Annotated in this window: 92 protein-coding genes; 10 read left to right on the top strand and 82 right to left on the bottom strand. The window is 38.5% G+C overall.

Annotation, left to right across the window (positions count from 1 at the left end; translation table 11 throughout):
* Positions 1 to 280: 280 nt before the first annotated feature.
* Entirely contained in the window at positions 281 to 1,282 is a 1,002-nt protein-coding gene (locus tag AN964_RS05175) for an LCP family protein (protein WP_055738676.1), read from the top strand.
* A 217-nt stretch (positions 1,283 to 1,499) separates the two neighbouring features.
* Here AN964_RS05175 and AN964_RS05170 read toward each other — a convergent pair whose 3' ends face one another.
* The 18 genes from AN964_RS05170 to AN964_RS05085 all read right to left on the bottom strand — a co-directional run bounded on the left by AN964_RS05170 (position 1,500) and on the right by AN964_RS05085 (position 19,223).
* Positions 1,500 to 1,844 carry a hypothetical protein gene (locus tag AN964_RS05170; protein ID WP_055738675.1) on the bottom strand — a complete coding sequence of 115 codons (345 nt, stop codon included), beginning with the start codon at positions 1,842 to 1,844 and terminating at the stop codon, positions 1,500 to 1,502.
* 190 nt (positions 1,845 to 2,034) lie between these two features.
* Positions 2,035 to 2,982, bottom strand: a complete 948-nt coding sequence (locus tag AN964_RS05165) for a sugar-binding transcriptional regulator (protein WP_055738674.1) — start codon at positions 2,980 to 2,982, stop codon at positions 2,035 to 2,037.
* A gap of 146 nt (positions 2,983 to 3,128) precedes the next feature.
* A complete protein-coding gene (locus AN964_RS05160; RefSeq protein WP_055738673.1) occupies positions 3,129 to 3,413 on the bottom strand; it encodes a PTS sugar transporter subunit IIB in 285 nt (94 codons plus the stop codon).
* Between the two features lie 15 nt (positions 3,414 to 3,428).
* On the bottom strand, positions 3,429 to 4,097 hold the full coding sequence (locus AN964_RS05155; RefSeq protein ID WP_055738672.1) for an L-ribulose-5-phosphate 4-epimerase: 669 nt from the start codon (positions 4,095 to 4,097) through the stop codon (positions 3,429 to 3,431).
* Between the two features lie 43 nt (positions 4,098 to 4,140).
* A complete protein-coding gene (locus tag AN964_RS05150) occupies positions 4,141 to 5,502 on the bottom strand; it encodes a PTS galactitol transporter subunit IIC (RefSeq protein ID WP_055738671.1) in 1,362 nt (453 codons plus the stop codon).
* A 93-nt stretch (positions 5,503 to 5,595) separates the two neighbouring features.
* Positions 5,596 to 6,051, bottom strand: a complete 456-nt coding sequence (locus AN964_RS05145) for a PTS sugar transporter subunit IIA (RefSeq protein WP_055738670.1) — start codon at positions 6,049 to 6,051, stop codon at positions 5,596 to 5,598.
* Positions 6,052 to 6,062: 11 nt separating this feature from the next.
* Entirely contained in the window at positions 6,063 to 8,111 is a 2,049-nt protein-coding gene (locus AN964_RS05140; protein ID WP_055738669.1) for a BglG family transcription antiterminator, read from the bottom strand.
* Positions 8,112 to 8,360: 249 nt separating this feature from the next.
* Positions 8,361 to 9,761, bottom strand: a complete 1,401-nt coding sequence (gene lpdA, locus AN964_RS05135) for a dihydrolipoyl dehydrogenase (protein ID WP_055738668.1) — start codon at positions 9,759 to 9,761, stop codon at positions 8,361 to 8,363.
* Between the two features lie 82 nt (positions 9,762 to 9,843).
* Complete coding sequence (locus AN964_RS05130) at positions 9,844 to 11,169, bottom strand: dihydrolipoamide acetyltransferase family protein (protein ID WP_055738667.1); 1,326 nt, start codon at positions 11,167 to 11,169, stop codon at positions 9,844 to 9,846.
* Positions 11,170 to 11,181: 12 nt separating this feature from the next.
* Complete coding sequence (locus tag AN964_RS05125) at positions 11,182 to 12,165, bottom strand: alpha-ketoacid dehydrogenase subunit beta (RefSeq protein WP_055738666.1); 984 nt, start codon at positions 12,163 to 12,165, stop codon at positions 11,182 to 11,184.
* A gap of 16 nt (positions 12,166 to 12,181) precedes the next feature.
* The gene (gene pdhA, locus AN964_RS05120; protein ID WP_055741147.1) at positions 12,182 to 13,165 is read right to left on the bottom strand and encodes a pyruvate dehydrogenase (acetyl-transferring) E1 component subunit alpha; all 984 of its coding nucleotides are present in this window, start codon (positions 13,163 to 13,165) and stop codon (positions 12,182 to 12,184) included.
* A 216-nt stretch (positions 13,166 to 13,381) separates the two neighbouring features.
* Positions 13,382 to 13,735 (bottom strand): PTS glucitol/sorbitol transporter subunit IIA, encoded by a 354-nt coding sequence (locus AN964_RS05115; protein ID WP_055738665.1) that lies wholly within the window; start codon positions 13,733 to 13,735, stop codon positions 13,382 to 13,384.
* Between the two features lie 139 nt (positions 13,736 to 13,874).
* On the bottom strand, positions 13,875 to 15,155 hold the full coding sequence (locus tag AN964_RS05110) for an NAD(P)H-dependent oxidoreductase (protein ID WP_055738664.1): 1,281 nt from the start codon (positions 15,153 to 15,155) through the stop codon (positions 13,875 to 13,877).
* Positions 15,156 to 15,429: 274 nt separating this feature from the next.
* Positions 15,430 to 16,368, bottom strand: a complete 939-nt coding sequence (locus AN964_RS05105; RefSeq protein ID WP_055738663.1) for a sugar-binding transcriptional regulator — start codon at positions 16,366 to 16,368, stop codon at positions 15,430 to 15,432.
* Between the two features lie 87 nt (positions 16,369 to 16,455).
* Positions 16,456 to 17,466 carry a PTS glucitol/sorbitol transporter subunit IIB gene (gene srlE / locus AN964_RS05100; RefSeq protein WP_055738662.1) on the bottom strand — a complete coding sequence of 337 codons (1,011 nt, stop codon included), beginning with the start codon at positions 17,464 to 17,466 and terminating at the stop codon, positions 16,456 to 16,458.
* A gap of 15 nt (positions 17,467 to 17,481) precedes the next feature.
* Positions 17,482 to 18,012, bottom strand: a complete 531-nt coding sequence (gene srlA, locus AN964_RS05095) for a PTS glucitol/sorbitol transporter subunit IIC (protein WP_055738661.1) — start codon at positions 18,010 to 18,012, stop codon at positions 17,482 to 17,484.
* Between the two features lie 15 nt (positions 18,013 to 18,027).
* A complete protein-coding gene (locus tag AN964_RS05090) occupies positions 18,028 to 18,456 on the bottom strand; it encodes a transcriptional regulator GutM (RefSeq protein WP_205603387.1) in 429 nt (142 codons plus the stop codon).
* A gap of 413 nt (positions 18,457 to 18,869) precedes the next feature.
* Entirely contained in the window at positions 18,870 to 19,223 is a 354-nt protein-coding gene (locus tag AN964_RS05085) for a hypothetical protein (RefSeq protein ID WP_055738660.1), read from the bottom strand.
* A gap of 246 nt (positions 19,224 to 19,469) precedes the next feature.
* On the opposite strand from AN964_RS05085, the gene AN964_RS05080 reads away from it, so the two are divergent.
* A complete protein-coding gene (locus tag AN964_RS05080) occupies positions 19,470 to 20,147 on the top strand; it encodes a hypothetical protein (protein WP_235950516.1) in 678 nt (225 codons plus the stop codon).
* Positions 20,148 to 20,442: 295 nt separating this feature from the next.
* Here AN964_RS05080 and AN964_RS05075 read toward each other — a convergent pair whose 3' ends face one another.
* From AN964_RS05075 to AN964_RS04920, 32 genes are all read right to left on the bottom strand, one after another.
* The gene (locus AN964_RS05075) at positions 20,443 to 22,083 is read right to left on the bottom strand and encodes a thiamine pyrophosphate-binding protein (protein ID WP_055738659.1); all 1,641 of its coding nucleotides are present in this window, start codon (positions 22,081 to 22,083) and stop codon (positions 20,443 to 20,445) included.
* A gap of 90 nt (positions 22,084 to 22,173) precedes the next feature.
* Positions 22,174 to 24,978 carry a sensor domain-containing phosphodiesterase gene (locus AN964_RS05070; protein WP_055738658.1) on the bottom strand — a complete coding sequence of 935 codons (2,805 nt, stop codon included), beginning with the start codon at positions 24,976 to 24,978 and terminating at the stop codon, positions 22,174 to 22,176.
* A 316-nt stretch (positions 24,979 to 25,294) separates the two neighbouring features.
* Positions 25,295 to 25,711, bottom strand: a complete 417-nt coding sequence (locus AN964_RS05065) for a MarR family winged helix-turn-helix transcriptional regulator (RefSeq protein WP_055738657.1) — start codon at positions 25,709 to 25,711, stop codon at positions 25,295 to 25,297.
* 85 nt (positions 25,712 to 25,796) lie between these two features.
* The gene (locus tag AN964_RS05060; RefSeq protein ID WP_055738656.1) at positions 25,797 to 26,528 is read right to left on the bottom strand and encodes an SDR family NAD(P)-dependent oxidoreductase; all 732 of its coding nucleotides are present in this window, start codon (positions 26,526 to 26,528) and stop codon (positions 25,797 to 25,799) included.
* A 152-nt stretch (positions 26,529 to 26,680) separates the two neighbouring features.
* Positions 26,681 to 26,980, bottom strand: coding sequence for a DUF5658 family protein (locus tag AN964_RS27455; protein ID WP_055738655.1), 300 nt, complete (start codon positions 26,978 to 26,980; stop codon positions 26,681 to 26,683).
* 288 nt (positions 26,981 to 27,268) lie between these two features.
* Positions 27,269 to 28,348 carry an AbrB family transcriptional regulator gene (locus tag AN964_RS05050; protein WP_055738654.1) on the bottom strand — a complete coding sequence of 360 codons (1,080 nt, stop codon included), beginning with the start codon at positions 28,346 to 28,348 and terminating at the stop codon, positions 27,269 to 27,271.
* 57 nt (positions 28,349 to 28,405) lie between these two features.
* Positions 28,406 to 29,527, bottom strand: a complete 1,122-nt coding sequence (locus AN964_RS05045) for an NAD(P)/FAD-dependent oxidoreductase (protein WP_055738653.1) — start codon at positions 29,525 to 29,527, stop codon at positions 28,406 to 28,408.
* A gap of 103 nt (positions 29,528 to 29,630) precedes the next feature.
* Positions 29,631 to 30,656, bottom strand: a complete 1,026-nt coding sequence (locus AN964_RS05040; protein WP_055738652.1) for an asparaginase — start codon at positions 30,654 to 30,656, stop codon at positions 29,631 to 29,633.
* 179 nt (positions 30,657 to 30,835) lie between these two features.
* Positions 30,836 to 31,555 (bottom strand): GntR family transcriptional regulator, encoded by a 720-nt coding sequence (locus AN964_RS05035; protein WP_083489226.1) that lies wholly within the window; start codon positions 31,553 to 31,555, stop codon positions 30,836 to 30,838.
* A gap of 327 nt (positions 31,556 to 31,882) precedes the next feature.
* A complete protein-coding gene (locus AN964_RS05030) occupies positions 31,883 to 32,695 on the bottom strand; it encodes a carbohydrate ABC transporter permease (RefSeq protein WP_055741144.1) in 813 nt (270 codons plus the stop codon).
* A gap of 26 nt (positions 32,696 to 32,721) precedes the next feature.
* A complete protein-coding gene (locus AN964_RS05025) occupies positions 32,722 to 33,663 on the bottom strand; it encodes a carbohydrate ABC transporter permease (protein WP_083489225.1) in 942 nt (313 codons plus the stop codon).
* 54 nt (positions 33,664 to 33,717) lie between these two features.
* Positions 33,718 to 34,959 (bottom strand): ABC transporter substrate-binding protein, encoded by a 1,242-nt coding sequence (locus AN964_RS05020; RefSeq protein WP_055738650.1) that lies wholly within the window; start codon positions 34,957 to 34,959, stop codon positions 33,718 to 33,720.
* 341 nt (positions 34,960 to 35,300) lie between these two features.
* A complete protein-coding gene (locus tag AN964_RS05015) occupies positions 35,301 to 37,898 on the bottom strand; it encodes an ABC transporter permease (RefSeq protein ID WP_055738649.1) in 2,598 nt (865 codons plus the stop codon).
* The gene (locus AN964_RS05010; protein WP_055738648.1) at positions 37,895 to 38,578 is read right to left on the bottom strand and encodes an ABC transporter ATP-binding protein; all 684 of its coding nucleotides are present in this window, start codon (positions 38,576 to 38,578) and stop codon (positions 37,895 to 37,897) included. Before AN964_RS05010 ends, AN964_RS05015 begins: the two co-directional genes overlap by 4 nt.
* Before the next feature lie 201 nt (positions 38,579 to 38,779).
* A complete protein-coding gene (locus tag AN964_RS05005) occupies positions 38,780 to 39,781 on the bottom strand; it encodes a sensor histidine kinase (RefSeq protein ID WP_055738647.1) in 1,002 nt (333 codons plus the stop codon).
* Position 39,782: 1 nt separating this feature from the next.
* Positions 39,783 to 40,466, bottom strand: coding sequence for a response regulator transcription factor (locus AN964_RS05000; protein WP_055738646.1), 684 nt, complete (start codon positions 40,464 to 40,466; stop codon positions 39,783 to 39,785).
* A 311-nt stretch (positions 40,467 to 40,777) separates the two neighbouring features.
* Positions 40,778 to 41,782, bottom strand: coding sequence for a Gfo/Idh/MocA family protein (locus tag AN964_RS04995; RefSeq protein WP_055738645.1), 1,005 nt, complete (start codon positions 41,780 to 41,782; stop codon positions 40,778 to 40,780).
* Between the two features lie 54 nt (positions 41,783 to 41,836).
* Positions 41,837 to 42,919, bottom strand: coding sequence for a Gfo/Idh/MocA family protein (locus AN964_RS04990; protein ID WP_055738644.1), 1,083 nt, complete (start codon positions 42,917 to 42,919; stop codon positions 41,837 to 41,839).
* Between the two features lie 24 nt (positions 42,920 to 42,943).
* Positions 42,944 to 43,834 (bottom strand): sugar phosphate isomerase/epimerase family protein, encoded by an 891-nt coding sequence (locus AN964_RS04985; protein WP_055738643.1) that lies wholly within the window; start codon positions 43,832 to 43,834, stop codon positions 42,944 to 42,946.
* A 257-nt stretch (positions 43,835 to 44,091) separates the two neighbouring features.
* Positions 44,092 to 45,381: an alpha-L-fucosidase gene (locus tag AN964_RS04980; protein WP_055738642.1), complete on the bottom strand. Its 1,290-nt coding sequence runs from the start codon at positions 45,379 to 45,381 to the stop codon at positions 44,092 to 44,094.
* Between the two features lie 40 nt (positions 45,382 to 45,421).
* Positions 45,422 to 46,483, bottom strand: coding sequence for a Gfo/Idh/MocA family protein (locus tag AN964_RS04975; RefSeq protein ID WP_055738641.1), 1,062 nt, complete (start codon positions 46,481 to 46,483; stop codon positions 45,422 to 45,424).
* Between the two features lie 21 nt (positions 46,484 to 46,504).
* On the bottom strand, positions 46,505 to 47,368 hold the full coding sequence (locus tag AN964_RS04970) for a sugar phosphate isomerase/epimerase family protein (RefSeq protein WP_055738640.1): 864 nt from the start codon (positions 47,366 to 47,368) through the stop codon (positions 46,505 to 46,507).
* Between the two features lie 214 nt (positions 47,369 to 47,582).
* The gene (locus AN964_RS04965) at positions 47,583 to 48,971 is read right to left on the bottom strand and encodes a glycoside hydrolase family 1 protein (RefSeq protein WP_280513047.1); all 1,389 of its coding nucleotides are present in this window, start codon (positions 48,969 to 48,971) and stop codon (positions 47,583 to 47,585) included.
* A 602-nt stretch (positions 48,972 to 49,573) separates the two neighbouring features.
* The gene (locus AN964_RS04960; RefSeq protein WP_055738638.1) at positions 49,574 to 51,079 is read right to left on the bottom strand and encodes a response regulator transcription factor; all 1,506 of its coding nucleotides are present in this window, start codon (positions 51,077 to 51,079) and stop codon (positions 49,574 to 49,576) included.
* Between the two features lie 5 nt (positions 51,080 to 51,084).
* Entirely contained in the window at positions 51,085 to 52,866 is a 1,782-nt protein-coding gene (locus AN964_RS04955) for a sensor histidine kinase (RefSeq protein ID WP_055738637.1), read from the bottom strand.
* A gap of 275 nt (positions 52,867 to 53,141) precedes the next feature.
* Positions 53,142 to 54,587: an ABC transporter substrate-binding protein gene (locus AN964_RS04950; protein ID WP_055738636.1), complete on the bottom strand. Its 1,446-nt coding sequence runs from the start codon at positions 54,585 to 54,587 to the stop codon at positions 53,142 to 53,144.
* Between the two features lie 139 nt (positions 54,588 to 54,726).
* Positions 54,727 to 55,581, bottom strand: coding sequence for a carbohydrate ABC transporter permease (locus tag AN964_RS04945; RefSeq protein ID WP_235950524.1), 855 nt, complete (start codon positions 55,579 to 55,581; stop codon positions 54,727 to 54,729).
* Positions 55,582 to 55,745: 164 nt separating this feature from the next.
* Positions 55,746 to 56,675 (bottom strand): ABC transporter permease, encoded by a 930-nt coding sequence (locus AN964_RS04940; RefSeq protein WP_055738634.1) that lies wholly within the window; start codon positions 56,673 to 56,675, stop codon positions 55,746 to 55,748.
* Positions 56,676 to 57,091: 416 nt separating this feature from the next.
* Entirely contained in the window at positions 57,092 to 60,205 is a 3,114-nt protein-coding gene (locus AN964_RS04935) for an alpha-mannosidase (RefSeq protein WP_055738633.1), read from the bottom strand.
* Between the two features lie 72 nt (positions 60,206 to 60,277).
* Entirely contained in the window at positions 60,278 to 60,907 is a 630-nt protein-coding gene (locus AN964_RS04930) for a YesL family protein (RefSeq protein WP_055738632.1), read from the bottom strand.
* Between the two features lie 91 nt (positions 60,908 to 60,998).
* Positions 60,999 to 62,300 (bottom strand): glycoside hydrolase family 125 protein, encoded by a 1,302-nt coding sequence (locus AN964_RS04925; RefSeq protein WP_055738631.1) that lies wholly within the window; start codon positions 62,298 to 62,300, stop codon positions 60,999 to 61,001.
* Positions 62,297 to 65,026: an alpha-mannosidase gene (locus AN964_RS04920; protein ID WP_055738630.1), complete on the bottom strand. Its 2,730-nt coding sequence runs from the start codon at positions 65,024 to 65,026 to the stop codon at positions 62,297 to 62,299. Before AN964_RS04920 ends, AN964_RS04925 begins: the two co-directional genes overlap by 4 nt.
* Positions 65,027 to 65,511: 485 nt before the next feature.
* Between AN964_RS04920 and AN964_RS04915 the strand changes: the two genes are divergently transcribed.
* Complete coding sequence (locus tag AN964_RS04915; RefSeq protein WP_055738629.1) at positions 65,512 to 68,508, top strand: endo-beta-N-acetylglucosaminidase; 2,997 nt, start codon at positions 65,512 to 65,514, stop codon at positions 68,506 to 68,508.
* Between the two features lie 282 nt (positions 68,509 to 68,790).
* Positions 68,791 to 69,501 (top strand): DUF3298 and DUF4163 domain-containing protein, encoded by a 711-nt coding sequence (locus AN964_RS04910; RefSeq protein ID WP_055738628.1) that lies wholly within the window; start codon positions 68,791 to 68,793, stop codon positions 69,499 to 69,501.
* A gap of 89 nt (positions 69,502 to 69,590) precedes the next feature.
* On the opposite strand, the gene lacD is transcribed toward AN964_RS04910, so the two are convergent.
* The 14 genes from lacD to AN964_RS04840 form a co-directional block, all read right to left on the bottom strand.
* On the bottom strand, positions 69,591 to 70,607 hold the full coding sequence (lacD, locus tag AN964_RS04905) for a tagatose-bisphosphate aldolase (protein WP_055738627.1): 1,017 nt from the start codon (positions 70,605 to 70,607) through the stop codon (positions 69,591 to 69,593).
* Positions 70,608 to 70,619: 12 nt separating this feature from the next.
* Positions 70,620 to 71,561 carry a hexose kinase gene (locus AN964_RS04900; protein WP_055738626.1) on the bottom strand — a complete coding sequence of 314 codons (942 nt, stop codon included), beginning with the start codon at positions 71,559 to 71,561 and terminating at the stop codon, positions 70,620 to 70,622.
* A 102-nt stretch (positions 71,562 to 71,663) separates the two neighbouring features.
* The gene (locus tag AN964_RS04895) at positions 71,664 to 72,860 is read right to left on the bottom strand and encodes an SIS domain-containing protein (RefSeq protein ID WP_055738625.1); all 1,197 of its coding nucleotides are present in this window, start codon (positions 72,858 to 72,860) and stop codon (positions 71,664 to 71,666) included.
* Between the two features lie 437 nt (positions 72,861 to 73,297).
* Positions 73,298 to 73,672: a DUF3899 domain-containing protein gene (locus AN964_RS04890; RefSeq protein ID WP_055738624.1), complete on the bottom strand. Its 375-nt coding sequence runs from the start codon at positions 73,670 to 73,672 to the stop codon at positions 73,298 to 73,300.
* 117 nt (positions 73,673 to 73,789) lie between these two features.
* Entirely contained in the window at positions 73,790 to 75,406 is a 1,617-nt protein-coding gene (locus tag AN964_RS04885; RefSeq protein WP_055738623.1) for a peptide ABC transporter substrate-binding protein, read from the bottom strand.
* A 172-nt stretch (positions 75,407 to 75,578) separates the two neighbouring features.
* Positions 75,579 to 76,532 carry an ABC transporter ATP-binding protein gene (locus tag AN964_RS04880; protein ID WP_055738622.1) on the bottom strand — a complete coding sequence of 318 codons (954 nt, stop codon included), beginning with the start codon at positions 76,530 to 76,532 and terminating at the stop codon, positions 75,579 to 75,581.
* Positions 76,525 to 77,547, bottom strand: coding sequence for an ABC transporter ATP-binding protein (locus tag AN964_RS04875; protein WP_055738621.1), 1,023 nt, complete (start codon positions 77,545 to 77,547; stop codon positions 76,525 to 76,527). Before AN964_RS04875 ends, AN964_RS04880 begins: the two co-directional genes overlap by 8 nt.
* 11 nt (positions 77,548 to 77,558) lie before the next feature.
* Positions 77,559 to 78,503: an ABC transporter permease gene (locus tag AN964_RS04870; protein WP_055738620.1), complete on the bottom strand. Its 945-nt coding sequence runs from the start codon at positions 78,501 to 78,503 to the stop codon at positions 77,559 to 77,561.
* A gap of 1 nt (position 78,504) precedes the next feature.
* Positions 78,505 to 79,431 (bottom strand): ABC transporter permease, encoded by a 927-nt coding sequence (locus tag AN964_RS04865; RefSeq protein WP_055741142.1) that lies wholly within the window; start codon positions 79,429 to 79,431, stop codon positions 78,505 to 78,507.
* Between the two features lie 396 nt (positions 79,432 to 79,827).
* Positions 79,828 to 80,274, bottom strand: a complete 447-nt coding sequence (locus tag AN964_RS04860) for an Lrp/AsnC family transcriptional regulator (RefSeq protein WP_055738619.1) — start codon at positions 80,272 to 80,274, stop codon at positions 79,828 to 79,830.
* Positions 80,275 to 80,653: 379 nt separating this feature from the next.
* A complete protein-coding gene (locus AN964_RS04855) occupies positions 80,654 to 81,976 on the bottom strand; it encodes a TIGR00366 family protein (protein WP_055738618.1) in 1,323 nt (440 codons plus the stop codon).
* A gap of 75 nt (positions 81,977 to 82,051) precedes the next feature.
* Positions 82,052 to 83,239, bottom strand: a complete 1,188-nt coding sequence (locus AN964_RS04850) for an acetyl-CoA C-acetyltransferase (RefSeq protein ID WP_055738617.1) — start codon at positions 83,237 to 83,239, stop codon at positions 82,052 to 82,054.
* Between the two features lie 133 nt (positions 83,240 to 83,372).
* Positions 83,373 to 84,026, bottom strand: a complete 654-nt coding sequence (locus AN964_RS04845; protein WP_055738616.1) for a CoA transferase subunit B — start codon at positions 84,024 to 84,026, stop codon at positions 83,373 to 83,375.
* Positions 84,027 to 84,052: 26 nt separating this feature from the next.
* Positions 84,053 to 84,736: a CoA transferase subunit A gene (locus tag AN964_RS04840; protein WP_161809281.1), complete on the bottom strand. Its 684-nt coding sequence runs from the start codon at positions 84,734 to 84,736 to the stop codon at positions 84,053 to 84,055.
* A 153-nt stretch (positions 84,737 to 84,889) separates the two neighbouring features.
* On the opposite strand from AN964_RS04840, the gene AN964_RS04835 reads away from it, so the two are divergent.
* Positions 84,890 to 85,759, top strand: coding sequence for a LysR family transcriptional regulator (locus AN964_RS04835; RefSeq protein WP_055738614.1), 870 nt, complete (start codon positions 84,890 to 84,892; stop codon positions 85,757 to 85,759).
* Positions 85,760 to 85,851: 92 nt separating this feature from the next.
* On the opposite strand, the gene AN964_RS04830 is transcribed toward AN964_RS04835, so the two are convergent.
* From AN964_RS04830 to AN964_RS04820, 3 genes are all read right to left on the bottom strand, one after another.
* Positions 85,852 to 86,847, bottom strand: coding sequence for a zinc-binding dehydrogenase (locus AN964_RS04830; protein ID WP_055738613.1), 996 nt, complete (start codon positions 86,845 to 86,847; stop codon positions 85,852 to 85,854).
* A 125-nt stretch (positions 86,848 to 86,972) separates the two neighbouring features.
* On the bottom strand, positions 86,973 to 88,157 hold the full coding sequence (locus tag AN964_RS04825) for a M20 metallopeptidase family protein (RefSeq protein WP_152982353.1): 1,185 nt from the start codon (positions 88,155 to 88,157) through the stop codon (positions 86,973 to 86,975).
* A complete protein-coding gene (locus AN964_RS04820) occupies positions 88,154 to 89,086 on the bottom strand; it encodes a S66 peptidase family protein (RefSeq protein WP_055738612.1) in 933 nt (310 codons plus the stop codon). Before AN964_RS04820 ends, AN964_RS04825 begins: the two co-directional genes overlap by 4 nt.
* Before the next feature lie 329 nt (positions 89,087 to 89,415).
* On the opposite strand from AN964_RS04820, the gene AN964_RS04815 reads away from it, so the two are divergent.
* Complete coding sequence (locus AN964_RS04815; protein WP_055738611.1) at positions 89,416 to 90,528, top strand: site-2 protease family protein; 1,113 nt, start codon at positions 89,416 to 89,418, stop codon at positions 90,526 to 90,528.
* Between the two features lie 21 nt (positions 90,529 to 90,549).
* Here the strand turns inward: AN964_RS04815 and AN964_RS04810 are convergent, their stop codons facing one another.
* A complete protein-coding gene (locus AN964_RS04810) occupies positions 90,550 to 91,515 on the bottom strand; it encodes a bile acid:sodium symporter family protein (protein WP_055738610.1) in 966 nt (321 codons plus the stop codon).
* Positions 91,516 to 91,876: 361 nt separating this feature from the next.
* Here AN964_RS04810 and AN964_RS04805 point away from each other — a divergent pair, with 361 nt between their 5' ends.
* Positions 91,877 to 93,049 carry a hypothetical protein gene (locus tag AN964_RS04805; protein WP_055738609.1) on the top strand — a complete coding sequence of 391 codons (1,173 nt, stop codon included), beginning with the start codon at positions 91,877 to 91,879 and terminating at the stop codon, positions 93,047 to 93,049.
* A 391-nt stretch (positions 93,050 to 93,440) separates the two neighbouring features.
* Here AN964_RS04805 and AN964_RS04800 read toward each other — a convergent pair whose 3' ends face one another.
* From AN964_RS04800 to AN964_RS04750, 13 genes are all read right to left on the bottom strand, one after another.
* Positions 93,441 to 94,610: an AgaS family sugar isomerase gene (locus AN964_RS04800; protein WP_055738608.1), complete on the bottom strand. Its 1,170-nt coding sequence runs from the start codon at positions 94,608 to 94,610 to the stop codon at positions 93,441 to 93,443.
* A gap of 266 nt (positions 94,611 to 94,876) precedes the next feature.
* On the bottom strand, positions 94,877 to 95,044 hold the full coding sequence (locus tag AN964_RS25970) for an MBL fold metallo-hydrolase (protein WP_200915571.1): 168 nt from the start codon (positions 95,042 to 95,044) through the stop codon (positions 94,877 to 94,879).
* Between the two features lie 46 nt (positions 95,045 to 95,090).
* Positions 95,091 to 96,056, bottom strand: coding sequence for an ABC transporter ATP-binding protein (locus AN964_RS04795; RefSeq protein WP_055738607.1), 966 nt, complete (start codon positions 96,054 to 96,056; stop codon positions 95,091 to 95,093).
* Between the two features lie 30 nt (positions 96,057 to 96,086).
* Positions 96,087 to 97,049, bottom strand: a complete 963-nt coding sequence (locus AN964_RS04790) for an ABC transporter ATP-binding protein (RefSeq protein WP_055738606.1) — start codon at positions 97,047 to 97,049, stop codon at positions 96,087 to 96,089.
* A 142-nt stretch (positions 97,050 to 97,191) separates the two neighbouring features.
* A complete protein-coding gene (locus AN964_RS04785; protein WP_055738605.1) occupies positions 97,192 to 98,898 on the bottom strand; it encodes a peptide ABC transporter substrate-binding protein in 1,707 nt (568 codons plus the stop codon).
* 26 nt (positions 98,899 to 98,924) lie between these two features.
* Positions 98,925 to 99,839, bottom strand: a complete 915-nt coding sequence (opp4C, locus tag AN964_RS04780) for an oligopeptide ABC transporter permease (RefSeq protein WP_055738604.1) — start codon at positions 99,837 to 99,839, stop codon at positions 98,925 to 98,927.
* A 14-nt stretch (positions 99,840 to 99,853) separates the two neighbouring features.
* A complete protein-coding gene (locus AN964_RS04775; protein ID WP_055738603.1) occupies positions 99,854 to 100,813 on the bottom strand; it encodes an ABC transporter permease in 960 nt (319 codons plus the stop codon).
* Between the two features lie 447 nt (positions 100,814 to 101,260).
* Entirely contained in the window at positions 101,261 to 101,992 is a 732-nt protein-coding gene (locus tag AN964_RS04770) for a GntR family transcriptional regulator (RefSeq protein ID WP_055738602.1), read from the bottom strand.
* Positions 101,993 to 102,153: 161 nt separating this feature from the next.
* Entirely contained in the window at positions 102,154 to 103,908 is a 1,755-nt protein-coding gene (locus AN964_RS04765; protein WP_055738601.1) for a glycoside hydrolase family 35 protein, read from the bottom strand.
* A 68-nt stretch (positions 103,909 to 103,976) separates the two neighbouring features.
* Entirely contained in the window at positions 103,977 to 104,144 is a 168-nt protein-coding gene (locus tag AN964_RS26635) for a DUF6903 family protein (RefSeq protein ID WP_163258584.1), read from the bottom strand.
* A gap of 49 nt (positions 104,145 to 104,193) precedes the next feature.
* Positions 104,194 to 105,075, bottom strand: coding sequence for a carbohydrate ABC transporter permease (locus AN964_RS04760; RefSeq protein ID WP_055738600.1), 882 nt, complete (start codon positions 105,073 to 105,075; stop codon positions 104,194 to 104,196).
* Between the two features lie 15 nt (positions 105,076 to 105,090).
* Positions 105,091 to 105,981 carry a carbohydrate ABC transporter permease gene (locus AN964_RS04755; RefSeq protein ID WP_055738599.1) on the bottom strand — a complete coding sequence of 297 codons (891 nt, stop codon included), beginning with the start codon at positions 105,979 to 105,981 and terminating at the stop codon, positions 105,091 to 105,093.
* Positions 105,982 to 106,135: 154 nt separating this feature from the next.
* Positions 106,136 to 107,470, bottom strand: coding sequence for a carbohydrate ABC transporter substrate-binding protein (locus AN964_RS04750; protein WP_055738598.1), 1,335 nt, complete (start codon positions 107,468 to 107,470; stop codon positions 106,136 to 106,138).
* Between the two features lie 310 nt (positions 107,471 to 107,780).
* Here AN964_RS04750 and AN964_RS04745 point away from each other — a divergent pair, with 310 nt between their 5' ends.
* Entirely contained in the window at positions 107,781 to 108,644 is an 864-nt protein-coding gene (locus AN964_RS04745; protein ID WP_055738597.1) for an AraC family transcriptional regulator, read from the top strand.
* Between the two features lie 60 nt (positions 108,645 to 108,704).
* On the opposite strand, the gene AN964_RS04740 is transcribed toward AN964_RS04745, so the two are convergent.
* Positions 108,705 to 112,565: an endo-alpha-N-acetylgalactosaminidase family protein gene (locus AN964_RS04740; RefSeq protein WP_235950519.1), complete on the bottom strand. Its 3,861-nt coding sequence runs from the start codon at positions 112,563 to 112,565 to the stop codon at positions 108,705 to 108,707.
* A 663-nt stretch (positions 112,566 to 113,228) separates the two neighbouring features.
* On the opposite strand from AN964_RS04740, the gene AN964_RS04735 reads away from it, so the two are divergent.
* Both AN964_RS04735 and AN964_RS04730 read left to right on the top strand, forming a co-directional pair.
* Positions 113,229 to 114,410 (top strand): IS256 family transposase, encoded by a 1,182-nt coding sequence (locus AN964_RS04735; RefSeq protein ID WP_055738254.1) that lies wholly within the window; start codon positions 113,229 to 113,231, stop codon positions 114,408 to 114,410.
* A gap of 748 nt (positions 114,411 to 115,158) precedes the next feature.
* Positions 115,159 to 115,343: transposase (locus AN964_RS04730; protein ID WP_055738596.1), on the top strand; the 185-nt coding region annotated here is incomplete at its 3' end.

Raw genomic sequence — 115,343 nt, 5'->3', positions numbered from 1 at the left:
GAGTGAGATTATGGAACTACTGAATTCCATTTTTATCCTAGATGTAGTGGCCGCTTTTATTTATATTTTTTACCATACCTTTTTTCCGCATGAATATAAATAATTCTTTTACTAATATTTATTTCCCATAAATTTAGCTGTTTCGAACTTTTTTCATAATATTCCACCAATTGTTATTCACTTTGATATAAAGATGTTTTAGTTGAAAGGTTTTGAAATTAATAGTAAAATATCCTCATGGTTAAAATTGCGACTATTTAAAAAATAACCAGGAGGAAATATGGAAAGTAGAGAGAAGAAGAACGTCAGCACCAAGAAAAAGAAGCGCAGAATTATAATTTATACCCTTCTAGTTATTTTTGTTTTACTGTTAACAATTGGTGGTTTTTCATACTATCAATTACAACCTGCTAAACATTTTAAAACAGCACCTGTCATAACTCCTGGCAATACATCCTCCAATAGTACTGATGAAAATAAATTAAGCGACTCCGTCCTAAATATATTGCTTCTAGGTTCAGACCAAAGAAAAGACGAAAAGATTGGTCATACTGATTCCATGATAATCGTACATGTTGATTTAAAGAAACATGAGTACCAAACCTTGAGCATACCTCGCGATACAAGGGTCTATTTAGATGGATATGGCTATACAAAGCTTACAAGTGTTCAATATATTATTCAAGCAACAAAAGGGCAAAAAGAGGGTGTTCAAGCGACTGTAGATGCAATTGGCAAGCTCACTGGGATACCAATTAATTATTATGTTGAAACCAATTATTGGGGATTTAAATCTATGGTAGATGCAGTTGGAGACGTGGACGTAACAGTACCGTTTGATGTGACGCTGACACATCCATGGTACAAAGAAAATAAAAATAAGGTTATTAAGGCTGGAACCCATACTTTTGATGGAAAAATGGTAACGGAGCTCGTTCATGAGAGACATTCATTAAAAAACGGGGAATATGGAAGACAACAATTACAGCAAGCAACATTAGTTGGAATTGCAAAATCCGCATTAAATCCCAACAAGATTACCCATTTGCCATCCTTAATCAATTCAATCTCAGACTTTTTGATTGCCACAAATATGACTACTTCTGATATGGTTAGTTTAGGATTAGCAGTAAAAAATATAGACTTAGAATCCATTCATTATCACCAGCTACATGGGGAAAATAAAAAAATGTATGATGATGTACTTAAAAATAATAATGATCAAGTTATATTGGATCCTGAGGAAATTAAAGATATTGCAACGACCTATTTTATGGATTAATACATCATAAAAAAGGTAATTCAAAAGTGCATGGCACATTTGAATTACCTTCTTTAATTTTGATTGGTTTTGACATAAATACACTATCTTTGGTGTCAGGCACCACCCGTCCGACAGTTATATCTTTTGTCCATATAAAAAGGACAGTGGTAATTTCGCTCTGTCCCTTTCCATCATTACAACCTATAAAAATTGTCCATTTATGGTGCTTAACATCCTATACACTCTTTTTTTTATTGCGATATTGCTGGATAAGTTTTCGTGATTCGTTGAGGTCACGCATTAGTCGATATGGTTTGCTTGCTACACGAAAAGGCAATCTTGATAGAAAATGACTTAGATCTTGCCTATATTCTTGAGTAATTCGTGATGGCTTTGTAAAAACTCGTTCGTATATTTCTTTGTAGAATTCTTTCATAATATCGACTTGTATGCTAACTGTATGTTGGCATTCCTCACAACGAACACTGGTGATCTCATCGTTAATATAAATAATGGAGTGCGGTGTATCGTCATTACATTGTAAACAAAAGAGGCTTGCCTTCATTTCCGTTTCTTTCATCGTCTTCACTCCTCAAAATAACAAGTAATGATATTCTACACATTAATAGGAATATACTTATTATATCAGTAAAACAGGAAATTATTTCAACCTGTATTTCATTTGTAATAAGAAGTGACATTTGTAATTATTATATTATACACAATTTTTTGTATGATTTCCATAAGTAAAATGGCAATTCAGAAAAATTTCATAAATTTAAAACCGCAGTAGCGGTTGGCTCATCAATGATCAGGACGTCTAAGTAATTTCCGTTTAGAGCCCCTAAAATACTATCTTTTTTGCCTACTCCCTCCACTACACCAATTACAAGATTAATTTTTTTAATTTCCTCTAGCGTTATTCCAATGACCTTTTCATTTATGTTATGTTCAATTGGGTTTCCATTTAGATCTATAAAACGTGAAGAGATATCTCCAACCGCTCCTGCTTCACGGAATTCTTTTATATCTTTTTCTTTTAGATATCCAACTTCCTTAAGAATCGAATTAGGCTGATATGGATTCCCGATTCCTACAAGAGCGATGTCCACAGTTCTTCCCTCTTCTAGTACGGATCTGACATCATTCATGTTCACTAATCGTTCCTTCAATTCCTCCGATTCAATCACTGCAGGAACATATAAATAAGAACAAGAGGAATGCATTTTTTTCGCTAGTTCATAAGCTAGCTGGTTGGCATGGATATCCACTTGCTTGCTTCCCATACCTCCGACAAGCGGTATTATTTTAATTTTTTCATTTCTTTCATAAGGATATTCCTGAACGAAAGCAGCTAATGTCGTTCCCCAGCTAATCCCTATTTTTTCAACATTCTTTAGCTTTTTTGACACATAATTTGCCGCTGCTTGCCCCACTGCTTTTTTGCTTATATCCGGTGATCCTCCTGCAGTCGGAACCACGATGACATCCTTTAATTGAAATTTGTCTTCCAACCATTTTTCAATTTCTACTGTATGTAAACTTTCATCTTTAATAAAAACCTCAACAATTCCATATTCCTTTGCCTTTTGTAATTGTTTTGAAATGACAGGTCGCGACACACCTACTTTTTTGGCAATTTGCTCCTGTGTCATTCCTTCTATATAATATAAATTTGCTGTTTTCACTAATTGTCTTCTTTCTTCCCAGCTTAGCATGGCTTCACCTCATAAGTTTATCTCTTACTATTATAACAATAATAAAAATCATTTCGATAAAATGATGGAGCCATGATATTAACCCTTCCAATAATGGTAAAAAGCCTGCAGACACCTATAACAAGTGACTGCAAGCCATTTAATCCTTACGCAAGAATTTGTTCTTTAATTTTTTCAAACATCTCTTCTTTTCCAATTCCCGTTAACAAAGGAACACCATCGATGACTTTGTCCTTAATATTATCCGGAACAAGAGTGGTAGAAACTACAATATCATAGTCATTAATTCGACTTAGTTCCTCACTTATTTTCGATTGATAAAGCTGTACTTGATTTTCCAGGCCATTTTCCGCTAACCATGTTTTTACCTTGCCTGTTACAACCGTTGATGTTGCAATACCTGTTCCACACATAATCAATAATTTTTTCATTATCTTCACCCTTTATCAAATAATTTGATCTTTCTTTTCTGTTTGCCCATATGATGTCTTATAAAAATAGTTACATTGTTCAATAATTTCCTTTCTTAGAGGAAGCAGGTCTGGATCATGCAATGTAGCATAATGGGCGTATTCTGCCGTTTCTTCTAATATAACCGCAGCCTTAAGTGCATCTTCTACATCTTTTCCCACTGTGAATACTCCATGGTTACGAAGCAGTACAGCAGGCGATAAATCAATATAATCAATAATTTGCTTCCCTATTTCTTCTTCTCCTATAGCGGCAAAATCAGAGCATGGGACATAATCTTTAAATATATTAGCTGCTGTTGTCGTATAGGAAGGAATATCCAAGCCGCGAATTGCAAAACTAGTTGCGAACGGGGAATGGGTATGCACAATACTATGAATATCATTTCGATTTCGATACACGTATAAATGGCTGGCTGTATCAACGGATGGTTTCAAATGACCTTCTATTACATTACCATCTAGATCTACCACAACCATGTCGTCGGGTTTTAATTGATTGAAATGGACCCCACTTGGTTTTATTATGACTAAATTAGTTTTACTATCTCGAAAGCTTACATTTCCACTCGTCCATTTTACGAGATTTAATTCTTTTAAAGATTTGTTTGCCCTGCAAACCAATTGTTTTAAATCCTCTAACATATGGACCCTCTCCTTTCATCTTTGATAGCGATGATATGGGACTTCACCCCATTTTTGCACTGTTACTATTCTCTAGCTTTGCAGCGCGTCTTGGCTTGATTTTATTCATGTAAACCAATCCTCCAACAGCTACCGCGCCAATGATGGTAATACCTAACCAACTGATTACCTTTGCTAATCCGACAAAAATAAATGTCGTCCACACTGCACCATCGACTAAAGCAGAAATACTGGTATTCCCGCCCATGTCAAATTTGGCAGCTAAAGCAGAATGGGTAATTAGCGGAGCAGCCCAGGATGCTATTAATAAACCAATTGCCATATAAATCGTTCCGGCAACAACGGTTCGAATAATATTTCCTCTAAACACTGGAGTCATTAAACAAACTAGGAAAGGAATGGTGGCTAAATCACCAAATGGCAATACTTTGTTGCCAGGTAAAATAACAGCTAAAAATAAAGTAATAGGGACAATAATTAACGAAGCGGATAAGACTGCTGGGTGACCAACTGACAATGCGCTATCCATACCAATGTACAAGTCACGCCCAGGCATTCTTTTTCTTACAAACTCACTGGCTGCTTCCGAAATTGGAGAAAGCCCTTCCATTAGTAATGACACCATTCTTGGCATTAACATCATAACTGCTCCAGTCTGAACAGCCAGCTGTAAAACTTCCTTCACATTGTAACCCGCTAATATTCCGATTATGATACCAATTAAAACACCCATAACTGTAGAATCACCGAATATTCCAATTCTCTTTTGGATAGTTTCAGGATTTGCTTCCAATTTATTAAATCCTGGGATTCTATCAAATACCCAGTTTAACGGCTTTGCAACCAGATAAGATGGCGCGGATGCACCGTGTGGAAAAGTAATATTCCGGAACCCATAAAACTTACTAATATCCTTTGCAATTAAGTCGCCAAGGAAGAAGATCACGATTAAATGAACAGCAATCGTGTATAATCCTAGCGCAAAGTTTCCTGTTAATGCATAGACAAGTGAGCCAGTAAAAGCACAATGCCAATAATCCCAAATATCAACATCCAATGTTCTTGTAAGACCTGTAATAAGAAGAACAACATTGATTCCAATGCCTAATGGAATCGCTAAACTTCCTAATGCCGTACCATAGGATATTGCAGCTGCAGCTGGCCAACCAACATCGATGGTTCCCAGTTTAAATCCAAAATGATCCACCATTGCCTTTGCCGCTGGTCCTAAACTGCTCGTCAATAACCCAATAACAAGATTTAAACCAACAAATCCAATTCCTACTGTTAATCCCGCTTTAAATGCTTTGCCAGGTTTTGTTCCTAATATAATTCCAAATATGAATAACAAGATTGGCAGCATAACACTAGCACCAAGGTCTACAAACCATTGTAAGACTGACATACTTTTTCCCTCCTAGTTTTAATAAGTATAATAATTAAATAGTGCTAAGCTTTATTTCGTATTCTCCTCCAAAAAGGTAAGCAGAATTGAACATTATTCAAGGCCCACTCTACTTAATAAGACCTCAAACTCTTCCTGTGTTTTACAGCATGTAAATTCTGAAAGTAATGCTTGATCTTGGAATATATCCATTAATTTTTGCAGCATACTAATTTGTTCCTCCGCCTTTTTTAAAGCAAGCATAAATATTAAGGAGACCTCTACATCTTCTGCCTGATTTCCCATTTGTTTAAATTTGACAGGTTTTCTTAAAGACGCAAAAGCAATTTGCGGTATAATTACTTTATCAGCATCTGTATGAGGAATGGCTATTCCGCATGGAACCGCGGAAAGTCCTGTTGGAAAAACTTCTTCCCTATTTAGAATTCCGTTATAAAAGGATGCATCCACCAGTTCTGCCTCATATAATTTGTCAGCCATTTTTTTTAAAACTTCATCTCGGTTATTCACTACTAGATCAAAAAAGGTAATTTTTTTATCAAAGAACATTTTACTTCCTCCTAGCATGCTCCATTTATCATCAACCAGACCTCGGACACATCCCGCGCTTTTAGTATTCTTGAAATTCTTTTTTCATCTTCCGCAAGCTCTGCTAGCTGAGAAAGAGCCTTTAAATGGCGGTTTTGATTAAATATTGCTAATGGTGTAATAATGGATACCTTGTGTCCGTTTTTAAAAGGAATGGGTTCCTTTAAAATAAGCATGGCGAATGCATCTGCCATTACTCCTTTTTCAGGAGCTGCATGGGGAATGGCCATTCTTTTCCCTAAAAAGCTATAGAGATGTTGATGATCATTTTCTTCAATTAAAGTTCTTACATAAGATGATTTAACAATATTTCTTTCCAGTAAAGGCTGACATGCAACGCTAATTCCTTCCTGCCAGTTATTCACTCTCTCCTTCATTTGAATAAATTCACTAGGCAAAAATTGTTTTAAATCATAATTTACATTTTTTATTAATTCCTTGTTATTTTTTCCATGTGCCATTTGAAACAGCCTTGATAGGGAGGCTAATAAAGCAACCTCATTCGTTACAATGGCGTGCTCTTTAATGGTATCCACTAATCTATTAATATGGATATTAGAATAGCTTTGTTTATCAATCTTATTAATAACCTGTTTTCTTAAAGATTCTTTTTCGTATACTGTCATTAAAGGATTTACTAAAAACATAGGCTTCTCTGTTTGAACGGGAATAGTGCTAAAAACAATATCATATTCCTGTCTGTAACTTTGAAACTGCCTTAAAGAAAGACTTTCCGCAAAGCAAAACTCTGGAAATAATTCACTAAGGGTATGCATCATGATTTTGGAAATCGTCAACCCGTTTGTACAAACTACCAATGCCCGTTTCTTTTTATTCAATTGTTCCCCTTGTTTAATAAGTTGCCCCGCAATAAACATCGTAATAAAAGCTATTTCACTTGGAGGCAGTTTCTCACCAATTAAATCCTCAAGTGGAGAAATAGAAGCTGCCACCGTTTCATTTAATTCTTGATACTCTTCTAATATTTTTTCAGGAAAGTGATTTTTTAATGTTAAATGATACTTTATCCTGTAATAAGCCGGGCGCATATGAAGCATTAGTTTCCCAACGATTTCTTCCTTGTCCGCTATGAAAATACAGGATCTCTGTTCGAAAAGCTCTAACATCCGTCTAATAACGGATTGTAAATCTTTTATTCTTTCATCGGTTAAAAGGTCGGCGGACCTCACATTTGAAGTTAACAGCTGTAACGTTAACCAGATTCTCTCTGTGAACGGCAAATCCTGTTCCTCTTTTAATAACATCTCAGATGCAACATATTCTTCAGTGTCAGCAAGTTCCTCTAAATCGATATTAAACTTGGCATGTAAGAGTTTTCCTTGTTCAATTCTCTGAAAAATAATCTCTATTATATAAGGAAGACTTTCGTAACTTTCATCTGTTAAATGAATATTCAGTGATTTCTCGATAGACTTAATCTTTTCTTTCATTTCCGTAATGTCCATCTGTAAAATTTTCTCGAAATATCTATGGCCTTTATAAAAATTCAAGACGGATTTTACCACTTCTATTAAAAGCCTTCGAATTTGTATTTCATCTCCAACAATTTCATAACCATCTTGTCGGGTATACATAATAGAAAGTGAATAGTTCTTAACCACCTCCTCTGCTATTTTAATATCACTAATCCCGGTATTTCGGCTTATATTAAGAAGATGAATAATATGAAAAAGAGAAATCGGTTCTTTCTTGCCTAATAAATATAAAATAATTAAAATTGCTCTTTCCCTTTCTGTTGGTAAATATTCTTCAATAGGACGATTTTCCGACTCCCCTTCTGAAAAATGCTCAAATACTTTTTTATCAATAATAAAAAATCCATTTTTACTTTTGGTAATAGGGCATAGTTGATTTGTCGATAACCACTGATTTATCTTTTCCAAGGAATAGGTAATTTGTCTTCTGCTTAAATGAAATTTATTTTCCAGTTCCTTATTTTTTATTTGAGGATTTCTAATCAATTCATGTAGCAAATTGACGCTTCGATCATCAAGGAACATAAATGAGACCTCCTTATATTCTGATTATAGTTGGTATTCTGACAGTTTTGTAACCGTTTTCATCCCAACTTTTTTCCCACTATACCTTTCATTTTTGTTCAAGATTGGACTGAGATAATTTTCCAGATTTAATTGTTTAAATGCTGATATAATTATCATAAAAGTCCTTGTTATCCTACCTTCTTTTCCACAAAAAAATAGTGCTAGAACAACTTCATGACTGTTCTAGCACTGTTAAAAGATAGCTTTCTATAATTGCTGCTGTATGCTCTTATTTTGCTCATTCCTTACCCTCAATGCTGCCTCGAAAAACGTTTCTGTAACGGTTGGATGTGGGTGAATCATTTTTGCTGCTTCCTCAATGGTACCTTCTAAGAACATAAAGGCAGAAGCTTCAGAAATTATTTCCGTTACATGCGGTCCAACCATGGTGACACCAATGATTTCTCCATATTTTTCTTCATAGACTAATTTGGTGAATCCTTCCGTTTCGCCAAGTGCTAAAGCTTTTCCGTTTCCAATGAGGTCAAATTTTTCCGACCTTACGGATAAACCTTTTTGAATTGCCTTCGCTTCGGTCATGCCGACACTGGCGATTTCAGGTAAAGTATAAATACATCTTGGAACAACTTTGTAATCAATTTGGTCTGCAGTTCCCGAAGCATTATTTGCAGCAACAATGCCTTCTGCACTTGCTACATGGGCAAGCTGATAGCCTCCTATTACATCACCTACGGCGTATACATTTTGTACATTCGTTTCCATTTTGTTATTTACCTTTATATATGGTCCATTCATATCTAGTGGTCTATTGGAGACAGCAGAAAGATTCGGTCTTCGTCCGACACTGATTAGCAAGGACTCGGTTTCGACCGTTCGTTCTTTTCCCGAGTTATCGGTGCAAACAATGGATGTTCCGTTTCCAGTCTTGTTTACTTTCTCAACTTTTGTGCTCACCAAAACTTGGACACCTTTTTTCTTTAAAACTTTTTCAAGGAGCTTAGATGCTTCGGGATCTTCACTTGGTATTAATCGATCGGACATTTCGACTATGGTTACTAGTGATTTTAAACTGGAGAAGATACAGGCAAATTCAACTCCGATTACGCCACCGCCGATGATCGTAATAGATTCCGGGATATGTGAAAGGTCGAAAATAGTATCGCTTGTATCAAAATGAACGTCATCTAATCCGGGAATAGGTGGAACAACTGGTGTAGATCCTGTTGCAATAATCACATTGTGTGCCTGAATCCACTCTTCCTTTTCTTCTTGTAAAATCTTTATTTGATTCCCTTCCTCCAGCATCCCAAATCCTTCATACACATCAATTTTTCCTTTTTTCATTAAAAAGGCAATCCCATTCCTTAATCTCTGGATTACATCATCTTTTCGTCTCTTCATTTTTTCCAGTGAGAAGGAGAGCTTCCCAGTTTCAATTCCCCAGCTTTTAGCTTTTTCAATGGATTCTATGATTTCAGCATGTTTTAATAATGTTTTAGAAGGAATACAGCCGCGATTCAGGCAGGTTCCTCCTAAGAAGTTTGCTTCGATAACGGCAACTTTTTTTCCATTTTCAGCACCTTGAATGGCAGAAACATATCCCCCGGGACCACCACCAATCACTACAATGTCATATGTTTTGTTCATGTTTTCACCTCTTTTTATAGCTTCGTTGCCTATCAGTTAACAAACTACTATTTATGAAATGCAAGAAGCTTACACTTTTCTCTTAAACTAGTAATTCAAATGGGTTTTCTAGGACTCGTTTAAGCTCCGTTAAAAATGCTGCTGCTGGAGCTCCATCGATGACGCGATGATCAAAGGACAAGCTTATCGTCATCATTGGACGGATCTCAATTGCTTGGTTAATGACAACCGGTTTATCTTGGATTCTGCCAACACCAAGAATCGCTGTTTCTGGTAGATTAATAATCGGTGTAAACGCATCAATTGCATACATTCCTAAGTTGCTGATAGTGAAGGTCGAACCCTTCATTTGATGAGGCTGTAATTTAGACTCCCTTGCTTGTGACCCAATTTCTTTTGCTTCCGTTGTGATAGCTGCCAGCCCTTTTAAATTCACATTTTTTAAGACAGGAACCAATAATCCATCTTCTACCGCTACAGCCAAACCAATATTGACCTCTTCGTTATAAACAATTTCATCATTAATTAGAGAAGCATTTACAGATTCATGTCTTGAAAGAACAAGTCCAACTGCCTTCACAATTACTTCCGTAAAAGATAAACGATATCCAGTTTGTTTTTCAATGATTGGCAACAGCTGAGTTCGCAGTTCTTTTACTTTGGACATATCGATCTCGCTTGTTAACGTAACATGTGGGGCAGTGTTGACACTCTGTTGCATGCGATCCCCAATTACTTTACGGATTCCGGATAACCGTTTACGTTTTCTAGAAGCTGGTTGCGACTGTTCTTTTCGGCCAGCAATTAATGGTGTAACATCGTCCTTCACAATTTTCTCGTTGATGCCTGTTCCTTTAACGGAATCGATTTCTAACTGATTCGATCCGACTATTTTCTTAGCAAGCGGTGTTATTTTTACTTTGCTTTTATCATGTAAAAGTAATTGCTGAACATCCTTTTCTTGTATTCTGCCATTCGGTCCGCTGCCTGTTACAAGAGAAAGTTCCATATAATTTTCTCTCGCTATCCGTCTTGCTGCAGGTGTTGCCCGAATCTTTTGTCCTTGTTCTTGCCCTTCGTTTTGCGGTTTATTTGGAGGCTCCGTTGATATTTCTGTCCCTGTTGAATCGCCTGTTGAAATACCAGGAGATTCATTTGGTACCTGTTCATTTTTTTCGCCAATATACCCAATGACCTGATTAACTGGAATTTCATCGTCTACTTGAAAATATTTTTTTAATAAGAACCCGTCCTCGTATGACTCTACTTCAATATTTATTTTGTCCGTCATTATTTCAAAAAGCGGATCACCCATAGAGACCGGATCTCCCTCTTCCTTAAACCATTGAAGGAGGGTTCCTACTTCCATCGTACTGCTAAGCTTTGGCATGAATATTTCTTTTGCCATGATACTCCCTCCTTATATAAATCGTACCGTTTCTTTGACTGCTGCAATGATGTCTTCCACTTGAGGTACTGCTGCTTTTTCAAGGTTAGGATTATATGGAATGGGAATAGGCAGACCGCCAAGGCGTTTAATCGGCGCATCTAGGTAATCGAATGCCTCACTTTCGGCAATGACACTTGCAATTTCTCCTCCAAACCCGCCTCTTTTTACAGCTTCATGGACAACAATTACTCGGCCGGTTTTTTTCACTGATTCAATAATGGTTTCTTCATCGAGCGGGACAAGCGTTCGTGGATCAACTACCTCCACATCAATTCCTTCACTTTCTAGAACTGCAGCTGCTTCCAGTGCTTTATGAACCATGATGGAAGTGGCAACAATTGTTACATCCTTGCCTTGACGCTTAATATCCGCTTTTCCTAATGGGATGGAATACTGTTCTTCTGGTACATCTCCCTTTGTTTTATAAAGCAGTTTATGTTCATAAAAAATGACTGGATTATCATCATCCATAGCAGCCTTTAACAGTCCTTTTGCATCATATGCGTTAGAAGGCTGCACTACTTTTAACCCCGGAATATGGGCTACCCAAGCTTCTAAGCTTTGGGAATGCTGTGCTGCCGCTCCAGTACCAGAACCTGCCGGTGTTCTAAGCACCATTGGCACCTTTCCTTTTCCGCCGTACATATAACGAAGCTTCGCAGCTTGGTTGACAAGGTTATCCATTGCAATCGTGATAAAATCGGAAAACTGCAGCTCCAAGATCGGTCTCATCCCAGTTAAAGCTGCACCCACTGCTCCCCCGGCAATTGCTGCTTCTGAAATAGGTGTATTCCGTACTCGTTCTGGACCAAACTCTTCAATCATTCCGCGAGTTACCCCAAAAGCTCCCCCATATACACCGATGTCTTCACCAAGAATAAAAACATCTTCATTTTTCCTCATCTCCTGGCTCATCGCTTCTCTGACTGCTTCTAAATAAGTGATTTCTCTCATTGCCAATGGCTCCCCCTTATGCGTAAACGTCTTCTAATAAAGAATCAATGGATGGTTCTGGGCTATTTTCTGCAAATCTGACAGCATCTTCAATATCTTGTTTTGCCTGTTCTTGAAGCTCGGCTGCTTTTTCTTCTGTCAGCAATCCTTCTTGGATTAAAAGTTCTTTATATTTCTTAATTGCATCCTTTTCTCTCCATTCTGCTTCTTCTTCTCGTGTACGGTATTTCTTCGCATCACTTTTTGAATGGCCTTTCCAGCGATATGTTTTTGCTTCAATTAGGGATGGACCGTTTCCTTGACGTGCATTTTCAACTGCTTCATAAACTGTATTCATAATTTCGATCATATCTGTTCCATCCACGACTTTTCCCGGAATTCCATAACTGCTTGCACGATCCGCAATATTTTCGATGTTCGTCATTTCCTTAACAGAGCCGCTCATCCCGTACTGATTGTTCTCGCAAAGGAAAACAACCGGCAACTTCCAAATAGATGCTAGATTAAGAGCTTCATGGAAGCTACCTTCATTGCTTGCCCCATCACCAAAATAGCAAAGAACGACATAGCCTTTATTCTTCATTTTGGATGTAAGTGCGGCCCCAACAGCAAGCGGAATTCCGCCGCCTACTATTCCATTCGCTCCAAGGTTTCCTTTATCAACATCTGCTATGTGCATTGAGCCACCTTTTCCTTTACAATAACCTGTTTCTTTTCCAAAGAGCTCTGCCATCATGCGGCCAGCGTCAGCCCCTTTGGAAATGCAATGGCCATGCCCTCGGTGTGTACTTGTGATTTTGTCGATCTCTTTAAGTGCAGCAATGGCACCAGCAGCGGAAGCTTCCTGACCTACACATAAGTGGGTGGTACCATGAATCATTCCTTTGGCAAAAAATTGGTCGACTTTTTCATCAAAATAACGGATTAGCCACATTTCCTTATATAAATCCACTAACTTATCATTTGTAATATGAGGCGGTGTTTTAACCGTGCTTAACATCATGTTACATCCTCCTTTTACATTTGTTCAATACAGTTACATTTGTAAATATAGTAATACCATTTTAGAAATTCGTCAAGGTATTGGTGCTAATTTTTCGATAATTTCATAATATTGATTGAAAAAGACTGTACTTTGCTTTTTTTGATACTTTCTGTCCAAAATTAAAAGCTTTTAAAATCATTAAATGATTTTAAAAACTTCTCATGGTCGACATTATTTAAATGAAATAACCGTTCCTTCTTTAATAGTTGGAAAACGGAATGGACTTGCAAATATTGATCCGGGAAGAACTTCCCCTTCAGGTTCTTGAAAATAGATAGAGATATGCCCTAACTCTTTAAAATTTTTGTTAGCAAGGGACCCTACCGCTGTAATCGTAAAAGCTTCATTATCAAAATAAAACGTTCCGCCTACTCTTAGTGGTTCTTCACAAAGTTCGTTAAATTCATGAATTACGGAAATTTCCCGTAATTCTGCGGGTGCACTTGGTCCAAATAAAATCACAATTTTATCCTCCTGGAAAGTTGGAACTAATACACCAATTTCTTGTACAGTTGATTGTGTCATTGTTTTTTACCTCCAAACATGAAAACATTTTTCATAAAAAAATAGGCTGGTATATTCTTTTCTTACCAGTTTGATGATTTCGAAAAAACAGCACGAAACTGCCCGCCCACTCGAGTTTTTCACTGAATACTTTATTGGTTTACAGTCTTACAAGATGACTACTTTTCGAAATAGATGATGGAAACAGCTGATCCTGAAGTGCTCTTAATTTCCAAACAGTCGTCGATGTATCTAAATCTACATCATCAAGGGTTAAAAACTGTCCAAGTTTAATATCCTTCTTCGCAATAATATTCCCGCTAATTAATCCAATTGGAATATGTCCATTACTCTTCATGTCAGCATTAGTTTCCAAGACACCACGTACGGAATATCCGCCAATGCCATCCACTTTTTCACCCGACTTGATATCGCGTTTTGCAACAGCAACCGTTTCCGAAATTGGAGCTCCCAGGGGCTGTATAGAAGAATCGTGTTGAAGAACGGCTTTGGCAATCGTAATAGGTGTTTCCAAGCTTGCTAGATGGTATGGGCGATAGATTACATAGTGTGGCCCTTTTCCAACCTTCAAATAACGAAGCTCTTCATCTACAGGCTCTAAATCGGATTTTACAATCACAAATACACCCGGAGCTAAACCTTTCACATATTCCACTACTCCGAAGTTTTCTAGAACACCGCCGTTTTCAATAAGGTTCAATTTGTCAGCAACTGTTTCAATAGTGGCTTCTACCCCGTGCATCCCCACTTTATCTGGAACTAATCCTGTTGCATTACTTAAAAGATTCATTTCCGCCATCGTTTTAGTTCCATCTTGGAACGCGGCTAACATATGGGCACTCATATGCTTTTGTTTAGCTTCTGCAGCACAAATATCCGGATTTGAGGTTGGAATAAATGGATTATTTTTCCCCTTGCCAGCAACTAAAACTTCCATCCCCATTGTTTTAGCAAATTCATATAATTCTAGCGTAGCAGCAGGCTCATCACCGGCAGAACCTGTATAAACTAAACCAGCATTGGTGAAGAACTGATGCATAATAGATCCGATCGTTATATCGACTTCAACATTTAATAGCACAAGATGTTTCTTCGACCTTAATGCTTCAAGAGAAATATTCGCTCCGACTTCCGGTACACCTGTCGCATCCACAATAACCTCTACATTTTCGGATTGAATTACTTTTCGATAGTCGGTTGTAACAACCATGATTTCTTTTCTAGAAGCCTGCGTGTTATAGAAATTTTGCGCTCTTTCCGCAGCTTCAAGATTCATATCGCATATCCCGGTTACACACATTCCAGGGATTCTTGAAATTTGTGCAATCATTCCAAATCCCATTTGCCCTGCACCTATAACCCCGACCTTAATTGGGTTATTTTCCTTTTCACGTTGTAAAAGCTGTTGATAAATTGACATTTGCTAATCCTCCTCACCCATTTTCCCGCTACAAATCTATTTCTTAATACATTGAAGAAATTAATTTAGAAAATAACAAACGATAGATAGTGTGGCAAAAATCAATTAATATTATCATTTGTCACAACTTGTGTCATTTGTTAATATACGTTCAGTTTAATCACAAATGTAAGGGCTGTCAAGATGGAACTTTCTAAAAATTCTGCTCTGTAATCGTTTTAGTTATTAAGAACTAGTAAAAAGCTGCAAAGACTAGTTTGCAGCTTTTTTATTATTATCCAACTAAAGCTTGACCAGTTGCTTCGTCTGTTACTAACACATGAATTAAATTACCTTCTAATGCTGCTTTTATGGCATTTACTTTTTCTAAGCCTGAAGCGACTCCAATTACAAGTGGGATTTTTTTCAATGCCTCAAGCTCGATTGCAATCACACGTTCATTCCAAGAATTTGGCACAGATTTTCCAAATTTATTGATAAAGTTATAACAAATATCCCCGACAATTCCTCCGTCTTGAGTAATTTCTTGATGATTAGAGCCAAGGTAAGATTTCACCATTGTGGAATGTTCCGGACTACCACCAATTCCTACCACTGCAATACTGGATTCTTCAGCCAGTTCAAGTATTTTTCGAATCGATGGCTGTCGTATTAAGACATCCTTTGCCTCCTTTGAATCGACCATTACAGGAACGTGAAGAAGTTTATAGTTTGCTTGCAGGGAGTCGCCCATTTTCGCAACTAAATAATTCGCATGGATATCCACTCTTTCATTTCCAACTCCTCCTACTAAAGGTACGATTGTAACCGATGGGAATGGCTGTGGAGAATTTAAGGCTTTAGCCATTTCATGTAAGGTTGTTCCCGAAGAAATCCCAATGATTTGGCCATCCTTAATCATTCTTAATAAATAATGTGCTGCTGCTTCCCCAAGCTGTTTTTTGGAGGATTCCAATCCAACACTATCAATACATACTACTTCCCTTAAACCATATAATCTTTCAATTTTCCTCTCTAATCTGCGATATTGCGGGTCATGTTCATCATGAATCGTAATCTCTACAATTCCTAATTCCCTCGCCGTTGTAAGATATTTAGAAATAAGAGAACGGCTTACCCCTATTTTTTCTGCAATTTCTGATTGGGTAGCGCCTTCTTCATAATACATTTGGGCAACCTTGATCAGGATTCTTCTATTTTCTTGTAGAGCCATATTCTTATCCTTTCTTCTATTTTATAAAGATGAATAAACTATGCGTATGAGCTATTTCGTTAGCTCATACGCATAGTTCCTTGATTTTTAAAACATGCCAAAGCTTGCAAAGTAAGCGATAATTACTGACAACACTCCAGTAATTAATCGACTATATAAAATGGCTGGTACTCCATATTGCACCGTTTCAGGTTTAGCTTCTCCTAATGATAAACCAACAGGGATAAAGTCACAGCCTACTTGACCATTGATTGCAAATAATGCTGGTAAGGCAAACTGTGGAGGAATATGTCCTAACGCAATTTGACTACCAATTAACACCCCAATTACCTGTGCAATGACGGCACCAGGTCCAAGCACCGGTGATAAAAATGGCAACGTACACACAATAACGATAATTAGTAATCCCCAAAGCGATCCTGCAAGCGGAGATAATGAATGTGCAATAAGATTCCCTATACCAGTATAATTGATAATTCCGATTAATAAACTGACAAATGCCATGAACGGAATGATATTTTTAATTAACATATCAACCGAATCACGTCCGGCCTGATAAAAAGTTCCAGTAACTTTTCCAATTCCTCTCGAGAATTTTGTTAGGAAATTATCTTTATTTTTTTGATTTTCTTTTTTCAATTGATCATATTCTTTTTTAAAAGCTTCTTTATCTTTCACATTATATTTTGATTCTGCAACCTCTTGAGCTCCTGCTGATTCTGTATAACCTTCAGCAAGTGTAACTTGTTTTTCCGTAACACCAGATACAAATATATCCTCCGTAATATGCTTAGCAAGCGGACCGGAAGGGGAGGATGCGAGAATATCAATGGTAGGAATTTGCTTCATTGGATAAAGACCAATTCTCGCTGTACCACCGCAGTCGATGACCACACACATCATTTCATCTTCCGGCACGGCATTCTTGAAACCATCTATAGCTTCTCCACCTGTAAGCTCAGCAATTTTTTGTGCAACTGGATGGATACCGCCTCCGGTAATAGAAACAACTTTTGTCTTTTTACCTTGTGGTTCAATATGAAGACCGACTCCCCATCCACCTGGACCTTTCGAAACAAAAACAGCTTGATAACTCATATTTACTCCCCCTCCTTATTCTGACTTCGCTTCCATTCTTTTTGCTATATATTTTGTGATTAATTCCGTAATAATTCCGCGTAATAGAATAACGATAATACCGACAATAAAGTAACGAACTGCTAGTTCCGACATGGAATACCCTGCTTGCTTAATTCCATTTGCTATCCCAAGATATACGAACAATTCACCTGCATTCGCATATGGAAAAAAGGATGTAACCGGGTGAACAAAAGAAACGGCAGAATCATAAAAAGCCGGCTTTTGTTTTTCAGGTAAAAAACGTCCGAATGTATATGCCATTGGGTTCGTTAAAATTAACACGGAAAGAATTGGCATTAAGGTGTAACGAAGCAGCATATATTTGGATGCGAATTGAATGGCCCGGTTTACTCGCTCCTCCCCGATAAATTTCATAATCGCGTAAGTAAATGTTAAAAGTACCACTAATGTAGGAATGATTCCTGTAACAAGACCCATGAATTGCTTGCCGCCTGCATCAAACATTCCGATGAAATGCTCTCCTAACCATTTAATCCAATCCATTCAACATACCCCTTTCTATGAACCTACCGAAATATTTTGTTTTGAAATATTTACAATCGCATTTTCCCCAGCTTTTAAAAGGGCTTTCCCGAAGGCAGGGATTTTCTTCCTCTTATCTTTACCAGGAAAACTTTCATTTACATCATTTAAGATAGTTCCAACATGCTGCCCCTTGTACTGTTCCATTTCTTTAAACTTTGATAAAACGGAAATACCCTTTAACATGTGACATTCGTGAACAATATATTCTTTATCAACAACTAGAATCGCAATGGCCCCTGGTCGGAACTTATTTCGCTCCATACCCGAAAACATGTAAAAACCATCATCCCCCTTGTAACCGCCTACAATTTTATTAATGCTTCTTCGGTAATAACGAATTTGAATAAGTGAAAACGCATATTGCACAACAAGTATCGCACAAGCAATAATAGCGATTTTCATGATGCACACCTCCTTTTTTATTGATCTTTAGAAAGTCAACAAATCTTTTAAGCGCTTTCATTTTCAGTAAATATTTAAATACTTCACTAGAGGAACTGTAACATATGTTACATTTTGTGGAATTTTTCTGTTGATTTTAACATTTGTTAATAACCGTTACATATGTTATAAACATAGAATAATGGAATTCAAGTAGACTGTCAATCATCATTTTAAATTTTTTGAAAATTAATATTACCGCTGGTATTACCAATGGTGCCTGGCACCGCTCGTGGACAAATGAGTATTTTGTCCACACACAGTGTACAATATTGAAAAAGAGGATTCACATGAGCGAATCCTCTTTTTTAGCCTTATATCATTTTTCAATGAAGTGAAGTAATCTGTTTTTGATCCATTAAGAAATTATATATTTATACAGAAGTATATTCCTTTGTACCTATATTCACATTATCGTCTCCATTCCCCTTCACCTTATCAATCTTATCAATAAACAGTTGAAAGACCTTTTTCTTTTCTTCCAGATCCTTAATGATCTCTTTCAATTGATTGAATTTCTGTTCGAAGGGGCTAAGGTATAATTCACGGATATTTCGGAGAATATCGCCGTTTACGGTGGATTGAAGAACTTGTTTCGTTATGCTGAATTTATATGAATATACCTGCAGCTCCTGTTTTACTTCTTCGTATTCTAAATCAATTTTCAGTAGAAGCTCCCCAATCTCTTCCTTCCATTCTTCTAATGATTTTTTCACATGTTCATCCATCATCTATCTCCCCTTTTCCTAAATGTTTTATGTAGAAAATAGCTAACTTTCATTTTATCAATGGAAGTTTTCAGTTTGATTTCGATAGATTTACATACTGATGTTTGTTTGGTGAAAAAAAATAACAGATTTACACTGAATGATGAGTTATCCGGATTAGATCTGCAAAAAATTATCTATCCGTAAATTACTACCAAATTGTATAATTAATTTATACTACATCATCATGATTGGAGATATCTTTTAATGACAATTCTAAACATGTGCTCCTCTGAATTAATAGAGGAACTTACAAAAGTATTTGGAGTAGAATCGGAAGAAGAGTTAAATACTCAACTAAAATCGTTGTCAAAGATTGAAGCAATGGATAAGTGGGTGAATTCATTTGCTGGAAACCTTGATAGTGAAGGAATTTGCAAAATAATAAATCTGCTTTTCGGTTTTGATTTAAAAACTAAGACAGTCTCATCTGCAAGCAGTTCTGTTAGCTCGTTATCGGTAATCAATTCATACTTGGAAGCGCATGAATTTAACGTTACTGGGGCAGATATCCGCAAAATGATCAATGAGATGTTTGGAATCAATTTGGACGCAATTGCTTCTTTGGAAAAAGCTCGGATATCGTTGTTTTCAAAAAATCAATGGATGGTACGTCATGAGCAAGATTTATTTGTTGTCCATACTGGAGATAATGATGTTGATGCGTGGGTGTATCCAACGGAATATTTTAAGGAGCACACAGGGAAAATAGAGCTTCCGGAAGAACTCCAACAGGATTTAATTCAATTGGGATACACTTTTAACGATAAAGTAGGAGGCTACTATTATAGCAATCCGACTGGAAAAGCAGTCCCTGATGCTTTTAAGGGGCAAACAATGGGTGCAATTATAAAAGTTATTCAGAAATCCTATCTTTCATTATAAGAAAAGCGCAAGCGCCTTGCTCATCGGCGTACGGATTTCGTAGTCGCAGGCTCGAGATAAAGGAAACACAGTGAGGTAGTTCACGAACTGATGTTGACTTATCGTAGGGAGGAGACGGAGAAATCCGCTAGCCGATATCTGCTTACGCTAGACAAGATTAAACTTGTTAAATTATTTAGATGTTGAAAAATTTTATACTTTCTTATCCCTTAAAAGTAGGGTGAGCGAGGCTTTTTCTCCCCACTCACCCGTTTTTTTAACTTACTTGGCCAATTCAGCCCGTCCCTATATGCTTCTATTTCCCAAATGAAGATAGAAATTTCACACGATCTCCCATTGGCGGAATATTATTATCCACTAATGCAATCTCTAAAACAGCCGGTCCATTTCCCTCCATTAAGGATTGAATGACATCTTCCTTTAAATCCGCCAATTCATTCACACGATAACTTGGAATATTCATGGCAGCAGCCATCGCGGCAATATTGATGCCTTCTTGTTCAAAGGATGGATGTGTGCGCTGAAATTGCAGGGCATGTCCATGGTAGACCATTCCTAAGCGCGCATTGTTCATGACAACAAATAAGATTGGTAAATTGTATTCTTTCGCAGTTAATATTTCCATTCCATGCATGAAGAAACAGCCATCACCAGTTATACACACGACTGGGCGCTCCGGTTCGGCAAGTTTAGAACCGATAGCAGAACCAATTCCGCTTCCCATTGCCCCGAAATGTACATTGATATTATATGAATCAGAATCCAGCACTTTCATGTATTGAATAACATAGGACATAAATTCGCCGATATCAACTGTATATCGGGTAGATGCAGGCATAAACTTTTGGAGATTTAACAAGACATTTTTCGTGTTATATTCATTTTTATCCCCAGTTATTTCTTTATTCTTCTTAACAATCTCCATACTTGATTTATGAATCCCCAGTTCCCTTAATTCCTCTATTAAAAAGGCAAGACTTAAATTGATATCTCCCAACACGGGAATATCAATCTTATATTTTCGATTAAATACGGTTTCATCAAAATCCATTTGAACGGTAAAGCGATTTTTCGTAATATTACCGTTATAATTATTGGTTGCTGTTTCTCCTAAGCTTGAACCAACAATCAATAAAGCCTGTCCATCCCCTTCATTTATTAATTGGGACGCTGATTCATGACCGGCAAAACCAAAAACTCCGGCAAAAAGTGGATGATTCTCCCTGACATAACCTTTTGCTTGAGGTGTAACCATCACTGGCCATTGCAGAATTTCCGCCAGTTCCAAAAGCTGGTCTACAGAATTTCGAACCCCTTGGCCGGCTAAGATATAACCATTTTTCCTTTTTACTAATTGAGCTGCTGCTTCCTTAATAATTTCTAGTTTCGGAACAATCGGTTTTCTTTTCGGAGGAACTGGAATAGTTTGTAATTCTACTTCTTCGTGTTGAATATCAATCGGCATAGCAATATGAACAGGACCTGGTACTCCAGATACCGCAATTTCAACAGCTTTTACAATTTCCTTAAGCAAATCCTTGGATTGGTCCACTCTAGTGCTATATTTGGTGACTGGACGAAAGATTGGTTCGGCATCTAATTCTTGTGAAGCATTTAACCCAATTGTGTTCACGGGAACGGCACCGGTTAAAAATAATACAGGTAAATGTTCCCGCATCGCATTTGCTGCACCAGTTACAAGGTTTGTTCCTCCAGGACCGCTGCATCCAACACATACACTCAATTGATTTGTATATTTTGCATACGCTGCTGCCATATAGGAGGCAGCCCCTTCATGCTTCGTTACGATAGGGGTAATTTCCGGTATTTCGGTAAGCTCATCGAATATTGCATTAACAGAGCCTGCCGGAATCCCAAAAATATGTTTCACCCCTGCCCCTTTTAAAAATTCAAGTACTGCACGTGCTGCTTTCATCAAATATCCCACCTATTCTTTTTATATTTGGCTATTGTTTAATAGACGTATACGCAACAAAAACCATAATGACCGTCACAATAATATTGATCAAAGCTTTATATGATAACTGCTATTTTTCAAGAAGGTGCTTGCAATATCTTCTGGCAGCATAGGACGGCTGAAGAAATATCCTTGCATCAAATAGCAGTTTCTGGCGGTAAGAAATTCTGCATGCTCCTTTGTTTCAACACCTTCAGCAATAACATTTAAATTCAAGTTTTGCGCCAAGGTAATAATGGTATTCGTTATCGCTGCATTGTCATTATCCCATGTCATATCTTGGATAAAGGATTTATCAATTTTTAATGTATTAATAGGCAAGTCCTTCAAATACCCTAAGGAAGAATAGCCGGTGCCAAAATCATCAATGGCAATATTAATTCCGATTTCCTTTAATTGTTTGATGGTTTCTACCGTCTTTTCGGTATTTTTCACTATATGGTTTTCCGTAAGTTCTAAATGTAAAAATTCCGGTGACAGACCGACGTCCTCTAACGTATTTTTAATCATTTCGAATAAATTATTTTGTTCAAACTGACGAACCGATAAATTAACCGACATACTAATATCCGCAGCTCCTTGCTCCTGCCATTTTTTCAATTGGCTGCATGCCTCTTTCAGAACCCATTCCCCAATAGGAATGATTAGGCCTGTATCCTCTGCAATCGGGATAAATTTATCCGGCGGTATCAATCCTTTTACAGGGTGATTCCATCTCAGTAATGCTTCTACCCCTACGATTTTTTTGGTCAGATAGTTGATTTGAGGCTGGTAGTAAACAACAAGCTCTTCTTGATCCAATGCTTTATATAGTGCACTTTCAAGTTCGACATTTTCAAATGTTCTTGAATTCATGCCAGTACTATAAAAATGATAGCTATTTCCGGAAATTTCTTTTGCCTTGTACATTGCTGTATCTGCATTTTTGATAAGTATTTCAGCTGTTTCTCCGTTTTCCGGGAACAGGCTTATTCCTATACTCGTCTTCATATAAACTTCATTATTCTTAAGCGAAAAAGGCTTCGAAAAAGAATCAATAACCGGATTTACCACTTTCATGACATCATTTTTTCCTTTTATATTAGGTAAAAAGATAGTAAATTCATCTCCACCTTGGCGTGACACCGTTGCACTTTTTGGTATACAAGCGCTTAGCCGTTTGGCAACTTCCCGCAATAAAACATCCCCGTAGCTATGCCCCATCGTATCGTTAATGTACTTAAACCGGTCTAAATCAAGATACAGAACCGCTGCTTTTTCATTATGTATTCCGGCATACGTTAACCCTTGATTAAGCCTGTCGTTTAATAGAACCCTATTTGGTAAATCTGTGACAATATCAAAGTAGGCATGATAGCGAATTTTTTCCTCCATCTGCTTTCTTTCCGTAATATCCTTGAACGTCACAACATATCCAACGGTTTCTTCCCCTTCTTTAATAGAAGCTATGATGTATTCAACCGGAAAGGTGGATTGGTCTTTTCGAATAAACGTTTCATTCGTATAGTAATGGTCTTTCTTGGAACTTGAATCAAACGGCATTCTATTAGAAGCTTTTCTATTAAAAATAATCTTGGACGGCTTTCCAATAAGCTCGCCTTTTTTATGATAGCCAAGCAAAGATTCACCTGCAGGATTACAGAAGGTAATGTTTCCCTCTAAATCTAAGCCAAATATACCTTCACCAGCGGAATTCAGGATTAACTCATTTTCGCGGCTAAGCTGCTGCAGCTCCATTACTACTCTATTTAGTTCCTTGTTTTTTTCGGTAATCTCCATCGTTCTTTCTTCTATAATAACCTCTTGTTTTTCCATATACAGGAGGTTTGATAATGTGGAGGCAGTTGCGTCCACAATGGATTGCGCCATCCTAATTGCAGCTTCTGGATAAATACGTCCCTTTTCCTCTAAATTAACAACGGCAATAGCACCTAATACCTCTCCCATGGAAACCATCGGGAGCATAAATAGCCCTTTCATTCCGAACTCTCTGCAAAGATCATGATTCGGCCTATCATCCGCAAATACATCTGGAATAAGAAGGGCCTTCTTGGTTCTGATTACTTCCTGAAATACCGGGTCATTATTTTGATCGATTTTGATCTTACTATGCGCCATCATCCAGTCTTCTTGGGTCCAGTCACTATCCTTGCTTAATTTTGCTGGTTTCATTCTTTTCTCGGCAATTGGATCTAGTATGTGAACACCAATATTATAATTATTAAGGACCCTTCCGACATAGGAGAAGCATTTATCCAGCGCTTCCTGCAAAGAGGAACACATCGATAAGTCCCGCGTTACATCAAGCAACAGCTGTTTCTCTGCAATCAAATTTTCCTTAAACGTTATATTGTTTGCATTTTGGATGGCAACAGCCGCCATATTTACATATGCCTCAACCGTTTGAATCTCTGACTCTGTTAAGTTCATTGGGATGCCATAGTCAAATAAAAAAACAAGGCCATATAATTCATTTTCATACGAAATCGGAAGTCCTAATAATGATTTGATTTGAAAGCCTTCAACTGCCAGCGGATTCGGCCTATTATCCACTGATGTATCTGGAATGTAGATTGTTTTTTTGGTTTCAATGACTTCCTTTGCGAGTAAATCCTTTTCCAAATCAATGACATGCATGTCGAGTGTCATTCCGTTTATCACTTCCGGTTTCCCAATATACCCTCTGAATGTTCCCTCCTCCTGAGGCAAATAAATACCGACAGAATCACATTGAACAATTTCTTCGGATATGGCGGTGACCACATGCTCCAGCACTTGACGCAATTCGAGCTTTGTATTGATCAGCTTTGTTAAATTCGCGAGGCGAGAATACCTGGTCTGTTCCTTTAACATTTACTCGTACTCCATTCCTATAGCAAAATCAAAAATAGTTATATTCAAAAAAAATCCACCTAATATATACTAGAAGCCAGATTTGTTAACAAAAAATATTCTTATCTAATATTTCGACAAAAACTACCATAATTTTAACACTTATTTACTATCTTTTTACATCATTTTTGTAGTATTGATGTGGTGTCAGGCACTACTCGTGGACATTCTGGGATTTTGTTCGTGTGCAGTGTACAGTGACAAAAAAAAGAAGGCCGTTGCTGCCCTCTTTCCCTTTAATAGTAATCTCTGTTTTTTGGTTAGTTTTAACTAATCCTCAACCATTTAATTTACTATAGATATTCAACAATTGATTAAGCTCTTCCCTATCTAGCTTTTCAAATAACTGCATACGTAATTGCAGCCCTTTTTCTTGAGCGGAAGATAAGATGTCGCAGCCATCGTCTGTAATTTTAAGATATAATGCTCGTCTATCCACTTCATTCCTTTCCCGCACCACAAGCCCCTTTTTAATCAGTTTTTCTGAAAGGTGGGTTAATGTCGGCGGTGTTAGACCTAAGCCTTTCGCGATGTCGGAAGGTCGGCTTCGGCCATTTTTATGTAAATGACTTAGCACCAGAATATGTGATATTCCAAGGTTTTCATGAAACATTTGATTCCATTGAATAATCATGTTATTCGTGATTTGTTCCATTTTATGAATAAGCTCAAAAATGGTTTGATTCTGATCCATGCTTTTCCTACTTTCTAATTATCTTTGTATTATAGTAACATAAAAAAGAAAATCCCCTTATCAAGAAGGGGAAATGTCACGATTATTACTGTGCAGAAAATCCGCCATCAATGACTAGCTCTGCCCCAGTGATAAAGGATGCTTCGTCGGATGCCAGGAATAATGCCGCATTTGCAACATCCTCAGGCTTTCCAATTCGTTTAAGCGGAATACCTGCTTCTAATTGCTTAAGTAATTCTTTAGATTCTTGCAGTGCCTGAGTCATAGGTGTTTCGATAATTCCTGGAAACAAAGTATTTACTCGAATTCCATAAGAACCAAAGTGCACAGCTGCTGCTTTTGAAAAAGCACGAACGGCACCTTTTGAAGCTGTGTAAGGGTTTAAGCCCTGACCTATTTGTGCTGTATAAGAGGAAATGTTCACAATAGATCCACTCCCCTGTTCCTTCATATATGGAAATACATGCTTCAAGCCAAGGAATGGTCCAAAACCATTAATAGTCATCATTTTATTCCAATCATCAAATGTTGTCTCCTCTAAAGGCTTTTCGGAAGAAATCCCTGCATTATTGACTAAGATATCCATTTTTCCGAAACGTTCTTTTACTTCTTTTAACAAATTAGACCAATCTTCTTCGGAGGATACATTCAGCTTCATTCCCGTCACTTTTGGCAGTTTGCTAACCTTTTCAAGGCCCAGTTCATTGATGTCTGCTGCAATGACTTGCGCACCTTCTTGGCTAAAAAGCTGCACCATGCGTTCTCCCATACCAGAAGCTCCACCAGTAATAATTGCTACCTTGTTTGCTAATCTCATATACATTCCTCATTTCTGGAAATTCATTTAGATGTCTAATTATTTCACATCTAAATAATAGCAAGATTAAAGTAAGATAGCAATTTTTCTGATTGCCGGAAATATTATTTAGAATTGTCCACGAGTAGTGTCAGACACACTCCCAGCAAAAACTATAAAAAATAACTATATAACCAATAACCATGGAGCAGAAATACAAAAGTGTACAGGATCGTTGCAAAAACAGTTATTTTTTTTAGTATTCCCGATCTTAATAGTCTATTTTTTGTACAAAACAACATTAATAGAATGGAAAGAGTAATTTTTAAGCAAAGAAATAAAACGGGATTAGTATCATAAAGGCTATTCATGAGAGGATTTGATTCTGTGATGTATGAAAAATGCAAACCAAAGAAAGTCAATAATGCATCCATTAAGTTAAGGAATGCTAAATAGAATAATAGTGTTCTCATATTAATCCCCTCTCCGATGTTCGTTATTAAGAACGAATGAAATAAAAAATTTTTGTTGAATCCCTAATATAATTGCTATTTATTACTCCCTTTATACTAAAATTAATATGTGAATAACCTCAAAATTTGTCTGTAGTAAAAATATTTTTAATAAAGGAGCATAAAACTCAACGTTGATACGCAATTGTGATGCGTGAAATGGCTGCGGACATAGAAAAAAAACATGATAATAGCAAGAATTGCGTTCTCATGTTTTTTTTTGGATTATTCCTTTTAGCGATTAGTTTCTTAATTATATTGTTTTCTTTTCCGATAATGCCGCTTAAAGTACCATTTCAATAAGGGCGGCACAATAAAGAAGATAAAAAAGATCCGAAATAACTGGTACCCGGTCACGATGGAAAGATCCGCATGGACGGCATGTGCGATAATTCCCATTTGATCCATGCCTCCTGGCGCAACACTTAAAAAAGAAGTTATATTGGTGACATGATGAAGGGTGACTAATAGAAAAGACAGCCCGAATGAAGTCAAGATTAAAATAAATCCGCTAATCAGTGAAAACGTTATGATCTTTCCTTTATTTTTTAATTGGTCTGGTTTCATTAAAAGTCCGATATATCCCCCCATTAGAAATTGCGAAAGATTCGTAAGGGTTGCCGGCAAGCTGGGACCATGCACAACCCCTAGATTAATAATTGCAGTACCAATAATAGGACCAAGCAAGTAAGGAGTTGGCAGCTTTGCCTTTTTTCCTAGCAAAGCAAAAACAACACTTCCTACAGCGAAAATGATAATAGCGGGGAATAGATTGCTCCATTCGGCGGAAATTTTACTGCTTACAGCATGCAAATCCCCAACTGCAAACAAAGGACTAGTAATCAGCAAAGGCACGATAAAAATAATCATCATTAACCGTGTCACTTGTAAAAACGTCACAACCGTTAAATCTAGGCCTTTGATTTCCTCCCCAAGTGTAATCATCTGTGACAAGCCTCCAGGGATGCTCCCTGTTAAAATAGTAGGATATTCAACTCCAGTCAGCTTTGAAATCAAAATAGCAAATAGTGCACTAATAGCTATCGTTAATACCGTCATCAACAACATAGATGGAAGCTGGTGCACGATTTGAATGAGGGCTGGATTCGTAAAAGAAAGCCCAATGGTATAACCAACGATAATCAATCCGCTATTCCTTAATTGAACTGGCCAGTATAGCTTCATCTTCCCGATTCGAGCAGCTAGGAAAACAGCCACCATTGGGCCAAGCAGCCATGGAATCGGCATATGAATGAGAAGAAAAACTGCTCCGCCAATGAAAGAAATGACGAATGTGACAAGGAATGGAATCCACTTATTTTTTTCCATACTAAAACCTTCTTAATACAATTTTTTCACCAAATTACTCTACCAAAAAGGACGAAACTATTCTACTGGTAAAGCAAACCTTAATGGTACATACGGAGTAATATCCAATTCAACTTCTTCCCCCATTGCTAAGCGTGCTGCCAAAGATCCTAAATATGGTCCCATCGTTAAGCCGGAAGCCCCGAGTCCATTCGCAATGATTAAACCTTGAATGGATGGAACAGGCCCTAACAAAGGTAAAATATCAGGTCCAGCTGGCCTGAACCCAATTCTTACTTCATGCATAGTACTGCCAGCGAGTCCGGGTGCTACTTTCAATGCTTCATCCAATACTTCTTGTAAACCTGCTGCCGTTACCCGATAATCGAATCCGGCACCTGTTTCCCTAGTAGCCCCTACTACGACCCTCGAGTCATCGAACGAAACAAGATAATGGCTGCTTTGTGGAAGAATGACCGGCCAATTGGAAGTATCTTGCTCCGGTACTTGTAGGTGAACAATTTGCCCGCGCTGTGGCTCTACCTTTAAATCTATTCCATGCGGAGCTAATAATTCCCGTGCCCATGCCCCGGCAGCAACCACTACTGCATCTGCCGCTATAAATTCTTCATTTATTCGCACACCTGTGACAATACTATTTACCATTTCCAAACTTGCTTTTCCTGTATAAAAGGTTGCCCCATGCTTTTCGGCTCCTCTTTTCAAAGCATCCCTTAACAATCTGCCGTCTACTCTCGCTGCTCCTTCCACATAAACGGCTTTTAATCCTTCTTTTAATGGAGGGAATAATTTACGGGCTTCTTCAGCTGATAAACGACGTATTTCTCCTACCTCTGGGATTTCCGCTCGGCATTTAGTTCCTCTTTGCTCGACATAATCCAGTTTTTCTTCATCCTCACTAACAGCCAGCGCACCTACCAATCGATATCCTAAATTGGTTTCTCCATCTTCTTTTAGCTGTTCAACTAGGGAAGGATAATAGCATGCTCCTGCTTTCGCAAGTCGAAACCAATCCTCATCCTCCAAGCTGGTAACCCAAGGACAAACGATTCCGGCTCCTGCCGCTGTTGCCTGTCCTTCATGAAATTGGTCGACGACAATCACTTCTGCCCCTTTTTTGGATAAGTGGTATGCGGTGCTTGCCCCTGCAATTCCTGCGCCAATAACGATTACTTTCATAATGGTTCCATCCTTTCTTCTTTTAATTTATTCTTAATTGTTTAATAGGAAGAATTATGTTGCAAAAAATGCAAAGAAATGTTCTTTGCATTTTTCTGTGAACCTATTGAATATGTTTTTTTGCAGACTCTAATTGAAAAACAGGTGATAATTGCCCAATCGTTTCTTGACGGCAATTTTTTAACTGTGGATAATGATAACCTTTCAGTTGCTCCAGCTGCTCATCCGTTAATAGATTCAATTGTTTTAATACCTCAACTGCTACAGGCTCCGTGCCTCTGCCATTTCCGTCCTCTACTTTAATCGCGATTCCGATACCAGTTTCTATATCCCCGATACAATAAACTGCTTCTGCCCCAGCCTTCCCAAATGCCCGTCCTTGCGCAACTCTCATGAAATCAGTGCAAAAACGATTGGTTCCGCCAACCATTTCCGGTGCATTCATCATTGCTTGGGCGATTCTTTTAACTGCGGTTGTTCTTTCATTGCTTAGTCCTGTTGGATTGGCCATCCGGGCATAGCAATACGCTAATTTATCAAGAGGCATCCCATGAACAGGAACTCCACAGCCATCGATGCCGATTTCTATTTTTTCCTTTGGAAACTCTGCTAAACTACTAATGGCTTCTAAAATTCTTTGTTGAACAGGATGATCCAGCTTATAATAATCGTCGACCGTTTCATTCATATGTTGAGCGGTTGTCAACATTCCGCTATGTTTTCCAGAACAGTTGTTGAATAAGGCTGTAACAGGCTTTCCCTCTCTAATGAGTTCTTCGTAAACCTCTTCCCACCTTGGATTATGGGTACCGCATTGCAAATCTTTTACATCAAGCCCAATCCTACTAAGAATAGATAGCACCCGATTCGTATGCTGCTTTTCGGCATTATGTGATGCACAGCACAATGCAATATCTGCATCGTCAAAATGGTAAAAATCTGCCGCTCCCGTTTCGATCAACGGAATAGCCTGAACCGGCTTCATGGACGAACGAGCATATACCATTTGTTGCGGATTTCCTGCCTGATAAAGAAGATTGCCGTCTGAATCAACAACAGCAATATGTCCCTTATGTACGCTTTCTAGCATTTTCCCTCTGTGAACATGTACAAGTTGTGCGGCTTCCATGTCATCATCCCCATTTGTAAATTATTTAGCTATTCGAAATAACAATAAAACATGTTCATCCTAAATACAAGGTTATTTTTATACAATTTTGATTTTTCCTTATTGATAATAAATAATTGGAAATGTTATTTTCTTATATCTATTTTTCATTGCAAATAAAAAAAGAAGCAGATTTCACTCTACTTCAACTCGACAGAATAAGTAAATTTATCTCCTCTTGCAATGGAAATGGTGTATTCAATAACCGAATTACCTTCATAAGTCACTCGTCTGATTAATAGACTAGGTTCTTTCGTATCTATTTTTAGTTTTGCAGCCTCCTCTTTTGTTGCCATAACCGCTTTAAAGCTTTCATTTGCTTTTGTTATGACTACATTATATTTTTCACGAAATAAGTTATACATTGGGATATTTTCAAGGTCTTCCTTCCTTAGATTCGGAAACCTTACTAAGGGAAGATAGGAAGTTTCGTACATCATCGGCTCATCATCAGCAAGGCGCAGCCTGATAATTTTATACACATGATCTTCAACAGGAATATTTAAGACCTTAGCGGCTTTAGCATCGCAAGGTACTAATTGAAAATCAACAACGACAGAGGATGGTATTTTCCCTACTTTTTTCATCTCTTCTGTAAAACTATAAAATTTCACAAGACTTTGATTGATCACTTTTGGAGCTACAAAACTTCCTTTTCCATGCTCTTTATAAATGAATCCTTCTTTTTCTAATTCCTGCATTGTTTGGCGAACAGTTGTCCGACTTACTTGATACATTTCACATAACTCCCGCTCAGAAGGAAGGCGGTCGTTTTCCTTCAGTTCACCACGCTCAATTTTCCCTTGAATTATATCCATCAGTTGATAATATAGGGGCAGACGATTATCTTTTTCAATCATACTTTTCTCCTTTAAAAATCCTATCATTATCCATATTGTACGAAAAAATCAAAAAAATCTCACCCCAATATGCTCATCTTTAACCAACTTCTTTTGTTTCCTTAGTCAGCTGCCCAACATATTCGGCAAAGTTCACCGTTTTCCCAGTTAATCTCGATTGTCCCTTGCGGATTCAGTGACATAGGTTTTTTTAAAAATTCTTTATGATAGGTTAATCATTTCTTGATCTGGTGAACAGATTAATACTGCAGCACATAGCTTTTCTTTATCCAACAAGTCTTCCCGTGATTATTCGATGAAGAGCTACAAACTTTTTCCCATTTTCTATTACTTGCCTCCAGTGATGGCTATTCCTTCGATAAATCTCTTTTGTAAGAACATAAATAATATAAGCATCGGCAAAATAGCTAAAAATGAACCTGCCATTAAAATTGGATAATTGGTGACATATTGTCCTTGTAAGGATGAAAGTCCTACAGAAAGTGTCATCTTTTCCGAGGAACTGTTTACAATAAGTGGCCACATTAACTCATTCCATGACCATAAAGCTGTAAATATTCCAAGTGCAATCAGACCTGGTTTCGCAAGAGGCAGCATAATCTTCCAGTAAATTTGAAAATGATTGCAACCATCAAGTCTGGCCGCTTCCTCCAATTCTTTTGGCAATCCCATAAAAAACTGACGAAGTAAAAACGTTCCAAAGGCACTAAAGAGACCTGGGACAATGACAGCCTGCAACGTGTTTAACCAATTCAACTTCACCATAATCATATATTGAGGCAGTAAAAATACTTGGCTTGGGACCATCAAAACAGATAAAACAAGGATAAAAAGAACATTTCTACCCGGAAAAGAAATACGAGCAAACGCATAAGCTGCAATGGAACATAGAAATAATTGTCCAATAGTTCGAATCACAGTAACAATAAATGTATTAAGCATAAACTTAAAAAATGGCAGTAAATCAAAAACCTCTTTATAGTTGTGCCATTGAAACACTTTTGGAAAAATCTTAGGCGGAACTTGAACGGATTCTGCATATGTCTTCAATGAAGTCAAAATCATCCATATAAATGGAATGACCATTATGACTGCACCTATGATTAAAACAAGATGTATCCATAGATGTTTACCTTTCATCGTTTTTTCCAAGGTCTTTTCCTCCTTTATTCATAGTGCACCCATTTTTTCTGTAAAATCATTTGTATTACGGTAACGATTAAAATAATGAATAACAATACAACTGCAATAGCCGCTGCATAACCTTTATCATTTAACACAAACGCATGTTGATAAAATAAGTAGACGATAGATTGTGTACTTTCGATTGCTACGCTAGTATTTGGAATCATCATAAAAATCAAATCGAATACTTGAAATGCACTAATTAACGACATAATCGTAACAAAGAAAATAATAGGTGATAAAAGCGGCAAGGTAATTTTAAAAAAGGTAGTGACTGGGCCTGCCCCATCGATTTTGGCAGCTTCATAATAGGTTTTAGAAATACCTTGCAGACCTGAAAGAAAAATGACCATATTGTATCCGATGCCGCTCCATATTGCCACAATGATTACCGAGTATAAGGCAATATGGGGATTTGTAATCCAGCTTGGTCCCTTAAGATGAAACCATGAGAGAATGTAATTAATTAAGCCAAAGTCTGTATTGTAAAGCCATTTCCACACCATTGCAATCGCAGCCGGCATTGTAATAACAGGAAGGAAATATAATGTCCGATAAACCGATCTTCCTTTTATTTTTTGATTAAGTAAAACCGCCACAATGATGGATAGAAAAACACCAATCGGAACGGTTAAAAGGATATAAATAAGTGTGTTTTTAAAAGCTTTCCCCAGATCGGGATCCGACAACATTTCTGAATAATTTTTTGTTCCTATCCATTCATGGGTTCCAAAAGCTCCCCATTCTGTAAAGCTATAATAAATGGTTTGAATAATTGGCCAAAAATAAAAGATTAATAGACCAATCATGGTTGGAGCTATCATTAAATATGCCCATAGATAATCTGATCGCTTTTTTGTTTTATAATATTTTTTGGTCTTCATTTTGTTTTGCGTTTCCATTGCTATTGGGAGCTCACTCATGCCAGCCCTCCTCCTATTATGTGAGGAAGGGCATTACCCTTCCTCTAATATTGACTAATTTTTATCAAGTATCTTATTACCTTCTGTTGTTAATTCCTTCGTCGCATCTTCAACGCTTTCCTCGCCGCTCCAAGCTTTTTTAAGCACTTTCGTTTCTTCGTCCCATAAAGCACCTGTATTTTTCACACTTGGTAATGGATGAGAGTATTGTACACCGTCAATGAATGCTTGAAGATGAAGATTGCTAACCGATTTAATCCAAGCATCTTGTGTGCCGTTATAAGCAGGAATAACAGTGCCTGTATTCGCAAATATATCCGCTGCTTCCTTTGAACCTAAAAATTTCACAAACTTCCATGCTTCCTTCTGATGCTTCGTATTTTTAGCAATAACGTTTGCTAATCCATGTATACTAACTGCTCTTTCTTTTCCTTTTGGCATTACTGCTACATCTAAATCCTTATTCTTTTTATATTCTGGAACCATCCATGGGCCATCAAATAACATGGCGATTTTTCCAGAAAGAAACATGTCTGATGGAGCTGTTTCTGTCATTTGTGCAGCTGTAGGAGATAAGCCTTCTTTAATAAAGCTGATATTGTATTTAAGTGCTTCAATGGCTTCAGGTTGTGAAAATCCCACGGATTTACCATCATCCGAAATGATATAGCCGCCATTCTGCCAAATTAAATCATAATATCCGCCTTGATTTCCCATTAAAGCACCGAATCCCCAAATGCCTTTATCCTTATTGGTTAATTTCTTTGCTGCTTCCTTTAATGTATTCCAATCCCAAGTATCATCAGGATAAGAGACACCAGCTTCGTCAAAAAGCTTTTTGTTATACCATAACCCGGTTGTATCAAAATCTTTCGGAATTCCAAATTTCTTGTTATCCACCGTATATAAGCTTACTAACGAATCCGGATAATTTCCCATATTATAATGATCCTTTTTAATCAAATCATCTAATGGCAAAAGAACGTTCCCTTCCGCATATTGAGTAATGTGAGGACCGTTCATCCATAGAACATCCGGCAATGCTCCGCCAGTGGCTGCCGTTTCAAGTTTCTGAAAGTATTGTGCATACGGAGTGAGTTCTATTTTTACTTCAATATTTGGATTTGTTTCATTAAACTTTTTGATGATTTGCTCAATAGCGGGCACTTGCTTTTTATCCCAAAGACCATAGCGAATAACGACTTTTCCATCCTTGGAAGAAGCTGTTTGTCCTGAACAACCAGCTATTACAAAAACCAACGTCAGCATAGCAATGAACAGAAAACATTTCTTCATTTTAAATCCCCCTCGAGTACAATTCTCCATACAGACTGTTATAGCGATGTCATTACCATTTACGATTGAAAGTGCTTACAATTTAATTCATTACCCTCCCTTTCAAAAAAATTATAATGATGTCATTACCAGTTGATAGTATTATAGCATTAAACTTATTTGCGTGGAAAGATAAATTTTCAATTTTTAGAATTATGTAGACCCTTGGAAACCATGTTTAACTTCAAGAATTAATGGATTATTATAAAGAAGAATACAATGTTTTTCATACAAAAAACCACCCCAAAACATATATATTTTTGAGATGGTTTTACATACATTTTTCACTAAATCCTCGTAACCTAGATGCTTTCTTGCTTTAGCGAGTCGATAATATTTTCTTTTTTTACTTTGGAGCTGGAGTAAAGCATGGCGATGCTGACGATGATGAATACGGCAAGGATAGCATAGACAATTTCCAACCATGGAAGGGAAAATCCAAAGCTGAAACTGTTCATTAGGGATCGATAGATCAAATACATGACAACAATGCTAACAGGAAGACCGTACAGCAATGACTTTATACCATAAAAAATGCTTTCATAATGAATCATCTTATTAAAGCCTTTTGGCGTCATGCCGATCGATTTCAACATTGCAAATTCGCGTTTTCTGAGCGAGATGGAAGTGGTAATCGTATTTAAAATATTTGCCACCGATATCGCAGTCATGAGTGCGATAAATCCGTACGTGAATACCGACATTAACAGCATCATCTGTTCTTCCTGCTGCCTTCCTCGAAATACATTGTAAACATACATATTGCTAGGTTTTATTTTTTCAATTGCTTCTTGTGTTTTGATAGGATCCTTACTTTTTAAGTAAAGTAAAGAACTAATACCATCTGATGTATATTTTTTAAGCAATTGATTCATGCCCTGTTTGGAAACAATGATATTTAAGTTTCCTAGCCCACTTGAAGATACTCCCATCGGCAATTGATCAGTCAATGCCGCAAAGGTTACTTCTCCAAATCTCTCCGTTTTTTCCGTATTAGGATCCATAAGGCTTAGATCAATACTTTGGCCGACTTTGGCATGAATAGCTTTCGTTTCTACATATTTTTTTGCTTGCATATCCTGATATGAAATAGTGTCAATCACAATACCAGATACACGTTTCGGATTAATCAACTGCGCATAGTCGGCACCAATTGATTTTGCATATGCCTTTAAATGTTGCTCATCTATTTCATACACCATTATATTATAAGGATATTTCCCATTCTTCATTTGATCTTGATAGTCTTTTGTCTTTAGTTCTTTCGCGATCGAATCTTTATGGATCCATGCAATACCCTCGATACTCCTCATTTCGCTAGTATCCGTTACATCCCCAAGCTGCGCAATGGACTTGAACAATTCTTCATCCGCTTTCGTCATTTTACCATTTACAGAAACTTGAATATCAAAATTTATATTTTCCTGTGAAAGAACCAATGATTTTTTTAAATTGGCATTAAAAAAGGAAACGGCTAAAAACAGTACAATACTAATAACGAGTGAAAAAACGGTCGCCTGATATCTTCGTTTATTTCTTTTTAAATTTTTCAATCCAACCTCTGCTTCAAAGCCAAAAACTTTGCGAACAAACTTAGATGTTTTTACTTTTTTACTCGTGAGTTTAATATCGGTTGTTTGCCGAATCGCATCGATCGCAGAAATCTTCGATGCTTTTCTAGCAGGGAGATATGTTGAAATGAAAATAGTTACTATTGAAACAACGCACGCTATTAAAATCGAGTATGGTGTAACCGTCAACCTCCAATTCACATCTAACCCCAGTGCATCTTGAATGACCGAATTAATAAAGAGAAAAGTAACTCCAATCCCGGCAAGTCCAAAAATAATTCCAAGCGGAATACTAATCAAGCCAATGATAAACCCTTCAAAAAATACAGAGTTTTGCTTTTGTCGTCTGGTCGCTCCAACACTGGAAAGCATACCCAAATGACGAGAACGCTCGGAAACAGAGATGGCAAAGGCATTATAGATGAGGGAAACAGAGCCAATGATGATGACCCCCATAATAACCGCAGTTAATGAAAATAGGGTGCGTTTTAGGCCAGGGTCACTTGTTACTCCATAATAACGCAATAATTCATTATTAAACTTTACGGATTTAATATTTTCTTTCTTGGCAAGAGCCTTGGCATGTGAATATAAAGATCCATTCACCTTTTTTAATACAACAGCAGCATCAGCTTTATTGGATGCTCCGATCATGCTTTTATCAATATAACCAATAACCGTATATCCTGGTGCCCATGTTGGTTCCCATTTCGGAAGTTTTATAAAACCAACAACAGTATATGTTTTAGTAGTCAGCTTTTTAAAAGTTTCGGTTAATTTTTCATTCTCTATTTGTAATGGATCGTTTTGTCCAAATTTCTTGATCGGTTGACCAGGTAATTTCATTTCCCGCTCCCCGATATCCAGGGTGATAGAATCGCCAATATTAAAATTCACTTTTCCATCTGTGGATATCCGATCAGAGAGAACTACCTCGTTCGCTGCCTTTGGCAACCTTCCTTTTTCCAATTCAATCGGAAACTGTTTAAAGCCTTGGGCATTATATTGTTTTATAAATAAATAAGGCTTACTTTTGTTTTGCCCGCCTTTTAAAGGGGCATATCCCGCGTCTCGTGTTAATACAACCTTTTTCGTTGCGTCATCTTTTTCAATGGCTTCGAGTTGTTTCTTATTTACATCCTTATATAAAACATGCCATTCCCCATTGTCCTTCATTTCCTGCCTCTTCATTAAATCTGTAAAGGAAACAAATAAGGTTGCAACCGCCGTAATCATCGCAACAGAAATGATAACTCCAATAATGGTCACAAGGGTTCGCCGCTTATTTAATTTCATATGTCTTACTGTGAGTTTGTTAACAATGTTCACGGACGAATCACCTCATCCTTAGCAATCTTTCCATCTTCAATGCTAATGACGCGATCCGCCTGAAGCGCGATTCCTTCATCGTGTGTAATAACAAGTAACGTCTGATTTAATGTTTTATTAAACATTTTTAATAAGTCAATGATTTCCTTGCTGTTCTTGCTATCAAGGTTCCCAGTTGGCTCGTCTGCGAGCATAATTGCTGGATTGCTAATTAATGCTCTGCCGATTGAAACCCTTTGCTGCTGTCCGCCTGATAGTTGGTTCGGCAAATGGTTTAAGCGATTCTCCAGATTAAGTAGCTTCACAATATCATCAAATTGTTTTTTATCCACCTTATGCCCGTCAAGCAAAAGAGGCAGAGTGATATTCTCTTCGACTGTTAAGACAGGGATAAGATTGTAAAACTGATAGATTAACCCGATTTGCCTGCGTCTAAAAATGGCTAATTGTGTTTCATTCAGGTTATATATGTCCGTATTGTCAACGAAAACTTTTCCGCTGGTTGGACGGTCGACACCGCCAAGCAGATGCAGAAGCGTGGATTTGCCGGAGCCAGAAGGGCCTATTATGGCGACAAATTCGCCCTTTTTTACGGAAAAAGATACATCATCGAGCGCCTTCACTGCCGTTTCACCTTTGCCATATTGTTTAGACAGATGTTCTATTTTTAGAATTTCCATGTAAAAAACCTCCAAGTATTTTCTAAGGTCTATTCTATCTGCCTTTTATGACTTTGCAGTGACTGGAAAATGACAGTTTAGTCACTTAAGGTATTTGAAATAAAGAATCTTATAGCCTTAATAACCGTTATCTTGTTTAAGAAAAGATGCTTAACTCTAATCTAGTATTAAAAGCTTCAATTTATATGAATCAGTCAACCTTTAAATGACTTGCTTATAAAACTTTATTCTAAAGCTCGTCCCTTCCCCTTTTTTACTCTTCACCTCGATATCTCCATTTTGACTCGTAATAATGCGATGGGCCATCGCCAATCCGATTCCGACACTTTCTTTGCTCGCATTTTTCCCTTTATAAAATCGTTTGAAAATATTGGGCAAGTCTTCTTTCGCGATGCCGATTCCAGTATCAGTGATACTGATTTCTGTAAACAGGACATTATCGTTGCAGGAAATGGTGATTGTTCCCCCTACAGGTGTGTGCTCCACACAGTTTTTTAAAATATTGATCAAGGCTTCGGCCGTCCAATGAAAATCCCCTAAAATAGTTATAGACTTCTCGCAACTTATGGATACGGTTTGATCCTTAATCTCTATTGGAATCAGCAAATTCTCCAGCGCTTTTTGTACTAGCTTTTCCACCAATATGGGTTCGTTTTTAAATTGGGTTGTACCTGCATCAATTTTGGAGAGTTTCAATAACGAAGAAACGAGCCATTCTAATCGTTCTAACTGATTACGAAGATTTCTTGTGAATTCCATTCTTTTTTCAGCCGGAAGATCGGGGGTACTTAATAAATCGGACATCATCATCATCGAGGTAAGCGGAGTTTTCAGTTGATGGGAGATATCGGAAATCGCATTCGTCAATTGGATTTTATCCTTTTGCAGAAGCACTCTTTGCTCCGATAACATGATAGTCACTTTATAAATCTCATTTTTTAAAATACTAAGCTCTCCCTCGACATTATCACGAACATCAAGGGTATAATCCCCACTGTGAATTTGCCGCAAATATCCGGAAAGCTTCTCGATTTCACGATATCGCTTTTTGGTAAATAACAGGCTGATACTAATCAGTAATATAGATACGATGGTAATTAGCAAGGTGGCAGCGACGGAGAAAAATGCCGCAGCTGCAATAGCCACTAGGCTAATCACACACATTGTTAAAAGGTGGGCTTGCACCTCTTTGTTTCTCAGCAATTCAATCACCAACCTTATAGCCTAAACCACGCACTGTTTTAATAATTTGCGGATTTTGCGGATTATCCTCTAACTTTTCCCTCAACCTCTTTATATACACCGTTAACGTATTGTCATTCACAAAATCCCCCGCAACATCCCAAATTTGCTCTAAAAGCTGGTTTCTTGAGAGGACTTGTCCAATATGGTTGGCAAAAATCAATAAAAGACGATATTCTAATGCGGTCAATAAAATCTCCTGCCCATTTTTATAGACTTTTCCTTCAAGGGTATGGACCTGAATGTCGTTTATTTCAATGAAAGATTTGGTAGAAGTATACTTTTGATACCTTCTTAAAACCGTTTTAATCCTGGAAATCAGTTCGCGGATTCGAAATGGTTTGGTGATGTAGTCATCAGCACCCATGTCAAGCCCCATAACCACATTCACTTCATCATCAATAGCGGTCAGAAAAATAACCGGAATATCTGTCTGCTTTTTTACTAATGTGCATAACTCATAGCCGCTCCCATCCGGCAAAGAGACATCAAACAAACATAGATCAAATTCATCTAAACGTTTCGCTATTACCTTTTTTGCCGATTCAGCATCATAGCACAGTTCGGTAGAAAAATGATCATGCTGAAGCGAATATTCCAATCCGGAGGCAATCGTTTTATCATCTTCCACAAGTAATATTTTCATAGAAAATCACCTTATCTTTGTTTCAATAAATTCCCACTCTCATATTCTATATCATCCCGCATTTAGGTATAAATGTCATCCCTTATTTTGGGACGGGGGTGACAGGTCCCTTTTCCAACTTGGAAAAGATTTATTCTTTAGAAAGAAAAAAGGAGCATTGTTAGCTCCGATTATGGTAATTTTTAAGTTGTAATGGATACTCCCGCTTTTTTTGCAGATATGAATAAAGCGATTTATTGACAGTTCGCTGCTGCCAGGGGATGGTGTTATATCAATCAGCGTTTCATTTTTTTTCTGTTCTATATCTATCACTACTGAATTTCACTCAATACAATCCGACGATTTTCTTTATTAGATAAAGCAGCTGCCTCATTTATCTTTGTTAAGTTAATAAAGTCTTCTTTTGTAAGAGTAGGAGCTTTATCTGTTTGTATTTCCGCAACCCATTGGTCCATAGGCATTGGTATTCGCTGTACTGCTTGTTGTGGACTTTCCCAGTCATGATGGTCAAGACGGCTGCTTCTGAGGCGAATCTGCTCGTCCTCGATTAGAAGAGTCCCTTCTGTTCCATACAGCTCTAATTGAAATGGACTGCCATAGGATAAAAAGCCAGTTTCAATCACGCCCAGTGCACCAGATTTGTATTCTAGTATAACGACGGCATTGTCATCCACTCCATGATGATTGGTTTGCTGCAGGCGTGCATGTAACGCATTAACAGGTCCCATTAGTCGATTGGTCAAATAAATCGGGTGTGCACCAAGATCAATGAAGGAACCTCCACCGCATTGTTCCTCATCAAAAAAGCGGGCAGGCAGCCAGCCTTGTGTCTTTCCTTCAGGAGGAACTGCACCATTGTGAGCCATGCGGCAGCGAATCGTTGTAATTTGGCCCAGCAGTCCTTCGTCCACTACCTTTTGTGCATACAGATATGGGCTTTCTGTTAACCTTGGTAAGGATACCATCAGTTTAACTCCGTTCTCCTCAACTGCAGCAAAAATTTCTTCACAGTCTTTTACTGTAAAAGCTAACACCTTTTCCGTAAAAACATGCTTTCCGTGGTTTACAGCTGCAAAAATAACTTCCTTATGTAGATTGGTAGGTGTATTTACGACCACCGCATCAATGGAAGGATTAGATAAAACGGATTGTAGATTACCATCAAAAGGCACACCTAATTCCGCAGCCCACTTTTCCCCGCGTTCTGCGTCTTCATCCCATACAAGCTGAATCGATAGCTGTTCATTTTTTTTAATCTGATTCGCATAGTCATCCGCATGGACATGCCATCTGCTTAATAATGCAACATTGATCATGTTTGCCACTCCTTATATTAACTAGTTTGATTGAATTGAGGGGACAGATCACTTTTAGTTAAAATAAACTGCCTTGCCCGTTTTAGCAGATTCATAGATGGCTTCTAAAATTTGCGTTACAACTAGAGCTTCCCTAGGTTTTACAACTGGCTCCGTATCATTTAGGATGCTTTCAATCCAAAGTCGTGCTTCCATATCAGAGTCATTTTCTGCCTTTCCGTCGTAAAAGGCTACACCACCTGAGCCTAATTCCACATTGGTCGTATAAAGCTTCCCAAAATTCTCACCATTAATACGCAAGCCGTCTTTCATATCAGCTCCGCCTTCTGTTCCGCTTAACGAGCATTTCGCTTCATCGACATCCAACGTATTTAATGCCCAGCTTGACTCCAGGACGATGGTCGCTCCATTTTCCATCGTAATAAAACCGAATGCAGAATCTTCAACGGTGAATTTTTCTGGATTCCAAGGTCCCCATGCATTTGCAGCGTCTTTCTTTTTCCCTAATTTATGATAAGTGGTTCCCATCACAGATTTTGGCTTATAATTATCCATCATCCATAAAGTTAAATCGAGAGCATGTGTACCAATATCGATCAATGGTCCGCCACCTTGTTTTTCTTCATCTAAAAATACTCCCCAAGTTGGGACTGCACGACGGCGAATCGCATGTGCCTTGGCATAATAAATTTCCCCAAGATCTCCGCGCTGACATACCTTATGTAAATACTGGCTGTCTTGACGGTAGCGGTTGTTGTAGCCGATTGTCAGCTTCTTGCCTGTACGCTCAGCTGCTTCAACCATGGCTTTCGCTTCTTCATATGTTTTCGCCATTGGTTTTTCACACATAACATGCTTCCCGCTTTCTAAGGCCGCAATCGAAATTTCCGCATGGGAGATATTAGGGGTACAAACATGTACAACATCAATGGACGGATCTTTTAATAATTGTTTATAGTCCCCATATACCGCCGCCTCACTTGTACCGTATTTTTCAGCAGCTTTTTTTGCCTTTTCGATTTCAATATCACAGAATGCCACGATTTCGACTTGTTCGATTTTACTTAAGCTTGGCAAATGCTTTCCGTTTGCGATTCCTCCGCAACCAATGATCGCTACTTTTAGCTTTTCTGTCATGGTTCTTCCTCCTAATCTATTATTTTATTTATATGTTTTTATGAACTTTATCGCATCACTAATATCCTGAAGCGGATTTGTTCCAACTTCTCTTTCAATCGTCAAATAACCTTCATAACCGATTTCTTGTAATGCGGCAAAATACGCTGGGAAATCTACCTTTCCTTGGCCAAGTGGAAGCTCCTTGAAGTATTCCCCTGCAGTTACCATTTGAGCGATTTTTTCATGATCTACCCCACTGCCATAACCAAGTGCACCGTAGACATCACGAGGATCGACTTCACGATATCTTACTCCGTCTTTTACATGTGTATGAACTATATAGTCTTTTAAAAGCTTTACCCCTTGGGCAGGGTCATCACCTGTCACCATCACCATATTCGCAGGGTCAAAATTCACTGATACACCATTTGTGCTGAGGGAATCCAGGAAACTTTTTAATCTTGCTGATGGCTCCGGACCTGTTTCAATCGCAAAATAAGCATTTAAGCTTTTTGCATAGATTCCCAACTCATCACATGCCTTTTGCATTTCTTCGTAAATTGGGTCAGATGGTTCATCAGGGATGATGCCGATATGTGTCGTAACAATATTTGTTCCCAATTCCACGGCAAGATCCAGGATTCTTTTTGATTTTTCAATCTTTTCTGGGTTCAATTGGGCATCTTGAAATCCGTGTCCACCGAGATCTCCGCATAGGGCAGAAATTTCTAATCCTAAGGAATCAATATAATTCTTTAAATCTTTTCTAGCGGAAGAACTCAAATTTTCCGGGCTCATCTCCCCTTTTACCGCATAGATTTGCACACCATCGGCACCAAGCTCCTTTGCGGTCTTTAAACCTTCCCGAATCGGCATTCGAAGACTGTCCACAATAATACCGATTTTGTTGGACAATTTTTGTTCTAACTTCATAGGATGAACTCCTCCTTTTGAGAAAGTATTTGCTTTACATGAAATTTGTTTTTATTGTTGATGCCAGTTCTGCTGATTGGATTCCATGATCGGGCATCGAGCCACTTCTTTGGTGACCGTGGCAGTGGCACAATCCCTTTTTCGGGCATCAAACCGCTTCTTTGGTGACCGTGGCAGTGGCACAATCCCTTTTTCGGGCACGATTCCACTTCTTGCGTGACCAGAGTGGTAACCCGAGCTCAATTTTAGGCACGATTCTATCTAAACCCTCCTTCCACCAACTCCAGCTCAATCACCGTATCCATCTCATCCGGCAGCCTTGCTCCCTGCAAAGTGATAAACGCTCCATTTTGAACATCGGAATACTGCTCGGCCATCCATGGAACTTCGACTATTAATTCACTGCCATCAGCCAGCAGCCTTGCTTTTTTTATCTTGCCTTTTAATCCTTGAAAATAGATGGGGCCAATGCCGCGGTCATAAACATGTGCGTATAAATAGTTTCCTTTTTGCGTATACCTTCCCCATTCAGGCTTCGGCAAGCTGGAAGCGTGGCAGCCGTATATGCTTGCCCCATTTTGCTTCATCCATTTTCCAACTTCCTTTAAAATCTCCAAGGACTGCTGCGGAATCTCTCCTTTTGCATTCGGTCCAACATTTAATAGTAGATTGCCATTTTTACTGACGCATTCTACTAAAGTGCGGATCACCTGCTGCGGAGATTTATAGTTTACATCCTTAGAATGATAGCCCCAGTGATCATTTAACGTGATACATGCTTCCCAGGGAATCGGTTTAGCAACCGAATTTACAATCCCGCCGACCGGAATAATTTGCTCCGGTGAATAAAAATCCCCTGCATAAATTTCCGGTTCGGCTGCCAAGATATTTCCTCCAAGGCGATTATCAATCAATACATCCGGCTGAATCGAACGGATCATTTTAACAAGCTCCGTTGCCCGCCATTTTTCACCGGACATATCATCGTATGAAAAATCAAACCACAAAATATCTATTTTTCCGTAATTCGTTAATAACTCTTTCACCTGTCCATGAAAATAGGAAATATATCTGGAAAAGTCCCCTGTGAAGTTTTTAAAATCCTCATGATCCCTCATGGGATGATGACGATCCCCATATGCGGGGTAATCAGGGTGATGCCAGTCGATAATCGAGTAATACAGTCCAACCTTCAGACCTTCCTCCCGAAAAGCTTCTGTATATTCTTTGATTAAATCTCGTCCCGCAGGTGTATTCGTCGCTTTATAGTCTGTTAGCTTACTATCAAATAAGCAGAAACCATCATGATGCTTTGCCGTCAGAACTGCATATTTCTGCCCTGCTGCTTTTGCCGCCTTAGCCCATTCCCTTGGGTTATAAAAAATAGGATTGAACTCCTCAAAATATGGTTGATAATCTTCTACACTTAAGCGTTCATTGTTACGAATCCATTCCCCGCGTGCTGGAATCGAATAGAGCCCCCAGTGAATAAATAGGCCGAATCGATCCTCCATAAACCATTTAACGCGTTCTTCTCTTTCACCCATGAAATGTCCCCCACTTTGTTCTAAATCTTATTAACAACTGCTATGAGAAAGTTACTTCCATTCCTTTTTCGCTTGATTCGTAAATCCCGCAAAGAATTTTCATAATTTCTACTCCATCCTGGACAGGACTGATGGTTTCTTTATTTTCAGTAATACATTCGATGAAATGGTCGATTTCTGATTGAAATGCTTGCGTAAAATTAAACGTTAAATAATCCACTTGTGGGGTAACATTCAAGATTGTATTGTGTTTTTCCGAAACAATGTGCAGCTCCGGCTCAATTTCAGCGCCGCCTTTATCCCCATATAATTTCACTTGTGTCTCATCTTTTTTGGCATGAAGGGTGAAGCTTACGTCCACAAATAAAGATGCTCCATTTTCAAAGCGAACTAAAGCGTTTGTCATATCCTCCACATCATTTTTGGATGAATCATAGTCTGCAGCTTGATAGAAGGAGAGATTTTGAATATGAGAGCGATTTCCTAATTTACGATAAGTATTTCCTGTTATCGATTTCACTTTCGGACGCCCCATTAAATACCAGCATAAATCGATGACATGCACTCCGATATCAATTAGTGGTCCACCGCCTGACCGGCTTTTATCAGAAAACCAACCACCCGGGTTGCCAAGCCTGCGTAAGCATGATGCTTTCGCATAATAAATGGATCCTAAATCACCTGCATCAATAAATGATTTTAAAATCTTCGTATTGGAGGCATATCTTCTCACAAACCCAACCTGCAGAAGCTTTCCGCTTTCCTTAACCGCTTTTTCAATCTCCAAAGCTTTTTCTACGCTAGTCGTTAACGGTTTTTCTACCAAAACATGCTTTCCCGCTTTTAAGGCGGCGATGGAAATTTCCGCATGGGAATGATTCCATGTACAAATACTTACGGCATCAATCTCTTTATCTAGTAGGAGTTCACGGTAATCAGAATAGTGTTTCGTCGCTTTATATAACCCTGCCTTTTCTTTTGCTCTTTCTTCATTTACATCACAAACCGCAAAGATTTCTGCATAAGGATTTTTTTCGTATCCATTAAAATGCATTTCTGAAATAGATCCTGCACCAATAACCCCGATTTTTACCTTTTTCAACAATAATTCCTCCTTATACTGTTACAATTCATCCCAAATTCGTTTTATATTTTCTAAGCCAATTTTCACCCCAGTACGGCAATCTTCCATTCCTTCAAACTCAAGGGAGAGATAGCCATCATACCCGGATTCTTTCACTTCCTTCATGACATGAGGAATATGGATGTCACCCTGACCGACAATCGCACCGCGTAAATAATTTCCCGCAGCAGATTGAAACCAGCCGCTTCCAGGATTCCGATCATGTGGTCTTACATAAAAGTCCTTGAAATGAACCATCGATGCAATGGAAATGTTTCGTTTTACCGAAGATAGCGGGTCCTCATCAACACATAAAAAGTTTCCGATATCCAGGGTTGTTTTAAAATTTTCCTTATCCACTAGATCGACAATTTGATGGACCCGGTCTGCATGCTGAACATGAAATCCGTGATTTTCAATGCTTGTCGTGATGTTGTATTGGGATGCATAATCAGCAATTTCCTTACAGGCGGTTACGATGGCAGGTAAATCCTTTTGAAATTGAGTGATCGTTGCTTCCTTAGGATTTCTTGATGCAACATCGTGGCGCATTTTCTTCACCCCAAGTGCATGGGCAATATCCACCTGCTTTTTTACTCTTTCTATTTCTGCTTGGTATTCCTCTTTATTTTTATCGATAAAATTTGCTCCAATAGCATAATTGGAAATATCAATGCCGAGGGAGCTTGCTTTATTGCGAATCGCACCTGCAAATTCTTCATTGTCATCCAAAGTAAATCCGATAGGAACAATTTCAATATGCTCCCCGCCATGTTCCTTAATCCAATCCATCACATCGAAAATGGTCATTTCTCCCGACTGAATGGCAGATAAAAAACTATATGAACTTACTCCAAGTTTCATACAAATCCCTCCTTTTTTGGTGTCAGGCACCACCCGTGGACATTTTGCAATTTTGTATGCCAGAGGCGGACAGTGCGTATATATATTTTTATATTTCCACTCGTGGTGCCTGCCTGTTGAGGCCTAACTAGACATTAATACCCGAATCGGTCTGTTTCTTCATATCTTTCGGGCTATTCGCCTGTCGATTTAAAATAAATCTATTCCATGGCACTTAAATTAACCCTGTTACCGCTAATTTTTTAAACCAATATCCGCTTTTTTTCACCGTTCGCTTACAATCTTTATCCAAATCAACGGATACTAGGCCATAGCGGTTTTTGTAGGCATTGAGCCAGGACCAGTTATCGATAAAGGTCCAAACATGAAAACCTTTTACATTAGATCCATCTTGGATTGCCTGATGGACCCACTTTAAATGCTCTTCGTAAAATTCAATGCGATAGTCATCTTCAATCATCCCTTCTTCATTTAGAAATCGGGTTTCATTTTCAACTCCCATTCCGTTTTCCGAAATAAAGCATTCGATATTTCCATAGTTTTCTTTTACATTCATTAAGATGTCGTAAATTCCCTTTTCATAGATTTCCCAGCCTCGGTAAGGATTCATTTTCTTACCTGGCATATCGTGATAATCAAAATATCGTTCCGGCATGAACGGTGCATTTGGATTAAATAAATTTTCCTTCGCCTTTACTCTCCTAGGCTGATAATAGTTAATCCCTAATAGATCGACGGTATTTTCCTTAATCAGCGTTATATCTCCGTCCTCAATATGAGGCATAAATCCTTCCTTCTTCAAGATATCAACCAATTCACTTGGAAAGGTCCCTTTTACAGATGGATCAAGAAAAGATCGGTTAAAAAAGGCATCTGCAATCTTTGCAGCTTCTACATCTGCCGGATGCTGACTTCTTGGATAGGATGGAGTTAGGTTCAGGATAATCCCAATTTTCCCACCTAAATTTCTCTTATGATATGCACGAATCGCCATCGCACTGGCTAAAATCGAATGAAAACCAGCTTGAACACATTTCTGAAAATTACAGAGTGCTGGATAATGGTGACCGTATAAATATTGATTTTCTACGGGAACAATCGGTTCGTTATGGGTAAACCACTTTTTCACGCGGTCACCAAATAAATCGAAACAGGTTTCTGCATACTTCACATATGCTTTCACTACTTCCCTGCTTTCCCAGCCGCCTTTTTCCTGCTGTTCAAAAGGCATGTCGAAATGATATAAATTCACGAATGGTTCAATCCCGTGATTCCAAAGCTCGTCCATTACTTGGTTATAAAATTGAACAGCCTTAGGATTTACTTCTCCCTCACCGGTTGGGATTAATCTGGACCATGAGATGGAGAAGCGGAAGCTGTTATGACCAAGCTCCTTCATTAATGCAATGTCCTCTTTATACCGTTCGTAAAATTGTGATGTCTCACTTGGGCCTATCTTTTTAAAAAAGCGATTTGGTTCTATTTCGTACCAATGATCCCAAATATTTTTCCCTTTTCCATCCTTGTTTGCTGCCCCTTCCATTTGCGTAGCGGAAGATGCGGAGCCCCACCAAAAATCCTTGGGAAATAGATAATCCTTCACAATGTAATCCCCTTTCTTTAAAGGTTATGTAAAACATAAAGATTTGCTTGCCTTATCTCGGTTGAGTTATACATCCCAAGTAAAAGCCCTGCTACTTGCATTTTCTTTATTTCAAAAATGTCCTTCATTGCCTCTATGATGGACAGCCTTCCCTTTTCATTCCTCGACTTTGTCCTTCATACAGTCAATGAAGGACTACTTGCCTATCCTTTTTTACAAACCTGTCCTTCATATCCCCCATGAAGGACGGGTTTCCCTCTTCTTTCCTCGTTTTTGTCTTTCATACAGTTTATGAAGGACAACTAGCCCATTCTTTTTTTCAAACCTGTCCTTCATAACCCCCATGAAGGACGGGTTTCCCTTTTCATTCCTCGACTTTGTCCTTCATACTGTCTATGAAGGACAACTAGCCTATTCTTTTTTTCAAACCTGTCCTTCATAACCCCCATGAAGGACGGGTTTCCCTCTTCTTTCCTCGTTTTTGTCTTTCATACAGTTTATGAAGGACAACTTGCCCATTCTTTTTTTCAAACCTGTCCTTCATACTGCACACAAAAAACTGTTTACAAAATCATCAATCTACTTTTCTACTAATCAAAAACTTAAAGATTTCTCCATTCGGTCGGCGTAACACCGACGCTTTTTTTGAATTGCTTGTAGAAGTAGGTGGTATCGGAATAGCCTACTTTTTTGCCGATTTCGCCAGCGCGATAATTAGTTGCTTTTAGCAATTCCTTAGCTTTTTTTAGTCGGTAATGATTAATATAGACCGAGAATACGACTCCTACCTCTTTTTGAAATAGCTGGCCGAGGTAGATAGGGTTTACATGAAAGCGATGACCGAATGTTTTTAATGATAGCTCCTGATCATAGTTGGCATGGATATATTCCAGAACATTCTGCACTATAGGACTGCGCATTTTATTTTGATGATTAATAGACAAAAGCAGTTCCTGGCAATATTCTTCTAAAATGCTTTTCATTTGCGGAATATTCGTAGCGTAAACCATCTTTTCAATAGAGGCGGTGTGGTAGCTAAATTCATCCGGCTTTAAGGAATGATGAATATATGAAATGAAATCAATCGTATATTTTTTCGCTACTGAAGGAGCCAAGAAGCCCGATTTTTTCATTAAGGAACAGTAGAATTGATCTATCATCTTCTTTAAATTCTCTTTTGACTTTACTAATTCTTTCGTAAAATTCTCTTTCCATTCCTGCTCTTTTTTTAAGATTGCTTGTCTATCCTCATAGACTTGCCTGGAAATAAGCACATGGGGTTCCATATATATTTGAAGCGGTTTGCATTCTCTCGCACTTAGATAGCTCTCCTCTATCTCGTCCATTCCATTGACGGTATTTCCTAAGGACAGATAAAATTTACCGACCATATCTTGTTCCTTTTTTAAATAATCAACCAGTAAATGATTACATTCCGTAATGTATACTGCACTTTCTCCGCCAAAAACAATAATGAATTCTTGATCCAATTGATAAAGACAGTCAGCGGAAAATGTATCCTCTACATATCGCGCTATTTCAGCTACGACCTTTTCATCGCCGGAATTCTCAAAATCTAAGATAGATACTCCATAAAAGGGATGATTGACTTCCATTTCATACAGGGACAATCTTTCCCGCCAATTGTTTTTATCAATCTCACCATTTAGCAATCGCCATAAAATATTTTCCTTCAGCGTCGTGAATTTCGTATGATCATTCGAATCCAATGTCGTAAACAGCTTCTTACTAATGGTTTGAATCGTCTTTAATAATTCCTCTTTATCAACAGGCTTCAATAAGTAATTCTCAATTCCTAAAAGCAATCCTTCTTTTACGTAAGCAAACTCCTGGTATCCGGATAATACGACACATTTTAATTCCGGCCAAAGCCCTTTAGCCTTTTGGATCAGCTCTAAACCAGTCATTTTCGGCATTAAAATATCTGTAATTAAAAGCTGAATATCGCCCGTTTTTAATATTTCAAGAGCTTCTTCCCCATTTTCAGCAAAACAGGTAACCTCAAATCCGTAATCTTCCCAATTCAATAGTGCCTTTAGTCCTCTCGTAATTAACGGTTCATCATCAACAAGCAATACACGAAACATATCCCTCACACCTCACCCGGTATTAAAACGGTTACAATCGTTTCTTGATCTGGCACACTTTGAATCGATAAACCATAAGGATCGTTAAATTTTAAATTCAAGCGTTGATGAACATTTCTTAATCCAATGGATTTCATTTCAACACCATCCTTATCATTTATTTGATCTCTGATTAATGTGAGCTGATCATAAGAAATACCTGTTCCATTATCTTTGATACTGATTTCAATATCTCCTTCCGCCTTTTGACCGATGATTTCCAGCTTATTATCATTCCGATCCTTTTTAAAACCATGTTTAATATAATTTTCCACAAGGGGCTGAAGAATCAAGCGTTGAATCGGAACATTCTCCATTTCTTTTGGAATTTGAATAGCTACTTGTAACTTATTAGGATATTGAAGCTGGATCAGTTTTAAATATTGCTCTACATTCTCTATTTCGACCTGCAAGGATACTGTTTCTTTTGTTTCTAATGAATATCTCAGCATTCTCGACAAATGGAAAATCATATCTCCGGAAGTATCCGAACCTTCCATTACCGCAACCATCCGTATTACTTCTAGTGTATTAAATAAAAAATGCGGGTTAATTTGCGCTTGAAGAGCTTTTAATTCCGCTTGTTTTTGCATGTTATTCAATAAAAAGAAACGTTCAATATAATCATTTAATTTTACTAACATCGAATTAAAACTTATGCCGATAATCGATAATTCATCAGCCTTTTTCGATTCTGGAATTCTCACAGAAAGATTTCCTTTTTCTACTTCCCGAATAGAAGCAACGATTTGCCCAATTCGTTTAGAGTAACTACTAGTAAACCTATATGTAATTAAAATAGCTGCAAGCGTCGCAAAAATAATTAATACCCACATCGTTCCTCTGGCAAAGGTTAATTTGTTTAATTCCTTTTTGGGAATGACACCTATATAGGTATATTCATTATTTTGAGCAGAGACATCCATGTAATAGGTTTGTCCATGATATGTTTGAATCGATTCCCCGGTTTTTTTCGATACCTTCTCAATTAGTTGTTTTGGAATACCATGATTATCAGAATATAAAACCTTTCCCTCTTTATTTAATAAAAAGAAGGATTTCTCAACCTCAGAATTCTTTCTTTTCACAATTTGGTCTAATCCATCCGTCGAATAGTAGATAGATAAAATCCCCATTTTCTCCATCGTACCCGGGTTATAAAGGAGAATTTCCTTTGTAATCGTGTCTTTTAAATGTCTTTTCGGATAGCTTTGTCCTTCAAAAAAAGGCTGCATTTGTCTTGGGGGAATTTCATTTGCCGTTTGGTCTTTAATGGAATCATTCCACCGGCCATTATTGTAAATAAATAAGTACTCCACCTCAGGAAGTGCAATAGAACGCAGGCTCACTGCATTAATATTGGGATCCTGATTGAAAAAGTCCATAAAAATCGTATTGATGTTTCGGGAAATAAAAGAATGGGATTTAGTATAACGATCTAGATTAGATTTCATGTAATCTTCGTATCCCTTATTCAGTGCTAAAGAAACATCCGAAATTAAATCACTTCTGCCGTACAATTCTCTTACTAAATAATCCACATCACCTTGTTTATTGGAAAAAAATCCATCCACTCTATCCAGTGTGCGGGAATCGATGTCTCTTTCTCTTTGGATAATAATATCTGAGTAATAATTCGTAATGGTTACAATGAGAATAATCACCGTAACGACTAATGTTAGTGAAGAAGCTAAAAGTAGTTTATGAAATATATTGTATTTAAAATATTTGTTCTTGAGCATGTTCATTCCTCACTCACCATCATCCGCTGTTAATATGTATTCTAAGAAGAATTAAATTCTGCCTTCGTGTCTGTTTTCTCTTTATAAAATGGTGTAAAAGGGGAAGCACCTATATGAGCAAAAGTGTTGCACATGTTGTATAAAGGAGATTTCACTAAAATGTGAACAGAAAAATCCTCCTGAGTTAAAATCAAAAATATTAAAAGTATTCTATAAATCTATTTTTCTAAATATACAAGTAAAAATCAAGCCAGATTTGCATCCAGCTTGATTTCCGTTATTTACTTATTTTTCGCTTTCCATGCATCGTATTGTTTTTGAATTTCTTTCAATACTTTATCAATACCTGCTTCTTTGAATTTCTTATTTGCTTTTGGCAAATATTCCTCAGGATCAACCGTACCAGTTGCAAGTGCCGGATAGAATTCTTCACTTACATTGGTGATGGCAGCAATTTCTGATCGAACAGAACTAGGATCAAAATGGAAACCAAGGGTTGGTGCAGGTTGAGCTGATGCATTAAATTCCTTGAATTTTTCCCACTTGTCTTTAGGATCATTGTTATATAGATAAAGAATAAAATGGTTTCCTAAAGAGTAAGACGGCATATTGTATTTATCGATTCGTGCTGGAAGATCCGTGATTGTACCATCATCATTCTTTTTATAGTGAACTCCTTCAATTCCTTTATCCACTAAGTTGCGAAGGTATGGATCTGTGTTTAATAAGTTTAGGAAGTCCATTACCTTTTCCGGATTTTTCGAATTAGCAGAAATTGCTTGGATAGCACCTGTTACAGAATCATTAAAGGTTGTTGGCTGTTCTGCCGGTACAGAAACCACATCGTATTTAGCTGAACGGCTCCATAGTATATCTGCATATGGTTGGGAGTCACCCATACGTACAAACCAGTTTTCCACATCCATCGGCCATGTATCTTTACTTGTCGCAGCATCCGCTTTTAGGTAGCCGGCCTTATAGTACTTATGCATTGTTTTAAATGTGCTCATTGCAATATCTGATTCATACCAATTAATAACATGACTCGTGTCGCCTGCTAACGGAAAAGCCATCGGTATTTTTTGATCCATAACATAATCGAATGGAAGATATGCTTTAAATGTTGCCATTGGCGTAATTTTTGGTTCATTTTCTTTAATCGTCTTAAGCATTGGCTCTAAATCTTCCAACGTTTTTACCTTTGAAAGATCAAAGTGATATTTATCTACCAATCTCTTATTAAATGTATAGACCGTTTGTCTTGCAACTTCCTTATTGGAAGGAATTCCGTATAATTTCCCATTTACTTTCGCACCTTCAACAAATGCCGGATCAAGTGCTTTCTTTAACTCTTGTCCGTGAGTGTCCAACAATTTATCTACTGGATAGAAGGCACCTTTTTGTGCGTTTTGGACATAAGAAGTTCCATTAGTAAAAGCTAAATCATATGGCTCTCCAGAAGAGATAATGACTTGCATTTTTTGCTCATAATCTCCCCAATCGATTTGTTTAAAATTAACAAGTGCATTGATCTTTTTCTTTGTGTATTTATTAACTTCCTTAAAAACCTTGTCTGTATCCTTTTGCGGTGTACCAATGGTGTACCAGATAATTTCATACGGTTTATCTTTGCCATTACCGCTTGCTTTTTCATTACTTGAACAAGCGCCAAGAACTAAACCAATAGCCAGTACAAGTACCAGTAAAGATAAAAGTCTCTTTCTCATAATTGTTCCCCCTTGTATTTTTCATTGTATTTCGGCTCTTTTTTCATCATTGTTGCTATTTTAACCGAAGATCTTTGAATTTCCTGTTTGGGTAAAAACAAAAGCTCGAAAAGCAACAATAGATGCGAAAACAGCCTTGTTATTCTTTAACTCCCCCGATAGTTAAACCGCTGATGAAATACTTTTGGAAAAACGGGTACGTCACAGCGATTGGCAGGGTAGCAATAACAACCATAGCCATCTTTGCAGAATCCTCCGGTATAGCCGATAATAAATCAGATTGTCTCGCGGCAATTTCCGTATTTTGCCTCATAAATTCCAGATTGCTTTCAATTTTCATAAGCAAGGACTGCAGTGGTACAAGATGCGGATTATCAATAAAGAGCAAGGCATTAAACCAGTCATTCCAATAACCTAATGTACTGAACAATGCAATCGTTGCGAGTCCAGGCAAGGAGAGCGGAAATACAATTTGGAAGAATATCCGAAATTCGCTTGCCCCATCGATTCTAGCAGATTCCAAAATGGATTCCGGGACTGATTTCATAAAGAATGTTCTCATTACAATAATGTAGAAAGCATTCATGGCAAGAGGTAAAATTAATGCCCAAATAGAATTTTTCAACCCTAGAAATTGAGTAACAACGATATAGAACGGAACCATTCCGCCGCCGAATAACATGGTAAACAGCGCGATGAAGGTAAAAAACTTTCGGTATTTAAATTGCGGCCTTGAAATCGCATAAGCGTAAAAGGAAATCATTAAGACACTGATAATCGTTCCTACTACCGTAACAATTATGGTAATCCCATAGGAGGTAAGTAATTGTTCTTTCATATGCCACAAGTATTTATAGGCTTCAAGACTCCAAGTTTTAGGGATTAGCCGAAATCCATCTGTATCGATGCTTTTCTGGCTGGACAGTGAAATAATAATGACATATATAAATGGAAACACACACAAAATACTAATTATACCAATTAAAGTAGTCATCAACCCATTGGTAACGGGATGAAACCCAAATAGATTTTTCTGCTTTTTTTGTTTTACATTTACCTTTTGATCATGGACTGAAAGAGGTGTTGTTTCTGTTTCAGCAGTTTTCATCATACTCTTTGACATATCCCCTGCCCCCTTTCGAATAATATTGGTAGATGTCAGAATAGAGCACTCTCTTCATCTACCTTTCTAACAATAAAGTTAGTTAGCAAAACGAGAATAAATCCAATGAAGGACTGATATAGTCCAGCCGCAGTACTCATTCCAATATCACCTAATGTCATTAATCCTCGATAAACAAATGTATCAACGGTATTTGTAACGGGGTATAATGCTCCTGAATCCATCGGCAGCTGATAGAATAGCCCGAAATCAGAGTTGAAGATTTTTCCAACTGACATGATAGTAAGGACAATCATTAAGGATCTGAGCATCGGAAGGGTAACATGCATAATTTGCTGCCATTTGGATGCACCATCGATCATTGCAGCTTCGTAATACGTTTTATCGATTCCGACTATTGCTGCCAGATACAAGATACTGCCATATCCGATCCCTTTCCATGTATTAGAAATGATTAATATGTATGGCCAATAACGCGGTTCGTTGTACCAGGAAACGGTATCTACGCCAAAACTTTTAAGAAGATTGTTTAAAAGTCCACTATCAGTACTTAAAAAGCTAAAAGCAAAATAACTGACAACAACCCAAGAAAGAAAGTGTGGAAACAACATTCCTGTTTGATAGATTTTGGATAAACGCTTGTTGGCAAGCTGACTTAAAACAATGGCAACCCCAACACCGAGCACTAATCCCAGAATAATAAATACTAGATTATATAACACCGTATTTCTTGTGATAATATAAGCACTATCTGTATTAAACAGGAATTTAAAATTATCAAATCCTACCCACTTACTGTCCATCACGCTGGCAAAAAATCCGTCCCGTGAGATTCGGAAATCCTTGAAGGCGATGACCGTACCAAACATGGGCAAATAGGAAAACAACAAAAACCAAATAGTACCAGGAAGCACCATTAGAAGCCAAATTCGATTCTTATAAAGATCTTTCCATATCTTCTTCAATGTTCTCCCACCTCCCTCACAGTATTGTAACCCCTTTCATAGTTTTATTATAGAAAACGGTAAAACGCTTTCAAAGTTAACTAATTTCAGAAATAGTGGAAAAATTAAATAAGAGTATGCTGGAAGAATTACAGGCTTTCTGCTTCAACTGGAGAGGAAGAGCTCTTAACGGACACGGGTTCCGTTATCTGTGACAAAATGCTGGTTTTTAAAGAGATAGCGGACACTGGTTCCGTTATTAGCTACTTTCAATCGTAATTTTGCCTGATTATCGTCAAATAACGGATTCTATGTCCGGAAACACAAGGAAAACAAGGATTTTTATCCCAATAACGAATCGTCTGTCCGCTAAAATTCTCTGCATCGTAAAAACGCTTGGATTCTGATATGCTCCAAGCGTCTTTTTGTGAAAGGTATCACCATACTCTTATCGTTTTAATTTCATATGGTTTGACCTTCAACACAATCGGGGAAGTGGTTTCTACTCCGATAGGCTCCTCCATTAAATCCGTTTCTACCCAACTGACAGGATCACGTTGAACATTTAAGGTTACCGTGCCCCTTTTTCCTTCATATTCATGAAGTCTAATAATGATGCCATTCCCGTCATATGCTTGTTTTATCGCATCTACCCACACATGGTCTGAATTGATTTCAACAAAGGATTCTTCGCTGTCCCATTTCCCAGGGAAAGTAAGGGCAGGATCATTCAAATCCCATGCCTTTTCGACTGTTTTCGCCTCACGCCAATCTCCCATATGCGGATAAAGAGAATAAACAAAGGAGTGGGAACCTTGATCAGCCTCCGGATCTGGATGAGTTGCCGACTTTAACAATGTAAGTCTTAAGACATTTTCTTGAATGTCATATCCGTATTTAGCGTTATTTAATAAACTAACGCCATAATCCGCTTCTGAAATGTCTGCCCATTGATGACCAACCGTTTCAAACCTTGCCATATCCCAGCTTGTATTCCAATGGGTTGCCCGTTTTACATTCCCGTATTGAATGTCATAAGTTGCTTCTGTTGCACGGACATCAATTGGAAATGCTGCTTTCAGAAGTTTTCGCTTTTCATGCCATTCTACCTTGGTGTCAAAATCAATCCTACGATCATTCGCATAAAACACGATATGCTGAGAAATGTCGGAATGATGGTACTTATAAGTAAGTTTGATTCCAAATGACAACGAACCATTTTCCACCACTTGGAAATCTATTAAATCCTGAATCTCTTCCATTTTTTCTTGATAGAATATATCAATATCCCATGCATCATGGGCAAGCGGCTTATCCTCAAATATTTGTAAAACATTTCCTCTTTGTTCGTCACTTAGAACATTACGATCTGCTTCTTTATCATAAAGCATGGTCCACTGTCCATGTTCATTCCATTTCACGATGTAAAAAGGCGTTTCCAATTGGTTATCTGTATACTTAAACGGAGAGTCTGTCTTTTCCATCCTAGTTTTTGGTTCAAAATACAACGTTTTCGCTCCAAAGGAAGGTAGGGAAACAACTTCTACCAGCCAGCTATCATGATCCTTTTGAGCACTCAACTGGTTGCCCTCCCTATCTTTCCATACACCCCATTCATATTCTGTATATTCATGGATTCGGATATTTTTTCCGTCTTTTACATGGGTAGTATTCAACACCACTACTGTATGTTCTTCTTCCTTTAGATGGTCTTTTATGATATTAGATTCTAGCTGCTCAGCAATTTGAAAAGCTTCTTCGTACTCCAGCTTTGCATCTTCGTACACTTCATGTATGGAGGATCCAGGTATAATATCGTGAAACTGGTTTCTTAATATAATTTTCCAGCCCTCTTTTAATTGTTTCGCCTCTTGATCTCGTTTTTCATTAGTTGATAACCATGTGGAAAGCATCTCCACCCTGCGATAGAAAAGCTCTAGTTTGCGATTCATCTTTTTCATAAAAGCCTGACTCGTATACGTTCCACGGTGATATTCGAGATACAGTTCCCCATCCCATTTATGAATATATGCATCTGACTCCGTAACATTTTCATGAAGCTTTTCGAAAAATTCACCTGCAGTTGACGTTTTCACATTCGGCATCCCTGGCAAAGTATCAAATCTGCGTCTCATTTCCAGCATGTGACGGTTTACCCCGCCGCCTCCGTCCCCATAGCCATAGGATAACAGCAGATCTTTAGATAACTCCTTATCCTGATAGCCCTTCCATGCACCTTTTACGGTTTTTGCGGTGATATATCCATTGTACGTATAGAACCAAGAATCCGGCGCATTCCATGGTTCCGGTGTCGTAATGAAATGCGTTAATATCTCGGATCCGTCCATGCCCTTCCAATAAAACGTATCATGCGGCATACGATTGTATTGATTCCAGCTGATTTTGGTCGTCATCATCGTCTTGATTCCCGATTTTTTTAATATTTGCGGCAATGCCCAGCTATAGCCAAAGACGTCCGGAAGCCAGAGGTATTCACAATTAACGCCAAATTCTTCTTTGAAAAAGTTTTTGCCATGTAAAATTTGGCGGACAAGCGATTCCCCGCTCGGGATATTACAATCCGCTTCGAGCCACATAGCTCCTCCCGCTTCCCATTTCCCTTCCGCAATTCGCTCTTTCATTTGCTTGTAAATTTCCGGATAATCAGTCTTTATGTAATCGTAAAGCTGCGGTTGTGTTTGTAAAAAGACATATTCAGGATATTGCTTCATCAAATGCAAAACGGTTGAGAACGAACGTGCAGCCTTTTCCCGAGTATTTCGTAATCTCCAAAGCCATGCTACATCAATATGGGTATGGCCAACCGCATGAATCGTAAGCTCTGATGAGGCATCGATTTTTTGTAATGCATTCATTAATTGAGCTTCCGCCTCGTAACAGGATTCATAGAAAGAATCGCTGCCTGGTTCTGTCCAATTGATGATTTTCAAACTATCGGAAATCAATGTTTTCAAAGTGAGAAAAGCCGTATCTGTCTCCTCAGTTTCCATTAAAACCTCGTATGCAGCTAGCAGCGTATAATAAAGATTGTCCACTTTTCTGTCCAGCCAGCCGATTTTCGCCATCGTTAATTTATACTCATTCTCAACCGGGACACCTCCGCCTTCCAGTCCTGACCATAGACGGAAATCCAATCGCAAAGGCTGTCTCGCTGCTTCTTCATCAAACAAAACTTCTTCATGATTGGAATCAACACCTTGGTACGGATGCTCATTCACAAATAATAAAGACTCAAAACCAGAATTATTGCCGCCTCCAGTCTTTCCAAAGGAAAAAAGACCAACTACTTGACGGTCTGCGAATGTTACATGATGATCCACCGTCGTATGGAGCCAAAGATAGCGATCTCGCCCCTTCCAGTAGTCGCCAAGTTTCATTTGATGATTTTGATCATACTCACTGGGTGGATACGCACCTACTTCGCCATCATCATTTTTAGCAGCAAATGCCTGTATATCCACACAATCACGGTAACGATACCCCTCTAATTCTCTGATCCGTGCCTCAAATTTTCTCTCTGTCAGGAACATGATATACACCCCTATCATTCTATTAAAATATTTGAGCAATGTTTCCGATTATCCAATAGTCACCTAATTTCCTTAAGCTTCAAGGATTTGTTTTTCCAGCCTGCGGAACCTTTTCATGCAAACCGTCATCACCCAATAGCTTGGCAAGACAGCGCTCATAAAAGGAATAAGACCGGGTAATTTATAGATGAAATACCCTATACATACTAACCCTACTAAAATAACAAATGTATCTTTAAAGCCAGCAAACGCATGGATGAAGGCTTGCTTTAAATAGGCTTTTGCACTGAAAGTATATTGTACGTATAGCGGGAAAAAGTAAATTAAGGTTAATAGTAAAATAGCCAATAAGAATAGAATGAAAACATAGAGAAAAATAGAAAAGAATCCCTTCATATAAAACGAAATCCGCAGGTCAATGAATAGAAATGCTGCAATGCAAACAAAGACAAGCCCGATTTTATTGCTGTTTACCCATTCCTTTTTATAAGTGTCCTTAAACAGCTGCCATATAGAAAAATCCAATTCTTTTTTGGCCCATTTTCTTGTCACAGTACACATGGCGATTGTCGCCGGAAAAAAACCTGCAATGACAAGGCCGGATAAGGTAAACGCAATCCATAACAAGTTCGTCCATACGAGACGCAAAATCCATTCACTTACATATTGGAATAATTTCATTTCTATCCATCTCCATTTCAATGAGATTCTTACCTCCTTATGCGTAAACCCATTCAAGTGTACGCATAAGGATAAAATTAACAATAATTACTAATATAAGTTAAAATGAAAACTACTTACGCAAAGGGCTTCCCTTCACAAATTGCCCGCATAAGCTTAATAAAAACTCACTGAACATGGAATTCGCCCACGAAAACCAATCTCTTGTAAAATGATTAGGGTCATCCACATGAAATCCTTCATGCATGAGATTCGTACCAGCATCCGTATGTTTAAACAAATCCAGTATTCTCATTTTTTCTTCTTCAGAAGTTGATGTCATTCCCTGAATGGAAAGGGCGATATGCCAAATATAATGTTCCGGAGTATGCGGACTTCCAATCCCTTTTGCGGCCGTTCCTTCATAGTAATAAGGATTTTCATTGCTAAGGATGAAGTTTCTCGTATTTAAATAGATTGGGTCATCGATGCTGCAATACCCTAAATACGGCAATGATAGTAAACTCGGAACATTAGCATCATCCATTAAATTGTAATTTCCTTGTCCATCCGTTTCATATGCATAGATGGTTCCGTAAACGGGATGTTCCACCTTACCAAATTTCTGAATCCCTTCGTTGATTTCATCTGCTAATTTTAGGGCACTCTCTTTTAGCTCCTGATTCTTTAAGACATTCTCCGCAATTTCGGCAAGCTGTCTTAAGACCACAACTGCAAACATATTGGAAGGAATTAGATAGCCATATTGACAAGCATCGTCACTTGGACGAAAACCGGACCATGTCATTCCTGTGTAGGTAACAAGACTACCTTTTCCTTCTCGCGTCAGCGTATCGGATGGCGGGCAATTATCCCGTTCAAACCGGTATTCTGATTGCTTTTCATGATGCTGCTCAATCTTCCATGTTTCGATGATGGTTTGAACTGCTTTTATAAATGTTTCATTGAAATGGGATGTTCTGCCCGTTGCTTTCCAGAAAAGATACGCTAATTGAATGGGATAGCATAATGAATCAATTTCATATTTTCTTTCCCACAAAAGTGGGGTCATTTTTGTTTTGTCACGATGATAGCAATTTCCATTTGGGTTTTCATTAAATGCATTGGCATATGGATCATGCAAGACAAAAAATAATTGACGCTTAATTACTCCTTCAATCATATCGGCCATATCATCATCTTGTTCCGCTAACATTAAATATGGACGAACCTGAGCTGCAGAATCACGAAGCCACATAGCAGGGATATCTCCCGTAATGACAAAAGTGGTTCCATCTTCTTTCCGGCGAATCGTTGTTTCATACGTATTGGAAAAACAATGCTCAAATAAGGTAATTACTTTCTCATCATTAGAAAAATGAGATTTTACGGTATCTATTTTTTCCTTAATGGATAAAGGTAAATTAGTATTCATTGGTGGTACTCCTTTCTTTCCAACCCCACGGTTATGATTTCATATGGTTGTACCGGTGCTTGCCAGTTTCCGTTTTCATTTAAAGGCAGCATTTCAACATTTTCTTCGATCACATTACTGCGGTAGCATTGTTCCCTGCCACAAGAATGTATAGTTAATTGATCCTCTTGGTTTGCCGTATTGAACCAGCGGACCATGATGTCACCAGAACCTTCTGCTACTTTTACAGAAGATAGGGAAAGATGTTCTGCATTCCATTCGATAAAAGAATGAACAGTTGGCAGTGTCCCCTCATGGATTCCTGTTTGTTTCGCCACCCAAGGAATTTGGAATTGATAAGCATCTTGGTATGCATTTGTTTCGATACAGTCCCCAGTGTGCGGATAAATCCGGAAGGTAACCGTGTGCTCTCCTAAACATTGAGCTTCAGGTGTTGGGAAGTAGCCCCAGTCTCCCAGTTCGCCGACAGCACGTAATAATGTTAAAGCAATCGTATTTCTGCCATCTTGGAGAACTTCATATTCATTTAAGCCAAGATTTGCAATTGTTAAGCCTTCACTTTGATTGCAGACACTGACAAAGGCTTGTTGATGTTGACAATTGCTTGGGTTGGTCCATTCATCCGCTGGTACATTATTTCTTTTCGCTATTTCAAAAATAGAATCTGCATAATGAACCGAAGTTTCCACATCTGTCGGGAACAATGCACGTAAGCGATGATCCTTTGCCTGATTATTGAAAGTTGTAGAAACTGTGATCCCTTTGCTATTTTTCTCGATTGTAAGGACTGTTTTTATCTTGAAAGGCACGGTCTCTTCGACTCGTTGTGCTATTCTGTTCATGAATGGAATCACTTCTTTTTGTTCTTGAGCGAGCAATTCATTTGCTCCCCTAGGCAGCTCCCACTCATGAATAATCTCAAATGCTGCTTCAAATGGAGTGTCTTTTAAGATATGAACCTTAGCTTTACTATTTTTCGTGGTAAGGTTTTCTTCGCCATCCGGTTGTTTATACATGTATTCATTTCCGATATCCCCGCTGTCTTCATAGATAAGGAGATCCGTGAATGTTCGATTCATTGTTTTATCTGTTACGGTTAAGGAACCGTTTTCTTCAATTTTCACATGGAGCCATTCGTTTTCTGCTTCTCTATCATTTACGATTAATGATTCCGTTTCGGGAAGTGTGGTTTCTTTTTTCACGAAGGCATAGGTTTTGTATCCAAGAGCCGGAACTGCATGTGCTTCAAAAGATAATTGAACACGTCTCGCCATGTAAGGTTGGCGGAAACGATCATTCGGTAAATCATAGTCAAAAGCAATCCCGAGATCTTCCATCGTAAATGGGATGACATTCCCATCTTGATCGACTATTTCCCTATCGTTTAGAGGAAAACTTTTTAATGCCTCTTTATTCACACCTTCTGAAAAATATTCACTTTTCACATCTACGGTAACAGACACTACCCCGGTCCGTTCCCAGCCGGTCGTATTAAAAACCGTAAACGGTACAGCTTCTGCTCCAAATGGTGCAAAACCTGTTGTATCGATTTTGTCGGAAATCTGTGTTAGTTTTTCGTCCACAATCATTTCCGCTACATGCTTGCTTTTTTCAAAGCGGGTTTCCATTTCTCGGTGGACCTCATCCACACTGCAGCCGCAAATACTGTCATGCGGATGATTTTGCATTAAGGTTTTCCATGCATATGTAAATAGATGATGAGGATACTCTTCCCCTGTCATATAAGCAAAAGTCGCAAGCGGTTCTGCTACTTTTTCAAGGAGAACTTGACCGCGCTGATTCATCTGTTTCAAATAAATCCGTGCGGATGCTGTATTGACAAGCGTCCCCCATCCGTCTGTCTGCTGACTTCTCAGTTCCCCATCAATATATTTCAAATCCTTTGGCAGGGTAGTCATTAATTCAGCAAGATAGTCATTAAAATTAGAGTGGACAAACTGAATATCCGGATATAACTGTTCTGCCGTTTGAATTGCTTTTGATAGATTGGTTTGAATCGGTTGATGATCACACCCATTCATCATCAAATGATGATTCGTAGAAGCGTATTTCTCTAAGGCAGCGATTTTTTGTTCCCAATAAACAGCTGCTTCTTCTTTATCAGCAGGAATTTCAATCCCATTGCAATACCAATTGGCGAATAAAACACCTAACACAGCCGAACCATCAGGGGAACGCCAGAACATTTCCGAATATGGAGATTCATACATATCAACATCACTAACCATATTATTAAACCCAGTTGGCTTCACCCCTCTGCCAAAAACAGCAGCTTCGATTCCCGCCTGCTTTAAAATTTGCGGTGCTTGCCCCATATTTCCAAATGAATCAGGAAAATATCCTACCTTAGAAATACCGCCCCACTGCAGCGCATCCTTCATTCCATATTGAAGATTGCGAATATTTGCCTCGCTGCTGGTTAAAAACTCATCCTGCAGAATATACCAGGGGCCGATTTGGATTCTGCCATCCTTAATATATTTTTGAAGCTTTTCCCGCATTTCCGGACGGACCTGTAAATAATCGTCTAAAATAATCGTTTGACCATCTAAATGAAAGCTCCGAAAATGCTCATCGCGATCCAATGTTTCTAAAAGCTGATCTACTAATTTCACCAGCAGTACATGGTGCTTTTCATATGGCAAATACCATTCCCGATCCCAGTGAGTGTGAGAAATAATGTGAATATGTTTCTTTTTCTCCATAATTGCCCCTCCAATCGTTCTTTAAAAATATGAATCTATTTTTATATGGTAACGCTATCATTTTTTTGTACCTCAAAAAAAATAGGCTAACATAATGCATTTATTTCATCTTAAAAATGGAATAAAACCATTGTCAACCTAAACTCCGCTTATATCCTTGATTCCGCCAACATTCATTTAATTAGTCAACAAACCATTTAATTTTTCCATTAAAAAACGCCCTAAGTACATTAGACCTAAAGTCAATTTTTCATATAGTAATATTTTCCTGTATATGGATAATCATCTAAAATTAATCAAGTAAATCTATGATTCATCCAATAAAGCGCTTACATTATTTTTGGTAGTATAAAGTGGAAGATTAAAAACCTTCTGAATATATCACGGGATTGGGGGGGGAAAAATCACTCTAGATAGAGAAAGGGGGGAAAGACAAGCATTTCATCTTACTTCAGGATACTTTTTAAATATGAGGAGGATCGAGTTTGAAAAAGAAAAAAGTCTTTAAATATATTTCTTCTTTTGTCCTTTTAGCAACTCTTGTTATTTCCATGATAACGCCTAAATCATTTGCTGCCGTTAATGGAGACGGAACCGATGAAATCAATGAACAATATAAAGATAAATTGAGTTTACAGCCGCTTGCTCCAGCATTTTCAGTTAAGACACTTTTGAAATGGTCGCCGGCTAATGACCCAGACTCCGAACTAGACCGTGCATCCGTTCCTTTAAACAAAAAACGTTTTAAAGGACATCAGATTAACCCGCTTGCGAATCCGAAGGCAGGAATTACCTCTGCTGCAATTACATTAACCAACCATGACCAATCCAGCCCTGTTGGCAGCAATGACTTTAATGTTTATGCATTTGATAACTGGCAATTATTAGATTCCTATATTTATTGGGCTGGAACCGATGAAGGGATTTTTGCGATTCCATCCCCTGATATCGTGGATGCCGCCCATCGCAATGGTGTTCCTGTCTACGCAACATTAGGTTTCCCATGGGGCAGCGGATCACCTGAGGCACTTGCAGAAATCCAGGCATTTACACAGCAAGCATCTGATGGCAGCTTCCCAGTTGCTGACAAGATGATTGAAATCGCCAAGTACTATGGCTTCGATGGGTACTTTTTTAACCAAGAAACATCCGGAGTCAATAAAGAAACAGCGGTCCGCATGAATGAAATGATGCGTTATGCAAAACGGAAATCAGACATCCGTTTTAGCTGGTATGATGCACAGGATAACAACGGAAACATCAACTACCAAAATGCCGTAAACAGCAAAAATGATATGTATGTTACACCTGCGGAAGATGGAGTTTATGGAGTGGACGAATTCTTCTTGAATTATAACTGGGGTGTCAGTCAAATTAATACAACGGTTTCGACGATGAAAAGTCATAACCGTGACCCTTTTGATGCATACGCTGGTTTTGAGGTACAGCAAAATTCTTACAATACAAGTATTAATACAAATGCACTCCTCGATGAAAAAGGACAACCTAAGGTTTCTATTGCGCTTTATGCACCTAATTCAACCATGGGATTAGCGAAAAATCCTGCAGATTTCCATGATAAAGAAACATATTTCTGGACGGGGCCACAAGGGGATCCATCTAAAGCCGATGATACTGCAAAGTGGAAAGGAATGGCCCGTTTCGTCACGGATTCATCTGTTATTCAAGACTTACCGTTTACAACCAACTTTAACAGTGGACATGGCAAGCAATATTTTACAGATGGAAAAGTAGTGAGCACACAGGAATGGAATAACCGTTCGATCCAGGATATTATGCCAACATGGCGCTGGTGGATCCGTGGAGAAGGCAGCAGAATCAATGTTTCCTATGATTTTGATCATCCTTATAATGGTGGAAATTCGCTGAAACTCAGCGGTCCGCTTGATGCCAATTCATCTAATGACGTTATGCTTTACAGTACTAAACTTTCTATCACAAAATCTACGAAAATAAAGGTCGTTTATCAAAATCAATCAGATGCTGATGTTTCCCTTGGAGTTGCTTACGGTGAGGATTATGCTGCTGATAAGATGAAATATTATATCCTTCCAAAGTCAGATGAAAGCGGCTGGCAAACCGCTGTTATTGATTTAAAAGAGGATGCCGGTAAAACAGCCTATGCAATTAGTTTAAAAGTCAGTAACTCAAAGGAATTAAAGGATTATTCTATTCATCTAGGTCAGTTATCTGTATATGATTCTAAGGAGCCTAGTCTTGCTGCACCGCGTGATGCTGCAGTGGCGGAAAAAATGCTGCATGATGCTTTTACAGCGGAAGCACGTATAAATTGGTCGAAACAAGAAAATGTTTTGCAATATGAGGTGTATCAGCAAAATGTCGATGGGGTTAAAACGTTTATAGGGGCAACACCAAACAACTATTTTTATACTCCGAATATCTCAAGAAGTATTGAAAATGCTTCTGCTGATAACATAACAAAACTTTATATCGTGCCAGTAAATCAAAACTATGAACGCGGAAAAGCAGCGGTGGTTGATTTTAATTGGGGAATGGGAACAGATGCAACGGAAATAGATCCAAACCCTCCTTCTGCTAATGTTGCCTTACATGCGCAGGTAACAGGTGTTTCAGCTGAAAACGATGCAGAACCAGCATCTAAAGCTTTGGATGGCACTGCTGCGAATAATAGTAAATGGTGTGCAACCAACAAACAGTCAGGGTACATGTCTATTGACATTGGTGAGCCTAAAACCATTCGCCGCTGGAGAGTGGAACATGCTCAATATGGCGGGGAAGCCCAAAACATGAATACCGTTGATTTTGAATTACAATATAAAAATAAAAATGGCGAGTGGGTAAGCGCAAAAAGAATCACAGGCAATGATAAAGCAGTTACCGATGTGATTCTTGATCAGCCGATTACCGCAAATGAATTTAAGCTGCAAATTTACAATAGCGGAACATCCCCGTGGGGAGCAATCCGTATTTATGAGTGGCAAATGTTTGAAAGTGACGGTTTGCCAAGAACAGAAAATATCATGATGCATTTCGTCACTGCGGAAAATAATAAAGGTGAACAGGATAAAGTAGTCTTAGATAGGGTTAAAAAGGGACAAATTGTTCGCTTATATACATCCCTAAAATCAACGGAAGTTCTAGCAGAAAAGCAAGCAGATCAAGATGGCTCGGTAACATTTGATAACCTTGATTTTGGTCCTGATGCCGACAGAATTTATTACACGGTTCAAGATCCAGACACAAGAGAAAGCCTAAAATACAGCGTTGCTTACGTAAGTGAAAAAGTAATGTCTGTGATTAACCAAATTAAGGCTCTGCCGGATGTCAAAGACCTCACATTGGCTGATAAGCATATAGTCAATGATGCCAAAGTTGCTTACAATAAGCTGCATCCTACAGAAAGAAAACAAGTAACCAATTATGATCGCCTTGTACAGGCAATTGAGCGAATGAAGGAATTGCAAAAAGGTAATTATTGATAGAGGGAACGACTGGGTGTAGAGGATAGCATGCTAGCTATCCTCACTTTTATTTAAAATTGGCTTGGAGAAACGGGGCTATTTCCCCGATTCGTGCGGTTTCCGATACGTTTCGCGCGGTTCAACATGTATTTTGTGCAGTTCGCCACTAAACTCGTGCGGTTCAGCAAGTTTTTCGTGCGGTTTTTGATTTATTTTTCAAAAGGTTACGAAAATAGTTCTTGTATTGGACAAATTATTATTTATATAATGTTTCTGTTATTCAAAACAAGGAGGAATAAAATGAGGAAAATGAAGTTTTTTAAAATATCCATCGCTTTTGCTTTCATTTTTGGCTTACTTTTCGGTGTAACCACTTCCCAATCGGAAGCAAATGCCGCAACGACAAAGGCAAACGTAAGCCAGCACCTATACAAAGGGTTAAAGTTTTTAAAATATCCACAAGTATCTGGTTTGACTAGTAAATCTGCTGAAAAGAAGATCAACGCCTCCCTTTTAGGTGCGGCAAAAAAATCCTATAAAGCATACTTAGAGGTAAAAAAACAGGAGAAGGAGGCTAAAGGCGATAAGAATTGTAAGGATTTCCCTTCCTCCTGCCATTATGAATATCAATCCCTTTACAAAGTAAAATACAATACAAGCGGGAAACTTAGTATTCTATATACTGATTATCAGTACACTGGCGGGGCACACGGTATAAGTGCAGTGACTTCCTACAATTACAGCCTGTCTTCAGGCAAGCAATATAAAATCAGTGATATATTGAAAACTAAATCTAACTTTGCGAAGGTACAAAAGTATGCCTATAAATACTTTAGCAGCCATGAACCTTACTCTTATTTTGTTAACAAAGTAAGTGATGTACCAGTGAACAAAAACACACAATTTTACTTTACAAAAGGCGGCATCTATTTAATCTTTCAAGAATACGAAGTTGGACCTTACGCAGCAGGAAACCCAACAATTAAAATCCCAAGCTCCCTCTATAAATAAGGGTGTCAGGCACCCTCAGTGGACATTTTGGTATTTTGTACGCTACCGATGGACAATGAATATATGTCCTCCTGTTACGTACAGATTCCTCATTTGTCCACGAGTGGTGCCTGACACCATTTTTCTGCTTTGGTGAACCAAGGTTTTGCGGTTTTCCTTAGGACTTCATTTAAATCGGTGATGTTTTTCTTGCCTTCTGATTGCATCCAGTGGCAGCCTGCTTCGTCGCCTAGTTCTGCGAATGGTTGGACACCGTTTTTCCATGTTGCCCGACCGCAAAGAACACCATTAAATTCTGCACCAGCTGAGGCCGCGAATTCCAACGTTTCTCGGAAAAGCTCTGCGCTTACTCCGGCACTTAAATATATATAAGGCAAGTCTGTTGCATCACTTTGTTCTTTAAAGTATTGTTTCGCTTGTTCTATTGTATAAATAACCTCTCCTGCTGAAAAACCCTCCACATAGTTCATGTTAACAGGAACCTCCACCTTCAAAACATCTACTTGATATCTTGGTTTTGAGAATTCCCGCATCATGTCATTTACCTTATGCGGCTTCACTTTCGCATATTCAACACCTTTGACATCCTCATTTTTTGCATCGTAAGAAACCAGTTCAAGAAAAAATGGAATATCCTCGGCAACACATTCCGATCCTAAGCGCTCGACAAATGCATGTTTGATATTATTAATTGCTGCGTCTTCGTCCACGTCATAGTATAAAAGAAATTTTACAGCATCTGCCCCCGCTTCTTTTAATCTCTTAACAGACCATTCGTCCAGCAAATCTGGCAATCGTCCTGGTACCGTTGCGTCATAGCCCGTTTTTTCATAAGCCAGCAGCAATCCTGCGTGAACATCCCTTACTCCTGCTGCAGGCAGTCCATATTCCGGGTCTAGTAGAATAGCAGAAGCATATTTTGTCAGCTCTTTACTTACCATTTTTTTGAAGTCTATAATTCCATTGTCCCCAATATCAATGGTACTTGCGCTGCTTATCATTTTTTTCAAAGAGCCCCGCTGATCAATAGCCAGAGCACCGATAATCCCATTTTCATCCGACAGACGCTTCAAAGCTTCTCGTTTATTTTCAGTTAACTTTAACAAGGTGTTCCCTCCCTACATGATTTTTTGTATCTCAATTTGGCTGTAAACAAAATCAAACTTTTCTGAATTCACAAAACCTGTCTGTGTTTCCATAGCATTCAGCACACCCGTTGTCATCGCTGTTTTAATCACATTTTCAACCGTTTTTTTCTGTAAAATGGCTACCGCCAATCCTGCAACGACCGAATCTCCTGAGCCAACTGGATTCACCACCGGCACTTTTGGGATTCTCGCAAAATAATAATCATCTAGATACTTAATGAAAGCCCCTTTTGCTCCAAGAGAAACCAGCACCCAATCTATTCCGCTAAAGCATGAATGTGAAACCGCCTCTCTAAGCCCATTAATATCATCTGCGGAAACCTGCAAGTTTAGTAATTCATTTAACTCATCTATATTTGGTTTAATAGCCAAAGGTCTAGCTTCCTGAAAGTCCAAAACCTGCTTCAAAATTTTTTCAGAGCAATCTAGTATCACTGGAATTTGCTGTTGCTTCGCTAATAAAATCATCTGAGAATATAAAGACGCCTCCAGCCCTCTTGGAAGACTACCAGAAATCGTCACAACTTCACCCTTTTCCAGCAGTTTGGAGTAATGCTGCAAAAATTGCATCTCTTCTTGTTTCGAAAAGGTTGGGCCCGCTTCTAATATTTCTGTCTGATTCCCGTCATGAAGGATGGCAATACAATTGCGGGATTCTTGATCGGTTTTTAAAAAGTCATGAGAAATTCCATCTAGCTGCAACTGACTTTCGATAAAGTCTCCAATGGTGCCGCCTAAAATACCGGTTGCCATAACAGGCGAATTCAGCAAATGAACCACCCTTGCCACATTCAGCCCTTTTCCGCCCGCCGTTTTCAGGACATTTTCCACACGATTCACACCATTTAGCCTAAATTCCTCTAATCTATACGAAATATCTACCGATGGGTTCATCGTAACACTTATAATCATTTCATTATTCTCCTTTTAAAAAGGTCAAAGACAACGTGAGTTAAAGTATACCTATGTCGCTGATTTTACTTTACGGGAAACTATAACTCACAAGAAAAACAATTATTCAAATGGATATATCGTTACTCCTTGCACAACACGGTTCACACTGCCATTCGGAACAGGGTTATCTGGTGTAATTTTCAAATTTAGGGACTTATAGACGGCAAGAATTTGCGCATAAATAATGTATGGGAAGGATAGCCATACATCATCTAGGGAAGCTGGTATGTCAAGTTCTGTTTTAATACTTAAATAGTAATCGCTGTTTTCCTCTGCGTCGTTTATATATTGATTTGATATCGCCATCACGTTCAATCCGCATCTATTTTTTTCAGCATATAACTCTTTTAAAATATCTAAATCATATTTCTGGGTATATGGATTGCTGCTGATAAAAACAACTGTAAGATTTTTATCATTCAAAAGTGTTTTCGGACCATGACGGAAGCCTAATGGCGATTCAAAATATGTAAATACATTCCCATCTGTTAACTCAAGCATTTTTAAAGATGCTTCATGTGACAGTCCTAGAAGCGTACCAGAGCCTAAATAAATAAGACTTGTAAATGGAATGGACGATAATTCCTTTAAAGTCGGAAGCGAATGTTCGAAAACATTATTACCTGTATCCATAATCCAATTAACATTGTCTTCCAATGTATTCAATCTATCCATTTGAAATATTAGCAATACACTTAGCATCATGCATGTAAAGCTGCTTGTCATTGCAAAGCTTTCATCATTGCTGCCTTCTGGCATTACCAGCAATAATGTTCTATTTCTGATGTCTGGCTTTTTCGCTAAAAAACCGTCAGGATTGCAGGTAATGTGGATGGAGTAAAAATCCTTAACGATTTGCTCCCCCAATTCAACTGCAGCAACACTTTCAGGGCTATTTCCGGATCTTGCGAACGAAACCATAATCGTTGGCATATTCTCCTCTAAATAATACCCCGGATTCGAAACAATATTGGTAGTCGGAATGCTGTGAATCGTAAATGCTTTATTCTCACATACTTTTGTTAAATACGGCTCAACGGTATCGCCAACAAATGCGGATGTTCCCGCCCCTGTTAAAATAACTTTGACAGACTCATACTTTGCTGTGATGGCGTGAAAAAATGCTTGAATTCGATCCTTTTCGCGTTGGATGTACTGATATGTTTCCCCCCAGAGCGCGGGTTGATGAGAGATTTCTTTATGTGTGTGATAAACGCCAAGCTCTTTTAATTGTTCTTCTGTTTTGTTTATAAACAATGTCTCCACCCCTACCCTTTTTATTTTTTTCATTTTTTCGTACATAATGAAAATTTTAAACTTCTTTTGAAATAGAATATAGTGTTGTATCCATTTTTTTAATTTAATGGCATAGACAAGCTTCTCAAATGCACATCATTAAAAATAAGCCACCTGGCTTTTTTATCAATCACCTCACCTTTCAGAAAATTCTGTTGTAGTGTTGTCATTACCAGTTAACCACTTAAACACCATTTCGTCAATAGTTGGTGTCAGGCACCCTTCATGGACATTTTTGGCTTTTTTTCTTAAAATGTTATTTCAAAAAAACAACATTTTGGTAAACAGTGCATTTAACTTGAACTAAATTATAGGGAAAAATGGATTTTTTTACCTATGAATTTTAAATAAAACAAACCCCACACAAGTCGTCTTTTTACTTTGTGTAGGGTTTGTTTTTAATAATAATAGGCAATTAAACTAATCACCGAAATCGATAAAGAGATAACAGCGAGGTTCGTACACATATAGGCTAACCACTTTGTCACATCGCTCTTCCATTGGTTAAGCCCAGGATCATTTTTCATCAGGTAATCGGCGCGTTCAGCAGATCTCGTTTTTGGTGTGATCATATTTCCCAAAAGTTTAAACCCATCTGTTAACAAGGTTAAAAACCCTGATTTCCAAATGTTTATGGTAACTGCTGCAACCAGCGCGATGATTCCTACTAAAAAGGTGCTATTAATCCAGGTTAATAGTGTGCCACCTGCCCATATCTTGTATCCTATTAAAATACAAAACGATATACAACTTAGCAGTAAATGTTTTTTCATCCTGTCTGTCACCTCAACTTCTTATCTCGATTCGATTGATGAATGATACTAAATAACTGAATAAAGTGGGAAAAGGCACTGATCTCCCCTTCCCACTTAGGACTGAAGAACCGTCCCTTAATTACTTGTTTTCTTTGCCCACTTGAAGGAAGGGCTGCTTTCCAAGTAATAGGCAATGTTGCTGAATTTAGATGATACTAAGAATGTGTTTGTGTAGAAATAAACTGGCATAAATGGCATGTCCTGCATTAAAACATCTTCTGCTTGGTGCAATAATTCAAAGCGTTTTGTTTCGTCTTGTTCCACTTTTGATTTTGCCATTATGTCATCATATTTCTTATTTACCCAGCCTGTACGATTGTTCGGGCTGTCACCTAAGTAGTAATCAAGCATAATTACTGGGTCTACAAAGGAACCAATCCAACCCATACGTGCCATTTGGAAGTTTTGCTGATGCGTTGTATCCAAGTATGTTTTCCATTCTTGATTGTTTACCTTGATGTCCACCCCAAGATTTTTCTTCACCATTTCTTGTACAGCTTCGGCGATTTTTTTGTTGTTTTCTGCAGTGTTATATAGCAATGTTACGTTTGGAAGAGTAGACCAGCCTTCTTCCTTCATTCCTTCTTGTAAAAGCTTCTTAGCTTCCGCAGCATCTTCTTTGAAATAGTTTCCGCCTTCTTCACGGAAGTCGCCGCCATTTGGTGTTTTAACACCAGGAGGAACCATGCCGTATGCTGGAATTTCACCAGCTTTTGTTACGTTATCCGTAAGTGTTTTACGATCAATGGACATTGCAAATGCGCGACGGATTTTTGCATTGGTGAATGGCTCTTTATTAACATTAAACATAATCATATAGGTTCCGAAATAAGGTACTTCTTTAAATTCTTTATTATTTTTTTCTGCTTCCAGTGCATCAGATGGCAATGTCATGATAAAATCTAACTCGCCTGTCTTATACATTTGGTAGTAAGTTGTCGCATCTGGCACGATTTTAAAGGTAATCTTTTTCAAGCTTACATCTTTTTGTCCATAATACTTATCGTTTTTCTCAATAACTACTTGACTATTATGCTTCCAATCTGTCATTTTGAAGGCACCGTTACTTACATAGTTTTTCGCATCTGCAGCCCAATTTTTATTTTTCTCTACTAAATCCTTTTTCACTGGATAGAAAGTATACATAGCCAGCAATTTATTGAAGTAAGCAAGCGGTGCATTTAGTTCTACCTGCAATGTATGATCATCAACTGCTTTTACTCCGACTTGATCAGCGGAGCCTTTTCCCTTGTTATATGCTTCTGCTCCTTTTATATAGTAAAGATAAAAAGCAAAGGAACTTCCTGTTTCAGGATTAAGCACTCGTTTCCATGAATATTCAAAATCCTGTGCTGTTACTGGTGTACCATCAGACCATTTTGCATCGTCGCGAATAGTAAAAGTATACGTTTTTCCATCATCCGAAACCTTTGTATCCTTCGCTAAACCAGGTACAATTTCCCCTTTTTTATCCTTCGTATATAATCCTTCAAATGTATGGTTTAATACCCAGCCTGAGGTTGTATCGGTTGCAAGTGCAGGATCGAGAGCTGGCGGCTCCGCAGTCATCCCAACCGTCATTTCTTGCTTCACATCTTTACTGTTTCCTGACGTTGCTTTATCGCCGCCACATCCAGCCAAAACACTGGACAATGCAAGCATGGCAACCAGCATAATTAACCATTTTTTCATCTTAATTCCCCTCCATTTTTATCTTTTATAAAATTGTCCACGTCTAGCCGCAAGCAGCCATTGTCTAGCGGATTTCTACGGGGTAAAACATTAGCTTTGAACTACCTTTTATCTCGTCTGTGACTTCGAAATCCGTACGCTAGAGCTGGTGTGCTTGCACATTTGTTCTTCATTACTTATATAAATGACAGGCTGTCCAATGGTTCGGTTGGACTTCCTTCCATTCCGGTGAAGTTAGAGAGCAGATTTCCATTGCATGCGGACATCTCGTAGAAAAACGACACCCTTGCGGTGGATTCACGGGACTTGGTGGGTCCCCTCCCAATACAATCCGTTCTCTCTTAACTGCCTTAGGATTTGCTACTGGAATGGCCGACAAAAGTGCTTGTGTATAAGGATGCAATGGATTGACAAATAGCTCATGGCTGTCAGACAGCTCCATCATTTTCCCTAAATACATCACGCCAATGCGGTCACTGATATGCTTCACCATTCCTAAATCATGAGCGATAAAAAGATAGGTTAAGCCTTCCTGCTCCTTCAAATCATCCAGCAAATTAATCACTTGTGCCTGAATCGAGACATCCAGAGCAGAAATCGGCTCATCCGCGACGATAAATTTCGGCTGGACGGCGAGTGCTCTGGCAATTCCAATCCGCTGTCTTTGCCCCCCGCTGAATTCATGCGGGTATCTTTTTGCATGAGTGGGACTCAATCCAACTTTTTCAAGCAATTCATAGATTCGGTTTTGACGTTCTGCACCTTTAGCCAATTTATAAGCATCGATTCCCTCGGCTATTATATCTCCGACTCTCATACGTGGATTAAGGGAGGCATGCGGATCTTGGAAAATTATTTGCATCTCTTTATTCACGATTTTTCGTTTCTTGGAATCTAGCTTTCCGAAATCTTGATCATTGTAAAAAATACTTCCAGAGCTGGGAGACTGTAACCCGACAATCGTTTTCCCTAATGTGGACTTTCCGCTCCCGCTCTCTCCTACAAGTCCAAACGTCTCACCCTTGCGAATGTAAAAAGAAATATCATCTACAGATTTAACAGTTTGATCCTTTTTAATATGAAAGTATTTTTTAAGATTTTTCACTTCCAATAAGGCTTCACTCATTTTGCTCCCTCCCTGCTGCCACTAAGTCATGAATTTTTGGTGCACGTTCATCATTTAACCAGCATTTTGCCGTATGACCGTTTTCTATTTCAAACTCAGGCGGCATATGATCGACGCAAACCTCCATCGCATACTTGCAGCGGGCGGCAAATGGACATCCCTTTGGCGGATTAAAAAGATCCGGCGGTGAACCTTCTATCGGAATCAGCCTTTCCTTTTCCTCAGCCTCGAAATTTGGAATCGATTCTAACAGGCCCCATGTGTAAGGATGCTTTGGAGATTCAAAAATATCCTCCACACTGCCTGTTTCGACAATTACGCCTGCGTACATAACGGCAACTCTTTGCGCTGTTTCTGCCACCACTCCTAAATCATGAGTAATTAAAATGATGGCTGTATTCGTTTTTTCCTGTAAGTCCTTCATCAAATTCAGAACCTGTGCTTGGATCGTCACATCGAGCGCGGTTGTCGGTTCATCTGCGATTAGCAGTTCTGGATTACAAGCCAACGCGATTGCAATCATGGCTCTTTGCCGCATACCACCACTAAATTCATGGGGATATTGATGATACCGTTCTTCCGGATTCGGAATTCCCACTAGCTTGATCATTTCCACTGCTTTTTTCCTGGCTTGTCCTTTGGTTACTTGCTGATGGTTGAGAATGGACTCCTCAATTTGTTTCCCGACCTTCATCGTTGGATTCAACGAGGTCATCGGATCCTGGAATACCATACTAATCTTCGAACCTTTTAATTTGCGCATTTCCTTTTTTGAAAGCTTTAACAGATCTTTTCCTTGAAAAAGAATTTTTCCACCTTTAATTTTTCCCGGTGGGGTTGGAATCAGGTCCATAATCGTTTGAACTGTAACGCTTTTTCCGCTGCCGCTTTCCCCAACGATTGCCATGATTTCGCCTTTTTCAACATGAAAGGAAACATCTCGAACAGCCTGGACCTCACCTCCGTAGGTTTTAAAATTAACCTCTAAATTCGATACCTCCAATAAGTGTTCCATTTTCTCACCTCCTAATCGCTGCTTCTTGGATCAAGCGCATCCTGAACCCCATCGCCAAACGAGTTAAAGGCAAACATCGTTAACGAAATCAGAAAGCCCGGGAAGAATAATCTCCACCATTGCCCGCTTAAAATTACGCCTAATGCATCATTCGCCATTGTTCCCCAGCTTGCAAACGGGGCTTGAACACCTAACCCTAGGAAGCTTAAGAATGACTCTGCAAATATAGCCTGGGGAATAGTGAAGGTTAGGTTTACGATAATAATCCCCAACGTATTTGGTATCAAATGCTTTAGGATGATTTTTGAATGGGATGTACCAAGTTTTTCCGCAGCTAACACATATTCCTGTGATTTCAGCTGTAAAATTTGACCGCGAATAATCCGTGCCATTCCAACCCAACCTGTTACGGAAAGTGCAATAATAATTGCTTTTATCCCTGGCTCCATGATGACCATTAACAAAATAACAATCAGCAAATATGGAATGCCGTATAAAATTTCGACAATCCGCATTAACGTCATATCAATGCGGTCGCCTTTTTTGCCGCGTCCGGCCATATAGCCAGAGATACCTCCAACCACAACTCCGATGAGTAAATCAATTAGTGCTGCAACTAGTCCGATGGTCAAGGAAACACGTGCACCATACCATGTACGTGCCCACATATCTCTCCCTAAATCATCCGTTCCAAACCAGTGGCTTCCTGACGGAGCTAAGTTCGCTTTTGTTAAGCTTTGCTCCGATGGGCTGTAAGGGACCATGGATGGACCAAAAATAGCAAAAAAAACGATGATGACTAAAAGGGAGAATCCTAGGATAGCAAGCTTATTTTTGATAATTTTTAAGAGCGCGTCCTTCCACGCACTTAAGCTTGGCCGCTGAATAGTATCATGCATGAGTCGCTTCGGATCAGCGGGCCGAAATAGGGATTGCTCTATATTTTTTTCTATCATGTTAATCCCCCTTACTCGAAAGCTTAATTCTCGGATCAATAATTCGGTATGAAATATCAATTAAAAACAACGTCACCACAAGAATGGCACTATAGAATACTGTGACACCCATAATGACTGGATAATCCCGATTGAAAATACTGTCGACAAAGTATCGACCTAATCCCGGTATCGCAAATATTTTTTCAATGACAAATGTACCGGTAAGCAATGCTGCAAATAACGGACCAATAAACGTAACGACTGGAAGGATTGCATTTCTGACACCGTGCTTGATGACTAGCTTTGTAGTCGACAATCCTTTTGCGTCCGCAGTCTTCATGTAATTTTGATTCATCACCTCAATCATGCTGGAGCGCATGAATCGGGCAACGACTGCGAGCGGTGTTGCCGCGAGAGCGATACATGGAAGAATCGTGTGATCCCACGTTCCCCATGAGGCAACCGGCAACAGCCTCCACTTCACTGCCACAAACTTAATTAATAATGGGGCCAGGATAAAACTCGGTACCGATATTCCGATAATCGCGATCACCATCGCCGTGTAATCAAGGAACCTATTATGATTTAGTGCTGCGATAATTCCTAATAAAAGTCCAAAGAATAAAGCTAGTACAATTGCTTGAAGTCCTAAAGTGGCAGATATCGGAAAACCGGTAGATATAATGTCATTTACCGTTCTGGTTTCTGATTGTGTAGATGGCCCTAAATCAAAAGTAACTAAGTTTTTTAAGTACAGTGCATACTGGACAGGGATAGGCTTGTCCAAGTTGTACTTAGCCCGGATATTTTCCAGCACTTCTTTCGGAAGCACATTAGCATCGGACGCAAATGGATCCCCAGGAATACACTTCATAATGACAAACGTCAAGGTGGCAATCACCCAAATCGTCAAAAACATCGTAAGGAAACGTTTTAAAATGTACACCATGTACACCTCCTATCAAAGTTTTGAATTCTTTATTAAAACAATTGGGTACCGCATTAAAGTCGAATTGGTATCGAACAAGCTGGATGGAGATTCAGTTTCCTTTTCACAGTTTAATATTTGAAATAAGGAGACAATTGCCCGTTCTTTTTATCAAATTTTGATTTCGCGAAAATCCATTTTCCTCCACGTTCGTTTTATAAGTTTAAACATGGGTTTAGGTACGTTCAGCTTTTTATCGTGACCGTTTGAGGCGATGGGGCACGGTTTCGGGCACTTTCACCTCTTCATCGTGACCGTTTGCAGCAATAGAGCACTTCCTCGGGTACTTTCGTCTCTCCCGTAACAATGCGTGATGGCACCCAATTTCTTTCACTGATGACTGAAGGCTCAACATCATATGTACTCAAATGTATTTTTATACACACCAAGCTGTACAATGCTGTTCGTTTCTGTTATATCTTGAATTTGATTGAGCTTTAAAACAATATTAGTTATTTCCTGTTGATCAGAGACGGCAATTTGTACGAGCAGCGGATAATCTCCCGATGTTAGAGTGATGTAGCGGATCACCTTTATTTTTTTTAATTCTTCTATTACACTTGGGATAGAATCCGGTTTTACCTTTATTTGAATGATTGCGCCTGACTTTAGACCCAACGCGATCGGATTCACAACCCCTACCACTTCAAAAATTTCTTTTTCTATTAAACTTTTATAGCGAAGTCTAATAGTTTTCTCTGTTACATTCAGCCTACCGGCTATTTCTTTAAAAGACATCCGGCCGTCCACCGATAATTCTTTAATGATACCGCGATCCAAATCATCAATTTCAACGCTCATAAAATACCCCCTTTCGATACCGGAATAGTAAATTAGCACTATAAAGAGGTTGCTAACTTGATACTTCACTCTGTTTTTAGATACATTTTTAACAAAATAATATCGGAAAAAGGAATATTATTGGTATTATATATTTACATTTTTCTGAAATCAATATATTTTGCGAAGGTTTTGATTATTGATTCTATTGTAATAGGAATTTAGTCCTTTACTATAATGAAGTATAAGGTGGCACGAATTTTTCAACTAATTTCGGGACTAGCAAATAGGGAATTTGGTACAGAGGATAAGATAGAAGTTCTATTAAAATAATAAAAAAGATGTCCCAAAAGAGAGAAATCCTTTTAAGACATCTTTTTTAAAAATACATATCTAACTATTAAAAGAAATACAAACCAACTATAAATATAATACCGGAATAAATTAACGCTGTGAGACAGAATCCCATGATATCCCTTGCTTTCAGACCTGCAATGGCTAATGCAGGAAGCGCCCAAAACGGTTGAGCCATATTCATCCAAGCTTCTCCATATGCAATGGCCATGGTAGCTTTTCCTAGATTAGCTCCAATTTCCTTTGCAGCTGAAATGACATATGGACCTTGCACAACCCAGTGTCCTCCGCCAGAAGGGACAGCCAAGTTAACAATTCCAGAACTTAAGAATGTTAATAGCGGGAATGTGTGTACATTAGAGATTGCTACAAAGAAATGTGTAATGCTTTCCCCTAAGCCTGATTGTTCCATCATAATTTGAATACCCGCATAAAATGGAAACTGCACCAAAATACCTGCTGTACCGCCAATTGCCCTTTGAACCGCTCGCATATAAGACATTGGTGTTCCATGCAGTATAATACCAAGAATAAAGAAAATAAGATTTACTATATTAATATTTATATTAAATCCGTTATGAGAGAAATAGAAAATAAAATATACAATTCCAAGAAGACCAATGATATAAGCAAGAATTCTGCTTTCCTCCAGCTTTTCGGCAATACTTGCATTAGGCGGCAATTTCCTAGAAGTTGGCGGATCCTCCTTCAATAGCTTTGGATCGATTGCTACAATTTCATTTTCCGGCCGTATCATAAGCTTAGTTAAGATTGGCAATGTAAGTAAAATAGCAACTGTAATAAAAATATTATAAGGTGTTAGTAATGTTTGAGAAATAGGAATGAGTCCCGCAAGTTTTTCCACTGGGTTTCCTTCCGTCGCTGCCGCTAATGGCACTGAACCAGACAGACCTCCATGCCAAGCCAAAAATCCCATATAAGCACTGGCAATTAATAATCGGTAATCTACTTTTGGAATACGGCGAGCTACTTCACGAGCAAATAAAGCACCGACTACTAATCCGAAGCCCCAGTTAATAATACAGCAAAAAGTAGACATAAATGTAACAAGCATGACACCTTGAGCAGGGGTATGCGCGAGTGAAGCCATTTTGCCCATTCCCCTTCTTAACAGCGGCGAACTAGCCAAGGCATGTCCTGTTACAAGAACTAAAGCCATCTGCATAGAAAAAGCAAGCAGTCCCCAGAATCCATCTCCCCACATCTGAACAACGTCTATCGGAGTGCTTGGGGTAATCGTCACACTAAGGATAAAGACAATAATTGTCAAAATCATTGCGAAGATCAGTGGATCCGGTAAATACCGTTCCACTATTTTAGAAAAAAACTTTGTTATCGAACTAACCATATACATCCCCCGTATTTAAAAATATTTAATGTAATTTGTGAAGATCTCTGCCATATAAGGAGATATTCCATTCTTCTATTTCTCCATCTCCACAATGGTTGAAATACCTTGGCCGCCGCCAATACAAAGTGTAGCCAAGCCTAAGCGCGCGTCACTATGTTTCATCTCATGTAATAAGGTTACTAAGATTCGTGCACCGCTTGCACCAATCGGATGTCCAAGGGCAATTGCGCCGCCATTTACATTCAGTTTATCCCGTGGTATTTGAAGTTCGCGCCCGACCGCTAATGATTGTGCGGCAAACGCCTCATTTGCTTCAATGCGATCCATATCATCAATAGTGAGTCCTGCTTTTTCAAGTGCCTTTTTTGTTGCTGGTACAGGTCCAATTCCCATGATTTTCGGATCAACACCTGCTGTTCCATTGCCACGGATTACTGCCATCGGTTTGATGCCCAGTTCTTTCGCTTTTTCCCTGCTCATCAGTACTAATGCTGCAGCACCATCATTGATACCAGAAGCATTTCCAGCTGTAACTGTTCCATTTTGTTTAAATGCTGGTTTTAATTTCGCGAGATTTTCTGTTGTTACTCCTGAACGCGGGAATTCGTCCGTATCAAAAATAATCGGATCACCTTTTCTTTGCGGAATCACGACGGGAACAATCTCATCTTTAAATTTCCCTGCATTGATTGCATTCTCTGTTTTTTGCTGGCTCCAAGCAGCAAATTCATCTTGTTCCTCTCTGCTTAATTGATATTGCTCTGCAATGTTTTCTGCCGTAACCCCCATATGATAGGAGTTGATGGAGCAATGCAATCCGTCAACGAGCATACTGTCGAAGATTTTCCCATCTCCCATCCGGTATCCTGAACGTGCATCCATCAGCAAGTATGGCGCCATACTCATATTTTCCATGCCGCCAGCTACGACAATCTCTGCATCGCCTGTTTGAATAGCCTGAGTGGCAAGATGAACAGCTTTTAGACCGGAACCGCATAGTTTATTGATCGTCATGGAAGTCACTTCAACTGGTATACCGGCTTGAATCGCAGCTTGACGTGCAGGACCTTGACCAAGACCAGCTTGAAGCACGTTCCCCATGATTACTTCATCCACTTGCTCTCCTTTTATCCCTGCACGTTCTACAGCTTCCTTAATCACAATTGCACCCAACTCCGTGGCCGGTGTGTTACTTAACACACCCATATAACGACCAATCGCCGTACGCACCGCACTGACAATCACAACATCACGCATCATTTTCCCTCCAATATTTAAAATAATTAGACAGAGGGACAGGACCTAGTTCCATTTACTGCAAAGATATTATTCTAAGAAATAGAGCTGTCTCCTTTTTGGAAACAACAGAACCGTCCCTCCATCCTGCTTAATCTTATTGTGCTGCTAAAAGTTCCGGGGCCACCGTGAACTCCGCTTCTGTTTTCTCTTTCACATCGGAAACGGTTACATTTTCTTGCGTTTCAATAAGCACCATTCCATTTGGAGTAAAGTCAAAAACGGCTAATTCTGTAATTAAACGATGCACGACTTTTTTTCCTGTGAGCGGCAATGAGCATTCTCGTTTAATTTTGGATTCACCAAATTTATTTACATGCTCCATTATGACAATCACTCGTTTTGCACCATTGACAAGGTCCATTGCACCGCCCATGCCTTTTACCATTTTCCCGGGAATCATCCAATTTGCCAAGTCACCTTGTTCCGATACTTCCATACCTCCAAGAATAGCCAGATCAATATGGCCGCCGCGAATCATCGCAAATGACTCCGCACTATCAAAAAACGATGCACCCGGAACGGCTGTAACTGTTTCCTTTCCGGCATTGATTAAATCTGGGTCCTCCTCGCCTTCTACTGGATATGGTCCGATTCCGAGCAAACCATTTTCCGATTGCAGCAAAACATTGAAGTCAGCTGGGATTTCATTCGCTACAAGTGTGGGTATCCCGATGCCCAGATTAACATTCATTCCATCTTTAATTTCCATCACTGCTCTACTTACTATTTTTTGATGTGAATCTTTCATTTTCGACACTCCATTCTATGAAAATATTAAGCTTTTACAACGGTACGGCGTTCAATCCGCTTTTGATAATTCGTTCCAAGCAACAGACGCTGCACAAAAATGCCCGGTGTATGAATTTCATCTGGGTCCAGTTCCCCTGGCTCAACGATTTCCTCTACTTCTGCAATGGTTATTTTTCCAGCCATCGCTGCTAATGGATTAAAATTACGAGCTGTCTTACGATACACAAGGTTTCCAAGAGTATCCGCTTTCCATGCCTTCACGAGCGCGAAATCGCCAACAATGCCGTGCTCCAAAAGATACGTTTTCCCATCAAACTCTTTTGTTTCCTTTCCTTCCGCAATAGGAGTTCCAACACCTGTTGCAGTATAAAAGCCCGGAATACCTGCACCACCAGCGCGAATTCGTTCTGCCAGTGTACCTTGTGGCACGAGTTCCACTTCCAGTTCACCACTTAAAAACTGAGTCTCGAAAATTTTATTTTCACCCACATAGGAGGACACCATTTTTTTTATTTGTTTGTTAGCAAGAAGTAAGCCCAGTCCCCAATCATCCACTCCGCAGTTATTGCTGACAACGGTTAAATCTTTCGTTCCCTGCTCTTTAAGTGCCTGTATAGAAAATTCAGGTATCCCTGAAAGTCCAAATCCGCCCACAATAATCGTTGCTCCATCTTTAATATCTGAAACCGCTTCCATAAAGGAATGCATAATTTTACTACTTTTCACCCGTATAGCCTCCTTTAATTGCTTTTAAAATTCTGAATGATTCAACATTCAGTTTACAGTCCTCTTTTTTATTAGTAAAATACATATATAGAATAAATAGTATGAAAATAAGGAATAAATAGGAGAATGTGATGGATGGATTTACGTGAAATAAAATTATTTATCGAAGTAGCAGACCACATGAGTTTTACAAAAGCAGCGGAACATTCTTACTTATCACAGCCCTCCCTCAGTAAAATTGTCAAAAAGCTCGAAGAAGAACTTCAAGTTGAACTGTTTGATCGCTCCACTCGCCACTTAAGATTAACGGATGCCGGGAAAATTGTTTATCAGCAAGGCCGGAAAGCTCTTGCCCCGCTATACGAATTAAATATTCTTTTGGATGAACTAAGAGACCTGGAAACGGGAGAAATTAAGATTGGCATCCCTCCCCTTATTGGTACTCTCTTTTTCCCTGATATTGCAAGGAAATTCCATGCGAAGTACCCAAAAGTAAAGCTTCAGCTTGTGGAATTGGGAGCCAAACGGATTGCCGAGCTTGTTGAGGATGCCCAAATAGATTTAGGTATTATTGTCTTGCCGGCTGATGAAGAAAAATTTAAAGTATATCCTTATATTACGGACGAATTTGTTTTATTTATATACGAGGAACACCCACTTTCTAATAGAAAGGAAGTTTTATTAACAGAACTGAAAGATGAAAGATTTGTTCTCTTTTCGGAGGATTTTACATTGCATGACTACGTAAAAAAAGCATGTAATGAAGTAGGTTTTGAAGCGAATGTTTCTTACGAAAGCAGTCAATGGGATTTACTTGTCGAACTTGTTTCTTCCAAAATGGGAATAGCCTTATTACCGAAATCGATTTTTTACAAACAAAACCATCCTAATGTCAAAATGATCCCTATAAAAGAGCCTACTCTCCTATGGAAATTAGGCATCATAACTAAAAAGGACGCTTATCATTCATTCTCATTGAACCAGCTTTTAAGCATATTAAATTAGGAGACGGGATGGAACTTGTAAAAAAATAGGATGAGTTACCTCTCCCCCTAACCCACAAAAAAATGGGACGAGGGGTTTGACCCTCCGTCCCATTAACCAATATAAAATCCGATTTTCCCCAGTTGTTTGCCGGTTTCCAAACGACTAAATGCTTCCTTGTATTGTTCAAGTGGAAAAACTTGATCCACTACCGGTCTGATTTGATATTTTTCCATAAATGCTATCATTTCTTTGTATTCTTCTCCGCTTCCCATTGTGGAACCCAGCAGGTTAAATTGACCGTAGAAGAATTCACGAAGATTTAGCTGAATCATATCTCCTGTTGAGGATCCGAACGTAACGATGGTCCCGCCTTGACGCAATTGCTTTAGGGATTTATTAATCGTTGCTGCCCCAACACAATCGATAATTAAATCCATTTTCTCCCCATTTAACTCCATGTCCCAGTCGCCGTTGCTGTCAATCGCTTTATCTGCACCAATCTCAAGGGCTTTTTCACCTTTTTCCTTTGAACGCGACGTTACATATACAGTTGCGCCTGCTGCCTTTGCAAATTGCAGCATAAAAGTTGCTACCCCACTTCCAATGCCCGGAATAAGTACCTTCATTCCAGATTGCACTTTCCCTCTTGTAAATAAAGCACGGTATGCAGTTAAAGCAGCCAGTGATAAAACGCCAGCTTCTTCCCATGTTAAATAGGCAGGTTTTGTCACCACGTTTTCTGCAGGAACAACAATTTTCTCTGAAAAAGTACCATCAGTGGGATGTCCAAGAATGTCGAATCCGACTGGCGGCGCATCACTTTTCTCTTTCCACCCTAAACTTGGGTTGATCATTACTTCGTCGCCAATCTTAACGCTTGTAACTCCTTCTCCAATGGCATCGACCACTCCGGCTCCATCAGATCCAACGATTAATGGCGGATCCGTATGCTTGTGCCGGTTAAGGACTACAAATAAATCTCGGTGGTTTAACCCTGCTGCTTTTAGCTTCACTCTAACCTCCCCTGCTTTTGGAGTTTTTTCTTCCACTTCGCACAAAGATAATCCGTCAAAACCATCTTTTTCCGCATGAACGATTGCTTTCATAATTTGATTCTCCTCTAATGATAATGTTTCTTTTCCTTGAACATGTCTTTGAAAGGAACAGCTCAAACTGTACCAAATTCCATAGAAGATCAGGATGATTTACAATGGAATCCAATCATATCCCTTTACTCCAAAAAACTAAAAACATTCCAAACCTGCATGGCAACACCAATCTTTAAGCTTTTTTCATCTATATTAAAAAATGGTGTATGTACATCATGGACAATTCCTTTTTCATCGTTTCGTACCCCAAGTCGGAAAAAGGCCCCTGGTACCGCTTTGGCGAAAAAAGCAAAGTCTTCTACTCCTAGACTGGGTCTCGAAAGCAGGTTCACATTTTCTTTCCCAATTAGTGCCTCGCCGCTTTCCTTCACAATATCTACCATTTCATCATTATTGATCAACGAAGTGTAGCCGGGTTCAACAGAAAGTACTGCTTCACCACCTAATCCCTTTGCAACATAAGTGACGGTTTCCTCTAATTTTTGTAAAACACCTCTGCGAATCTCAGGAGTTAATGTACGAACCGTTCCGACAAGCTTCACTTCATCAGCTACGATATTCCCTTGGGTTCCTCCGTGAATGGTGCCAATGGAGATGACAGCAGATTCACGGGCATCGACACTGCGACTAACAATGGTTTGCAATGCGCTGATAACCCCGGCGGCAATGACAATCGCGTCTTTTCCCATATATGCATAAGCACCATGCGCATTTTTTCCTTTTACCGTTATCGTTATCGTATCAGAAGAAGCATTCATTTGCCCGTATTTAACCCCAATTTTTCCAACTGGTATCGCAGGATCGACATGAAGGCCAAAGACCGCATCGACCTTTGGATTTTCCAATGCCCCTTCTTTTATCATTGGCTCCGCCCCACCGACTGTTTCCTCAGCCGGCTGAAACAATAACTTTACATTGCCTTTCAGTAAATGCTTGTTTTCCTGTAAAAGCTTGGCCGCTCCTAATAAAACGGTCATATGCGCATCATGTCCGCAAGCATGCATTTTTCCGTCAACAGTGGATTTATACGGGATATCATTTTTTTCTAAAATAGGCAAAGCATCCATATCTGCTCGCAATGCAACTGTTTTTCCATCTTGCTCCCCTTGAATAAGCCCAACCACACCAGTATTGGCAATTCCGGCTTGATAAGGAATGTCCATCTCGTCTAGATACTCACAAATCTTATCCTTCGTTCTAAATTCCTCCATCCCAAACTCAGGATAAGCATGAAAATCTCTGCGTACTTCCACTAACCATGGTAAAATTCCCCCTGCTTGCTGAAGCAAGATTTCTTTTTCCATCATGACAGAACCACACTTTCTTCTATAATTAGACTGCGATTGGTTGCATCGAGCTTTGCTTTTACTCCGAATGGCAAGGTTAATTTTGTCTCGCAATGACCAGCCTGAAGATTATAGATTGTTGGCTTCCCAAACGGTGCGACGATCGTTTTAAATACATCGACAATATCAAATCCATGAGAATAGTTTGGCGATTCACATTCTGTGAATGTGCCAAAAATGATTCCTGCCGCGTCTGTCAACTTTCCAGCTAAAGCTAATTGAGTTAACATTCGATCCACTTTAAACGGTTCTTCCCCGACATCCTCCAGAAATAAAATTTTTCCTTTCGTGTCTAAATCATAAGGGGTACCCATTAACGACGCGACTAAGCAGAGATTTCCTCCGACCAATTCTCCTTCCGCTACACCATCTACTAAACTTAAAATCTCCTCGCCTTCCGGATTGCTGACTGCCCCCAGTGGATTTGAGTTCATTAATAATCGCAGTAAGGAAGTACGCGTAAACTCATCACCATCTAAAAGATCCGAGGTTGCCATCGGTCCGTGAACAGTTGCCAGCCCGCATTTCTGCATAAAAACAGTATGTAAGGCAGTAATATCACTATATCCGATAAATAGTTTTGGATGCTGCGATATCTCTTCATAGTCTAAATAAGGCAGTAGCTGCGGTGTTCCGTATCCGCCGCGTAAACATAGAATCGCATCCACCTCCGGATCAGTAAACATCTCGTTTAGCTCTTTCGCGCGATTTTCCGGAGTCCCAGCCAAATAACCGCCATATTCCTCATAACAGCTTTTCCCTACTTTTACGTTAAAGCCAAGCTCTCGGATCATTTGAATTGCCATCTGCACCCTTTCCACTTTAGATGGACTTGACGGAGCCGTTAATCCAATCGTATCCCCAAATTTAAGCATTTTTCCTTTAAGCATTTCATTCATCTCCCCCAAAATTTTGCGTAAAACTAGTCGCTTTGAATTCATTTATGTATCCATATGCTAACTAAAATTCGATTAACACCAATGGAGTTCCTATAGGTATTTATACCCATTTTATGCTGTTGAAGGTCCATTTCGGGCTGATCGTCATGAAATTCGGGCTGTTCACCTCCCATTTTGGGCCATTCAACATGTAATTCGTGCGATTATTTTTTCTGAGTACTTTCTATTAAATTTTTTTCCAATCAATTTGACCAATAGTGATGAAAATAATCAAAAATGCTTTGAAAATCGTATAAAATAGAATCATAGGGAGGTTGTTTATGAAAAATAAGAAAAGCTTATTTGGAGCTATAGGCGCAGTTCTATTGATCATGTTATCAAAATTAAAATATGTCATTGTTATATTAAAAATTGCCAAGCTTCATACATTAATTTCTTTATTTATCAGTATCGGGGCTTATGCACTTATTTATGGATGGAAGTTCGGGGTAGGGATTGTCTATTTATTGTTCATACATGAGATGGGGCATATGGTTGCAGCGCGGAAAAAAGGAATTCCAACCACTCCTGCTGTTTTTATACCTTTTCTTGGGGCTGCTGTCGGAATGAAAGAAAAACCGAAATCTATCAAAGACGATGTGTATATTTCATACATGGGACCGTTTGCCGGATTATTGTCCATTCTTCCTTTCTTTGTTCTCTACTTTATGACACATGAGTTGTTTTGGATGGCTTTATTCCAGGTAGGTGCGATGCTTAATTTATTCAATCTTATTCCGATGATGCCATTAGACGGCGGCCACATTGCCAAAATGTTAAGTAAAAAATTTACCATTTTCGGACTGATTGTGCTTGCCATCGTTGCGATATTCAGCCCCAATCCAATTCTTATCCTGCTTGTGATTTTTGGAATCCTTCAAGTATTCGCGATGTTTGGCGAAGACAGAAAGGAAAAAGCCTTACACATTCAATGCTTAGAATGGGAAGAAAGAATCCGGGAATGGGAACAACTGAAAAGCACTTATTTAAATATGGAAGAAAGTTCAGAAAAGCTTTCATGGCTTAACAGAATGATTTACGAATACAAAAACATATTACATTCCACTAATAATGCCTTATCTGAAAAACGTGATCTTGCTTCGGAAGCGATCTATGAAACAAGAATGCTGGCATATCGAACCATTGTCGTACAGTTGGAATCTTTATATGATGGGGATTTATCCGAAGAACCTATTTATGCAGAAAAAGAGGAAATCGATAAACAACTCAGGAAAATACAATTTTATAAAAAAACAACAAAAAAAGAAAAGCTAGCAGTGTTTTTACTCTATATCGTACTCATACTAGTCCTGTCAGGATGTATGATATATTCCATGCATGTGCTGGATTTAAACCAAATACGACAAATGATGTCAGGCACCAGATTAGATTAATCTCTGGTGCCTGAGACCTTTCTATGCAATCTTCCGCTTTTGCTTTACCGATGGATGAAAATACTTATCTATCATATACCCAAAAACGGACGCCAATACTTGTTGAAACAGCATCGCAATAATAACAGGGGTGGCAACAGCTGGAGGAAAATAAGAAACAGCAATGACCGCTCCGGCACTAATATTCCTCATGCCGCCCAGAAAAGTTAAGGCAACTGTCGTTTCCAAATCTCTTTTCAATATTCTGCCGATCAGAAAAGAAAATAAGTAACCCGTAAAAGCAATGAAGAATACTACTACGCCAATTCCCACTAACTTCAATGAAACATTCTTTAAATGAGGTGCAATAACCGCTCCATTCAACATCACAACAAGCCCTAGGCATATTTTCGAGAAAGGGGCTAATTTAGGACCCAAAGTATTTTTGATTTTCCCTTTTGTCCATTGATTTAACATCATGGCAAGGATCGACGGGATGACCACCATCTCAAATAGCCCTTTCATAATCCCAAGAGTATCTAGTTCAACCTTCTGTCCCACAATTAATGAAAGTGTATATGGAACAATAAACGGTGACAGCAAGGTATCTATTAAAATAAGAGATAAAGTTAACGCCATATTCCCTCTGTAAATAGAAACCCAAATAACGCTTGTCACACCTGTTGGGATTACCATCCCGAGGACTAATCCCGTAATTGTATAAGCATCTCCATGAAAAACGGCATGCCCGATCCCCCAAGCCCAAATCGGCATCAAAACATGTAAGATTACTAGACCAATGATGATGGAAAAAGGATGTGTTACCACCTGTTTCAGTGACTGAAAATTAGAACCAAGACTCCCTGCAAAGGTCATAAAAGCAAATATCCACGGAACGAGAAAGGAATAATCCTTTAAATACACGGATAACAGCACACCAAGTACCACACTTACCGGTGTAATAAAGGGCATCATCTTTTCAAGCCGCTTATTCATTCTAACTAACAAGTAAAACATCTCCTACATTCTAGGTGTCAAACACAGATTCATTCTTTCCTTTATTAGATTAATATGAAAAAGAGTAGAGGTAAATGATTTTTTAAGGGCGAGTGCGTGAGAGTCGAATTCCTTGTATAGAGACTTTCCCCTTTCCCTATTTTTAAAAATAGTTCAAAAATAGTGTAGAAATTTCTCAGAATATATTTTATAATCAAAACTATTATTATTCAAAAGTTAATATTTTCAGTAAATTTTATTAACATTCGGTAATCATTCTGTTTTTATTATTACGAATGGGATATTTTTGTTCCTAAATTTCTGAATAATCGTAATAATGAATTCCATCTTTTTTATTCCAGGAGGCTATATTATGACAATCAATGAACCAGTTTTTGCAGCAATGCTAGTGTTAGCATTAGTTGCGGTAGGGGAGATTATTTCAGTTCTAACGAGGGCTAGGGTGCCTATGCTGTTAATTGCAATTATTGGTTTTCTAGTTTTGGTTTGGACGGGAATTTTCCCTAAAAATATTGTGGATACATCAACTTTTAGTCAAATAGGCAGCTTGATGACAGGACCATTGGTGGTTCATTTGGGCACGCTTATTCCATTAACCCTGATGTTTAGACAGTATAAAGCAGTATTAATTGCACTGGGCGGGACGCTTGTAGCTATCGCTTTGGTTCTTCCGATCATTACCATGCTTTTTGGTTATGAAACAGCTGTAGCTGGGATGGGGCCAATCGTCGGGGGAATTGTCGCTTTTATTGTCACCTCTGATGAGTTAAAAGCGCTTGGTTTTACCAATCTTGTAGCGATTCCAGCACTTGTGCTTGCCATTCATAAATTATTTGGTATGCCAGTTGCCTCTATCTTTCTTCGGAAATATGCACTTATTTTACGAGACAAAATAGGACTTCCAGATTCTAAAAAGTATGTTGCTGCAACATTGGAAGCACACATACAAGAAAGCAAACCCAAAAAGAAATTTGAATTTAATACCGCGAATGTTCTCCTATTTAAATTGTTTCTTGGTGCTTCACTTGGAACGGTTATCGGTAGCTTTACCGGGGTCAGTTCTACCATTTGGTGCCTGATTATTGGTGTGCTTGGTGCAAGAGTGAAATTCTATAATGAAAATATTATGGACAAGGCGAAAGCTTCGAGTGTTGCAATTCTTGGTACGATTTTTATTGTCATTGCATCGATGAGTACTGTGAGCCTTTCGCAATTTTTACATTTTATCCCGCAAATTTTAGCAATCATTATCATTGGACAAATTGGAATTTTAACAGGAGGATTTATCTTTTCAAAAGTATTTAAAGTACATCCATATAAGGGGATGTCGCTGGCTTTGACTTCTATGTTCGGCTTTCCGGCAGACTATATATTGTGTCAGGAAGTTAGTAGGAGTGTTGGAAGGACAGAAGAAGAACAAGAAATGCTCTTAAATGAATTATCGCCACCAATGTTAATTGCCGGCTTTACAACGGTGACCGTCGCATCCGTCATCATAGCTAGCATTCTAGTTAAGACACTATAATAAGAAGAAAAGCGCAAGCGCCTTGCTCATCGGCGTACGGATTTCGTAGTCTTCGACTGAGATAAAGGAAACACAGTGAGGTAGTTCACGAACTGATGTTGACTTATCGTAGGGAGGAGACGGAGAAATCCGCTAGCCGATAGGCGCTGGAGCTAGACAAGGCTGAATTCATTAAATAATTTGTATATTGAAATATTTTATACTTTCTTATCCTTTGAAAAAAGAAGAATCTACTTTTAATAGAAAACGGTGTCAGGCACCAAATTAGAATACTTCTAACTTGGTGCTTGACACCCCTTTTTTGGGAAACTTAACTTATTGCTGACTCTGGTGTTGCTTCAATAGGGTTCATGATGACTGTTAAGATTCTCACTCTTTCAACTATCAAAGATTATCCACAATATTTATGTATCGTTACACCTTTAACAACACGGTTAACCGTTCCGGTCGGTGATGGTGTATCTGGTTTATTGCCTACTTTAATAGAAGATAACAACGCAATTGTTTGACCGACCATAATATATGGTAATGCCAGGTATGCATCTGGTATAGACTGAGCTTCACTTCCAAACATGAATCCATCCCCGAAATAATTCGTTTCCCCTTCTACTTGAATCGCACAAATATAGTTCGCGATATCATCCTGCTTCAATTCGTTTAAAATATCGAGGTCATATTGACGGGTATAAGGATGGTTTGAAACAAATACAAATACCAATGCTCTTTCATTCACAAATGATTTAGGACCATGCCTAAAGCCCAATGGGGAATCAAAAGCGGTGACAACTTGCCCCGCAGTTAACTCTAATATCTTTAACTGTGCTTCCCTTGTCAATCCTTCTAAACTGCCGGCTCCAAGATAAATAATTCGTTCAAAGTCCGTATCAACGATTTTTTGGATATTATCTTCCATGCTAATGACATTTTCACCCATTAAACATAACTTTTTCACCATCTTCATTTTTTCTTCAATGGATAATGGATCAAAGATCAATAAAGCAGCCAAAGTCATACATGAATAACTTCCAGTCATCGCAAAGCCTTGGTCATTCGCTTTTTCGGGCATTAAAAGGAGATAATTATTTTCGTTCCCATCCGACCGTTTTGCAAGCTCACCATCTTGTGCACAAGTGATCGTTAACTGATAAAAGTTAGTTACTATTTTTTGAGCTAATTCGACTGCTGCAACACTTTCGGGACTATTCCCACTTCTTGCAAAGGAAACGAGGAGTGTCGGGATATTCGCCTTTAAATATTGATATGGATTCGACACCAGCGTTGTGGTAGGAACACTTTGCAAATCCCATTTGCCTTCATCCAGTTTTTCCTTTAAATAAGGAAGAATTGTGTCACCAACATAGGCTGATGTACCGGCACCGGTAAAAATGACCCGAATCTGTGAATGCATATCCGTTATTTTTTGCAAAAACGTTTGGATTTCTTCGCTTTTCTGTTGATAAAAGGAATACGTTTCGTCCCATAAACCGGGCTGCTGTTTTATTTCTTCTGTTGTTAACCTTGCACCCAATGAATCTAATATTTCTTGACTGCTTTTAAACAACTTCTACACTCCTTTTTTTAAATGTTAGGCTATGTAAGTGATTATGGTTGATTTATAGCCTTATGTGCACACGGGAACCGGTAATATTTTTTGGAGGAAAACTGACGTGAACGTGTACACATAAGGCGATATTAGCATCAACACTATTATTTAACAGAGCCAAATGTTAAAAAAGTAAATTAATGCTTCTTAAGGAATGCTGTCATCGATTGTATACAATCCATTTTCAATAGTTATGAAACCATTAATCTACTTTATATTTAAAATCATGCCATCATATGTAGCTTGGATACCATGCGGATATAACTGATTACGGACGTTCGCGAACGTATATTACGTCCACCCAGTCTTCTTGCTTCTGTACAAGTATTACAAGTACAGTGTGGATTTGGAATACCCTCCGCTGCTGCGGTTCCTAGGAAATGTAATTTCATATCTTTCACATCCATCTGCAAGTTAATATTAACAATAACCTATTAATCAATTATACAAGTGACAGGCAACGAAATGGCTTGGTTCCCTTTCCTTCATAATTGGTTTTTCTTGTGAGCAAATCTTCATAGCAAGAGGGCATCTCGTATGGAATGGGCATCCTTTTGGCGGGTTTGCTGGGCTAGGAACTTCTCCTTGCAGTAAAATCCTTTCTCGTCCACTATTTCTTGTTGGCTCAGGTGCTGCAGAAAGCAACGCTTGTGAATAAGGATGTAATGCATTGTTGAAGAAATCCTTTTTTCCCGCTATTTCCACTAGGTTTCCAAGATACATCACTCCCACACGATCGCTTATATGACGGATAACCGAAAGATTATGTGAAATAAAGATATAAGAAAGCTGTCGCTTCTTTTTCAGCTCCACCATCAAGTTTAAAATTTGCGATTGCACGGAAACATCTAGCGCGGAAACAACCTCATCCGCAACGATTAACTTCGGATTTAAAGCAAGCGATCTTGCTATCCCAATTCTTTGCCTTTGACCTCCAGAAAATTCATGCGGATACTTTTGCCTATCTTCCGGCCGTAATCCTACAGTCTCCAATAATTCATTAACTCTGTGGATTAACTCCTTTCCTTTTGCAATACCATTTACTTCAAGCGGTTCAGCTATAATGCTTTGAATAGCCATTTTCGGATTTAAGGAAGCATATGGATCTTGAAAAACCATCTGTAGATTGGAGCGTATTTCCTTTAATTTTTTTCCTTTTAATTTTGAAATATCGATACCATCGAATTTAATGTTGCCACCCGTTGGTTCCATTACTCTAGCAATCATTCTGCCAGTTGTTGATTTACCGCAGCCGGATTCACCAACAAGTCCCAACGTTTCTCCGATACCGACTTCAAATGATATGCCATCAACCGCTTTTACTTGCCCTACTGCTCTTTTTAGAAGTCCGCCAGAAATGGGGAAATATTTTTTTAAGTCTTTAACCTCTAGTAAACTCGACATACTCATCACCCCTTTAGAAAACAAAATCGATTATATGATATCGCACCTTACATAGTGTCCTGGTTTGATTTCCCGTAATTCCGGCATTTTTTTCTTACAGCTTTCCTGTGCAATCGGGCAACGATCGGCAAATCTGCATCCTTCGGGGAAATTCGCTGCATCAGGTACGGTGCCGGGGATGGAATATAAAGTCTCTACATCTTCGGTAATAGATGGAATGGCACTCATCAATCCATTAGTATATGGATGTAGCGATTCTTGGAAGAGAGTATCCGCATCCGTAGACTCTACAACTTGCCCTGCATACATGACAACAACGTAGTCTGATATTTCTGCTACCACACCTAGATCATGGGTGACTAACATAATAGATGTTCCAAAATCGTCCCGCATTTTTTTCATTAGTTCTAATACTTGCGCTTGGATGGTCACATCAAGGGCGGTTGTGGGCTCATCTGCAATAAGCAGCTTAGGCTGGCAGATCATTGCCATCGCAATCATTACCCTTTGCCGCAATCCGCCTGAAAGTTGATGCGGATATTCATTTACAATTTCACTCGCCCTTGGTACACCGACAAATTTCAACATTTCAATTGCCTTATTCAGCGCTTCCTTTTTCGTCGTATTATTGTGACGAAGATATCCCTCTGTAATCTGATCACCAATTTTAAGTACCGGATTTAGTGCAGTCATGGGCTCTTGAAAGATCATCGAAATGTCGTTACCGCGAATCTCGGTCATTTCTTTAAATGTATACTTTAAAAGGTTCGAGCCATTGAAGGTAATGTTTCCTTCAACAATTTTTCCTTTTGGTTTCGGTACTAATCCCATGATAGACAATGATGTCATACTTTTTCCCGAACCTGATTCCCCTACAATGCATACTATCTGCTTTGGATACACCTTGATGTCAACACCATCAACGGCACGTGTAACAGAATTCTTGCTAAAAAAATAGGTTTTCAGATTCTCAATCTCAAGCAGTGGCTCCATAGCGAATAACCTCCCCATCTTTAACATGAAACATAAGGTATGTGTTGATGGAAACAAAAGTGCATACTAATAACATTATTTCCGTTGTTATTCATATGCACTAATGTATACTAGCCATCTTAATCAAGATCTTTGGCAGTTATTATTCCGAAAGCCACCAATCTTGTGGATTATATAAACTTCCGATATCAATCAAATCATCTTGCGGAATGTGTAATTTTTTGCTTTTCACAGCCACATCATAATATGTCCACAAGAATAACAATGGTACTTGCTCGTTAGTATGTAGCTGCCATTTAATAAGTGATTGTTTGCGGTCATCTGCGTTAAAGGCACTATCACTTGCATACGTGTCTTTAATCAATTTATCGTTTTCTGCATCCTTCCAACGCTCCCAGTTCAGTGCGGCATCACTTGCCCAAAGACCTCTTGGGTCATCTCCACCGCCGCCCCAAGCACCAATCCACATATCGATACTCGGATCATCATTTTGCAGCTTTGCATTCTTTGTCGTACTATCCTGAGGATTAAGCGTCACTTGAATACCAACATTTCCAAAATATTTCTTAATCGATTCTGCTATTGCTTGGCTTGTTTTTGAATCTTGAGTATAAGTGAGTTTCAAATCCGCTGGTTTGTTCGTATTCGGGTCAATCCGCTTTCCATCGGATGACTTTTTCCAACCAGCTTCATCCAATAACTGATTCGCTTTATCTTCATTGTAGTCGTATGAGTTTATTCCATCTTTTTCTGATGCATGAGCTCCAATTATTTCAGGCAGCGGACCGTTTAACAACACACCATTTCCTTTATAAATGGAATCCAACATTAATTTTCTTGGCAACGCATACATCAATGCTTGACGAACTTTCTGGTCTTTGAATGGAGGTTTATACAGCTTCATCCCAATATATTCAAACAAATCACCTGGTTTCGCGATTACATCGACATTCTGAATTCGTTTCAAGTTTTGAACGTCGGCAACATTAAATCCTTTCATCATATAGTCTAATTGACCTTTTGCAAATAATCCTGGAGCCACATCGACGTTTACACCCTGGATGACAATTTCTTTAATGTGCGGCTTGCTAATATAGTAATTGTTATTTGCTTCCATAATGACCGTTGTTGGTTTTTGCACTTTTTTCACTTTATATGGCCCTGAAACTACACTTGGCGCCTGAACAAAATCGAGGTTTTGCCAGTCCTTAATAGGTTTGTCTTTTAAAATATGGTAAGGAAGTAAACGTTGTGTCAATATGTTTGTTACAGATACAGCATCCTTCTCGCTTAAATTTAATTTAAACTGCTTGTCAGAAATTTTCTCAAAGCCTTTCGTTTTTTCAAATGATGTTTCTTTTCCTTCTGAAATTTCCTTATAGCCTTTCAAAGTGTTTAAAGCGCTTCCGCCATCTCCGCCAATTTTCAATAGATCAGGTGATACTAGAGAGTTATAAGTAAATAAAACATCATCGGAAGTAACCGGTTCTCCGTCGGACCACTTGGCTTTTTCATTCAACGTAACCGTTATGGACATTTTGTCTGATGACACTTCCCATTTATCTGCCAAACGAGGCACGAGTTCCAGTTTTCCATTTTGATCGGCAAGACCATCGAATAACATCCTCACAAGATTCGCGTTGAATGCATCGTTTGCAAGACCAGGAATCAATGTATCGTTAAATTCCTTTGCACCAAATGCCATTTTCAATGTACCGCCATCTACCGGTTTGCCATCATCTTTCCCACTTGTTCCCCCGGTTTGACCAGCAGACCCCTTTGAACATCCAGATATGATTAACAACAAACTAAGTACAACGGCCATCAACATAAATGCGCTTTTTCTCATTCCATAATCCCCTTTTCCATTTGACATTATTTTTCAAAGCTTGGATCAAATGCATCACGTAAACCATCGCCAATAAAGTTGAAACAAAGGATGGTAATAAAAATCAATCCGGCTGGAGGGACCCATGCCCACGGCTTAAATTGCAAAGTAAAATAATCTAAAGCACTATTTAATGTATTCCCCCAAGACGGAGTATTAGGCGGAACACCAAAGCCGATTAGCGAAAGGGCTGCTTCCATCCCTATCAAGCCTGCCATTAAGAATGTAGCATTTACTACTAGCGGGCCAATTGCATTTGGCAGAAAGTGTTTGAAAATAATACGCCAAACACTGCATCCTGACATTTTAGCGGCTAATACAAATTCCTGTTCACGTAGGTTCAGGAAAAGCCCGCGCACAAATCTTGTTATTCCAGACCAGTCTGTAAAAGCAATAATAAGAATTAATAACCATACAGAGTTGGTCGAGAAAAAGGCACTAAGGATGACGATAAGCAGGAGACTAGGAAAATTAAGCATAATATCCACAATACGCATGATAACTGCGTCTACCCATCCACCGTAATATCCCGCTAATCCGCCGAGAATAATTCCAATGCCCATAATGATAACCATATCGACTATGGCAATCATGAAATCAACTCGTCCACCGTAAATATTTCTTGCAAAATAATCCTGGCCGGTATTATTCGTACCCAGTAAATGCTCCGAAGACGGTGGAAGATCCGATGAAGTAAGATCTTGACTGGTCGGATCCCAGTGAGTGATTAAAGGTGCAATCAAAGTCATGACGAAAATAAGCAACAGAACAATGGCACTAACCACCGCCGCTTTATTGTTCATAAACCTTCTTAAAGCCATTCGAAATGGACTTCTAACTTTTTTAAGCTTGACAGTATAATCAGTCTGAAAATCTTTTTGTTCTTGAATCGCAGCTTTCATTTTTCCACCTCTTTCTACTTGTAACGGATACGCGGATCTACCACCGCATATAAAATATCAGCAATTAAATTTCCGATAAGAATGGCTACGGCATAAATGATCGTAGTTGCCATGATAACGGGGTAATCCCTGTTGTTTACAGCATCAATGGTTAGAAGCCCCATACCTTGGTATTGAAAGAGTCCCTCCAAAATGATGGAACCGCCAACAATTGCCGCTATGTCGTATCCCCATTGTGTAATAGATGGAATCATCGCATTGCGGAAAACATGTTTTGTAAAAACCTTGCTTTCTTTTAACCCTTTTGCATAGGCTGTTCGGGTATAATCAGAACTTTTCACATCAAGCATCGCACCTCTTATGTATCTTGTATGAGCAACAAAACTTAATAAAATGAGTGCAATTGCCGGTAAAAAGGCGTGATACAAATGATCTCCCAACGATCCTGCCGAAGGACCAAATCCAACCGCTCCTTGTGCCGGGAAAAAGCCTAAATTGATGGCAAACACGTAAATCAAAATGATCCCAAAGATAAAGGAAGGGATAGAAAAAAAGATAAATAGTATGGTAGATGTTGTATAGTCGAATTTTGAATAAGGAAACCGACTTTGCAAAATACCAATTGGAATTCCCAACCCTATAGAAATTATCTGGGCCATTAAGGATAAAATCACGGTATTAACAAGAGCGGGTGTTATCATCGACAATACTGGCTCATGTTTCACATAACTATAACCCCAATCACCGGTAAAAAAATTCTTAATCCAAGTAACATACTGCATTATCAAGGGTTGGTCATAACCGGCTGCATGGCGCAATGCTTCTTGTAGTTCATTAATGTTTTTTATCTTTGGATTCAAAATAGAGGAAAAGGCATCTCCAGGTGCAGCATGCATCATTAAAAAGGCAATAACCGTAATGATGAATATCATTGGAATAAGCCCAAAAACCCTTCTTATAACATATACACCCATCCAAACGCTCCTTTCATATCCTGTGACCAGGAATGTAGTTTAATCTAGTACTCTATTATTGCTCACTTTTCCAAACCGACACGCAGATTTATTTTTTTCAGATTTATAGATTGTTAACCATTAAAAGAGTGTAATAGCTTCCCTCCACCTCAATATTAGAAATTTCTCATACATCAGATGCCAATTTCATAACCTAAACATTCCTATGATTCAGAAAATTTGATTCAAAAAAAAATTTGCGCAAATTTAATTCATGAACTCATTATAATCATATTGGGTTGTTGGGTCAACAGGTTGTTGTGAGATGTCATTTTTCCGATTAAAGGGAAATACAACATAATTTATTATTTTACTTATTACACATATGTCGATTGAAGGCCACAAATATATAGAAAAACTCATAGTGTTTTACACTATGAGTAACTTGTGTTAATGCCGATATCTTTTTTATGTTAATTCTGTGTAAAAACGGCAGCGATCGCCGCGGACAATAGAATGACAAAATTCAACTGGTAATCCCTTCGCATCATATGCAATGCGTTCCAATAGCAGTGCGGGAAGTCCTTCCCTTGTTTGCAAATATTTACTTTCCTCACCACGAATCAATACAGGTTCAAATGCCTCTTTAGCTCGAGTAACGACAATATTAAATTCCTGTTCAAGCAAATCATAAAGTGAAATAGGTCCAACCTTCTTCAGCATTTCCTTATCGGAAATAATGCTTTTCGGAATATAGGAGGATTCAAGAATATAAGGTTCATCATCCGCACAACGAAGACGTTTCACTTCAATGACATCATTATCATCTGTTAATTGAAGTCCTTCCTTCACTTTTGTAGTCGGTGTAACCTCATTAATAGCAAGAATAATATCCTTAGGGTTCATTCCCTTTTCCTTCAATACTTTACTAAAGCTGTAGAACCCCATTAATGACTGCTGTAATTTCGGTTTCGCCACAAAGGTTCCTTTACCCTGTATGCGATAAAGTGACCCTTCTTGAACAAGCTCTTCAATAGCTTTTTTTGCCGTGTTCCTACTCACACTATATTGATCCATCAGCTGATTTTCTGATGGAATTTTATCACCCGGCATCCAGTAACCGCCATCAATGGATTCCTTAAGTCTTTCCTTTAATTGGTGATAAAGCGGTATCACACTGTCATATTGTAAAGGTTTCATCGTGTACTACCTTTCTTTCAATCTTAAAAATTTTCACATAATATAGCAATTATTTTTGATAATATTATATCGTTGTAACATCAACACATCAAGTAATCCATTCCTATATGACCTATTTGATTTCACTATGGCGAAATATCCGTTTTCATCTTACTTGTTAATTATTGTTTTTTTTCCAATACTGGTGTGTCAGATAAATAGATGCTAGGTTTCATTGTTCCATGAAGTTCAAATAAGATGATTTCATTTACTCCTTTTTTGAGTAATGGTGCTGGGATGTATAATGTTTGCTGCGGACCAATCTCCCAGTATCTTCCTAAGTTAAATCCATTAATATAGGCAACCCCTTTTTTCCAGCCTTCAAAATTTAAGAAAGTATCTGCTGGCTGATCGACCGTGAAGGATCCTTTATAAAATTGCGGAGTATGCACCATTTTTGAAATATCGGTAAATTCCAATCTTGTCAAATCTTTGAGAGGAAGCGGATAAATAGTCCAATGGAATAAAAATTGTCCATTTAAACGAACTCCCTCTGTAATCCCTTTATAATCTTTTAAAAATGGTCCATAATTGATCCTTCCCATATTCTCTACAAGAATTCCTAGGCGGGCACCATCCTCTGGAATATCCAGAATAATCTCCTGTTGATCCCATCTTGTAATCTCCCCGATATAGCGTCCATTTAAATAGACTAATGCACGGTCATGGGCATCCTGCAGGATTAATTTGTTATCTTTACGAGGACCACTTATCTTTGTTTCGTAATAAATAAACCCATAATCCTGCCCCATTTCCTCCATCGTTTCCGGACATATTCGTTCTGCTGGTATGGATAAAACGTCCAATGAATCGAATAGTATCGCTGATTTTGTCATCGGAATTTCTCCAAAATCCTTCACTGGTATCGGTTCTGGCAAGGCTATAGGTGGCAGAGGCACATATTTCTCTATTACTTTGCGGACAGCAAAATATTTCTCGGTCGGTACACCATGCTCCGTTAATAATACGTCATAATCATAGCTTGTAATGGTTGGCTCGTATTTTTCTCCGTGATTTGCCCCATTGTAGAAACCAAAGTTCGTTCCGCCATGAAAAACATAGAAATTAACAGAGGCATTCCTTTTCAGCATTTCATCCAATGTTTTAGCTACATCTTCCGCCTCTCTTGTATGGTGTTTTTCACCCCAATGATCAAACCATCCATTCCAAAATTCCATACACATTAAAGGTTGGTTAGGCTGATATTCCTCTAATTTGTCAAATGATTGATTTACTCCTGAGCCGAAATTGACGGTTGCTAATACGCCCTTTGCCATGCCACCTTGTAACATACTGTCAGTTGGGCCATCCGATGTGAACAAAAGAACATCTATCCCTCTTTTTTCCATAGCCTCTTTTAAATATTGCAGGTATTTCTGATCATTTCCGTAGCTTCCATACTCATTTTCAATTTGCATCGCAATAATTGGTCCGTCGTTTGTACATAGATGCGGAACTAAAATCGGCATTAGTACATCATAATAAGCATCTACCTTTTCTAGAAAAAGCGGATCTATGCAACGCAAACGAATATGTTTATCTTTTAGTAACCACGAAGGCAGCCCACCAAATTCCCATTCTGCGCAAATATATGGGCTTGGACGAATGATGACGTATAACCCTACTTTCTTCGCGGTTTTAATAAATCGTTCAATATCCGCGAGTCCTTCGAAGGAAAAACTTCCTTCTACAGGCTCATGTAAATTCCAAGGAATATACGTTTCAACTGTATTAAATCCACACTCCTTTAATTTTATAAGCCGGTCCTCCCAATACTCGGGAACGACTCGAAAATAATGAATCACACCAGATATAATTCTTGTAGGTTCGCCATTTATCATGAATTGATTACCTTTAACATAAAAATCTATACTCATTGAACACCCTCCATTTTCATTTGCTTATGTTCTGACAAAGGGACAAGTCCCTTTTCCACCAATTTCCCTTATCCTGCTTTTCTGTTGTAATCATAGAGCAGTGCTAAAAGACCGGCTAAACCGATGAGCATGAAACCTAAATTGAGTTTTCCTACGGTTTTGTTGCAAAAAAATATTAGAGCCAGGCATAAAATAAATGCAATAACTTTTAAGAGAACAAGAAGTTTTGAATTCATAAGAGCTTTCCCTCCACTTGATTTCATCTGCCGCCAAATTCGCTTTCTCCTAATCTTTCAGTCCGCCGAGCGTCATCCCTTGGGTCAGTTTCCTTTGAACCAAAATATACAGAATCAAGGTAGGAAGCATGACAATTACCATTCCCGCATACAATTGGCCATAATTTGCGGCAGATTTTTGCGCTGCCATTAAGTTCATTAACCCAACAGGTAAGGTTTTGTTTGGACCGGGTATCAATGTCAGCGCAATAATATATTCATTCCAATAGGAAAGGAAATTGAATAGAATAATAGCAATGATGCTTGGTCTGGCCATTGGGATCATAATTTTCACCATTGTTTTAAAATATCCAGCTCCATCCACGAATGCTGCTTCTTCATAGGTGGAAGGCAATGTCTGAAAATAACTGGATAATAAATAAATCGTGAAAGGCAGTGATGTTGCAGCATACACAACGGATAAAACAAAGAGATTGTCTAATAAAAACCCATCACCAAACTGTCCCCGTAAAAAAGTATCGCCATTTAATAACAGCAGGAAAATAGGTACGACAATATAGTTCACATTGATAAACAATCCTGCCTTAAACAATGATTGGATAAATTTACTTCCTTTAAATGAATATCTCGCTAATACATATGCAGCCGGCAAAGCAACGATTAATAGGATGAGAAGTGCCAATGCTGTAACCATGATGGAATTCAGCATATATGTACCCATGTTTGCCTTTTCAAAAGCATCGATAAAGTTTTGAAAATATAAGCCTTTTGGCAGCACCCACGGACTGCCATAGAATTCCGAATTACGTTTGAGCGATGCCAGAAACACCCAAGCAACAGGAACAATGATAGAAATTGCTAATGTTATGAGCGCCACATACATAAACAATCGAAACAAGTTTTCTGTACTCATGCCTTTTTGTTTTTTCATAGATTGAGAACCTCCTTAATACTCCAGCACTTCTCGTTTGGTAACCCGACTAACAATCGCCGATAATGCAAATGAGAATAAGAAGATGACCACTCCTATTGCCATCCCGTAACCGTAAGAAGAATTGGTGTATGCTTGCTTATACATGTAACTCAAAAAGACCTCTGTTGCCCCATCAGGTCCGCCGCCTGTCATGGCCTGAACGAGCAGGAAACTTAGATTAATGGTACTGATGATAAAAAAGGTTAAAGTGGTCCGAATGTTATTCCAAATCAACGGCAAGGTAATACTGAAAAATTGCCGAATCCTTCCAGCCCCTTCCAGAGCAGAGGCCTCATAAAAACTTTCAGGTATACTTGCTATACTTGTCATATACATGACCATATAGTAGCCGATTGCTTGCCAAATAAGCGCTCCACCAATACTGTAAATCGCAATTTGCTGATCCCCAAGCCACATTTTTTGAAGTCCTTTAAATTTAAAAACACCTAGAAAATTATTTAATAACCCTGTTGTAGGGTCATATACCGCTGAGAAAATACCGGCAATTACTACAATGGATAAGATATTTGGAATATAAAAAATAACTCGAAAAAAACTATTTCCTTTTATTTTTTCTCTCGTTAAGAAAGTCGCGAATAAAATCGACAATGCCATCGTAACAATCGTCACCACAACAATTAGGACAATACTATTTTGGAGAGAGTGAATGAAATTCATATCATTCCATAGCTTCTTAAAGTTTTCGAAACTTACGAATAGTTTGTTATTGGAGAACCCACCCCATTTATATAGAGACATTCTAAATACCTCAATCGTTGGTACTATCATGAATATCGCAAACAGGATAAGTGCGGGTGCAATGCACATAAAAATGAACATTCTTTTTGCTGTCTTTTTATTCAATGCTATCACCTCTATCAGGGCTTTCGTTAATAGTTGTTAATAGATATTCGAATATGCCCCCGAATCTTTACCACTTTGAAAAAACAAAAACAAGGCAAACCTAATGAAATATAACGGTGAGAACGATACTCACCGTTATACTTTTATGAAACGATTAATTTTTTAAAGCAGGGCGTAATTGGTCACTGGCTTTTTCAACAGCTTTTTGCCACGCTTTCACGGTTTTGTTTCCAGAAACAATACTGTCGATTGTTCCAAATAAAGTATCACCCATGCTTACCCCTTCCACCGGATCGGTTGCCGCAAAGCCTCCCATTCCGGCTTTTGCACCATTATCATAGATGCTATAGAATATCTTATTATCTCCAGATAGTTTACTAGAAATATCTTTAATTGGTTGGATTGCTCCAGCTTCCGCGAAAATATCCGCTGCTTTATCAGAATAGACGAAGGTTAAGAAGTCTTTTGCAGCATCTTTATTTTTTGCTTGAGATGGAATCCACATTTGTTCAAAGAATGTGAAAGCGTATCTGTCGCCGCCATCCTCGATAGCCGGTAAGGCAGTCATCCCCCATTCAAAGTTTTTCGCTCTAGGCGCATCCTTCATTTCCCCTACTACCCATGTACCATTAGGCATAAAGAGTGCTTTATTATCCAATACCAACTGTTGGTTCTTTTTGTAGTTTTGATCATTTCCATTTGCAACCGTTGTTGGTGCTGTATATTTTGCTAGTTTTCCAATAAGATCAAAAACCTTTGTAGCTTCAGGAGATTCCCAAATACCATCTTCATATCGCATTGCACGATTATAGAAATCCGGTCCCCCTGCTTCTAATAGCATGGAATACACAAATGCATCAAAGTAACCTGTGGTAGGATAAGTGAATAGAGAAATACCTTCTTTCTTCGCTTTATCTCCTAATGCCCACATTTCGTCCCATGTCTTCGGAACTTCCCAGCCCTTCTCTTCCAATAGTGCTTTGTTATAGAATAATCCTGTTGGGCTATAGAACATTGGTGCTAAATAAGTCTTTTTATCATTGTATGGATTTGTTGCAAGTGTATCCGTAAAGCCAGGAATCAGCTTATCCTTCACTTTGACATCTTCCCCATAAACATTCTTATCGAATACATCTGTTATATCTTCTAATGCTTTATCTTTAATCATAGTTTCTGTAAGTCCTAATTTTCTTCCTGTTGCTAGCAGCACTACATCGGGATAGTTTCCAGCCTTCATTTGTGGGCTAACTACCTCTTCAACGTTTTTATCTACTGTTAGCTCTACCTTCACATTAGGATTTGCTGCCTCATATGCATCCGCTATTTTTGTCCACATATCCTTCCCATATGCTGACTCCAGAGCTGCCATATGCAATACGGTTTTTTTATCCCCATTCGCACCAGCTTTCTGATTGCCGCCATTTTGACAAGCGATTAAGCCAACAGAAAGCAAAGCTATCATTCCTACGATCAAAAGCTTCTTTTTCACCTTTTCATCCCCCTCTTTTCCCTTATATAGCTAGGCTGTTTTCTTACAAATTGTTACTTTTTGTCTTTTGTTATAAAACATAAGCGGACTTGGTTTTGGGCATCTTTTCTTATAAAGTTTCTTTCATCCCAAATAGAGTTGCTACCGACAGTTTTACGGTTTAAGAAAAGAGCCTTTGTTAGAAGTATACGGACGAAAAAACGCTTTCACAACATACATCTTGTCGTGTTTTTTAGGTATCTTGCTTTCCGTTGTGAAAATTCAGTAAAAATACTATACTATTACTAATAGTTTTGAAGGAGGGGATTATTTGTCCAATGTAATCGTTGAAATCCCACAATCCCATCGAGATCATCTTCCGGTAAAAATCCTTTATGTAACAAAGGCAAAATATGATAAGGACTGGCATAGCACCAATCATACCCATCCTTTCACCGAGATCTTATACATAACGAAGGGGAAAGGGACTTTTGTTTTTTCCAACAAAGAGGTACCAGTAACGGAGCATGATTTAATTGTGATCAACCCTAATATTGAACATACGGAAAAATCATCTCCCAAAGACCCGCTTGAGTATATTGCACTAGGCATTCAAGGGATCGCTTTCTTGGATCCAAATAATTCAGGTTCTCAGATTACCTTTTATAATTTCAAGCAGGAGCAACATGTTTACCTTTTTTATCTCCGGCAATTATTAGAGGAAGTACAAAATCAGAAGGAAGACTATGAAATCATCATTCATAATATTTTAGAAATACTGCTTCTTAAAATGATGAGGAAAAGGGAGTTCACCTTAGAAAAAACCTCTGCTCAAAAAATCAATAAAGATATTGCATTTATTAAAAATTATATTAAGTTAAATTTTCGAGAAAATATTAATTTAGATACATTAGCGGAAGCAGGACATATTAATAAATACTATTTGGCTCATTCCTTTAAGAAGCTTGTTGGAGTTTCTCCGATTGAATATTTAATCCAAACGCGGATTCGAGAAAGTAAGATATTACTAGAAACAACAAATTATCCGATTTCAAATATTGCCGCGATAACCGGTTTTTCATCACAATCTTTTTTTGCCCAGTCCTTTAAACGGGTAACTAATTTATCTCCCTCCCAATATAGAAATCTTAAAAGTGCCAAGAATAATAAAACGAAAAGGGCTAAAAGAAAATAGAAAGGGAGAAGCGGATTCGAGCACTTCTCCCTTTTTTACTTCGAAAAAATCTTCCTTCATTTACTTAGATCCAGGTGTCACCTTTTCAATACGCAGATTATCCAATATAAAGGTACCTGCACCAGTATCACCATTTAAACTTGTGCCATTACTGAAAATACCAATATAGGTTTGACCGTTTTCTGAGCCGGTGACTGTAAACTCAACCCTTTTCGTATCGGTCGCAGCTCCAAGTTTTTCATTCACATTGATTCCTTTAGCACTCGCAATATCTTTCACATCGATTTCCTGGTCTCCAGAGATAAAGCGGTAAGCGCCAGCCGTAGTTTGATAGTCAAATGAAACCTTATACGCAACTCCAGGTTCAAAATGGTAGTTTTGCGGAATGGTGCGATAAAGCAAGCCTTTATTTCCAGTATTCACTTTGACCGACCAATTGCCTCCCAATACATCATCAACCAGCTTCTTCCCTGCCCAGCCTTTTTGCGTATATGGTGCATGCAATTCAGAAAGGTGGATCCTGTTATCTTCTACGCCTTCCGTGTTGCCAATCACAAATGGGTAAATTCCCTGCACCACTGATTCGAAATCTTGTTGAAAAACTTGTGGTGAGACGATATTTTTTAAAGTCTTTTGAACGATACGAATATCATCGAATTTCGTGTTTCCCTCACCAGCTTCACGGGCAAGCGTTAATTGAGCTGTTTTATTCGTTGCAGTAAAGCTGACTTGCATGATTTGCATTTTACTGTTGTATCCATCATTGGAAGCATGCGAATCTGCTTTCACATAGTTCTTTTGCAGACTGCGTAGCGTGTAATTGCTTACCTCATTTTTTCCGTTTGATACTTTGATTTCAGCCTTTGCATCACTATTGTTTTCCACATAAACTTCCGCCACATACTCTTTTCCCGGCTCTAAGTCGGTTAGAGTTCTCGTAACGGAAGTATATTGTGTTGGACTGTCAAAGCTTAAATAGTAATCTCCGCTGCTCACATTACGAGCACTTCCTGTTTGATCGGTTCTCTTTACACTTACAGCTTCCTTATCTCCAGAAACCTTTGTATATTTATCCTTAATCGTACCTGAATTAAATCCGGTATCGTAAACATGTGAATTCTTACTCCAATCATCGATTTGGACACCTTTATCTTTCCCATTCTTCGGTACAACGACATAAGGAGTTGCAGGATCCGCAGTTAAAGTAATTTGATTATTTACGACTTTTACCGATTTCTTTTCGGTTCTTCCTTGATCCGTCAATTTGTAAACAAAGACACTGTGCACATTCTTGTATTCATCCGGAAGTGTCCAAGTAGTGGTGCCGCCATTCAAATTCCAGTGATATAACTTTTGGGAATCCGGTGTTGGCGTTTTAAAGTCCTGTTTCACCCAAGGAATCAGATAAGCATGCCCATCCAATATGACGTTTCCGTTAAGTGTTATAACACGTTCTCTTGAGTTGTCTTTTCTTTTAACGTCTACTACATCACCATTGCTTGGGTCCGCCAACTTAATTTCCTTTTCCAGATTTGTTTTTGATTTGTCGCCTTTTTCCGTAATCCAGTTTGTGACATAATACTTTTGTAAAAATTTAGTTGGTAAATTGGTATCAAATGTTGTTTTGATAAAGTTATCAAAGTTCTTATCTGATTGCCATCCTTCAAAACCGGCTAATTCATATCCCCCAAGTAATGGATGATCTGCTGTGCCGCCAAAGTCAGGCGCATTCAACACCCAGGAGTCTTTTTGGTGATTGCTTATAAAACGAAGCACATCCGAGTTGATTCCTTTACTTGTCGGTCCTCCATAGTTTTTATCAACAGCCCAGTGCTGCCAAGTGGAGTAATTTGGAACAGCTGTACCAAATTCAGTAGAAACCCTCCATCCTCGGTCCATGAACTGTTCTGCTATTCTATCCGATTCCCATTGATCTTGATACCACACATCTAAATAGACATAATCAAGTCCAGGAACGGCAGCTTTAAGGTCATCTAACCTTTTCGCACGAGTTCCGGAATATAAATCTTTTAATTTATTGATGGTATAGGATTGATCTAACCAGCCCCATCCCAATGAATTTGGCCCATCAATAAAGTCATTGCTGAAGGCTTTTGCTTCTGGATACGTTTCTTGTGCATTAATATGGACGCCAAACTGAGCATCATATTTATGTCCTTCATTAATAAGTGTATTTAAGTCTTTAGCGCCGCCCATTCGTTCTCCGACATCTCCATAATCAGGGTGACCGCTGTCATGTCCTTCATTGGCATATCCCTTTAATAAAACGGATTGCCCAAGACCATCTGTAGCGAGTGCAACTTTTTTCACATTATCTAATGTTTTTAAAAATGGCTGTTGAGCTTGCGAGCCAAAATTCATGGCGATGCGCATTCCGACATTGTTATTAACATCTTCGTATCCTTTAATGGTCTGCATAATATCACGATAAGCAATAGCACCGTCCTGCCAGTTAATCTCGTTATCATGATTCAAATCATCTGCAATCGCAATTTTAATGGTTGGCTTACTAGCTTGCGGTTCAGGCATAAAGCCTCTTTGATAATAAAGCAGGCTAGACCCGATTCCCATTGCTTTAGCACCGTTTTCCGTTTCATAGCGCTTTGCAACTAAGTTACGATATCCGTTCACTTCCGAACTGGACCATACCCCTGCACTTAATTCATTCGTAGATAAAAATGCCGTGTAATACGTATTGGAAGTACCAATGCCACTCATCGAAGAGTCAACTACCACATCAACATCGCCGGATTTCGTGACATCACTGCTTAGATTCGTTAATTTCGCGTTAGCATCTTTTTGATTGGAGTTGACCGAGATGAAGTTCATATCTGGAAACTCTACTGTTTCGATTTTTGCACTACCATTATTTTTAATGTCATCGAATTGATAGATTACTTTATTGTTATCTACCTTCAATGAAACTTTAAAAATAGCATCGAAATTTTCTTCTTCGTCTACTACTTTTAACGTATATAAAGCTTCACTGCTGCTAATTTTTTTATAGGCTACCTCTGGATAATACAGATTTCCATTTACTTTTAACCCATAGACAGGTGTTTCTTGTCCATTCATCATCTTGTTACCAACCTTGTATTCCACCACTCGAGGAAAAACTTGATCAATGATGACATCCATATACTTTGAACTTAATGTATCTTCTATAGGTGCAGTATTTGGAGGTGTTTGTGGAACAATTTCTTTTATCTTAATGTTGGAAATAGTAATATTTGCTGCACCTCTACTTTTTTCAAATCCTAGTAGGCCGGGCTGATCTACTCCCCCGGTCAAATCCCATGAATTTACCTTTTTATCATCAATATATAAGGTTGCTACATTATCAATAAATTTCAATTTCATATGATACGTTTGATTTGCTTTTAATGGAACATCTGTTGTCATCGATGTCCATGTATTGGCAGGGCCAAAGATTTCTCCAAAGTATTGATTATTCGCATCTCCTGTTCCCACATAAGTGTAGGCGGAAGCGTCTTGAACCCGGTAAAGGATACCAAAGCGATTCATGGCGTCCCTATCAGGAGTGATGTCAGCCTCAAAAATTCCATTCTTGATTTTATCCATTTTATTATACACAATTCGATTCTTTTGAGTGGAAGTAACCCCAAAAGTAACGGAACCATCTGGGTTATACGTAAGTTTTCCATCCCCTGATAGAATGTTAAAGTCGCCTTCTTGAAGGTTATTGTCCATAATATTAACTGGATCCTTGATTGCGGAATTTTGTTCCACTTCATTTCCCTTAAAAGCATTGGTTACATTTGCTGCTTTTTCTTCCGCCGATGCACGTAGAGCTGGAGTAAAATTCATCATAAAAGTTGCCAAAATTACTACTACAGCAAGCGTAATACTAAAAGACTTTTTGAAATATCGACTGCCCAAAAATGATCCCCTCCTAAATATAGCTGTTAAATAAAAAAGGATACTTTCTATTGGGTTATGGACGTCTTTCCTTCCCCCCCTTTTTAGATTCTGGTGCAACTAAAAGCAGTAAGGTAAAAGAGAAATCTTTTTCCTTACGTAATCCACATTCATTGTTAGAACATTGCCGCCCCCAACAGCAGGCACCTCTTTTACTTATCTTTAGGCTACTTTTATGGAGGCGCTTCCACAATCATAATATTGTTCTGTTTTTTATGAATATTGCTTTTCACAAAAAAATAGGGAGAAAGAGTCAGGGCTTTTGTCCTTAGTAAATTGAGGCGTTGGAATGAATTGAGGGGACATTTAAAAAGATAGAGAACTTACGCTTTTCCATCAGAACATATTATATGGACTTCGGGATTTGATGTTGTTTTCCTTTTGTCTTTCTTTACCTTTTTGAAAGACATCTACTCTTGTTGGCCATCACATTTGGGCTTCATCGCTTTTATGAAGGTCATCTCCTCTTGTTGCTCATCATATTTTGGCCTTCATCGCTCTTATGAAGGTCATCTCCTCTTGTTACCAGATTAAGTCCATATAATTGTGTAAAAAGAATAGGTCATCATCATGACCCGTGTTACAATGTTTTCGACCAAGAAACCATTTACGGAGGACATGATGATGACCCAAATAAATATTACTATAAATTTAGAAGATCTCAAAGAAAAAATTGAAAAAAGCTCACTTGAATCACCCGTAAAAGCCTCTTTGACATTAATTTTAAATTCTTTGATGGAGAAAGAAAGAGACGAATATATCAATGCTCTTTCCCATGAAAGAACAGAAGAACGTAGAGGGTATCGAAATGGTTATTATGAGCGTGAATTAATGACTGGTGCGGGCTCACTTACGTTAAAAGTTCCTCGAACTAGAGACGGTGAATTTTCTACGACTATCTTTGAAAAGTTTAAACGCTGCGATCAAGCATTAATTCTATCCATGATTGAAATGGTAGTAAATGGTGTTTCCACACGTAAAGTGACTAAAATTGTAGAAGAATTATGTGGGAAAAGTGTGTCTAAATCACTTGTTTCTAACCTAATTAAAACATTGGACCCTGCAATTAATGAATGGAGAAACCGACCACTAAACGTAAGTTATTACCCATATATTTACGTTGATGCCATGTACATTAAGGTTCGCGAAAACAAACAAGTCGTTTCAAAGAGTGTCCACATTGCTGTTGGAGTGACCGAAGGTGGCCATAGAGAAATCATTGGCCTAAAAATTAACCATACGGAGTCCACAGAAAGCTGGTCTTTCTTCTTTGAGTATTTAAAATCCAGAGGACTTCAATCTCCTAAAATGGTTATTTCAGATGCTCATAGTGGCTTAGTTTCATCTATTAAAGAGACATTTTTAGGTACTTCATGGCAACGCTGTACGGTCCATTTCATAAGAAACCTCCTGGATTCGCTACCTAAAAAAGGAACAGCTGAAGCTAGGCAAGAGCTAAAATGTTTATTTAAAAACTCAGATATGGATGTTGTGAGAGATTTGAAAAATCGTTTTGTAGAAAAATATCAAGATACCAAAGGCTTTTCCAAAACCATAGACATCTTAGACAGTGGTTTTGAAGATGCAATCCAGTTTCTTGCACACCCGGTTGAGTATCATATAAGTTTACGTACAACCAACATGCTAGAACGATTAAACCAAGAGGTCCGTAGAAGAGAAAGAGTCATTCGTATTTTTACCAATGATCAGTCTGCCATAAGGATTATTGGCTCAGTATTGATGGATATTAATGAAGAATGGACGTCAAAGGATTACCCATATTTAAAAAAATCAAAAGATAATTAACTCTATCATACAGAGTGTAAAAGCCTAATTTCGAATTGACTTTGAGCCTCCAGTAGGCATGATAAAAAGCCAGGAAGCCAGGAGTTTACAACACCTGGCTTACCCTCCAGGCTATCATGCCCACCCTCAAAGTAAATTCGAAATAATATAGTTCATTACACAAGTTGAATTAACTCGAAAATATTGTTAACACTTTTACACAATTAAATGGACTTGACTTGTTACCAAGCACATTTTGGCCTTCATCGCTCTTATGAAGGTCATCTCCTCTTGTTACCGAGCACATTTTGGCCTTCATCGCTTTTATGAAGGTCATCTGTTCTTGTTACCGAGCACATTTTGACCTTCATCGCTCTTATGAAGGTCATCTGCTCTTGTTACCAAGCACATTTTGGCCTTCATCGCTTTTATGAAGGTCATCTGTTCTTGTTACCGAGCACATTTTGACCTTCATCACTTTTATGAAGGTCATCTCCTCTTGTTGCTCATCACATTTTGGTCTTCATCGCTCTTATGAAAGACATCTTCGCTTGTTGCTCATCACATTTTGGCCTTCATCGCTCTTATGAAGGACTTCTCCTCTTGCTACCGAGCTCATTTTGTCCCTCATAATTTTTTTTAACGTAAAAAACACACATGTATAAAAACATGTGTGTTCAGACTGTAGACAAACTCGATGAAGATCGAGCTTGCCTACAGTCTTTTTTGTTTTAAAATATAAATAGAAATAATACTTGGGGTGATGAAGATGCTTTCAAAACATAATTCCATTCAACGTGATCAAGTAGAAATGATCGCTTTAGACCAGTTGGTTCCCGAAAATCATTTAGTCCGAAAAATGGAGGCAGCGATTGATTTCTCTTTCATTTATGATTTAGTGGAAGAAACATATTCCGCAGTTGGACGCCCAAGTATTGATCCCGTGATCTTGAT

This window comes from Heyndrickxia shackletonii (assembly GCF_001420715.1).
Lineage (GTDB): Bacteria > Bacillota > Bacilli > Bacillales > Bacillaceae_C > Margalitia > Margalitia shackletonii.
The sequence above is the reverse complement of the archived record's forward strand: the minus strand, read 5'-3'. Positions and strand labels throughout refer to the sequence as shown.

Bases quoted from the DNA above. Each gene is read 5' to 3' on its own strand.
- AN964_RS05035 (WP_083489226.1), bottom strand. From the start codon at position 31,555: ATGATTGAAAAAGATAATCGTCTGCCCCTATATTATCAACTGATGGAT.
- AN964_RS04775 (WP_055738603.1), bottom strand. From the start codon at position 100,813: ATGGGTGTATATGTTATAAGAAGGGTTTTTGGGCTTATTCCAATGATA.
- AN964_RS05090 (WP_205603387.1), bottom strand. From the start codon at position 18,456: ATGAAAATCGCTATTATTGCTTGTGCGATACTTGTTGTGCAATATGCG.
- AN964_RS27455 (WP_055738655.1), bottom strand. From the start codon at position 26,980: ATGAGAACACTATTATTCTATTTAGCATTCCTTAACTTAATGGATGCA.
- AN964_RS04935 (WP_055738633.1), bottom strand. From the start codon at position 60,205: ATGTTCCTGACAGAGAGAAAATTTGAGGCACGGATCAGAGAATTAGAG.
- AN964_RS04820 (WP_055738612.1), bottom strand. From the start codon at position 89,086: ATGCTTAAAGGAAAAATGCTTAAATTTGGGGATACGATTGGATTAACG.
- AN964_RS05150 (WP_055738671.1), bottom strand. From the start codon at position 5,502: ATGTCAGTCTTACAATGGTTTGTAGACCTTGGTGCTAGTGTTATGCTG.
- AN964_RS05075 (WP_055738659.1), bottom strand. From the start codon at position 22,083: ATGAAAGCAGCACGTGCAGTACTTGAATTTTTAAAAGGGGCAGGGGTG.
- AN964_RS04765 (WP_055738601.1), bottom strand. From the start codon at position 103,908: ATGAGTATAGATTTTTATGTTAAAGGTAATCAATTCATGATAAATGGC.
- AN964_RS05065 (WP_055738657.1), bottom strand. From the start codon at position 25,711: ATGGATCAGAATCAAACCATTTTTGAGCTTATTCATAAAATGGAACAA.
- opp4C (WP_055738604.1), bottom strand. From the start codon at position 99,839: ATGAAAGCTGCGATTCAAGAACAAAAAGATTTTCAGACTGATTATACT.
- AN964_RS05110 (WP_055738664.1), bottom strand. From the start codon at position 15,155: ATGTCAATTTATCAACAGCTTTTACAACGTGAAAAGGAAAATAACCCA.
- AN964_RS04990 (WP_055738644.1), bottom strand. From the start codon at position 42,919: ATGACAGAAAAGCTAAAAGTAGCGATCATTGGTTGCGGAGGAATCGCA.
- AN964_RS04770 (WP_055738602.1), bottom strand. From the start codon at position 101,992: ATGAAACCTTTACAATATGACAGTGTGATACCGCTTTATCACCAATTA.
- AN964_RS04815 (WP_055738611.1), top strand. From the start codon at position 89,416: ATGAAAAATAAGAAAAGCTTATTTGGAGCTATAGGCGCAGTTCTATTG.
- AN964_RS04860 (WP_055738619.1), bottom strand. From the start codon at position 80,274: ATGAGCGTTGAAATTGATGATTTGGATCGCGGTATCATTAAAGAATTA.
- lpdA (WP_055738668.1), bottom strand. From the start codon at position 9,761: ATGAACAAAACATATGACATTGTAGTGATTGGTGGTGGTCCCGGGGGA.
- AN964_RS04760 (WP_055738600.1), bottom strand. From the start codon at position 105,075: ATGAAAAAACAAAAAGGCATGAGTACAGAAAACTTGTTTCGATTGTTT.
- AN964_RS05175 (WP_055738676.1), top strand. From the start codon at position 281: ATGGAAAGTAGAGAGAAGAAGAACGTCAGCACCAAGAAAAAGAAGCGC.
- AN964_RS05165 (WP_055738674.1), bottom strand. From the start codon at position 2,982: ATGCTAAGCTGGGAAGAAAGAAGACAATTAGTGAAAACAGCAAATTTA.
- AN964_RS05155 (WP_055738672.1), bottom strand. From the start codon at position 4,097: ATGTTAGAGGATTTAAAACAATTGGTTTGCAGGGCAAACAAATCTTTA.
- AN964_RS05025 (WP_083489225.1), bottom strand. From the start codon at position 33,663: ATGAGTGAGCTCCCAATAGCAATGGAAACGCAAAACAAAATGAAGACC.
- AN964_RS05010 (WP_055738648.1), bottom strand. From the start codon at position 38,578: ATGGAAATTCTAAAAATAGAACATCTGTCTAAACAATATGGCAAAGGT.
- AN964_RS05125 (WP_055738666.1), bottom strand. From the start codon at position 12,165: ATGAGAGAAATCACTTATTTAGAAGCAGTCAGAGAAGCGATGAGCCAG.
- AN964_RS05000 (WP_055738646.1), bottom strand. From the start codon at position 40,466: ATGAAAATATTACTTGTGGAAGATGATAAAACGATTGCCTCCGGATTG.
- AN964_RS05050 (WP_055738654.1), bottom strand. From the start codon at position 28,348: ATGGAAAAAAATAAGTGGATTCCATTCCTTGTCACATTCGTCATTTCT.
- AN964_RS04875 (WP_055738621.1), bottom strand. From the start codon at position 77,547: ATGGAACACTTATTGGAGGTATCGAATTTAGAGGTTAATTTTAAAACC.
- pdhA (WP_055741147.1), bottom strand. From the start codon at position 13,165: ATGTTAAGCACGGTTAAAACACCGCCTCATATTACAAATGATAAGTTA.
- AN964_RS04855 (WP_055738618.1), bottom strand. From the start codon at position 81,976: ATGGTTAGTTCGATAACAAAGTTTTTTTCTAAAATAGTGGAACGGTAT.
- AN964_RS04945 (WP_235950524.1), bottom strand. From the start codon at position 55,581: ATGACTACTTTAATTGGTATAATTAGTATTTTGTGTGTGTTTCCATTT.
- AN964_RS05160 (WP_055738673.1), bottom strand. From the start codon at position 3,413: ATGAAAAAATTATTGATTATGTGTGGAACAGGTATTGCAACATCAACG.
- AN964_RS04870 (WP_055738620.1), bottom strand. From the start codon at position 78,503: ATGATAGAAAAAAATATAGAGCAATCCCTATTTCGGCCCGCTGATCCG.
- AN964_RS05045 (WP_055738653.1), bottom strand. From the start codon at position 29,527: ATGAAAGTAATCGTTATTGGCGCAGGAATTGCAGGGGCAAGCACCGCA.
- AN964_RS05030 (WP_055741144.1), bottom strand. From the start codon at position 32,695: ATGAAAGGTAAACATCTATGGATACATCTTGTTTTAATCATAGGTGCA.
- AN964_RS04910 (WP_055738628.1), top strand. From the start codon at position 68,791: ATGAGGAAAATGAAGTTTTTTAAAATATCCATCGCTTTTGCTTTCATT.
- AN964_RS04845 (WP_055738616.1), bottom strand. From the start codon at position 84,026: ATGAAAGATTCACATCAAAAAATAGTAAGTAGAGCAGTGATGGAAATT.
- AN964_RS05080 (WP_235950516.1), top strand. From the start codon at position 19,470: ATGACAATTCTAAACATGTGCTCCTCTGAATTAATAGAGGAACTTACA.
- AN964_RS05140 (WP_055738669.1), bottom strand. From the start codon at position 8,111: ATGTTCCTTGATGATCGAAGCGTCAATTTGCTACATGAATTGATTAGA.
- AN964_RS04900 (WP_055738626.1), bottom strand. From the start codon at position 71,561: ATGATTATAAGTGTTACGATGAACCCATCGGTAGATATTTCGTATAGA.
- AN964_RS05020 (WP_055738650.1), bottom strand. From the start codon at position 34,959: ATGAAGAAATGTTTTCTGTTCATTGCTATGCTGACGTTGGTTTTTGTA.
- AN964_RS04980 (WP_055738642.1), bottom strand. From the start codon at position 45,381: ATGGGTGAAAGAGAAGAACGCGTTAAATGGTTTATGGAGGATCGATTC.
- srlA (WP_055738661.1), bottom strand. From the start codon at position 18,012: ATGGATTGGATTAAATGGTTAGGAGAGCATTTCATCGGAATGTTTGAT.
- AN964_RS05145 (WP_055738670.1), bottom strand. From the start codon at position 6,051: ATGTTCTTTGATAAAAAAATTACCTTTTTTGATCTAGTAGTGAATAAC.
- AN964_RS05085 (WP_055738660.1), bottom strand. From the start codon at position 19,223: ATGGATGAACATGTGAAAAAATCATTAGAAGAATGGAAGGAAGAGATT.
- AN964_RS04995 (WP_055738645.1), bottom strand. From the start codon at position 41,782: ATGATCAATGTTGCATTATTAAGCAGATGGCATGTCCATGCGGATGAC.
- AN964_RS04825 (WP_152982353.1), bottom strand. From the start codon at position 88,157: ATGATGGAAAAAGAAATCTTGCTTCAGCAAGCAGGGGGAATTTTACCA.
- AN964_RS25970 (WP_200915571.1), bottom strand. From the start codon at position 95,044: ATGAAATTACATTTCCTAGGAACCGCAGCAGCGGAGGGTATTCCAAAT.
- AN964_RS04970 (WP_055738640.1), bottom strand. From the start codon at position 47,368: ATGAAACTTGGAGTAAGTTCATATAGTTTTTTATCTGCCATTCAGTCG.
- AN964_RS04830 (WP_055738613.1), bottom strand. From the start codon at position 86,847: ATGAAAGCAATCGTTCATGCGGAAAAAGATGGTTTTGACGGATTATCT.
- AN964_RS04880 (WP_055738622.1), bottom strand. From the start codon at position 76,532: ATGAGTGAAGCCTTATTGGAAGTGAAAAATCTTAAAAAATACTTTCAT.
- AN964_RS04985 (WP_055738643.1), bottom strand. From the start codon at position 43,834: ATGAAGTTAGAACAAAAATTGTCCAACAAAATCGGTATTATTGTGGAC.
- AN964_RS05130 (WP_055738667.1), bottom strand. From the start codon at position 11,169: ATGGCAAAAGAAATATTCATGCCAAAGCTTAGCAGTACGATGGAAGTA.
- AN964_RS04950 (WP_055738636.1), bottom strand. From the start codon at position 54,587: ATGAGAAAGAGACTTTTATCTTTACTGGTACTTGTACTGGCTATTGGT.
- AN964_RS04835 (WP_055738614.1), top strand. From the start codon at position 84,890: ATGGATTTACGTGAAATAAAATTATTTATCGAAGTAGCAGACCACATG.
- AN964_RS04890 (WP_055738624.1), bottom strand. From the start codon at position 73,672: ATGAAAAAACATTTACTGCTAAGTTGTATATCGTTTTGTATTTTAATA.
- AN964_RS04805 (WP_055738609.1), top strand. From the start codon at position 91,877: ATGACAATCAATGAACCAGTTTTTGCAGCAATGCTAGTGTTAGCATTA.
- AN964_RS05060 (WP_055738656.1), bottom strand. From the start codon at position 26,528: ATGAGATTAGCAAACAAGGTAGCAATTATTACTGGTGGAGCTTCTGGT.
- AN964_RS04955 (WP_055738637.1), bottom strand. From the start codon at position 52,866: ATGAACATGCTCAAGAACAAATATTTTAAATACAATATATTTCATAAA.
- AN964_RS04735 (WP_055738254.1), top strand. From the start codon at position 113,229: ATGACCCAAATAAATATTACTATAAATTTAGAAGATCTCAAAGAAAAA.
- AN964_RS04885 (WP_055738623.1), bottom strand. From the start codon at position 75,406: ATGAAAAAATGGTTAATTATGCTGGTTGCCATGCTTGCATTGTCCAGT.
- AN964_RS04850 (WP_055738617.1), bottom strand. From the start codon at position 83,239: ATGATGCGTGATGTTGTGATTGTCAGTGCGGTGCGTACGGCGATTGGT.
- AN964_RS04960 (WP_055738638.1), bottom strand. From the start codon at position 51,079: ATGTTTCGTGTATTGCTTGTTGATGATGAACCGTTAATTACGAGAGGA.
- AN964_RS05115 (WP_055738665.1), bottom strand. From the start codon at position 13,735: ATGACACAATCAACTGTACAAGAAATTGGTGTATTAGTTCCAACTTTC.
- AN964_RS04925 (WP_055738631.1), bottom strand. From the start codon at position 62,300: ATGAATACTAATTTACCTTTATCCATTAAGGAAAAAATAGATACCGTA.
- AN964_RS05105 (WP_055738663.1), bottom strand. From the start codon at position 16,368: ATGGCTCTACAAGAAAATAGAAGAATCCTGATCAAGGTTGCCCAAATG.
- AN964_RS05040 (WP_055738652.1), bottom strand. From the start codon at position 30,656: ATGGAAGCCGCACAACTTGTACATGTTCACAGAGGGAAAATGCTAGAA.
- AN964_RS04785 (WP_055738605.1), bottom strand. From the start codon at position 98,898: ATGAGAAAAAGCGCATTTATGTTGATGGCCGTTGTACTTAGTTTGTTG.
- AN964_RS04920 (WP_055738630.1), bottom strand. From the start codon at position 65,026: ATGGAGAAAAAGAAACATATTCACATTATTTCTCACACTCACTGGGAT.
- AN964_RS05170 (WP_055738675.1), bottom strand. From the start codon at position 1,844: ATGAAAGAAACGGAAATGAAGGCAAGCCTCTTTTGTTTACAATGTAAT.
- AN964_RS04795 (WP_055738607.1), bottom strand. From the start codon at position 96,056: ATGTCGAGTTTACTAGAGGTTAAAGACTTAAAAAAATATTTCCCCATT.
- AN964_RS04790 (WP_055738606.1), bottom strand. From the start codon at position 97,049: ATGGAGCCACTGCTTGAGATTGAGAATCTGAAAACCTATTTTTTTAGC.
- AN964_RS26635 (WP_163258584.1), bottom strand. From the start codon at position 104,144: ATGAATTCAAAACTTCTTGTTCTCTTAAAAGTTATTGCATTTATTTTA.
- srlE (WP_055738662.1), bottom strand. From the start codon at position 17,466: ATGAGTTATCAAGCTGTTTTTGTTTCGAAAGGTCCAGGTGGATGGGGA.
- AN964_RS05070 (WP_055738658.1), bottom strand. From the start codon at position 24,978: ATGTTAAAGGAACAGACCAGGTATTCTCGCCTCGCGAATTTAACAAAG.
- AN964_RS04840 (WP_161809281.1), bottom strand. From the start codon at position 84,736: ATGCATTCCTTTATGGAAGCGGTTTCAGATATTAAAGATGGAGCAACG.